Below are 115,343 nucleotides of genomic sequence, written 5' to 3' on the forward strand. Positions count from 1 at the left end.
GGTGGTGGAGCAGGCAATCGATGGTGGCCCGGTGATTCTGGTGGAGAATGGTCATCTGCTGATGGAGCGCCTGACGATGACCGGTATCAGTCCTGACGATGTGCTGGAAGCGGCGCGATCCGGTCCGGGGCTTGAACGGTTCGATCAGATTAAATATGCGGTGCTGGAGGTCAACGGCCATATCTCGATTATTCCGCAGACTGATTAGCCGGGGGCTGATTATAGCCTCTGACCGGAACGGATTCATCTACGTCAGCGCCTCGGGTAACAGGAGGCGCTGGCATGATTTACCGTCATTTGCCTGTCAGGTCAGACTCCAGGCACCGCAACGATACTAACCGTTTAACGCTGCGCTTATTCTGCCGCTTCCCTTGTAATCCTGTGGATTTAGTTCAGACTCAGCACTCCACTCATGTTTTATTATCAGAGCTAGCCTGACCCCAATCAGCGTTATGCTTGTATAGTCAGGATCAAAGTGAATGAATTTAATCGTTTTATCTTCTATCCGGTTACCGGCTGGCATATTGGCCCCTTAAGCAATCATAAGGCGCTGGTCCTGCAGTTCGGTTATCTCGACCCTGAGGCCTCCCGCGAGCAGGCTCCGCAGGAGACGCTCTTTCTTGGCCTGACCATTGAGATGGCAAAAAAACTGGTCAGCAACCTCTCTGAACAGATCGAATACGCCGAAAATAATGTCGCTAAGCATTAATCCTGCGTTATCTGACTGACTGACCGGTGGGTGCATAAACCCGCAGTGCACGGGCGAGCAGGCGAAAATGTGCGGGTGTCTGACCGACAATCTCGCCGTCTGCATTGATATAGTGAGGACGACGCGTCTCAATGGTCAGTTCCGTGGTGCTGAATGCCCGCACGTTGCGCCAGCGGCCATGGGTGCCACGCCGCAGAAAGGGCAGCAGTGCAATGAGCTGCCAGCTATGCCGCAATTCCAGGCTGTAGACATCCAGTAACCCATCGTCGGGTGCTGCGCGCTGTTCCACCGTCATGCCACCCCCGTAGAAGCGCCCGTTGCCCACCGACACCTGAACCGTTTTGATCGCTACCCGCTGACCCTGATGCACCAGCGTGGCGCTGAACGGACGGCTCTGCCGCAGCAGCCGCAACGCCGCCAGGGCATAGCCGCCCACACCCCAGCGTTTTTTCGATTCTGCCGTAAGGTTATGCGCCAGCTCGGCCGAAAAGCCGATGCTGGAGACGTTGAGAAACAGGTGCTGATTAACTTCCCCCAGATCTACGGCACGCAGCTGTCCATCTGCGATAATTTTTACCGCCTGTTCAAGGCTGGCGGGAATGCCCAGCGTACGGGCAAAATCGTTGGCGGTGCCCAGCGGTAAAATGCCCAGCGGCAGGCTGGTCTGCATCAGTCCCGACGCGGCCGCGTTAAGCGTGCCGTCGCCACCGCCGACGATCACCGCATCGATGCGACCGGCATACGCCGCGATGAGCTGGCTGTAGCTGCGTGTCTCATCCTCGTCCGGTTGCAGCAGGGTGAACCCTGCCTGAACCAGCAGCGCCTTCGCCCGACTGGCCTCAATGCGTCCTTTACGTGAGCGCTGATTAATCAGCAACAGAGCCGTTCTTTGAGGATAAGGCATACTTTTTCGTCATCCTGCTGTCAAAATGGGGAACGAGACGGCAAGTACAGCATCGGCCTGACCCGTGAACAACCCTGTTTGCGCGACTTTACGTACCCGTTCCGTGCCATAAGCGGCGATAAAGATCGTCTACACTGCTTAAGGTCAGTTCCATATTGAGGCGTTGCGATGACAGAACACGAATTCAGAAAATTGTTAGCCGAACAGGGTTTTGATGAGCCATTGCTGATTGAGCGTTCCGCATCAGCCCAGCTTGATAATCACGTCCATCCTTTTGAAGCGCTGGCCCTGATTCTCAGTGGTGACATCACCATCAGTACCGAGCAGGGCGACACCACCTATCATCCCGGCGAGACGTTTCACCTGCAGCCGAATGAACTGCATCGCGAAGCATTCGGACCACAGGGCGTCAGCTATCTGGCGGGACGTAAATATGAGTAACGGGCAATCAGTATGAACGTGTCTGACGATCTGTTTACCCGGCTGACACGTTCGACGTTTCGTCAGCGCTTTCGACTGGGACACGCTGAGTACGATTATGCGAGCAGCAAAGGCGAGCCGGTTTTGCGACAGCACGCCGCAGAATTTGTTGCACAGCGGCTGGCGCCTGCTCAGCCGGAAAATGATGGCAAACAGACGCCGATGCGCGGCCATCCGGTATTTATCGCCCAGCACGCCACCGCGACCTGCTGTCGTGGCTGTCTGAGCAAGTGGCACCACATCGGGCAGCATCAGCCGCTGAGCGCTGAGCAGCAGGAATATGTGGTGACGGTGTTACTGGCGTGGATCGCCCGGCAGATGCAGCAGCCAGCACCGCCCGCCCGCGTGAGCCGGAATAAGCCGAAACCGGACGACGATCCGCAGCTGTCGCTCTGGTAATGAATAAAAAAGCTACAGTCAGCGGCTTTTTCTGGTGAAAACTGGCCCTTTTTCATTCCTGGTTTATTCTTAAATCTTTCCTGGGAAGGCTATGCCAGGATTAAAACCTACACGGCAACGATGAATACAGAGGGAATTATGAAGAAATCAATTATTGCACTGTCTGCTATTTTGCTGGCCTCGCCAGTATTTGCTGCTACCACCACAGATAATACCGTCGCGGAAGCGCATAAAGGCGCTGATACTGCGAAAGAAAAACTGCATCAGACCCAGAACGAAGGCAAAGAGCTGAAGCTGAAGTCTGAGCATGCCGCTGAAGGCAAAAGCCACACCACCGGTAGCAAAATCACCGAAGGTGCTCAGAAAGGCTGGCACAAAACCAAAGAAGGCACTGAAAAAGGCTGGGATAAAACCAAGCAGGGTGCTGAAGATCTGAAAAACAAAGCGACCAACTAAGACGCTGGTTTTCAGATAAAAAAAAGAACCCACCGGAAGGTGGGTTTTTTTATGGCAGATCTAAATTACGCTTTGTTGTCCGCGGCCTTTCTTTCTGCGGCTTCTCTTTCCGCCGCGGCTAACGCTGACACTTTGATTTCCGCTTCAGCGGCCGCATCGGCTGCAGCAGAAGCGGCTTCCGCTGCGGCTTCTGCCGCTGTCTCTGACTGCTTCTTGCCTTCTTCGATCACTTCTTCGTCGATGACTTCGATATTTTCGCGGTTATCGCGGCCGGAAAGCAGATTCCAGCAGGCGATAAACAGGGCAGCAATAACCGGACCGATCACGAAACCGTTGATGCCGTAGATTTCCATGCCGCCTAGCGTAGCGATCAGGATCATATAGTCCGGCATTTTAGTGTCTTTACCGACCAGCAACGGACGAAGGATGTTATCCACCAGACCGACAATCACCACGAAGAAACCAACCAGGAACAGCCCTTTCCACAGTGCGCCCGTAGCGAAGAAGAAGATTGCCGCAGGTACCCAGATGATGGCGGAACCGACCGCTGGAATCAGGGAGAGGAAGGCCATCAGCGCGCCCCACAGCAGGCTGCCGTCGATGCCGGTAAACCAGAAGGCCAGCCCGCCGAGAATACCCTGCACGATACCGACCACCACCGTACCTTTCACCGTCGCGCGTGCCACGGCAGCAAACTTCACCATCAGGTGATGCTTCACGTAGGTGGAAAGCGGCAGCGCTTCCAGAATCAGATGCACCAGATAGGAGCCATCTTTCAGCAGGAAGAACAGCAGATAGAGCATGATGCCAAAGCCGACGGTGAAGCTGAACGTCCCTTTACCGATGATAAAGGCGCTGCCCGCCACATACTGACCGCCCTTAAGTGCAAATGAGGAGAGCTTCTGCTGAATCTGTTCGGCGTTATCCAGATTATTTTCAGCCAGGAAATGCTTCGCCCAGCGCGGCAGATGCTGCAGCAGATCGGCGAACACGGCCGGGAACTGCGATGAGTTGGTCTGCAGTTTGTGATAGACCGCGTTGGTTTCAACCACCAGTGAGGAGGCGATGATCGCCAGCGGTGTGAAGACAATCAGGCAGATACAGAACAGGGTAATTAGCGCGGCCACGCCGTTGCGGTCACCCAGTCGGTTGCGCAGCCAGGTTTTCAGCGGATGGAAAATCACCGCCAGAATCGCCGCCCATAAAATCGGCGAGAAATAGGGCGAAAGCACCTCGAAAAATGCGACGGTGGCAATAGCCAGAATCAAAATGAAAAACCCGATGTTCAATCCTTTAAAACGCATGGAGAAACCTCATCTGGAACAAACTCTGATAAACCCGACGCGCAAATTTGCTGTGTCCGGCTTCGCTTGCGCGGCAGCCTCGTGACAAATTAACGCTCAGGCTTTGCTCTTTAAATGCTGCTGCTGGCAGCATCATGCTGGCTAACTGTTTGAAAGGTCTTGCAGAAGTGATGAACGGGCAATGTGCGTTCGCTGCGTGACTTCCGGTCGGTAGCGGGCCGCCTCTGACTGCAGCCCGCTGAATCCTACATTAGCGTAGCGGTTTCGACCATTATTGGTAGGTCAGAGACTCATGTTCCTGGTGTATGCTGCCGATAACATTATTAAGTGAGCAAAAAACAGGCAGTGAGAAATGAGCAAACAGAGAGTCTTAGTGGTGCTGGTGACGCTGGTATTGACCGGCTGCGCGACCAAGCACTATCCACAGGCGGCTGCGGTGACGCCGCAAGAGACAGCGACGCTAAACTGCAACGCCCTGGATCAGGAGCTGGTCAAAGCGCACGGTGTGCAGAGTGATATCGAGCAGACCGGCCAGTTTAATGCCCTGACCGTGCTGGGTTTTGTCGGGGATTTCGGACTGGGTAATGGCATTGCAAAATACAATGCCACCCGGAAAGCGGAAAATCGGGTCACTGCGTTGCAGTCACTGAAAGCCGCAAAGTGCAGCCAGCGTCTTTCATAACGGCTGAGTCAGATCAGCCAAGCGTCCCTGCGCTGACATGTTGCAAACGGACATTTTCGGCCGCGCGTTTACCGGCCAGGAAGGCGTGATCCGAGTTGTAATATTCCCACTCGCTGTAACGACCCGACAGATGGATATCCTGAGTCAGCAGCCACTGGCGGATCAACGCCACGTTATCGCTGCGCGCATGGTCATAGACCACGTAGGCGTAAGGCATATCAACCTCAGATGCGCAGAGCAGCGGATCGTCCGCGGTGATCATGCCGACCCGGATGCAATCCTGACGGCAGCGCTCAATCAGCGCATCACCCTCCAGCGGCAGCGGATTAGCCGCGTTGTAGGTAATTTCACAGGTTAAGCCGAAGCCACCCGGCGGATTGCAGTGCGGACTGGCATTACCCTGCACAAAAATGCGATGAAATAGCGTATCGCCAGGGTAGTAAATCCAGTGTTTTTCAGTGAGGTCAGCCCGGCCAATGCCCAGATTCACACAGCGCACCGACACAAACTGCAGCTGCTGCGCCGCCAGCTGGACGCTCTCCGGCGCCTCATCACCCATCAGCTTAATCAGCTCCGGCAGCGGCATGGTGCTGATCAACTGCTCATACCGGTAGTGGCGACCATCCGCCAGCAGGGCGACATGCGCCTGCGGGTAGATGCGCGTCAATGTTGTTTCGGTCTCCAGCGTGCATTTCAGGTGCGGTAAAAAGCCTGACATCAGTGCCTGGAAGCCACCGCGCAGCGGATAGCCGAAACGGGCGTTGGGGCCGACTGGTTTCGCCAGCGGTTGCAGCGCACCATCGATGATCTGTGACAGATCGGGCAGCGGCACGCGTCCGCCGAGCCATGAGGTTTCCATGTCGGTCAGCGGCACTTTCCATAGTTTCTGGTTGTAGGGCAGGGCGAAATGCCGCGCGATGCCTTTACCCCAGGTGCGCATAATAAAGTGCTGGAAATCCTCTTTGCCCTCCACCACGCCGGTGCTGCTGCCCTCATCGGGGATTGCGCCATCCGCACAGCAATCCCGCCGCGCACGCGCCCGATCCAGCGGCACAGCGGCGACGGCTGTTTCGCCATAGCGTGCTTCGATAGCGCCCAGCACGCACTCTTTTACCACCTCGACCGGCAGGCCGTGCAGCGCGGACTGGAAGGGATAGCGGGTATAAACACCGTCGCTGTAAACCCAGGCCTCGCGCGCCTGCCAGTGCAGATTGTCGCCCAGCAGCATCTCATAGAGCTGCAACACGTAGGGATCCTGCGAGAACATGATGTGACCGGCATAGTCGAAGGTGAACCCCTGATCGTCAATCGAGCGGCACCAGCCGCCTGGGGTGCTATTTTTCTCCAGCAGCACTGCGCCTTCGCCATAGTGATACCCGGCGCTCAGACCCGTCGGTCCGGCGCCGATAATCAGGCAGGGCACCGCGTCGCTCTCCAGCATCGCTGGCGTTAAAGGCATGACGTTAGCCTGCGCGCGGGTCTGGCTGGCTGACTTCAGAGCAGGCTGACGCTGCGTCAGCGCCTGCTGGATCAGGCCATGTATCTGCTCTGCGGTGCGATCCCAGGAGGTGGCATCGACTTTTGCCTGCATCCGTCCCGCCAGCATGAGCCGTTCTGCGGCACTGATTGCCATTGCCTGTTCACAGGCGGCAATAAATTCCGCATGCGTCTCTGCAACCGCCACTTCTTCTGCGTAGTGGCGCGCCACATCGACAATGGCAGTACTGACAATCGGCAGCTGCGCTGCCATATACTCCAGCACCTTGGTCGGGGAGATGTAGCGGGTCGAAGCATTGATGGCAAACGGCATCAGACAGACATCCCAGCCCGCCAGAAACTGCGGCAGAGCCTGATACGGCTGCTGACCGAGCCAGTGAATATTGGGGCGCTGCGGCAGGCTGGCGGGATCAATTTTCACCACCGGTCCGACCATAATGATCTGCCATTCGGGATGGCTGTCTGCCAGCGCGGCTATCAGCGGCAGGTCAATACGCTCATCCAGAACGCCGTAATAACCCAGACGCTGCGACGGAATGGCATCCTGTAACGGATGACGATTCGTGCGATCGCGCGCCTGTTCAAAATGAATGGCATCAACGCTGCTGGGGAAGCAGTAAACCTGAGCGTGTTTATCACGCTTCGCTTCATAGAGGCTGGAGCCGCCGGTAAAGACCAGATCGGCGCGGGTCATGAGCGCCGATTCGCGCTGCTGCAGCTGGCGCGGCGCATTCTGGAAGGCCGAAAGCTCATCCATACAGTCGTAAATTACCAGTGCCGGATCAAAAGGCGTCAGCAGCGGCAGTGCCATTGGCGTATAGAACCAGATCAGCGGCTGATCGTCCTCCTCCAGCAGCGGCGTCAGCAGCAGCAGCAGCGGGGCGATCTGGCTGTCGTGAAAGCCGGGCGCGTCGCTGTCGGTATGTGGCTGGATCACCGTGATATTGGCGGCAGGCGAACTCTGATGCAGGCCTGGTGGCCCTGCCTGCCAGACCGGCTCCTCGACAAACAGTACGCGATAGTGCTGTGCCAGGCGAGTCAGTAGCTGCTGCGGACGCTGAAAAACAAAACCCCAGCGTAAATGGCTGAAAACGATGAGAACAGGTGGTTTCATGGTGTGCTCCTGGCTGGGATGTTGTAGGGACTGGATGTGCTGCAAAAAGCGCTGCGCCTGACGCAGGGCGTCGGCATAAGGCTGCTGTAACTGGCGGGCGTAAGGATCGGCGCCCAGAAGATCGAGATCCCACAGGCCGCTGCGGGTCCAGAAGGTGGTTTCCTCCCACAAGGGACGATCGAGAATCGGATAGAGGCAGATGCCGAGCAGATCCGCGCCCGCCAGCTGCGCCTGTGCAACCTGTGTGGCGATCTCACGGATCCAGGCGCCGCGGCCGCTGCCGACGTGGCTGGTTTCCGCCAGCAGCAGTGGCCGCTGATAACGCTGCCAGACCTGCAGCAGCAGCTGATGCAGCGGCTGGCGTCGGCTGTCGGCCAGATGCCAGTAAAGCCGCCGGTTTGAACCCTGTTCCCACTGGTTGTCGTGGTAGTAATTCACACCAATCAGATCGAGATAGCGGGGTGCGCCGCCCAGCTCCGGATTACGGCGACCACTGAGCATGTCCCATGCCTGATACTGGGTGTCACACATCTCACGTGCCAGACGGCCGCTGTCGGGATCGGCGGGATCGGGCGCGATATGGATCAGCGGATCGCAATGCAGCACACGGGCACGCGGATCGGCCTGCCAGATCGCATCACAGGCAGCCAGGGTAGCGCGCACGAGCTGCCGCTTGGCGGCATTGGCCCGATCCGGCTCCGGGATCGCCTCACAGGCGAACAGCCCGACCGAGATGCCCCAGCTGACAAAGGAGATCTCATTCATCGGGGAGTAGATCGGCGCCTGCTCATACCAGGGCGCCAGGAAGCGGGCCAGTGCACCACAGAAGGCAGCGAAACGGGGGATAAAGTCGTGATCAAACAGGCTGACGCCCGCGGGCCAGCCGTAGTGACAGATTGTCCAGCTCAGCTGAATGCCCTGCTGCTCTGCAGCCAGCATCCGTGCAGCGACTGTGGAGAAGTCATAGCGGCCGTCGCGTTCACATAGCCGCCAGCCGACGCTTTCCCGCACGGTGCGAATGGCAAAGGGGCTCAGCGCTGCATAATCTTCTGCCGCCCGCGCCAGATGCTGGTTCAGATCGTTCATCGACAGCGCAAGACCGGCCGGATTGATATGATCGGCACCTTCATAGCCGGCCTGCCAGAAACTGGAAAAGGGCGTCATGGCATCTCCCGAAAAAAAGCAACACGCTTCCCGCTGACGAGCCGCTATGAAACGGGTCAGGGCGTTACAGGTATGCAAAGCAGACTGGCGATCCTTGCCATAAGCCACAGACGCTAAATTGCAGGCAACAGAGCCTGTGACGGTTTGGATGCGTGAGATAGCAGAACTAAACGTGCGACGCTATCGGCAGGAAAAAGAGTGGCTTCTCTGAATGTTAACGGATTTTGTGGAAGCCTTACTGGAAAGTATAGACAGGGAAAGATGCTTCGCAAATTACTGAAGTGAAAAGGAAAAAGCGCAGCGGCAAAAGTCATCCATTCAGAAACAGGAATTATTCACTTTTGTCTGCGCTGTCGGGTTGATAAGCGCAGCGTGAAGCGCGTCAGCGCTATTTTCAGCTTTGTTAACCTTTTCCTGAACATGCAGACCGGTCAGACTTACCTGTTTTAACCTTACTGCTTCGCTTGCCTTTTAACGGGCTGACGACAAGATTGACTTATTACTGGCCTGAATCTGCGGGCGATCAACGGGCGGCCGGCTAAGCGGCGCGCCGCTTAAAACAGGATGTTTAACCGACTATGTTCTCATTCGACTGGCACCGCTTCTTACTTAACGACCAACCGGCCACCTTTTTGTTTGAGGTGATCGCGCGGGTTCTGATCGCTTATCTGGTGGTTTTTACTTTTCTGAAAGTGTCAGGACGACGCGGCGTGCGTCAGCTGTCGCTGTTCGAACTGGTGGTGATCCTGACGCTGGGTTCTGCGTCCGGTGACGTCACGTTTTATGACGATGTACCGGTGCTGCCGGTGATTATGGTGTTTGTGGTATTGCTGGCGCTCTACCGCCTGACCACCTGGCTGACGTCACACAGTCCGCGCTTTTCACGGCTGATTCAGGGCGACGTCATTACCCTGATTATGGATGGCCTGTATGTGCTGGAAAGTCTGGATCAGCTGAATATTTCCGAAGATGAGTTCTATATGGAGTTGCGCCAGAGCGGCGTAGAGCATCTGGGACAAATCCGGCTGGCGCTGGTGGAAGTCGATGGTCAGCTCAGCCTCTATTTCTATGATGATGACGAGATGCGCGCCGGGTTAAGCGTGCTGCCGCCAGAGCACCGGCAGGATTACAGCACCGTGCCGGTCAGCGCGCTCTACGCCTGCACCCATTGTGGCCAGACGCAGAGGATCGAGGCGGAGCAGCAGGCCGTCTGCCCGCGCTGTCAGCGACAGCGCTGGTCTGCGGCACTGAGCGTACGTCGGCTGCATTAGCTGCCAGCGCCAGCTCAGTATTCAGGTTGCGGCGTGTCGGCATTGCCGGGATTAACGTCGGCGAAAAAGGCACTGAGCGGACGCTTTTGCTGACCTGCGACGCTGAAATTATCCGCCCTCAGCCAGGCGCTCAGGGCGCGATGAACCTCCGGCCATTCACGGTCGATTATCGACAGCCAGTCTGTATCGCGGTTACGTTGTTTGCGAGTCATTACCTGACGAAAACGTCCCTCAAAGCGGAACCCCAGTCGTTCAGCTGCAAGTCGTGAAGCGACATTAGTAGAATCACAGCGCCACGCCACCCGACGATAGCTGAGAGCAAAAGCCTGTTGCAGCAGCAGAAAAATCGCCTCGCTGCCCATTGCACTGCGCTGCATCAGCGGCGACCAGGTGACGTGACCGATTTCAAGGGTGCCATGTTCTGGCTCTATGCTGGCGAAGGAGACCACACCACAGGGCTGCTGATTCAGCCCGCAGACCGTGAAGGGCACCAGGGACGCATCCGCCACTTTATCCGCAATCCAGCGCTGCATCTGCGGCAGTGAGGCGGGCCGCTCCGCGCTCAGCCAGGTCCAGTCCCGATCATCCGGTGCCTGCATAAATGCCAGCAACAGCGATTCCGCATGATCCATGCTTAATGGCAGGAGAAGGCAGTGCTGGCCGTGGATGGAGGCACTGGGCGGTCTGGCGACAGGTTGCCAGTCGGGCAGGGCTTCACCGACTGGCTGATCAAACTGATTGATGTTCACTGGCATCCTCCTGAAGAAAAACGGACGGTAAGCAGGGAAAATTAAGATGTGTTCTGACGGGCTATCCTGAACCGCGATTAAACCCGTCGCAGCTTGTTCCCGCTCTCCACATAACTTTGCCTGTTACTGACAGAAAATGAAAACCCGTCGGGCAGCATAGCGACACCGTTATCAGAGAGGTGTGCGTATGAAAGTGAGGGCGGCCAGTGCATTACTGTTTTTACTGTTATCGTTTGGTGCATTTTCACAACAGGTGATCAGCGAAAGTCATCCCCATTCACGCAGTGCGCGACTGCTGGAGCAGGGGAGTCAGGTCGATACGGCGGACTCGCCGGATGACCATCTGCTGGAGAGGCGGGAGTGGCGAAGCAGTCTTCAGCGCAAGCCGTATTAAAATGCGATCCCCGGCAGCGAGCTCTGCCGGGGATCCGGTAGTGAGGTTCAGGCGATTAAATCGTGGCCTGCGTGGCGGCCATGCCTGGCACCAGAATCACCTTCCGGCACTCCTCTTCGCGTTTAGCGAAAATATCGTAGCCGCGAGCGGCATCTTCGAGCGGCAGATGATGGGTCACAATCTCTTCCGGCGTCAGATGCCCCTGTTCAATCAGCTTCAGCAGATCGGGCAGATACGCATGCACATGCGTCTGTCCCATCTTAAAGGTCAGCCCTTTGTCGAAGGCATCACCAAACAGGAAGCCGTGAATGAATCCGGCGTAGACGCCCGGCACGCTGACGATACCGCCACGCCGCACCGCAGCAATACACTGACGCAATGCTTTACCACTGCTGCCTTCCAGCTTGAGATTGGTGAGCACGGTTTCAGTCAGGCTGCCTTTCGCCTCGAACCCGACGGCATCGACCACGGCATCCACACCGCGATTGCCGGTACTGTGTTCGATAATCCAGCCGGCCGGATCATCGATCTCATCGAAGTTAATCGGGATGACGCCGTAGCGATCGCGGGCAAAGTTTAAGCGGTAGTTGTTGTGATCAATCATGTAAATCTGTTCGGCACCCTGCTGTCGGGCGCAGGCTGCACTGAGCAGGCCAACCGGGCCGGCACCGAAAATCGCCAGGCTGGAGCCGGGTTTAACTTCGGCATTTTTAACCGCCTGCCATGCGGTGGGCAGAATGTCCGACAGGAACAGCACTTTCTCATCTGACAGTATGGACGGCACCTTGAACGGACCGGTATTGGCTTTCGGCACTCTGACATACTCCGCCTGGCCGCCGGGCACACCGCCATAGAGCTTACTGAAACCAAACAGCGCCGCGGGCGGCGTGATGTTTTTACGGTTCAGAATAGCACCCCGTCCGCTGTTAGTATTTTCACAGGCGGCATACTGGCTCAGCAGGCAGAAAAAGCAGTCGCCACAGGCGATCACAAACGGAATAACGACCCGATCGCCTTTGGCGACGGCAGTCACTGCACTGCCCGCCTCAACCACTTCGCCCATAAACTCATGGCCAAAAATATCGCCATGCCCGGTGCCGGGAATTTTGCCGCGATAAAGGTGCAGGTCTGAACCGCAAATGGCGGTAGCGGTCACGCGCAGGATAATGTCATCGGCCGCTTCCAGACCCGGGTCGGGTACGTTATCCACGCTGACTTTATGCGGGCCGTGATACGTTAATGCTTTCATTAGTTGATCTCCTGCTGACGGGGGAAGGGCAGCCAGACCAGAAGGTGTGGCTGCCTGCGAGAAAGACTCAGTGAATCTGAAATCGAAACCTGCCTGAAGTGTAGTAACCCTTTGAGGAGTAAGCAGAGCGGTGCTGGAGGCGGGGCAGTTTCAGATCGGCGGGCTGGGTGAGTGCCTTTGCAGGGCGGCGACAGTAACAGACGGCGCATCCGGTTGGCAGCCAGTGAGATCAGCCAGCGCGCGCCGGTAAGGGGTGTCGATTTGCGACGGAACCTGCCCGAGGTAGTGAAAAGCATGCTCACGCGTTTCACCGGTAAGATTCTGCAGATAGTGTCGCGCATCATCCAGCGTCGGTATCTGCCCTTCAACTCCCGCCATGCGGGCAGGCAGACCGGTCCAGATTAATCCTTCGATGCCTTTCGCCTGCGCCCATTCCGCCAGCGGTCCCACTGAGGTTTCTGTCACCGTCATCATGCCGACGCCATCGACGCGGCTGTCTGGTATCGCCTCCCGAATGCGCAACGCGCGGCAGGCACTCTCCAGTGAGGCGGTGTTCAGCCAGGCCCAGAACACCGGCACCGGGCGGGCGTTGAGGCAGATCGCCGTTGATAGTTCACCGCCGTCAGCGATGCGCACAAACTCAATCGGTACGGCAGGTCCATCATGATGCCATTGACTGGCCATCGGCAGTGCGCCAGGTTTCCAGATTAACGATCCCCATCCCAGGCAGGCAATTTTCATTCTTTTCTCCTGTGTCCCTGTCGCCGTGATCGCGACAGCGTCAGATAAAGCGTAGCCCGTTACGCTTAATCGTTACAGGGATCACCTTTTCAGGGGCAGTAAAGTGGCCGCAAAAATGGCATGATCGCCGCGCAGTCACTTTGCACAACCTGACGGTTTTTTCAGCAATCCATGCGTGTTTGTCTTCGCGGCTTGAACTTTTATCGTCAGGTAGTGTAAAAAGTGGCGCACGCAATCGATTACCTCTGCATGCACGGATCATTTTTACGCTTCACCGATCCGTCTGCAGCTGAGGCTGAGAGTGGGGCATACGTTTACCTGCCTGACGGCTCAGGTTACTGGCGGCTTTTAACACGGACTATCTGATGAAAACCACGCAAACTGGCACGCTGGGCGCGCTTGAGAGTGACGTCGATACGGGATGGCGTAAAACCGACACCATGTGGATGCTGGGTTTATACGGCACCGCAATCGGAGCCGGTGTGCTGTTCCTGCCCATCAATGCCGGTGTCGGCGGGCTGATCCCGCTCATTATCATGGCGGTGCTGGCCTTTCCGCTGACCTTCTTCGCACACCGCGCCCTGACACGCTTTGTCCTTTCCGGTAAAAATCCGGCAGGTGATATTACCGAGGTGGTCGAGGAGCATTTCGGCGTTGGCGCGGGCAAGCTGATTACGCTGCTCTATTTCTTCGCGATTTACCCGATTCTGCTGATGTACAGCGTGGCGATCACCAACACAGTTGAGAGCCTGATGGTGAATCAGCTCGGCCTGGTGCCGCCGCCGCGGGTGCTGCTGTCGCTGCTGCTGATTGTCGGCCTGATGACCATTGTGCGCTTCGGCGAGAAGATGATTGTCAAAGCGATGAGCGTGCTGGTCTATCCCTTTGTGGCGGTTTTGATGCTGATGGCCTGCTATCTGATCCCGCACTGGCACGGGGCTGCACTCTCAACCCTGAACGTTCAGCCTGCGGGCAGCAGCCTGTGGATGACGCTGTGGCTGGCGATACCGGTTATGGTCTTTTCGTTTAACCATTCACCCATCATCTCCTCCTTTGCCCTGGCGAAGCGCGAAGAGTATGGCGACGCCGCCGAGAAAAAATGCTCGCGCATTCTGGCCTGCTCGCACCTGATGATGGTGGTGACGGTGATGTTCTTTGTCTTCAGCTGCGTGCTGAGTCTGTCGCCTGACGATCTCCATGCCGCCAAGGCGCAGAACATTACCATTCTCTCCTATCTGGCGAACCATTTTCAGGTGCCGATGATTGCCTGGCTCGGGCCGCTGATTGCCATTGTGGCGATCACCAAATCGTTCCTCGGCCACTATCTGGGCGCGCGCGAAGGGTTTAACGGTATGGTCAATAAGGCGCTGCGCAGCCGCGGTAAAACTATCGCGCCTGCCAGACTGAATCGCCTGACGTCACTCTTTATGTTGCTTACCACCTGGCTGGTGGCAACGCTGGACCCGAATATTCTCGGCATGATTGAGACGCTGGGCGGGCCGGTAATTGCCATGATCCTGTTCCTGATGCCGATGTATGCCATTCACAAAGTGCCGGCGATGCGTAAGTACAGCGGGAAAATCAGTAACCTGTTTGTGGTGCTGATTGGTCTGATTGCCATCTCCGCGATTTTCTATTCGCTGGTGAAGTAACAGATCAATCAACAGGCGCCTCTCCGCGGTATTGAGAGGCGTCTGCTGTTCTGCCCGCCACGCGTCATTTCTCCATGTATCGCCAGCCCTCGCTCCCCTTTTCTAGCCAGCCGCCGCACAGTGAACCCTCTCCGTCAGACGCATCTCGTCAGCAATATTTACATTTGTTACTTTTTCACATGGTAGAGTTAACGCGAATAATTATTATTTCTTTAAAGGACAGGAGAAAAATGAAAATCGGGATTGTTGCTGCCACCACGCTGTTACTGTCAACCGCCTGCGCGGCGACCACCTATCCGGTCACGGTGACCGATATGGATGGTCAGAAAATTACGCTGCAAAAGGAGCCGCAGCATGTGATTTTGCAGGACGGACGCGACGTGATGGCGCTGGCTTTACTGGATCGACAGAACCCGTTTCAGCGGGTCGTTGCCTGGAATAACCTGCCGAAAAAGCAGGATACCCAGACCTGGGATCTGCTGAAGCAGCGCTGGCCGCAGGCGGCATCGATTGTGGATATGGGCTTTAACGATCAGGGGCAGGTCAATCTGGAGAGCGTGCTGGCGAAGCAGCCCGACCTGATGATTGCGCAGTTGCGCGCTAAACCGGCACTGACGCAGTCGGGCGTGCTGGCTACCCTGAAAAATCTGCATATCCCTGTGCTGTTCCTGGACGATGAGCTTCACCCCAAAGAGAACACCCTGAAGAGTGTGAAAGTGCTGGGTACCGTTCTGAATCGCGAAGCCGAAGCGAGAGCTTACGCTGATTTTTATCAGCAGCGCTGGCAGATGCTTCAGCAGAAGATCGCCCAGGTGCCGCACAAGCCGACGGTGTTTATTGAACCGATTGCCGGTAACACCGACAACTGCTGCTTTACCCATAGTCATAACGGCTGGGGTGCGCTGGTGGAAGCGGTCGGCGGGAAAAATATCGGCTCAGCGCTGCTGCCCGGCAGCTCAGGTTTTGTGTCGCTGGAGAAGATTATCGCCATGAAGCCGGACGTTTACATCATGACCGGTTCGAAGCGTCCGAACAGCAATGTGCTGCCGTTTGGTTATGGTGCCAGTCAGACCGACGTGACAGCTACCTTTAACCGCCTGCAGAGTCGTACCGGACTGGAGCAGATCGAACCGGTGAAACAGAAACGGGTCTATGGCGTTTATCACCATTTTTATAATCACTCTTACAACATCATCGGTATGGAAATTCTGGCTAAAGATCTCTATCCAGAGGTATTCCGTGATCTCGATCCGACGGCCGATTATCACCATATCGTAAAACAGTTCACGGCGTTGCCGGATGCGCCGGTGATCCTCAGCACGCCATAACCGGGTAAAGCGTCGGAGTGCATTTCAGCACCCTGACGTTGAACAGGTTTTAACGGGTCAGCCTGAGGCGTGATGTTCAGGCTGCCCGGTTAACATCTGGATTGCGTCAGAAGAGTTTTAAAGATATGACCTGTGTTAAGAAATCGCTAAGCAAGCGTAATACTGTGTAAGTTACGGGATTTTAAGACTTTTACAGATGTCTCTCACCAGAATTATTGCCATGATGCCGATCAACGGTGCCTGAACAGCCGTTATTTTCGGAGGCAGTATCATGAAAAAAACAACATTAACGCTTATCGCTTCACTTTTAACATGCAGCACGCTCTTCTCTCAGGTTTCACTGGCAGACGATCATGATGACGGTCAGCGTAAGCCGGTGCCGCATCAGAACAGTGATAAACGTCCTGACAATCGCGGCCCCGATCAGAATCGCGACCGCGGCAACAATCGCCATGATGATAAAAAGCCTCACGACATGGGCAATAATCGGCATGATGAAGATAACAACCATCGTGGCAGAGAATCCCGCAATGACCGTGACCATTTCGCCTGGCAGGGCCACGACTTCCGTCGCGGCCATCCTGTTCCGCAGGAATACCGCGGCGACCATTATCGCGTAGCCGACTGGCATGAACGCGGTCTGCGTGAACCGCCGCGCGGTTATCACTGGGCAAACATCGACGGCAACTATGTGCTGATTGCTGCCGCGACCGGTGTGATTACCGCGCTGGTGCTGAACAGCGCCCTGAACTGATTCTATCCTGACCGGATCGCCAGGGATGGCTACGGCCATCCCTCTTTCTTTCCGTTTTGCTGCGCCAGCGGCTATCCTGAGACTCCACGCTGAAAATTTCTTGTGTAAGGAGTCATGATGACGACGGTTAAGATGGTTGCAGTCGATATGGATGGCACATTTCTGGACGATAATAAGCAGTACAATCGATCCCGCTTTCTCGCCTGCTATCAGCAACTCACCGCCCGCGACATCAAATTTGTGGTGGCCAGCGGCAATCAGTACTACCAGCTCAAATCCTTTTTCCCGGAGATCGCCAGCGATATCGCCTTTGTGGCGGAAAACGGCGCATGGATTATTGACCGTGATGAAGAGCTGTTTTGCGGTGCCTTTGAACGCCGCGACGTTGAAGCGGTAATCAGCACCCTGCAAAACGGCGACTATCCCGGCCTGCGTTACCTGCTGTGTGGTCGTAACAGCGCGTATTACTTCGACGGCATGGAAGAGAGCTGGCTGAAGAAGATGCGCCATTACTGTCACCGGCTGAAGCCGATTCATCATCTGGATGAGGTGCAGGATGACCGGCTGTTTAAGTTCGCGCTGAACCTCTCGGATGATTACATCGAGCCACTGATGGCGGATATTGAGCGACTGCACCAAAGACGCGTGGCCGCGACGTCAAGCGGTCATGGCTCGGTCGATCTGATCGTGCCGGGAAATCACAAAGCGCACGGTCTGGATCTGCTGGCAAAACGCTGGGGGATCACGCACGACCAGGTGCTGGCCTTTGGCGATGGCGGTAACGATCTGGAGATGCTGAAACAGTCCGGCTTCAGTTTTGCCATGGACAATGCGCCAGAGCGGGTGAAGCAGGCGGCACGTTTTGCCGCGGCGTCTAATAATGAGGAGGGCGTGTTGCAGATCATTGAGCAGATGCTGGCAGGTGAGGGGCCTTTTGCCGCCCCGCGGCGCTGAGACTGAACGTGCCAGGATAGCGCTGAGCTGCTGCATGACCTGCCAGGCTGACAGGTCAGTGAAGGAGGCCAGCGCGTTGATCACGCCGTGATGTGCCAGGCCTGGGCAATCATCGTCTGCATCTGTTCGCGGCTGTAATTCACCAGCGAATTTTTACTGTTGGCACGCGCCAGGATCCACTCCACCTCAGTGCGGCTCAGCGACGGGCCATCCTGCCAGAATGGCGTGATGGCCTGCTGCTGCAGCCACTGCTTCAGAAACTGTACCGGTGAATCTGTGGATTCGCTGAAGAGCTGCGGGTGCAGCTCCGCCATCAGCGTACACTGCAGCGGCTGCTGGCTGTCAGACAGCAGATCCAGGAACGAAAACAGCAGGCGCCCGCACACTTCACCGTGATGGAACGGTTTAATCGCGCCCAGTTCCCCGGCAATACCGTGGATCACGCCCAGACCCGCACTGCTGAGACTGACGCCCCCCAGCCACGATGCCATCATCATTGCTTCACGTGCCGCGTCACCCGCCGCATCCTCGCGATTGAGGGCAGGCCACGCCTGAACAAACTGACGCAGACCGGTCAGCGCCAGCTGGCGGGTGAAGAGGTTGCCTTTGCCGGAGAGATACGCTTCAAACAGATGGGTAAAAGCATCGATGCCGCAGGTCGCCAGCACCTGCTCAGGCGCGCCTTTCAGCAGATCCGGATCAAGAATCGCGACTTCCGGCACAAAGACCGGGTGGCGCAGTGACGCTTTGATCTGAATATCCTGCTGGTCTGTCACCACCGCATTTTGCGTGACTTCGCTGCCGGTCCCGGCCGTTGTCGGAACCGCAATCAGCGGCAGCGTGATGGGCTGAACCGCAGTGTCACCTACCTTCTCCAGATAGCGGGCCGTGGGCAGCGGGTGTTGGATCATGGCGCTAAAGGCTTTCGCCGCATCCAGCACGCTGCCTCCGCCAATCGCGACCACCCGATCAACATGACCGCGCCAGCGCGCAACCCAGCCATCGATCTCAGTGGGCGAGGCTTCATGGCTGACAATTTCATAACCGAGAATGTGATCGTTGAGGTCAGCTTTTATCCGGGCATAGGCTGGCCCCTGCAGGAAAGATTGTCCGCAAAACAGCAGGGTAGGTTGTGACCGGGCGGCCAGCAGCGGCACCAGTTTATCCAGACTACCGCGACCAAAGAGGGTTCGTTGATTACTGTACAGCTCACTCAGGTTCTCACTCACCGGCGCATCCTTTTTACATTTCGCTAAAATCTGAGTGTAACGAAAAGCGCGACGCCAGCATGGGCAAACTTTCTGATAACACACTGGCAAAAAGTTGATCATCTTCGCAAAACAGAAATTCACCGTCGGCGGGGTGGTGCTTTCCTGCGGATGTTACCCTTAACATGTTATCGGTAACAGCGTTTGTCGGGATGTGTAAGCATCTTACAGCGCACTGTTTTGCAGCCCTCCGGGGATCATGATAATAAACCGACACTGAATTCCCTTCAGTGCGCAAGGTGGAGAAAACCTATGCCATTACTCTATGTGGCGATTGGCGTCGCGTTACTGCTGCTGCTGATGATTCGCTTTAAGCTTAATGGATTTATCGCGCTGATCCTGGTGGCGCTGGCGGTCGGTGTGATGCAGGGCATGCCGGTAAATAAAGTCATTACCTCAATCAAAGCGGGCGTAGGCGGCACGCTGGGCAGCCTGGCGCTAATCATGGGCTTTGGTGCCATGCTCGGTAAGTTGCTGGCCGACTGCGGCGGTGCGCAGCGTATTGCCACCACCCTGATTGAAAAATTCGGCACAAAGCATATTCAGTGGGCACTGGTGCTGACCGGTTTTATCGTCGGTTTTGCGCTGTTCTACGAAGTGGGCTTTGTCCTGATGCTGCCGCTGGTGTTCAGCGTGGCGGCGTCGGCGCGTGTGCCGCTGCTCTATGTCGGGGTGCCGATGGCGGCTGCTTTATCAGTGACGCACGGTTTTCTTCCCCCGCACCCTGGTCCTACAGCCATTGCCACGCTGTTTAATGCTGACATGGGTAAAACGCTGCTGTTCGGTACGCTGCTGGGTATCCCTACGGTAATTCTGGCGGGTCCGGTTTATGCCCGTTTCCTGAAAAACATCGACAAACCGATTCCGCAGGGACTCTATAACCCAAAAACCTTTACCGAGGCAGAAATGCCCAGCTTTGGCGTCAGCGTCTGGACGGCACTGGTGCCGGTGGTACTGATGGCGCTGCGTGCCGTGGCGGAGATGCTGCTGCCAAAAGGCCACGTACTGCTGCCCTATGCGGAGTTCTTTGGCGACCCGGTAATGGCAACGCTGATTGCGGTACTGATTGCGATCTTCACCTTTGGCCTGAATCGCGGTCGTACGATGGAACAGGTGATGGATACCCTGACCGACTCAATCAAGATCATCGCTATGATGCTGTTGATCATTGGCGGTGGCGGGGCCTTCAAACAGGTGCTGGTGGACAGCGGCGTGGATAAATATATCGCCAGCATGATGCACTCGACTCAGCTTTCACCCATCTTTATGGCCTGGTCGATTGCTGCTGTGCTGCGTATTGCCCTGGGTTCTGCCACGGTAGCGGCGATTACCGCCGGGGGCATTGTGGCACCGTTGATTGTCACCAGCGGTGCCAGCCCGGAATTAATGGTTATCGCCGTGGGTTCTGGCAGTGTAATCTTCTCGCACGTTAATGACCCTGGCTTCTGGCTGTTCAAAGAGTATTTCAACCTGACGATTGGCGAAACCATTCGCTCCTGGTCGGCGCTGGAGACCATTATTTCGGTCTGTGGTCTGGTGGGTTGCCTGCTGCTCTCCTGGGCGATTTAACCTCTGGCCGCTGGCAACCCTGCCAGCGGCTCCTCTCTTTGCTTCTCTCTGGCCCGTTTCTTTTTGTATCGCGGGCAGCCTCCAGAGCCGGCTTATTCGCAGCCTGTAACCACGAATATAAAAAGGGCCGCAAAACGCGGCCCACGGGTCTGTAATAGCGTAAATCTGGCCTCTTAATGAGGCGGTTCAAAACCGGCTTTGACCATCTGTTCGCGTAGCGCTCGCGCAATTTCGCGATTGCCGCCGGTGACCGGATAGATAACGTTGTTTACCACATCATCAAGATAGTGCTCGTCAAACTCCTGCATAGAGAGCTGCGTGCCGCCTTCATCGTTGATGGCGAAAGAACCTTTGATGTGGTTACCGCTGTTTTTGGCCTTAAGGCTGTAGCGGCCCATGCTGGTATTAATCGTACTCATAAGATCTCCTCGCGACTCATTTCAATCTCATCACTACTGAGGCCTGCCTTGCCGCCTGAATTTTAGCCAGGAATGGTCTGTAAAACGAAGAAAGAAGGCCAGTAAGAAGTGGTGTTGCGATCGTTATCTCAGAACATAAATAAAAGCAAAATCTGCTGAACTTATGAGCAGTTGAACACTGAGTGAAGCGGCGTGACAAATTTTTCTGTCTATACTGCTTACAGGAAAAATGTTTAATCAGTGAGGGGAAAAGGAAATGAAAATTATTCTGTGGATTATCGCGATCATTTTTATCGTGGGCTTACTGACCCTGACAGGGGTGTTCAAACTGATTTTCTGATGTCATAGTTTTGTTAAAGCTTCAGCGACGGCGGGCACCTAATCAGGTGCCCGAACTGTTTTCTGGCTTGCTAACAAATACTGGCTAACGGGATCCATCGGCGTATTCGGTAGCAGATCCTGTGAGCCCAGCTGTTTTTTACAGCATGCACAGCAGGCACCATGAAAGTTGCGCTTACCCTCCCGATAATCAGTGAAAACGAACCGTGCGCTTCCACACTGGCTACAGCGTATCTTCATCACCATTCTGCGTCTCATCCTCCTTTTTAATGCGCCCTGACGGATGCCTGCCTCTTTACGGTTAAGCAGATTTTATCTATTGCTGCGCAATATTATTCCGGACTGCGATGAGAAACGTAATTTCTTATGACGCTGATTGTTTGTTGCCAAATGCGAATTCAACCACTAAAAAGCACTTCATTGATCTCGCTCAATGTTTCTTTGCTGTTGGCTAAAATATCCGCTAATACCCCGCTCTGGCTGGGATTATTGGCACTGAACGCTTATCCAGGTGCAATTCAAAGCAGGAACCGCGCTCAGAAATTTAAGAATTTATGCTCATTTGATGAGCATTTGTGCCGCAACGACTGCGAGAGCCTTTAAAAATGGGTCAGGCAGAGAAAAGCGCTGTTCCGATGAAGATAAAAAAATTGCGTTTTTACTTCTGTCGCCTTCATTAAGAAGAGGAATACGTCTTAATAAGATTTTTCTTTTTAACGTAAGTGCTCTGTAACTCTTAAAGAGAAAAGGTGCGTCTTTCCAGCGGGTTAGCGTTCAGTGCAGGTCATCGACCTGCTAGCTGTTTACGGACGATTCGCAAGTCCGGAAGCAGGAAAGTGTGATGGACGCACGGAAAGGCGATATTTATCACTTTTTCATCAAATCATGCTGGACAAATCCCTCAGCAATTGCTGTACTAGACCCCGACACAGTTTAGTGTCCATTTTTCATGTAAAGGTAATATAGATGTCTAAGATCAAAGGTAACGTTAAGTGGTTTAATGAATCTAAAGGATTCGGTTTCATTACTCCTGAAGATGGCAGCAAAGATGTATTCGTACATTTCTCTGCAATCCAGAGCAACGGCTTCAAAACTCTGGCTGAAGGTCAGCGCGTAGAGTTTGAAATCACCGACGGCGCTAAAGGCCCATCTGCTGCTAACGTTATCAGTCTGTAAGTTAACAGTCAGAATTCTAAAAACCCGCCTGATGGCGGGTTTTTTTATGGCTGTAATCTGCGCTTCATCCCTTTCATCGTAACCTCCTGTATCGTCCCTGTGGCCGCACAAACTGCGCGGCGGTACACAATAAATTCCCGTAACATATTTATAACAACCTGACATGCAGCTTTTTAGTTTGCGACGCTATATAACTGAGTGACAGAACCCGGTGAGTGAGGAGGCAGGATGAACATACGTCAGGCAGAATTGAAAGACAGTTTTGCGTTGAGTGCCCTTTTGAGCGAGTTAGGCTACGGCGGCACCGAAAGCTTCATTGAACAGCGCCTGGCGCAGTTATGCAGCGATCCCAGTGAAGCGCTGCTGGTGGCGGAACATGGCAGCCAGGTGCTGGGTTTTCTTTCCCTGCATTTTATTCCTCAACTGGCCCTGGCCGGTGATTTTGCCCGCATCAGCTACTTCTGCATTGCAGAGGGTGAGCGCAGTAAAGGCGTCGGCCAGCAGCTGCTTCAGCACGCTGAAACGCTGGCAGCGCGTCGTGGCTGCGACCGTATGGAAGTTCATTGCCATCAGTCACGTCTTAAGGCGAATCAGTTCTACGCCCGCGAAGGTTATACTGAGTCCCCCCGTTATCTCATCAAAGATCTGCAAGCGGGTTAACTTCCCGTCCGGAGGCGATGACCAGTGCCCCGGCAATCATCTCCCGCTGTTCATCCCTGAGGCTGGCGATGCTGACGCGAATAAACTGCGTGGGGCCAAGCCGACAGCGCTCGCCTGGCACGACCGCAATCCCGCGGGCCGCCAGCGTAATCATGGCAAACTGCTCCGACGCTACCGGGATATAGAGGCTTAACCCGTCGCGAAGCGGCAAAGGCAGACCGCGCCGCGCCAGCGACGTCAGCATCGCTTCGCGTCGTTGCCGGTAAATTGCGCGCGCGATGGCAATCTGCTGTTGCGTTGCCTCATCCTCCAGCAGCCACGCGACTGCGTCCTGCAGAATGCGGCTGGTCCAGCTGACGCCAAAATTTCGCCATGACTGAATCCGCTTCACCATCTCCGAGGTGGCAGAGAGCACGGCCAGCCGCAGATCCGGCCCGTAGGCTTTGGAAAATGAACGGATGTGTAGCGTTCTCTCAGGAAAACAGACGCCCAGGCTCCAGCTCGCCTCCGCGGAGAGATCGCCAATCCCATCATCCTCAACAATCAGTGTGCTGCTCATTTGCAGAACCTGCGCCAGTGCCTGACGTCGCGCCACACTGATGCTGTTCCCGGTAGCGGAGTGAGTACGGGGCTGATAGATCAGCATCACCGGTGCCTGCTCCAGCAGAACAGACAGGACATCCGGCAGCGGACCCTCCTCATCACACGCCAGCGGCAGGATCTCTGCGCCGACGTTATCCAGCATATCGAGCAGCCGGGTTGCGGTTGGATCTTCAATAATCACCCGGTCACCCGGCGAGACGAGGGTTTGCACCAGCAGGTTCATCGCATCAAAACCTCCATCCGTTGCCAGAAACGCTTCTGCCGCATAGGGCCAGCGCGGCTTAATCGCCTGAAGCAGCGGCGCTGAAATCGCTTCGCGGGTGTAGCTATTGAGTTGCGGTGAGTGCAGAGCTGCCTGCAGCGCTTGCTGCAGATCAGGCAGCAGGGCAGGGTCGGGCGAGGCCAGAGTCAGATCGGCGCGGATGTTATCGCCGTAATTACCGATCTTCTCAAAGCGAATCGGACGCGGCATCACCGTGTTACCACTGACCCAGACACCACTGCGTCCTTTGCCCGCCAGTACTTTCTGCTTTCTGAGTTGCGCCCAGGCAGCAGAAACGGTTGCCGGACTGATGCCCAACTGCTCCGCAATCTCCCGTACCGCAGGCATCTGCATGCCTGTCGCAATCTGTCCATCCCGAATCAGGGCGGAGGCGGCCTGGGCGATGCCTTTCACTGAAGGCGATGTTATCTGGCTGCAAAACCAGTTGAGGTCAACGCTCTCTGTCATAAGAAAATACTTTGTTCAGTAACAAAATAGTGATTGTTCAGATAAGTATTACGGCTCTAGTATCAAATTCAAGCACTATTTTAAGCCCCTTACCGATGGCGAAGCGTAAACGGAGAGATCATGGCAAAGCTACTCATCAGACTGGCGGTACGCGACTGGGACTACTTCACCCCACTGGCGCTGGGCGATATCAGACCGGAAGGCTTTGATCTGCAGATCGACCGCGTCGGCACGCTGGTGAATGACCTGGCGACCAGCCCTGATTATGACGCGGGCGAAGTCTCCTTCAGCCGCTACGCCCAGAGCCGGGCCAGAGGCGACGAAACCTTACTCGGTCTGCCGCACTTTCTGATGCGCGGCTTCCGTCAGCGCTGCATCATCACCACCGCCAGCAGCTCCCTCACTACGCCTGCAGAGCTGAAAGGCAAAAGGATTGGCGTCACCGGCTGGCAGGATTCGGGTAATACCTGGACACGCACGGTGCTGCGTGAAGCAGGCGTCGAAATTGATGATGTCTTCTGGTATGCCGGTCGTCTTACGGCAGAGCATCCGATAGTCGATCGGCTGGCGGGATTTGGCCGGCCCGGCCGCATTGAGCCGGCTCCTGACGAGCGACCGCTGATTGAGATGCTGCAGGCAGGTGAGCTGGATGCCATCTTCACCCCCTTTATGCCGGAGGGCTTTTTCCTGCCTGATTCGGGTCTGCGGCAGCTGCAGATCGATTTTTATCAGGCGGAACGGGACTACTTTCACCGTGTCGGCTATGTGCCGGGCATTCATATTCTGGCCCTTAAACCGGCGCTGGCGGCGGAACATCCGTGGCTGCCTGCGGCATTAAGTGAAGTGATCGATCGCTCTTATCAGCTGTGGATGCAGAAAAGAGAGAAATATGCCGACACCACGCCGTGGCTGCTGGACGATTTGCGACGCACTGCGCAGGAATTACCGGCGGACTGGAATCAGAATGGTTTTAGCGCTAACAGGAAGATGATTGCGGACTTTAGCCGCGAGCTTTATCAGCAGGGACTGACCCACCAATTACTGACGCCGGAAGCGATGTTTCCAGCCGCTGCGGGAGAAGAGAAATGATGAAAGTGGCACTGGGACAGTTTGCGGTAAGCCGCGAATGGCAGGACAACGCTCATATCTGTCTGGATTTAATGCAGCGGGCGTCAGACGGGGGGGCCGATCTGCTGGTCCTGCCGGAAGGTGTGCTGGCGCGTGATATTGCCGACCCTGATTTAGTGCTGAAGGCAGCACAGCCGCTGGATGGCCCTTTTCTGAGCCAGTTGCTGGCCGCCAGCAAGCACACTACGCTGACCACCATGATGAGCGTTCACGTTCCCACCGACCAGCAAAAAGCGCTCAACGTGCTGGTGGCTATCCGTAACGGTGAGATCATCGCCGCCTATGAAAAGCTGCATCTGTACGATGCCTTTGCGATGCAGGAGTCGCAGCGGGTCAATCCGGGCCACGTCATTCCGCCGCTGATTGACGTCGCGGGTATGAAAGTCGGATTAATGACCTGCTATGACGTACGTTTCCCGGAGCTGGCGCGTCGGCTGGTGCTGGATGGTGCAGACGTACTGGTGCTGCCTGCAGCCTGGGTTAAAGGTCCGCTGAAAGAGATGCACTGGGAGTTACTGACCCGCGCCCGTGCGCTGGAGAATACCTGCTATATGGTGGCGGTGGGCGAGTGTGGCCCACGCAATATCGGCAACAGTCTGGTGGTCGATCCGCTGGGCGTCGCGGTGGCGAATGCGGCGGAGTCACCCGCACTACTGTTTGCCGATCTCGACCCTGAGCGCGTCGCCTATGCCCGCCGGGTACTGCCAGTGCTGGAGAACCGACGCTTCGCCCGTCCCGAACTCAACTGATCCGCTGAACCAGGAATTCCTTATGACGAAGAGAGCAACCGCCTTAATCGTGGCGCTGGGGCTGACTGCCTCCCTGGCGCAGGCTGCCGACGCTATTCCGGTGCAAAAAGTTGACCAGGCGCTGCATGATCGGCTGCCGGATGAGATCAAAAAAGCGGGCAAAATGATTTCAGTGAACAACGGTTCATTTCCGCCCTATGAAATCGTTAATGGCCCGCACGCGATGGAGGGCGCCTCAGCGGAGCTAACCACCGCGCTGGCGCAACTGCTGGGTGTGAAGATCGAGCATGCGACGGTGAGCGGCCTGTCAGGCGTGCTGACCGGCATCAATGCGGGTCGCTATCAGCTGGCGATTGGCCCGATTGGTGATTACCCGGACCGCCAGCAGAAAGTGGACTTCGTCGATTTTGTGCAGGAGTTTGTGGTGTTCGGCGTGCAGAAAGGGAATCCGGCAAAAATTAATCAGCTGGATGACACCTGCGGCAAGCGTATTGCGGTTATGGCCGCCGGCTCTGCGGAACAGGTTATCCGTAAACAGTCAGCGCAGTGTGTGGCCGATGGAAAGCCGGCGGTGACGGTGCAGGCCTTTACCGATCAGCCTTCGTCTATTCTGGCGGTGCGCTCTAAACGTTCCGATGCCTTCTTCTCATCACAGGCTCCACTGACTTACTTTGTTAATCAGGCGAAGGGACAACTTGAACTGGCGGGCAAAGGGCACAAAAACGGTTTTGGCGATATCTTCCAGGGTACTGTGGTGCCAAAAGGCTCACCGCTGGGCCTGGTGGTGCTGGATGCCTACAAAGAGCTGTATCAGAACGGCACTTATGCAGCGATCATGAAAAAGTGGCAGCTTGAGGGCAACATGACCAAAGCACCCGGGCTGAATCTGGCGAAAGAGGCCAGCAAATGAGCCCGTCTCGCCATCTGTACCGCGATGAGAGTGGCGAGGCGCAGCTGCGCGACGTGGCGTTCGCCCGCAGCGCGCCCACTTACGGCCGCTGGATCAGCTGTATTCTGGTGCTGGTAATCGGCTCGAATCTGCTGTGGCTGGTGGCGACCAATCCTAATTTTGAGTGGCAGGTGGTGCTGAAGTGGTTTACCGAAGAATCCGTACTGAAAGGGTTGCAGGTCACTCTGGGGCTGACGGTCGTGTCGATGATACTGGGCACGCTGCTGGGTCTGCTGCTGGGCGTCTGGCGGCTCTCTGAAAACCGGCTGCTGCGCGGCGTCGCCGGACTCTATATCTGGTTCTTCCGGGGTACGCCGCTACTGGTGCAGCTGATCTTCTGGTACAACCTTTCTACGCTGTTTCCCGCGCTGTCGCTGACGCTGCCGTGGAGCAGCGTCACGCTGGCCAGCTGGAACACCAACGATCTGATTACGCCGCTGACGGCAGCCATTGCCGGGCTGGCACTGAATGAAGCGGCCTATATGGCGGAAATTATTCGCGCCGGTCTGCTGTCGGTGGATAACGGTCAGGTGGAGACCACGCAAGCCTTTGGCATGAGCCGGTCGCGGGCGCTGCGACGCATCATTATTCCGCAGGCGATGCGGTCTATCATTCCGCCCACCGGCAACCAGTTGATCAGCATGATCAAGGCGACGTCGCTGGTCAGCGTGATCGCGATGGGCGATCTGCTCTACTCGGTGCAGGCGATCTACAACCGCACCTTCGAGATCATCCCGATGCTGATGGTGGCAGTGATCTGGTATCTGCTGATCACCTCGATCCTCAATCTGGGCCAGTCCGCCATCGAGCGCTACTATGCGCGTGGCACCCGCCGGGTGGCCAGCGTCCCCAGACGCGCCGCGACGGTAGCGGGCAGCGCGCAATCTCAGCGGGAGGAACAATGAGTCAGAGTGAACCCCTGGTCTGTGCCCGTAACGTGCAGAAGAATTATGGCGACAATCAGGTCCTGAAAGGAATCGATCTGGATGTCTGGCCCGGCGAAGTGGTGGTGATTCTCGGACCCTCCGGGTCCGGCAAATCCACGTTTCTGCGCTGCATCAATCATCTTGAAGAGATGAACGCCGGATCGATTCGGGTCGGCGAAGAGCAGATTGGCTATGTGCTGAAAGGGCATGTGCTGCATCGGCTTACGCCACGCCAGATCGCCCGTCAGCGTCAGAAAATCGGCATGGTGTTTCAGCAGTTCAATCTCTATCCGCATATGACGGTACTGCAGAACATCATTGAAGCGCCCATCGGCGTGCATAAATTTCCGCGTCAGGAGGCAATGGCACACGCCCGAGCGCTGCTGGCGACGGTGGGATTAAGTGATAAAGCGGACGCCTGGCCGCGCCACCTGTCGGGTGGACAGCAGCAGCGTGTGGCGATTGCGCGGGCGCTGGCAATCAAGCCGCAGCTGATGCTGTTTGATGAACCGACCTCTGCACTCGATCCGGAACTGGTGGGGGAAGTACTGGCAACCATGCGTACCCTGGCAGATCAGGGTTTGACGATGATTGTGGTAACCCACGAAATCAGCTTTGCGCGGGAAGCCGCCGATCGCGTCGTCTTTATGGATGGCGGGGTGGTGGTGGAGCAGGGCACGCCAGAAGAGGTGATCGCGAATCCGCAGCATCCACGGACCCAGGCGTTTCTCAGTCGCTTCATCTGAGATCTTACTCTGTTACAGATTCCAGTTGTCGCCGCAGGCAAACTGCGCGTAAATAACAGTCACCGTGATTCGATAAAGTTGAAAGGTTAAATATGGAAGGTATCAGTATTGCCAAGCTGCTGATTATCGGTGCGCTTATCGTACTGCTTTTTGGTACCAATAAGTTGCGCTCTCTGGGCGGCGATCTGGGCTCCGCGATCAAGGGCTTCAAAAAAGCCATGAAAGACGAAGATACCAGTGCAACCCGAACAACGGCTGAAGACGTGCCGGCAGAACGCGTCGTTCATAAAGATTAATCGGTTATTTGCTGCAAATAACTGTTACTTTTTATTTCAGGCCATTTCAGGCACGTATAAAAAAACCAGGCTGTTTCCAGTCTGGTTTTTTGTTTTTCAGGCGTCTGATAGAAGAGGTGTACTTATTTCACTTCTTCGCCTTTAGCCTGCATATCCGCATGATAGGAAGAGCGGACAAATGGACCGCACGCGGCATGCGTAAAGCCCATCGCCATCGCTTCTTCTTTCATCTCATCGAACTCAGCCGGGCTGACGTAGCGCTGAACCGGCAGATGGTGGCGACTCGGCTGCAGATACTGGCCCAGCGTCAGCATGGTGACGCCGTGGCGACGCAGATCGCGCATCACTTCCACGATTTCGGCGTTGGTTTCACCCAGGCCAACCATCAGACCCGATTTGGTCGGGATATGCGGATGCGCTTCTTTAAACCGCTCCAGCAGCTTCAGTGACCACTCGTAGTTCGCGCCCGGACGTACCTGACGGTAGACGCGCGGTACGTTTTCCAGGTTGTGGTTAAACACATCCGGAGGCGTCGCGGTGAGAATCTCCAGCGCGCGATCCATACGGCCACGGAAGTCCGGCACCAGTGTTTCAATTTTGATGGTGGGATTTTTTTCGCGAATCGCGCTGATGCAGTCGGCAAAGTGCTGCGCGCCGCCATCACGTAAATCATCACGGTCAACCGAGGTGATGACCACGTAGCGCAGGCCCATATCGGCAATCGTCTGCGCCAGTTTCGTGGGTTCATTAGCATCCGGTGCATTAGGACGGCCATGCGCCACATCGCAGAACGGACAACGACGGGTACAGATTGCGCCCAGGATCATAAAGGTGGCGGTGCCATGGTTAAAGCATTCGGCAAGGTTAGGGCAGGACGCCTCTTCACAGACCGAGTGCAGCCCGTTTTTGCGCATCGCAGCTTTGATACCCTGAATACGACTGGAGTCGGCTGGCAGCTTGATTTTCATCCATTCCGGCTTACGCAACATCTCCTGCCGTTCAACAGCCACGGTTTTCACCGGGATCAGCGCCATTTTGTCTGCGTCACGATATTTGACGCCGCGTTCCATCTGAATTGGTTTACTCATAAATCAGCAGGTTCCGGTCGGATTGCGATTTGAAAGCGTTCCCAATCAAACCGGGAAGGGGGCTTTCAACTTTATTTGAAAAAAGTGCAAAAATTATATCATCTCATCGTCTGGGAAGCAGCCACCGTCAGCGCTGAAAAGTTACATATTTGTAAATTCGCATTCTGCGTTAAGGCTTAACAGGAAGATCGCCTGCTATCCATTCAACATTTTCATAACCTGCCAGCCGCGCAAAGGCGCTGACCAGCGGAGCGCGTACCTGCTCTGTGGTCACCTCTGGCTGGAAATGTTTTAACTGGGTCATGCTCATGCCAGCGTAACCACAGGGATTAATGCGCAGGAAAGGCGACAGATCCATGGCCACATTCAGCGCCAGACCGTGAAACGAGCAGCCTTTGCGAATGCGTAATCCCAGCGAGCAGATTTTCTCTTCCCCGACATAGACGCCGGGTGCATCTGCGCGGGCGCGGGCGCTGACGCCGAATTCTGCCAGCGTAGCGATCACCGTCTCTTCAAGAAAAGTCACCAGCTGGCGCACGCCGAGCTTACGGCGTTTTATATCGATCAGGACATACATGACCTGTTGTCCCGGCCCGTGATAGGTGACCTGACCGCCACGATCGCTCTGCACCACCGGAATATCACCGGGCATCAGCAGATGTTCTGCTTTTCCCGCCTGACCCTGCGTAAAGACCGGAGGATGTTCGACCAGCCAGATTTCGTCACGACTCTGGTCATCGCGCTGGTCAGTATAGTGGTGCATGGCGTCAGAGACGGATTGCCAGTCGCACAGACCGGACTGGCGGACAAAGAGGGTTTCAACTGACAAAACGATAGCCCGCTAAAGGAAAAAACGCTGAGGATAACGTCGGCAAACCGTCAGGCTGTGGCGCCTTGCCGACCCGTAAATTACAGTACCATCCGCACAATTTCGATCTGGCCCAGCTCTTCGTACAGACGTTCGACCTGCTCGATGTGGGTGGCGTTGATAGTGATGTTTACGGAGTGATAGTTGCCTTTGCTGCTCGGCTTAACTTCAGGGCTATAGTCGCCGGGCGCATGACGTTGCACCACTTCAACCACTTGATCAACCAGCTCCGGTTGCGCCAGACCCATTACTTTATAGGTAAACGGGGTAGGAAATTCGAGCAGCTCATTCAGTTTGGTTTTCATATTTACTCCGGTGCATAAAAAACAGGCTCCCGCCTGAGCGGGAGCATCATAATATCTGGTAATGGGGACGAAGGGGCGATTTTTCAATCACCCTTTACGCTTAACCGAACCAGTGATGGAACATCAGTTTGATGTAATCCACGATACGGCCAAAGAAACCACCCTCAGAGATCTCGTTCAGCACCACCAGCGGACGCTGTTCGATCGTCTTGCCATCCAGCTGGAAGTTGATGCTGCCGACAACCTGGTTTTTCTTCAGTGGGGCGTGCAGTTCTGTGTTGGTCAGCACATAGCTGGCTTTAAGATCTTTCATACGGCCACGCGGAATGGTCAGGTAAGCATCTTTTTCCACGCCCAGTTGTACACGGTCATTATCACCAAACCAGACCGGCTCAGAGGCGAACTCTTTACCCGCTTTCAGTGGCGCAACGGTTTCAAAGAAACGGAAGCCCCAGGTGAGCAGTTTCTTGCTCTCAGTTTCACGACCTTTGAAGGTATGACCGCCCATGACCGCAGAGATCAGGCGCATCTGGCCTTCGGTCGCTGACGCCACCAGGTTGTAACCGGCTGAGTTAGTATGACCGGTTTTGATCCCATCTACGTTCAGGTTGGTGTCCCACAGCAGACCGTTGCGGTTCATCTGGCGGATATTGTTGAACGTGAACTCTTTCTCTTTATAAACAGCATACTCTTCCGGCACGTCACGGATCAGCGCCTGGCCAATCAGCGCCATGTCGCGCGCGGAACTGTACTGACCTTCAGCGTCCAGACCATGGACAGTCCCGAAGTGAGTATTCTGCAGGCCAATCGCTTTAACGTAGTTGTTCATCAGATTAACGAAAGCATCCTGGCTGCCGGCGACATAGTCAGCCATCGCAACACAGGCGTCATTACCGGACTGCAGCACAATTCCACGGGTCAGCTGAGAAACCGGTACGCGGTCGCCTGGCTTCAGGAACATCAGCGAGGAGCCTTTGAACACCGGGTTTCCGGTCGCCCAGGCATCCGGACCGACGGTGACCATATCGTCCTGATGAATTTTGCCCGCTTTCACGGCCTGTCCAATGACATAGCTGGTCATCATCTTGGTCAGACTGGCAGGATCGCGGCGTGCATCGGCGTTTTTCTCTGCCAGCACTTTGCCCGAGTTGTAGTCGATAAGGACATACGCTTCGGCATCAATGTCCGGCACGCCCGGAATCATGGTCTTGAGATTGACGTCATCAGCAATAGCAGCATGGCTGAGAGAGAAAGCGATCAGTGATCCCACTGTCAGGCGTTTCAGCAAACGAGATGATTTCAGCGTGTTCATGTGTAGGACTACAACATCCGTGAGTTTGAGGTTAAAAATGTCACTCATCATACCCAATGCCAGTGAGTCTGGCACCGGGCGTGATGATTGGGTTGTTAGCAGACGTAACGTGTCGCTGTCTGATAAACCGATCAGCGACGCGTGTTAGTAATAAATGAGGCGGTCTGGCCTTCACTGCTCAGGCGCTGTTGTAGCGCAGCCGCTTCGGCGCGTGAGCTGTAGCCGCCGAGCTGAACGCGATAAACGTTGTTGCCCGCGTCTTCGACCTTGCCGGGCACACCGTAACGCTGGCTCAGGCTTTTCATCATCTGCTGAGCACGCGCCGGGTCATTTAGTGCACCGACCTGTACGACATATCCGGCTGCGGCACCACTGCTGGCTGCCGGCGCGGCGCTGGCGACTGCAGGAGCAGCACTGCTGGCGGCTGGTGCGGAACTGGCAGGCGCGGCGGCGGGTGGTTCACTGCCTTCCAGCACGCCGTTCGCTAATGGCTGAGGTGCGCCAAGAAAGCCGCTGCTCTGTACCGGCGCGCCCATGTTGTCACCGCCCTGCAGCGTGCTGTTGCTGATGGCTTCCACGTTTTGAGCAGGCGGTTCAGCGTTTGCGGCGTTGCCGCCATTCATCACCGTACCACCACTCAGGTCCGGGCGGGCAGGCAGCGAGTAGCTCTGTTTGGCGACCACAGTACCAATGGTGCCCGGGCCTGAGAGCGTACCGTCGGGAGCCACCTTGATATAGTCGACCCGCACCCGAGAATTATTGGAGATGTTCAGACGGTCACCGGCTGCCCGCGACAGGTCGATGATGCGTCCTGGCGTGTAGGGGCCGCGATCGTTAACGCGCACCACAATCTGACGGCCGTTCGCGATATTGGTCACGCGCACATAGCTCGGCAGCGGCAGAGTAGGGTGGGCGGCCGTCAGCGCATCGGGATCGTAGGCTTCGCCGGTAGCGGTGCGGTTGCCCTGTGCCTCTTCGCCGTACCAGGTGGCCAGGCCGACCTCGCTGTAGTTCGACGGATCTTTGATGATGCGATAATTTTTGCCATTAACGCTGTAATCCTGGCTGGTGCCCGGATTAACTGGCTCATAACGAGGCTCAACGCCTGGAATCTCTACGACCGGTCCATTGTAAGCCGGTTGCGGCGGCGCCGTATTTTGGGGTTCGGGCGTGGTACAGGCCGCCAGAACCAGTGATGCCAGTGCAACGCCAAGCCATTCCTTACGCATCTGCAGCCTCTTAGACACTTTTAGATAACATTTTTCGGTGAGTGTGGATCGACATCACAATGCCGAATCCCGCCATAAGCACGATAAGCGCGGAGCCGCCGTAACTGACGAGCGGCAGCGGCACGCCAACTACCGGTAAGATACCACTAACCATGCCAATGTTAACGAAAACATAAACGAATAAAATCAGCATTAAACCGCCCGCCATGACCCGGCCAAACGTGGTCTGCGCGCGGGCTGCGACAACCAGTCCCCGCATGATCAGCAGCAGATAAAGGGTCAGCAGCAGCAGTACGCCAACCAGACCCAGCTCTTCGGCCAGAACCGCGAAGATAAAGTCGGTATGACGCTCCGGCAAAAATTCCAGCTGAGACTGGGTGCCCTGCAGCCAGCCTTTGCCGCGCAGTCCGCCTGAACCGATGGCGATTTTCGACTGGATGATGTGATAACCGGCACCCAGCGGATCTGTTTCCGGGTCGAGCAGCATCATAACGCGGTCACGCTGATAGTCGTGCATCAGGAAGAACCACAGAATCGGGATAAAAGCCGCGACCAGCAGAACGGCAACGCCAATCAGTTTCCAGCTCATTCCCGAAAGGAACAGGACAAACAAACCGGAAGCGGCAACCAGAATCGAGGTGCCGAGATCGGGCTGCGCGGCGACCAGCAGGGTCGGCACGAAAATCAGCAGCAGCGCAATGCCGGTGTTTTTCAGGGTTGGCGGACAGACATCGCGGTTAATAAAGCGCGCCACCATCAGCGGCACCGCGATTTTGGCAATCTCCGAGGGCTGAAAGCGAACAAAGCCGAGATCGAGCCAGCGCTGCGCCCCTTTACTGATCTGCCCGAAGGCATCGACCGCCACCAGCAGAATGACGCAGACAATATAGAGATAGGGTGCCCAGCCCTCATAAACGCGCGGCGGCACCTGCGCCAGCACAATCATAATCACCAGTCCCATCGCGATCTGACCGAGTTTACGCTCCATCATGCCGGGATCCTGACCACTGGCACTCCAGATCACCACGGCGCTGTAGGTCAGCAGGCCGAGAATGATCAGCATAAACAGCGGATCGATGTGGATGCGCATCCAGATCGATCGTTTCTGCGGACTATCTTGCATCGACATGTTTATTCACCTTCATAACCGGGCGGCACAGGGGCGGCGTCCGGCAGAACTGTATTGTTATCACCCAACATAATGTGATCCAGAATCTGGCGCATGACGGTGCCGACAGCCGGACCGGCGCCACCGTTTTCCAGGATAATGGTCACTGCGACCCGAGGCTTGTCATAAGGGGCAAACGCGGTCATTAATTTATGGTCGCGTAAACGTTCAGCAATTCTGTGGGCGTTATAGGTTTCGTTCTCTTTCAGGCCAAAGACCTGCGCCGTACCGGACTTAGCGGCAATTTTATAAGGCGCATCAGCAAAGCTTTTGTGTGCAGTACCGTTGGGGCGATTCGCCACGCCATACATGCCATCTTTGGCGATTTCCCAGTAGCCGGAATGAATATCACCGATCGGGGCTTCTGGCGGCTGGCGATAGGGCACAAGGGTCCGGCCTTCGCGGGTGGCGCGCAGCATATGCGGCACCTTGACGACGCCGTCGTTGATCAGAATCATCATCGCTTTGTTCATCTGCAGCGGGGTTGCCGTCCAGTAACCCTGGCCGATCCCCACCGGAATGGTGTCGCCCTGATACCACGGCTTTTTAAAGCGTTTCATTTTCCAGTCGCGGGTTGGCATGTTACCGGCGCTCTCCTGCGGTAAGTCGATGCCGGTCCGGCTGCCATAGCCAAATTTATTCATCCACTCTGACAGTCGGTCGATGCCCATGTCATAAGCGACCTGATAGAAGAAGGTATCGGCAGACTCCTCCAGCGCTTTGGTGACGTTAAGACGACCGTGCCCCCACTTTTTCCAGTCGCGGAAGCGCTTCTCTGAACCAGGAAGCTGCCACCAGCCCGGATCGAACAGGCTGGTGTTGCGGTTAATCACGCCCGCACTCATCGCAGAGACCGCCACATAAGGTTTCACTGTTGAAGCCGGTGGGTAAGCTGCCTGAATCGCACGGTTATAGAGTGGGCGATTTTCATCTTCCAGCAGGCCGCGATAATCCTTACTGGAAATGCCGTCGACAAACAGGTTGGCATCGTAACTGGGTGTGGAGACCATGGCGAGAATTTCGCCGGTGCGCGGATCGCTGACGACAACAGCGGCGCGACTGCCCGCCAACAGGGTCTCGACATACTGCTGCAGTTTGAGATCGATAGTCAGATAGATATCACGGCCAGCCTGAGGTGACTCCTCATGCAGCTGGCGAATAACCCGGCCCCGGTTGTTAACCTCAACCTCTTCAAAGCCGGTTTTGCCGTGCAGCAGACTCTCGTAATACGCTTCAATGCCCAGCTTGCCGATGTCGTGCGTGGCGGCGTAGTTCGGCCATATGCCTTCTTTATCGAGGCGTGCAACGTCACGATCGTTGATTTTTGAAACGTAGCCGACCACATGCGTCAGCGTGGCACCGTAGGGGTAGTAGCGGCGCTGATAACCTTTAACTTCCACGCCGGGAAAGCGGTACTGATTGACCGCAAAGCGTGCCACCTGAACTTCATTCAGACCGGTTTTAACCGGAATGGAGGTAAAGCGACGTGAGCGTTTACGCTCTTTCTGGAAGTTTTCGAGGTCTTCGTCCGTCAGCTCAAGAACCGGGCGTAAGTTTTCCAGCGTCTGCTGCAGGTTATCAACTTTCTCCGGCACCAGTTCTGCCTGATAGATGGTGCGGTTCAGTGCCAGCGGCGTGCCGGTGCGATCGTAGATAATGCCGCGGCTGGGCGCGACGGGTACCAGTTTAATGCGGTTCTGGTTGGAGCGGGTGCTGTAATCATCAAAGCGAAGAATCTGCAGATGGTAAAGGTTAACTACCAGTACTGAAGAGAGCAGTAAGATACCGACGAAGGCGATGAACGCCCGACGGACAAAGAGTTTCTGTTCGGCGCTGTAATCGCGAAAGGCGTTGCTTTGTAATTTCATCCGCTACTTGTCATGTCTGATGTGGGCTGATCGGTCATTCACGATGATAAGGATGATTAGTCGTTATACTCCAGGCCCGGTACAGACTTTCGGCCACCAGCACGCGCACCAGCGGATGAGGCAACGTCAATGCTGACAGTGACCAGCTCTGCTCTGCCGCCGCTTTGCAGGCGGGAGCCAGGCCTTCAGGCCCGCCAATCAGCAGGCTGACATCGCGACCATCCAGCTTCCAGCGTTCAAGCTGCTGCGCCAGCTGCGGGGTTTCCCACGGTTGGCCAGGAATATCCAGCGTGACAATGCGATTGCCTTTGCCGACCGCCGCCAACATCGCTTCACCCTCTTTTTCAAGGATGCGTTTGATATCAGCATTTTTGCCGCGTTTACCTGCGGTGACTTCGGTCAGCTCAAACGGCATATCTTTCGGGAAGCGGCGCAGATATTCCATGAAACCGGTCTGCACCCAGTCGGGCATTTTTGTGCCGACGGCAACAAGTTGCAGTTTCACCGATTAGCCCCAGAGTTTTTCCAGCTCATACAGCTGGCGACTCTCTTCCTGCATCACATGTACGATGACATCACCCAGATCAACCACAACCCAGTCTGCCGCGCCTTTGCCTTCAATGCCTAATGGCATCAGGCCCGCTAAACGGGATTCCTGCTCAACGTGTTCTGCGATCGAAGTCACATGACGCGTGGAGGTGCCGGTGCAGATGATCATGAAATCGGTGATGCTGGATTTGCCCTGAACGTCGATGGTGACAATGTCCTGGCCTTTGAGATCATCAATCTTATCAATAACGAACTCTTGGAGTGCTTTACCTTGCAAAAGGTTCCCCTTGGAATCTGGTGGTATCGGGCTGGCTGTAGGCCCGGAGAGTGCAGCCAAAATTTAAGCGGCGCAGTATAGCATGCCCGGATCAGTCGCGATATAAGCCTTCGCGGTCGATATAGTCGATAACCGCCGCGGGCAACAGGTCGTCGCAGGGCTGGTTCTGATGGCGACGGCGACGGATTTCAGTCGCCGAAATGTCATAGAGCGGGGTTTCCGCCAGCCAGATATGGCCTGCGGGCTGCTGATGCAGCTGCCGGATATCCTGAGCAAGGTGTTGTTCGAGCCACTGCTGCATCTCCGGCGCGTCAAACCGGGTCGGATAGCCGGGGCGCTGGCACACCAGCAGATGGCAGAGTGACAGCAGATCCTGCCAGCGATGCCATTTCGCTAAGCTCAGCAGGGAATCCTGACCAATAATAAAGCCCAGCGGCTGTTCTGCACCGCGTTCGGCGCGCCAGGCTTCCAGGGTAGTTACGGTCCAGGAGGGGGTGTCGCGCTCCAGCTCACGGGTATCAATCTCAAACAGCGGTAAGCCGCGGATCGCACAACGCAGCATTGCCACCCGCTGGGCAGCACTGGCTTCCGGTTGCGGACGATGTGGAGGCACATTGTTGGGCAGCAGCGTCACACGCTGCAGGCCAGTCTGCTGAGCCAGCGCTTCGACCGGACGCAGATGACCAAAATGAATCGGGTCGAAGGTGCCACCAAACAGCGCGTGTAACTCAGACATGGGCAAAACTCGTCGGAAAAGCACGACTGCTGAGCAGCAGCGTCAGGGTCTGTAACTGTGGCCACACCGGCTGCCCATAGTCCTGTTTCAGGGTGATCTCAATCTGGCTCAGCAGATGAATGGCGCGTTGCAGACGCGTGGCGTCCAGGCGTTGCAGTGCGTCGGTGAACAGCGCGCGGCGGTTCTGCCAGATCCGCTGCTGATCCATCAGCGTACGCAGCGGCTGCTGCGACTGGTGGCGCTGCAGATGCAGCAGTGTCAGCAAATCGCGCTGCAGCGTACGCAACAGAATCACGACCTCGCTCTCTTCTTTCTCCAGCTGATGCAGGATATGCAGCGCGCGACGGCTCTTACCCGCCAGCAGAGCATCCACCCAGTGGAAGGGGGTAAAGTGTGCGGCATCACTGACTGCCTCTTCAACACGGGGTAGGGTCAGCTTGCCGTCAGGCCACTGCAGCGAGAGACGCTCCAGCGCCTGGGCCAGCGCCAGCAGATTACCTTCATAGCAGTAACACAACAGCTGCACAGCTGCGTCATCGACCGAGAGTTTCAGCGCCTTAGCGCGATTCACGACCCAGCGCGGCAGTTGCGCCTGTTCAGGCGTCTGGCAGGGCACTAAAACTGCAGAGGCGGACAACGCTTTAAACCAGGCGCTGTTTTCCTGCGCTTTGGTCAGCTTTGGCATCCGGCAGATCAGCAGAATATCGGCGTGCAGCAGCTGCGACAGCTTAACCAGCTGCTCGGCCATTGCGGCGTTGGGGCCATTCTCGGGGAATTGCAGCGTCATGGTCTGACGCTGCGCAAACAGACTCAGTGACTGACAGCTGACAAACAGGCTCTCCCAGTCGGTCTGGGCGTCCAGCGTAAAACTAAAATGTTCTTCAAATCCCTGTGCGGTTGCGGCGGCACGGATGGCATCCGCACTCTCCTGCAAAAGCAGCGGTTCGTTTCCGGCTAACAAATAACAGGCGCGCAGCCCCTCACGGAGTTGCGCGCTGAGTTGCTCAGGGTAAATCCTGATCATTGCAGGCTGGTAGCAGAGGAAGACGGTGCTTCCTGTGAACCCTGACCCGGAACCGGAATCACTGACGCCGGTAAGGTCTCTTTGTTGTTGATCTGTGCAGCATGCACGGTCAGCAGTTTACGTACCAGCTGTTCGGCAGCACGCTGACGCATCTCCTGCGTAATCAGATCCTGCTCGGCATCTTTCGCCAGCGCAGCATTCGGGTTATCGAAGAATGAACGATAAACCGTGGTGCTGATTGGGTAGATTCCTTTGCCCGGCAACAGGACCTGCGCCGTAAGGGTCATGACCAGCTGATACTCAGCAGAGGTGCCGCTGATAAAGACCGATGCGGTGTTACGTCCTGATACCTCAGGACCCAGACGCAGCGTCGGAATATCGGTGCGGTTCTGTTTGTTGTCTTCAACGATGGTGACATCGTTGATACGCAGTTGCTGACGCACGGTACGCGCCAGCGGTCCATACGGATCGCCGGTTGAAACAATCAGGGTTTTCAGTTCGCTGGGCACCTGCGTGGTGCCGCGCGGATGAAAACCACAGCCAGCGGTGATCACCACCGCCAGCATGACAAACAGCCTGATAATCGGATGTCGCACAGTTCCTCCTGAACTTAACCTACGACCAGGTTAAGCAGTTTGCCCGGTACATAAATGACTTTACGGATAGTCACGCCGTCCAGATACTTCGCCACCAGATGCTCCTGCGCAGCGCGTGCCTGAACCTGTTCCTGTGTTGCATCGGCGGGTACGGTAATTTTGCCACGCACTTTACCGTTCACCTGCACCACGACCAGCAGTGAATCTTCAACCATAGCGGCTTCATCAGCCACCGGCCAGCTCGCTTCGTCGATGGTACCTTCGCCACCCAGCGTCTGCCACAGAACATAGCAGGCGTGCGGGGTAAACGGATAGAGCAGACGGACGATAGCCAGCAGCGCTTCCTGCATCAGAGCGCGATCCTGCTCGCCTTCATGCGGCGCACGCGCCAGTTTGTTCATCAGCTCCATAATCGCTGCAATGGCGGTGTTGAAGGTCTGACGACGGCCAATATCATCCGCCACTTTGGCGATGGTTTTGTGCAGGTCGCGACGCAGCGATTTCTGCTCGTCATTCAGGCTCTTCACATCCAGCGCCACGGTCGCACCCTGTGAGGTGTGCTCGTAGACCAGCTTCCAGACACGCTTCAGGAAGCGGTTAGCCCCTTCAACGCCCGACTCCTGCCACTCCAGCGTCATATCTGCCGGTGAAGCAAACATCATGAACAGACGTACGGTATCCGCGCCATAACGCTCAACCATCAGCTGTGGGTCGATGCCGTTGTTTTTCGACTTCGACATTTTACTCATGCCCGCGTAGATCACTTCGCGGCCTTGCGTATCCACCGCTTTCACTATGCGGCCTTTCTCGTCACGCTCAACCTCAACGTCAACCGGTGAAACCCAGTTACGCTCGCCGTTGTTACCGAGGTAGTAGAAGGCGTCAGCCAGCACCATGCCCTGGCACAGCAGACGTTTGGCTGGTTCATCAGAGTTCACCAGGCCCGCGTCACGCAGCAGCTTGTGGAAGAAGCGGAAATACATCAGGTGCATGATGGCGTGTTCAATACCACCCACATACTGATCGACCGGCAGCCAGTAGTTTGCCGCGGCCGGATCCAGCATGCCTTCTTTGTAGCTGGCGCAGGTATAGCGCGCGTAGTACCAGGAGGACTCCATGAAGGTGTCAAAGGTGTCAGTTTCACGCAGAGCAGGCTGGCCGTTCACCGTGGTTTTCGCCCACTCCGGATCGGCTTTGATCGGGCTGGTAATGCCATCCATCACCACATCTTCCGGCAGGATCACCGGCAACTGGTCTTCAGGTGTCGGCATTACGGTGCCATCTTCCAGCGTGACCATTGGGATTGGTGCGCCCCAGTAGCGCTGACGGGAAACACCCCAGTCGCGCAGACGGTAGTTCACTTTACGCACGCCCACGCCTTTTGCCGCCAGAGAATCCGCAATGGCGGTAAACCCTGCGGCGTGATCCAGACCGTTGAACTCACCTGAGTTAAACAGCGCGCCTTTGTCGGTCATTGCCGCGGCGCTGACGTCAGGAATAGAGCCATCCAGGTTGAGTACCACTGGCTTGATCGCCAGATCGTATTTAGTGGCAAACTCCCAGTCGCGCTGGTCATGCGCCGGGACCGCCATGACAGCGCCGGTGCCATATTCCATCAGCACGAAGTTAGCGACCCAGACCGGGAGAAGCTCACCGGTGAGCGGATGAATAACAGACAGGCCGGTCGCCATGCCTTTCTTCTCCATGGTCGCCATATCGGCTTCGGCCACTTTGGTGTTGCGGCATTCAGCGATAAAGTCAGCCAGTGCCGGATTGTTCACCGACGCCTGGGTTGCCAGCGGATGACCCGCCGCAACGGCGACATAGGTTGCGCCGATAAAGGTATCCGGGCGGGTGGTGTAGACGGTGACTTTCTCTTCGCTGTCAGCAACGTCGAACGTGATTTCGACGCCTTCAGAACGGCCAATCCAGTTACGCTGCATGGTTTTGACCTGCTCAGGCCACTCTTCCAGCGTATCCAGGTCGTTCAGCAGCTCTTCCGCATAATCGGTGATTTTGATAAACCACTGCGGGATCTCTTTGCGCTCAACTTTGGTGTCGCAGCGCCAGCAGCAGCCATCGATCACCTGCTCGTTCGCCAGCACCGTCTGATCGTTCGGGCACCAGTTCACGGCGGAAGTTTTTTTATAGACCAGGCCTTTCTCATACAGTTTAGTGAAGAACCACTGTTCCCAGCGATAGTACTCTGGCTGGCAGGTCGCCAGTTCACGACTCCAGTCATAGCCAAAGCCCAGCAGTTTAAGCTGGTTTTTCATGTAGGCGATATTGTCGTATGTCCAGGGAGCCGGTGCGGTGTTGTTTTTGACCGCAGCGCCTTCCGCAGGCAGGCCGAAAGCATCCCAGCCAATCGGCTGTAGTACGTTTTTGCCGAGCATACGCTGATAACGCGCGATTACGTCGCCGATGGTGTAGTTACGAACGTGGCCCATATGCAGGCGGCCAGAAGGATAGGGCAACATGGAGAGGCAATAGTATTTCTCTTTACCTTCCTGCTCAGTCACTTTAAACGTTTCGTTTTCATCCCAGTGTTGCTGCACACGGGATTCAATCTCTTCCGGGCGGTATTGCTCTTGCATGGCTGCCTGTGGTCCTTTATGAATAACATTTTTCGGGCTCTGTGATCCGCATAGCATACCCATAAGGCCGCGTATCAACAACACTTCCCACTTTTGCTGGCACGATTTCTGCTGAAAGCGTCAGCCTCTTCACCCTTTTGTAATTCACTGTACAGACGACACGGCAAAAGCCGCATTGCGACTAAACTTAATTCAGCGAGGGTCTGCATAAAGGAGAATAAAATGAATAAAGTAGCTCAGGAATATCGCGAGTCGTTAGCCGTACTGACCGAACGTCTCCGTCAGGGCGATCGTAACCTTGATGAGCTGATTGCCGGTCGACGCAGCCAGTTACGGGTGCGCGATGACATGACGGAAAAAGAGATTGATCAGGCGCTGAGCTCGGTGCGCCGTGATTTGGGCGAGTTTGCACGCAGTTATACCGATGTGGAAGAGCCGCTGGCGGATTCACTGTTTATGCGCATTATTCGTGAGAGCGTCTGGAAAGAGCTGGCGGATATCACCGATAAAAGTCAGCTGGAGTGGCGCGAAGTCTTCCAGGATCTGCATCATCACGGTGTGTATCAGAGCGGTGAAGTGGTGGGGCTGGGCAATCTGGTGTGTGAGAAGTGTCAGTTTACCCGGGCGATCTACACGCCGGAAACCCTGTCGCGCTGTCCGGAATGCGGCAACGACCAGTTTCAGCGTCAGCCTTTTGAACCCTGATAACAACATGTATGCGGGCCACTCAGGTGACCCGCATAGGTTATTTAGTGCAGAATTTTAGCGAGGAAATCTTTCGCACGGTCAGACTGTGGGTTATTAAAGAAGTCATCTTTATTGGTGTCTTCGATAATTTTCCCTTCATCCATGAAGATCACGCGATTCGCCACTTTACGGGCGAAGCCCATCTCGTGTGTTACCACCATCATCGTCATCCCCTCCTGCGCCAGCTCAACCATCACATCCAGCACTTCGTTGATCATTTCCGGGTCCAGCGCCGAGGTCGGTTCATCAAACAGCATCGCGATAGGATCCATGCAGAGCGCACGTGCAATTGCCACGCGCTGCTGCTGACCGCCGGAGAGCTGGCCAGGAAACTTCTCGGCATGCGCTGACAGTCCCACACGCTTCAGCAGTTTTAGCCCTTTATCTCGGGCCGCTGCTTTGTCACGCTTCAGCACTTTTACCTGCGCCAGCACCAGATTGTTGATAATGCTCAGATGCGGGAACAGCTCGAAGTGCTGAAACACCATACCGACCTGACTGCGAAGCTGTGCAAGGTTGGTTTTTTTGTTGTTCACCTCGGTGCCGTTGACCGCAATCACGCCCTGCTGAACAGGCTCAAGTCCGTTCACCGTTTTGATCAGCGTCGATTTACCGGAGCCGGACGGCCCGCAGACCACCACTACCTCACCGGTTTTGACCTCGGTTGAGCAGTCGGTCAGCACCTGAAAGTGACCATACCACTTAGAAACATTTTTCAGGCTAATCATTTAAACCGTCCTTTTTCTTTTCAGATAGCTGACCAACAGCGATGCGCTCAGGCTGATAACGAAGTAGACCAGACCTGCAAACAGAACCATTTCAACCTGGGTGCCGTCGCGCTCACCAATGGTGGACGCGGTACGGAAGAAGTCCGCCAGGCTTAAGACATAGACCAGCGAGGTATCCTGGAACAGCACGATACCCTGAGTCAGTAACAGCGGAACCATGGCGCGGAACGCCTGCGGCAGGATGATCAGTCGCATTGCCTGCCACTGTGTCATACCCAGCGCCAGCGCGGCGTTGCCCTGTCCACGTGAAATACTGATGATGCCGGCACGAATGATTTCTGAGTAGTAGGCCGCTTCAAACAGCGAAAAGGCGACCATGGCGGAAATCAGCCGGATATCGGTTTTCGGCGACAGGCCCAGCACCTGCTGCAGGAAACTCGGCACCACCAGATAGAACCACAGCAGCACCATCACCAGCGGCACCGAGCGGAACAGGTTGACGTAGATTTTGGCGAACCAACTGACGGGCTTAAAGCTCGACAGACGCATCACCGCCAGCAGGGTGCCCCACAGAATGCCGAAGACCACGGCGGTAATGGTGATCTTGAAGGTAATCACTAAGCCGTTAAGCAGATAGGGCAGGCTGGGTGTAATCGAACTCCAGTCAAAATCGTACATTACTTGCCTCCCGCATTGCCTGGCAGCCGAACTTTGCGCTCGACCAGACTCATCAACAACATAATCACCAGGTTAATCGCGACGTAGGCCAGCGTAATGGCGGTAAAGGATTCATAGGCGTGAGCAGAATAGTCGAGCAGTTTGCCCGCCTGTGCCGCCATATCGACCAGACCAATGGTGGAGGCGATAGCGGAGTTCTTCACCAGGTTCAGCATTTCCGAGGTCATCGGCGGCACAATCACGCGATACGCATTCGGCAGCAGGACATAGCGATAGGTCTGCGGCAGCGTTAATCCCATCGCCAGACCGGCATTTTTCTGTCCTGCCGGCAGTGACTGAATGGCTGCGCGCACCTGCTCGCAGACGCGGGCGGCGGTAAACAGGCCAAGACAGATCATTGAAGAGAGGAAGAACTGAATGTTGGGGTCCAGCTCAGACTTAAACCACATGCCAAGCTTTTCGCCCACCAGTTCGGGCGCGACCAGATACCAGAAGAAGAACTGGACGATCAGCGGGATATTACGAAACAGTTCCACATAGCAGGTGCCAATGGTCGACAGCAGGCGATTCGGCACGGTGCGCAGAATGCCGAAAAATGAACCCACGCAGAAGGCGATAATCCAGGCGCAGCAGGAGACGGCTATCGTCACCTGAAAACCGGACCACAGCCAGCCGAGGTAGGTCGTGTTACCGAACGGGGCCTGTTCGAGGAATATGCCCCAGTTCCAATCGATACCCATAACGAGCTCCGGAAAAAAAGGGTAGCTAAGCTACCCTGAAGATTGATGAACGGCGTTTTATTGCCTGACTCAGGGGAACGACCCGGGTCAGTCAGTCTGTCCATGCCGCGGTTTCAGCAATCGAGAGGGCAGCCAGGCCGCCCTTGTTATACCCGCCGTCTTTCAGGCTGCATTTTGTTGGCGATGTTCACGCATCCAAATGCCTTACCTGAGTAAGGTCACCGGGATGCATTCTCCTGCCGACTCAATGCAACCTGAGATCCATTGGGTATTTTTTTGTTAATTCATTGCTTTGTCATTTGGCGTTTTGAACAGGGCTTTCATGTCATCAGAGAGTTCAAAATTCATGTTCAGATTCTTTGGTGGAATCGGCTGTTTGAACCAGGTATCGAACCATTTTTCTGCCTGACCTGAGGTCTGGGCTTTAGCAATGGTTTCATCGACCAGCGCTTTAAACTGCGGATCATCTTTACGCAGCATGCAGCCATAGGCCTCTTTTGACTGTGGCGTACCTAAGATTTCCCAGTTATCCGGCTTTTTGGCTTTGGCGCGTTCGCCGGCCAGCAGAGCATCATCCATCATGAAAGCCACGGCACGGCCGGTTTCCAGCGTACGGAAAGAGTCGCCGTGATCTTTGGCGCTGATGATGCGCATATCCAGTTTCTGTTCGTCGTTGAGTTTATGCAGCAGCACTTCAGAGGTGGTTCCTGAAGTCACGACCACGGTTTTGCCTTTCAGATCGGCGAAGTCTTTGATCGGACCATCTTTTTTAACCAGCAGACGGGTGCCGATGACAAAAATAGTGTCAGAGAACGCGGCCTGTTTCTGGCGCTCAAGGTTGTTGGTAGTGGAGCCACACTCATAATCGTAGGTGCCGTTTTGCAGCAGCGGAATACGGTTTTGTGAGGTGATCGGGATCATTTTGACCTGCAGGTCCGGCTTGTTCAGCTTCGCTTTAATGGCTTCCACAATGGCGTTTGAGTAAGCCTGTGAATAGCCGACGACTTTTTGCTGGTTGTCATAGTAAGAAAAGGGAACTGATGATTCGCGATGCCCGACCACAATGACGCCATTGTCATTGATCTTCTTCAGGGTGCCGCTGAGATCTTCCGCCTGGGCCGCTCCCGCCGCTGCGCTGATCAGCAGAAGAGATAATGCCACTTTGCGTAGTTGCATGTTCCAACTCCTTCGTATGAAAAAGGCCCAGGCTATTACCTGTGCTGATTATGATGTTGTGTCTGTTATTTGCTGCGTTTCTGCTCATTCTGCGGATTAAATGGGCGCAGAAGAGCCACTAACATAGCGGATTGTTAACGCAATGAAACAAAAAAGTTTCTTTTTTGCGAGGCGATCCGCACCAAAAAAAGGCAAATATCTTACTCTGCGCGTTAGCGGTGCAGCAGAGGCGACTGTTTTGGTGCAACCTGCCAGGCGTCGGCGCCTGCAATCCGCCTGTCGGCGAAAAACAGTGAAACATTCTGCAATCATCGTGCCAGAAAGCGGTGCAGGGCGAGAAAGGCAGCAGAGTATGTGGTCAGGGGAGTGAGATATACCGGGGAGGCAGTAAAGAAAAAAGGCGAAGCCTGCGCTTCGCCTTTAAGGATCGGATAGGTTACCGGCGTCGACGCAGAAGAGCTATCAACGCCGCCAGCAGCGTCAGTGACCAGACTGGCCAGATGCCCGCCCGCGCATACGGGGTTTCACCCTGCGTCGGCGTGACCTTGCTGGTCAGCACATCGCGGGTAAACTGCGGCAGCATCGCCTCCACATCACCACTGGCATTGACCACCGCCGTCACGCCGTTGTTGGTGCTGCGCAACAGCGGACGTCCCAGCTCCAGCGCCCGCATTCTCGCCATCTGGAAGTGCTGCCATGGGCCGATTGAGTGACCAAACCAGGCATCGTTCGAAACGGTCAGCAGGAAATTAGTGTCGGGATGGAAGTTAGCCCGCACCTGTTCACCGAGCACAATCTCATAACAGATGGCGCTCGTCAGGTTATAGCCCGCCACGCTGAGTTGCGGCTGGAGATAGTTGCCACGGCTGAAGGCTGACATCGGCAGATCGAAGAACGGGGCCAGCGGACGCAGCAGATCGGCCAGCGGCACAAATTCGCCAAACGGCACCAGATGATTCTTCTGGTAACGATTGCCGCTGAAGTAGTTGTACGGCGTTTTGCCGCCAAGCACGATCACGGTGTTGTAGTCGTGATAACGATTCTGCTCCAGCCGGGAGTCAACGATGCCGGTGACCAGCGAACTGCCGCGTTCACGCAGTTCATCATCCAGCGAACGCAGGAACGGCTGCTGATTGCTTTCCAGATCGGTAATTGCCGACTCTGGCCAGATAATAATCGGCGCCTTACCCATCAGCGGCTGACTCAGACCGTTATAGATGCGCAGGGTCGTGAGCAGTTGCTGAGGATCCCACTTCATCGACTGCGGGATATTTCCCTGCACCAGCGCCACTTCTACGGCACGCTCCGGCATTGGCTGAACCCACTGGATGTAGCGCAGCGGCCACGGCAGGGCCAGCAGCAGCAACGCCGCCACCAGACTTCTGACGTTGCGCTGCTGCAGGGCATAAGCCAGCAGGCCAGCAATGACCATCAGCAGGAAGGTCAGGGTCTCTACACCCGCCAGCGGGGCCAGGCCTTTTAACGGACCGTCGATCTGGCTGTAACCAAACTGCAGCCACGGAAAGCCGGTCAGCACCCAGCCGCGCAGGAACTCGGTCATCTGCCACAATGCCGGTGCAGCCAGTGCCAGCCGCCACAGCGTCGTGCGCGGCCAGATGCGATTCAGTACACCGGCAAACAGCGCCGGGTAGATCGACAGATACGCCGCCAGCAGCGCCACAATAAAGACATTAACCGGGCCAGGCATACCGCCAAAGGTGGCGACACTGACGTAAACCCAGTTGATGCCGCTGCCGAACAGACCTAAACCCCAGACAAAGCCGATCGCGGTGGCCTGTGGGCTGGAGCGGTTCAGGGTGAGCAGTTGTAAGCCGCACAGCGACAGCAGTGCGGCGGGCCAGAAATCGTAAGGAGAAAAGGCGAGGGTGCCAACCGCACCCGTTATTAAAGCCAGCAGCAGGCGAACCCGCTGGCGCGGGTAGAGTGAGGCTAAAGCCATAGACTTATTCGTCTTCCAGTTGGGGTTGTGGCGAATTTTCCGGAATAGTCACGTGAACCTGGATGATGCGGCGGCTGTCAGCCATCGCCACCTTGAACTGGTAACCCTCAATCTCGATGCTTTCACCGCGTGCGGGCAGATGGCCGAAGCCCTGCATGACCAGACCACCAATGGTGTCGACTTCATCATCACTGAACTGTGTGCCAAATACCTCATTGAAATCTTCAATGGCGGTCAGTGCGCGCACCGTGAAGGTGTGACGGTTGAGCTGACGGATATCACGATCTTCTTCATCGTCATACTCATCTTCAATCTCACCCACGATCAGCTCAAGAATATCTTCAATGGTCACCAGACCGGAGACACCACCAAACTCATCAATAACAATCGCCATGTGGTAACGCTGTGAGCGGAACTCTTTCAGCATCCGGTCAACACGCTTACTTTCAGGCACCACCACCGCAGGACGCAGCACTTTCTCAATGCTGAACGGCTCTGACTCACTGCTCATAAACGGCAGCAGATCTTTCGCCATCAGAATCCCTTCCACATGATCTTTGTCTTCGCTGATCACAGGGAAGCGGGAATGCGCGGAGTCGATAATGACATCCAGACACTCTTCGAGGCTCTGATTACGTTTCAGGGTGATCATTTGCGAACGCGGGATCATGATGTCACGCACGCGCTGCTCCGCAATATCCAGTACCCCTTCGAGCATGTCGCGGGTGTCCTGGTCAATCAGCTCTTTGTTGTTCGAGTCGCGGATCAGCTCCAGGAGCTCATCACGGTTTTTTGGTTCACCGTGAAAGAGTTGATTGATCAACAGGGAGAAAAATCCCTTTTTACTACTGGGTGCATCGCTGTTTTGAGAATGGTCGTCGCTCATGGCGGTTTTTAAAGATCTCTCTGGTGAGGAATAGGTGCTGTCAGCAAACCGTGCTGACAGCCGGATTGCCTGAATTCAGGATTCAGGCGTCTTCTTTCTCCGAAATGTACGGATCAGGATACCCAAGAGCAAGCATTATCTCGGTCTCCAGTCCTTCCATCTCGTCAGCTTCGTCGTCTTCAATATGGTCGTAACCCAGCAGGTGGAGCGTACCGTGTACCACCATGTGTGCCCAGTGGGCTTCAACGCTTTTTCCCTGTTCTGCGGCTTCCTGCTCAACCACCTGACGGCAGATGATCAGATCGCCCAGCAGCGGCAGCTCAATGCCCGGCGGCGCTTCAAACGGGAAGGAGAGGACGTTGGTTGGCTTGTCTTTGCCACGATAAGTCAGATTAAGCTCATGACTTTCCGCTTCATCAACCAGACGTACTGTGACTTCGCTTTCGGGCTGGAAAGGGGTCACAGCCGCTGAAAGCCAGCGGTGAAACTGGCCTTCATCAGGCAGATCAGCGGTGTTATCACAGGCGACCTGCAGGTCGAGAATCACCTCGCTCATTTGCTCTCCTGCGTGGCGCTCTGTGCTGCCAGCGCTTCACGTTTACGCTCTTCTGCCTGCTGGTCACGGCGGGTCTGATCGGCGGCTTCCCAGGCTTCATAAGCGGTGACAATGCGGGCAACGACCGGATGGCGCACCACATCTTCGCTGTGGAAGAAGTTAAAGCTGATCTCTTCCACGTCCGCCAGCACCTCGATAGCATGACGCAGGCCCGACTTGACGTGACGGGGCAGGTCGATCTGGGTGACGTCGCCGGTTATGACCGCTTTGGAGTTAAAGCCGATGCGCGTCAGAAACATCTTCATCTGCTCGATGGTGGTGTTCTGGCTTTCATCAAGAATGATGAACGCATCGTTCAGGGTTCGACCGCGCATATAGGCCAGCGGGGCAACTTCAATAACGTTGCGCTCCATCAGCTTTTCAACGCGCTCGAAGCCGAGCATTTCAAACAGCGCATCGTAGAGCGGACGCAGATAAGGGTCGACTTTCTGGCTCAGGTCGCCCGGCAGGAAGCCGAGCTTTTCACCCGCTTCGACGGCAGGGCGGGTCAGCATGATGCGGCGAATCTCCTGACGTTCCAGCGCATCCACGGCCGCAGCCACCGCCAGATAGGTTTTACCGGTACCGGCCGGGCCAACACCAAAGGTAATGTCGTGGTCAAGTACATTCGCGATGTACTGGGCCTGATTTGGCGTGCGCGGTTTGATCACACCACGCTTGGTCTTAATGTTGACCGCTTTACCGTACTCTGGCACGCTTTCAGCGGTTTGCTCCAGTACCCGGCTCTCTTTGATCGCCAGGTGAATCTGGTCAGGCTCGATATCCGGGATCTCACCACGCATTGGCGCGGTATCGACATACAGGGTCTTCAGAATATCTGCGGCGGCATTGACGCAAAGTGGACGTCCCACTAGCTTAAAGACGTTGTCGCGACGATTGATTTCAATGCCCAGACGACGCTCAAGCTGTTTCACATTATCGTCGAAAGGCCCGCACAGGCTCATCAGACGACGGTTATCAGCCGGTTCAAGGGCGATTTCACGAGTTTCGATATTCAAACGAATCCTTTGGGTCACTCAGGGCCAGTTATGGGATGTGTCTGACGCACCGTTGGGCTTAACCGGATGCACCATAACGAAATTATTTATGCCGTAACGCCTGTGCGCAAGCTTAAGGAGAGATATTTGGGCGACACTTTCAGAAACCAAGTGTCGCGGCGTGAAATTGGCGGCAACGCAATGCGCGCTGCCGCTCAATATAGCAGGTATCACGGCTGGAACAGACTCACGCCGATTTCGTTTTCTTTGCGGGTACGGGCAATCACGGATGCCGGGCTTTGCGCCATGCGCAGGCCCATCTCTTCTTCAGTACGCACCAGCTTGCCGCGCAGCGAGTTGGTGTAGACATCGACAATTTCAACATCTACAAAGCGGCCAATCATCTCAGGCGTGCCTTCAAAGTTGACCACACGGTTATTTTCGGTGCGGCCAGAGACTTCCATGACGTTCTTGCGGGAGATGCCTTCCACCAGAATACGCTGCACGGTGCCGAGCATGCGGCGACTGATCGCCTGCGCCTGCTGGTTAATGCGGTCCTGCAGGATCCACAGACGCTGCTTTTTCTCCTCTTCGCTGACATCATCCGGCAGGTCAGCGGCGGGTGTGCCGGGACGGGCAGAGTAGATAAAGCTGAAGCTGACGTCGAAATTGATGTCGGCGATGAGCTTCATGGTCTGTTCGAAATCCTGCTGGGTTTCACCGGGGAAGCCAATGATAAAGTCGGAGCTGATCTCAATGTCCGGGCGCGCCGCGCGCAGCTTGCGGATAATCGCCTTATACTCCAGCGCGGTATGCGCGCGCTTCATCAGTGTCAGAATACGGTCTGCGCCACTCTGAACCGGCAGATGCAGGAAACTCACCAGCTCCGGGGTGTCGCGATAGACATCAATGATGTCATCGGTGAACTCAATTGGGTGGCTGGTGGTGAAACGAATGCGGTCGATGCCGTCGATGGCGGCGACCAGGCGCAGCAGCTCAGCGAAGGTACAGATCTCACCATCAAAGGTGGCACCACGGTAAGCGTTAACGTTCTGACCCAGCAGGTTAACTTCACGCACGCCCTGCGCCGCCAGCTGGGCGATCTCCAGCAGAATGTCATCGCTGGGACGGCTCACTTCCTCACCACGGGTGTAAGGCACCACGCAGAAAGTACAATATTTGTTGCAGCCTTCCATAATGGAGACAAAGGCTGTCGGGCCTTCTGCACGCGGTTCCGGCAGGCGGTCAAATTTCTCAATTTCCGGGAAGCTGATGTCGACTACCGGGCTTTTGGTGCCGCGCACGGTGTTGATCATCTCCGGCAGGCGGTGCAGTGTCTGCGGACCAAACACAATATCTACGCAGGGCGCACGCTGACGAATATGATCGCCTTCCTGCGACGCCACACAGCCACCCACGCCGATAATCACATCCGGGTTGCGCTCTTTGAGTTTTCTCCAGCGTCCCAGCAGATGAAACACCTTCTCCTGCGCTTTCTCACGAATGGAGCAGGTGTTAAGCAGCAGAATATCCGCCTCTTCAGGGACCTCGGTCAGCGTATAGCCGTGCGTACTGTTCAGCAGATCAGACATCTTGGATGAATCATACTCATTCATCTGACATCCCCAGGTTTTGATATGCAGTTTTTTTTTCATCGCGCTAGCCATTGATTCAGTGCAGTGAAGTGAGGGGCGCGTATTGTAATGCTTTGATGCTGTGGTGACCAGCCTGAGGGCTTTTCTGCCAGCCATCGGGTTTTCCGGTACACTTTGCTCTATTCAGACCCGCGATGCGCAGGCTGGCGGGAATAAGAGAGGGAGTTAAGCAATGCAGGGTAATCAGTTTGATGTCGTGATTGTCGGCGGTGGCATGGTCGGTGCTGCGCTGGCCTGTGGACTGACACAGCAACATTTTCGCGTAGCGGTGATTGAGCGTGCTGAACCCGCGCCGTTTGATGCCGACAGCGACCCCGATCTGCGAATTTCAGCGATCGGATCCTCCTCGGTTGCGTTGCTGAAGCAGCTCAACGTCTGGCCGCGGGTCGAAGCGATGCGCAGCGCGCCCTATCGCAGACTGGAAACCTGGGAGTGGCAGACGGCGCAGGTGAGTTTTGATGCGGCCTCGCTGGGCCTGCCTGAACTGGGCTTTATGGTTGAGAACAGCGTGCTTCAGCGGGCGTTATGGGAGGAGATGCAGTCGCTGGGCGTGACCTGCTATTGCCCGGCCACGCTGGAAAACCTGCAGCCAGAAAATGGCGGCTGGCGCGTCGACCTTAACGACGGCGTGGCCTTACATACCCGGCTGGTAATTGGTGCAGATGGCGCAAACTCGCAGGTGCGGCAGATGGCCGGGATCGGGATTCATGGCTGGAGCTATGCGCAGTCCTGCCTGCTCATCAGCGTGACCTGCGACCATCCGGCAGGGGACGCGACCTGGCAGCACTTTACGCCACAGGGACCACGTGCCTTCCTGCCGCTGTATGGCAACCGGGCCTCGCTGGTCTGGTATGACGCGCCCGCAAGAGTGCGACAGCTTCAGGCGATGCCAATAGCCCAGCTGGAGAAAGAGATTGCCAGCCACTTCCCGGCGCGGCTGGGACGGTTCAAAGCCCATGCGGCGGGCGGCTTTCCGCTGGTGCGACGTCACGCTTCACGCTATGTCCTGCCGGGGCTGGCGCTGGTCGGCGATGCCGCGCATACCATTAATCCGCTGGCCGGGCAGGGCGTGAATCTGGGGTATCGCGATATTGATGCGTTGATTGATGTGCTGGTTAGCGCGCGCGGTGCAGCGGAGGACTGGGCGTCAGAGCGGGTGTTACAACGCTATCACCGTCAGCGTCGCAAAGACAATATGCTGATGCAGGGCGGGATGGATCTCTTTTACTTTGCCTTCAGCAACCAGCTGGCACCGCTGAGGTTTGCGCGAAATCTCGGACTGATTGCCGCTGAACATTCTGGCGTACTGAAGCGGCAGGTATTGCGTTACGCGCTGGGGCTATAGCCGCTTACGCATTCAGGCTCGCCGCAGGGCGGGCCAGTAATCAGGATGGTGGAGAAGGCACAAAAACAACAAAGCCCGCAAAAGCGGGCCTGGTTGTGCAATTTGGCTGGGGTGCAGGGATTCGAACCCCGGAATGCTGGTATCAGAAACCAGTGCCTTACCGCTTGGCGACACCCCAATAATGGGTTATTCAAATTGTCTTTGTATGGCTGGGGTGCAGGGATTCGAACCCCGGAATGCTGGTATCAGAAACCAGTGCCTTACCGCTTGGCGACACCCCAATTATATGGTGGCTACGACGGGAATCGAACCTGTGACCCCAGCATTATGAGTGCTGTGCTCTAACCAGCTGAGCTACGTAGCCAAATTGTACTGCCTTTCAATGATGGCTGGGATACCTGGATTCGAACCAGGGAATGCCGGTATCAAAAACCGGTGCCTTACCGCTTGGCGATATCCCATTCGTCCGTTCTCAGCATACAAGAATCATCGAAATTGGCTGGGATACCTGGATTCGAACCAGGGAATGCCGGTATCAAAAACCGGTGCCTTACCGCTTGGCGATATCCCATCCACGCTGCCGAATAATGAAATGGTGCGGGAGGCGAGACTTGAACTCGCACACCTTGCGGCGCCAGAACCTAAATCTGGTGCGTCTACCAATTTCGCCACTCCCGCAAAAAAAGATGGTGGCTACGACGGGAATCGAACCTGTGACCCCAGCATTATGAGTGCTGTGCTCTAACCAGCTGAGCTACGTAGCCATCTTTTTTTCGCGTTACCTTCATCGGCGTTGCGGGGCGCATTATGCGGAGTTGACCAGACAGCGTCAACAAGTTTTTTACCGTTTTTTGCCAGATAATCGCTGTTTGACTGGCTTATAACCAGCCTGGCGGTTTATTCGGCAATTTTTCAGTGAATACAACGCTAATCGTAAAAAAAATGGGCCATAACCGGCCCATTCTGGTGGCTTTCTGTCGGCTTATTTATAGGCTGACTGATGCACACCCACGGCACGTCCGGAAGGATCGTCCATGTTTTTAAACGCTTCATCCCACTCAATTGCTTTAGCAGACGAACAGGCGACGGATGGACCGCCAGGCACACACTCTGCCGCACTGGCTAACGGGAATAGCTCTTCGAAGATCTCACGATAGAGATAAGCTTCTTTCGAACCCGGCGTGTTGAACGGGAAGCGGAAATGAGCGGTTGCCAGCTGCTGGTCGCTGATTTGCTTCGCGGCCACTTCCTTGAGTGAGTCGATCCAGCTGTAACCCACACCATCAGAGAACTGCTCTTTCTGACGCCACGCTACGCTCTCTGGCAGGTAAGAGGAGAAGCATTCACGCAGAATGTGTTTCTCCATTTTACCGTTGCTGCCACACATTTTGTCGGCAGGGTTGATACGCATTGCCACATCCAGGAATTTTTTATCCAGGAACGGTACGCGGGCTTCAACGCCCCAGGCAGACATCGCTTTGTTAGCGCGGGCGCAGTCAAACATATGCAGCGCCTGCAGTTTACGCACGTTTTCTTCGTGGAACTCTTTTGCGTTTGGCGCTTTATGGAAGTAGAGATAGCCGCCAAACACTTCATCTGCACCTTCGCCAGACAGCACCATCTTAATACCCATCGCTTTGATTTTACGCGACATTAAGTACATCGGCGTAGAGGCGCGAATGGTGGTGACGTCATAGGTTTCAATGTGATAAATCACATCGCGGATGGCATCCAGACCTTCCTGCACGGTGAAATGAATTTCGTGATGCACGGTGCCCAGATGTTCCGCGACAGATTTTGCTGCTTTTAAATCAGGTGAACCTTCCAGTCCGACCGCGAAAGAGTGCAGCTGCGGCCACCATGCATCACTTTTATCCTGATCTTCAACCCGTTTTGCCGCAAAACGCTTGGTCACAGCTGAAATGATAGAGGAGTCCAGACCGCCTGACAGCAGCACGCCATAAGGGACATCTGACATCAGGTGGCTTTTCACGGACTCTTCCAGCGCATGTTTCAGGCCAGCCGCATCTGTGGTGTTGTGTTCAACGTTCTTGTATTCCATCCAGTCACGCTGCCAGTAACGACGAATTTCACCATCGGTGCTGGAGAGGTAGCTTCCCGGCGGGAACTCTTTGATCGAACGGCAGGCCGGTACCAGCGCTTTCATTTCTGACGCAACAAACAGGTTGCCGTGCTCATCGTTACCCATGTAAAGCGGGATGATGCCGATATGGTCGCGGCCAATCAGATACGATTTCTTAACGCTGTCATAGAGGATAAAGGCGAACATGCCTTCCAGCTCATCAAGGAAGTCGACACCTTTCTCCTGATAGAGCGCCAGAATCACTTCACAGTCAGAACCGGTCTGAAATTCGTAGCGATCGCTGAGTTCAGCGCGCAGTGCCTGATGGTTGTAAATTTCGCCGTTAACGGCCAGTACGTGGGTGTGATCGGCGTTGTACAGTGGCTGTGCACCGTTGTTAACGTCAACAATTGAGAGGCGTTCATGCGCCAGAATAGCCTTGTCATCTGCATAGACGCCTGACCAGTCCGGTCCGCGATGACGCATTAAGCGTGAACATTCCAGCGCTTTTTTGCGCAGCTCAACAGGATCGGTTTTCAGATCCAGCACACCAAAAATTGAACACATAACTGACTCCTGATCTCACCTTACGGCGATGTTATCTTTTGCGTTTGTCCGGCAGCCTGACGCTGCGTGATAGATAAGAAAATGCGCTATTTGGTGCATTCAATGCAAGAGGAATCGTGATTTACTGATAAAAATATTGCTCACATGGCAATAAAATTGAATAAACGACAATTTAAATGTTGTTTTGTTGTGGGATCGGCAATGAAATGGCGTTTGTGAGTAAAAAACAGGCAGCGAAAGTAGGCGGGAGCATGAAAAAAAGGGGGGACGCATCACAGATTAAACGGATGCGTCATAAGAAAATGAATCAGAACAGGTCAATATCGGCAACAGAAGGGTAGATCCAGTCCGGACGGAACGGCATGGCATCGATATCGCTCAGCGTCGAGACACCTGACAGCACCAAAACCGTTTCCAGACCTGCCTGGAAACCGGCGAGAATATCGGTTCGCAGGTTATCACCCACAATGACCGTCTCTTCTGAGTGGGCCTGCATTTTATTCAGCGCTGCGCGCATGATGTAAGGGCTGGGTTTGCCCACAACAAACGGGCTACGGCCTGAGATCTTCTCAATCCCGGCGCAGAGCGCGCCACAGGCGGGTATAAAGCCGCGCGCGTGCGTATCGGGGTTGGTGGCGATAAAGCGCGCGCCGTTAGCGACGAAGAAGGCCGCTTTGTGCATCATGTCCCAGTTGAACGAACGCGTCTCCCCGACAATGACAAAATCGGGATTCACATCCGTAATGGTAAAACCCGCTTTATAGAGCTCATGAATCAGCGCGCCTTCACCAATGACATAGGCCTTTTTACCCTCCTGACGACGCAGGAAGTCGGCGGTAGCCATGGCAGAGGTATAGAAAACGGATTCAGGAACCTCGACACCAGCCGAAGCAAAGCGGTTAGCCAGATCCTGCTCGGTCTGCGAGGGATAGTTCGTCAGCACCACCAGCGGCATCTCTTTGGCCAGAATGCGCTGTAAAAATTCCTGCGCGCCAGGAACGGCCGTGTTGTCGTGCATCAGCACGCCATCGATATCACAAATTACGCTTTTAATGGTCATAGTCAGATCCGATGTGGCCCGCCACAACAGCGGGTTAGCTTAGAGCCTGTCCCATTAGGCTATTTTATTTGTCATTCTAAACCTGGGCAGTGCTCACAATCCTCACGTACTACGTGTACGCTCCGGTTGTTCCGCGCTGTCCGTGTCCAGACTGCCTGCACCAATTACGCCTACTGGGATAGGCTCTTAGTCTTCCAGAAGATGTTGCAGCAGAATGCCGTTAAGCATGGCACGTTTAGCCAGCGCAAACGCACCAATCGCAGAACGGTGATCCAGTGTAGAACGCACCACCGGCAGATTTTTACGAAAGGCCTCTAATGCCTGGGTGTTGATGCAGCCTTCAATCGCGGGCAGCAGCACTTTTTCTGCTTCCGTAATCTCGCCCGCCAGCACTACTTTTTGTGGATTAAACAGGTTAATCGCGATGGCAATCGCTTTGCCCAGATACCGGCCCACCTGTTCAACCACTTCGCAGGCCAGCGCATCACCCTGATTGGCCGCTTTGCAGATGTGGGACATCTGGCACGCCTCCAGCGTCAGTACACTGGGGTAGCCGTGATTCAGCAGATGCCGCACACGATTCTCAATGGCGCCGTTAGCGGCAATGGTTTCAAGGCAGCCAAAGTTACCGCAGTGACAGCGCTCGCCAAGCGGGTCAACCTGGATATGGCCGATTTCGCCGACGTTGCCGTTGCTGCCGAGGAAAATATGGCCGTTAGCAATAATGCCGGCACCGGTGCCGCGGTGTAAGCGCACCAGGATTGAGTCAGCACAGTCGCGGCTTGCACCGAAATAGTGCTCGGCCAGCGCCAGACTGCGAATGTCGTGCCCCACAAAGCTGGTGACGTTGAACCGTTTTTTTAGACTGGCGACCAGCGGCCAGTGGCTGACAGAGATATGCGGCATATAACGGATCACGCCGTTAATCGGGTCAACCAGGCCTGGCAGGATGACGGAAATCGCGATCAGCTCGCGTATTTTACGCTGGTGCTGCTCGATGAAGCCGCTGATGGCGTTAAACAGCGCATGTTCCAGCGTCTCCTGGGTGCGTTCCGGCAGCGCATAATCCTCCTGCGCCAGCGATTTACCGCTGAGGTCGAACAGGGTCAGCGTAGCATCGTTGCGGCCGAGGCGAACCCCGATGGTATGGAAGTGGCGGGTTTCAGTGATAATCGAGATAGCGCGGCGACCACCGGTAGACGCCTGCTGGTCTACCTCTTTGATCAGGCCGCGCTCAATCAACTGGCGGGTAATTTTGGTGACGCTGGCGGGGGCGAGCTGGCTGAGTTCGGCAATCTGAATGCGCGATATCGGCCCCTGTTGATCAATCAGCCGGTAAACCGCTGCGCTATTAAGTTGCTTAACAAGATCGACATTTCCTATTTGTGACTGGCCGCCAGTGGTCATTCAGTGCTTACTCGCTCAGGACGTCGTCTCCGTTGACTAACGTCTTAATGATTTTAAAGTCGCGCGTAAACACAGTCAGGTTCGCGATTTTTCCTGCTTCGATCGAGCCCAACTGTTTTTCCACGCCCATCGCCCGTGCCGGGTAGAGTGATGCCATGCGTAACGCTTCGTCCAGTGCGATACCGACATGCTCGACGCTGTTTTGTACTGCTTCTATCATCGTCAGGGCCGAACCACTAAGTGTGCCGTTTTCGTCAACACAGAGGTCGTCACGATAATAGATTGTTTTGCCTGCAAAAATAAACTCGCTGATGTCAGCGCCAGCCGGTGCGGTGGCATCGGTTACCAGCACCAGTTTGTCGCCTTTAATGCGTTTTGCATTGCGCACGTTAGCGTAATGTACATGTAAACCATCCGCAATAATGCCGCAGTATACATCAGGCGAATCAAACAGCGCACCGATAAGCCCGGGTTCACGTCCGGCAAACGCCGGCATAGCATTGTAGAGGTGGGTCGCAAAACTCACGCCAGCAGAAAAACCCGCTTTTGCCTCTTCATAGGTCGCATTCGAGTGACCCGCTGAGACAATGATTCCGGCGTCGGTCAACTGACGAATCACGTCGCTGCCGGCGTTTTCTGGTGCCAGGGTGACTTTGGTGATGACGTCGGCGTTGTCACAAATATACTGCACCATCGCCGCATCGGGCAGGCGAATCAGCGCCAGATCGTGGGTGCCTTTTTTCGCCTTACTCAGCCACGGGCCTTCCAGATGCAGACCCAGCGCCTGATGCTGATGTTTCTGCAGATAAGCGCGCATAGTTTCAATCGCCCGCTTCATCAGTGCGTCGCTGCTGGTGATCAGCGTCGGTAAAAAGCTGGTGCAGCCAGACTTTTCATTGGCGCGCTGCATCGTTTCCAGCGTCTCAATGCTGAGCGCATCAAGGCTGTCATTGAACTGAACGCCACCGCAGCCATTGAGCTGGAGATCGATAAAGCCTGGCGCAATAATCGCACCTGCCATATCCCGCTGCTCAATATCGGCCGACAGCGATTCACGTGGGCAGACGCGCGCAATAAGCCCGTCAGCCACCACGACGGCGTGATTATCCAGAACCTCATGGCCGCTGTAGATTCGACCGTTTACTAATGCGTACATCTTTCTTCTCCCGTCCTGGCCTGCCGTCACTCAGCGTAACAGCAGGGCAAGACACTATTCTGTTACACGCCTTTCATATTTTCCGCTTCCATTTCGCGGAAATATTTCACGGTTTTCACTTTCAGTTCCATGGTGGCTGGCTCATCACAAACCACAATCGATTTCGCATGCAGCTGCAGGCAGCTGATGGTCCACATATGATTCACGTTGCCTTCAACCGCCGCCTGCAGTGCCTGCGCTTTGACATGGCCGGTAACCAGAATCATCACTTCTTCTGCATCCAGCAGCGTGCCGACGCCGACCGTCAGCGCATACTTAGGCACCTGATCCACGTCACCGTTAAAGAAGCGCGAGTTCGCCACGCGGGTATCATGAGTCAGGGTTTTAATGCGGGTACGGGAAGCCAGTGAAGACGCCGGTTCGTTAAAGGCGATATGACCGTCGTTGCCGACACCGCCCATAAACAGGTGAATTTTACCCAGTGCGCGAATTTTCTCTTCGTACTGACGACATTCTGCGTCAATATCGGGCGCATTACCATTAAGCAGGTTGATATTTTCCGGTTCAATATCAACGTGATCGAAGAAGTTGCGATACATAAAGCTGTGATAGCTTTCAGGATGCTCTTTTGGCAGACCGACATATTCATCCATATTGAAGGTCACGACATGTTTAAAACTGACCTGGCCCGCTTTGTGCATATCAATCAGGTGTTTGTACGCCTCCAGTGGCGTGCCGCCGGTTGGCAGACCCAGAACAAAAGGTCTGTCCGCCGTCGGGTTAAACGCATTGATGCGGTTAACGATATGTCGGGCGGCCCATTTACCCACCTGGGTTGGCGTCGCTAAAGGAATCAGTCTCATTTTTCACCTCATTAGAAAATAGAAAGGGGATCGCTAAACCGTTGCGTTAGTCATCAGCCTGAGCAGATTGTCTATTCTCGCTACGGGCGGAGCGTAATTCAATATTTCGGATCATAAAATAAGTTTGTGGTGATAGCCAGATGTTGCCGTGTGACATGATGTTTTTTAGTGATAAAAATCACATTTACCAGGGTTTTAATTTGCGAGGCGAATTAATTTATCATTACACTTCGCAGCGTGATATGAAGTGTATTAACGATCTTTGCAGCTGACATAACAACATTAAGCGGCGCAAAGCGACAAGTCAGGCTCATAGGGGGAAGGGGATATGTTAGGTTATTTACAGAAGGTGGGGCGCGCACTGATGGTGCCGGTAGCAACCCTGCCAGCAGCAGCAATATTAATGGGGGTGGGTTACTGGATCGATCCGGACAGCTGGGGTGCAGGTAATGCGCTCGCTGCGTTGCTGATCAAATCCGGTGCCGCCATCATCGAAAACATGTCAGTGCTGTTTGCGATTGGTGTCGCATATGGCATGTCAAAAGATAAAGATGGTGCCGCTGCCCTGACTGGCTTTGTCGGCTTCCTGGTGGTTACCACGCTCTGCTCACCGGCCGCGGTGGCGATGATACAGAAGATGCCGGTTGACCAGGTGCCTGTGGCGTTTGGCAAAATCAACAACCAGTTTGTCGGTATTCTGGTCGGTATTCTGTCGGCAGAGGTCTATAACCGCTTCAGCCATGTCGAGCTGCCTAAAGCGCTTTCCTTCTTCAGCGGACGCCGGCTGGTGCCGATTCTCGTCTCGTTCCTGATGATCTTCGTCGCTTTCATTCTGATGTATATCTGGCCGGTTATTTTTAATGGCCTGGTGGGCTTTGGTGAGCATATCCAGAAGCTCGGCTCTGCCGGTGCCGGTATCTACGCCTTCTTCAATCGCCTGCTGATTCCTGTCGGTCTGCATCATGCACTGAACTCCGTGTTCTGGTTTGATGTTGCTGGCATTAATGACATTCCTAAATTCCTGGGCGGTGCGCAGTCACTGGCTGATGGATCGGCAACCGTGGGCATCACCGGCCGTTATCAGGCGGGCTTCTTCCCGATTATGATGTTTGGTCTGCCGGGTGCTGCGCTGGCTATCTACCACTGCGCGCGTCCAGAGAATCGTGTCAAAGTCGGTAGTATCATGCTGGCTGCAGCATTTGCTGCTTTCTTTACCGGTATCACCGAACCGCTGGAATTCTCCTTCATGTTCGTGGCACCAGTGCTGTATTTGATCCACGCCGTCCTGACCGGCATCTCGGTCTTCATCGCTGCCAGCATGCACTGGATTGCCGGATTTGGTTTCAGCGCCGGGCTGGTGGATATGGTGCTGTCGACCCGTAACCCTCTGGCAACACACTGGTACATGCTGATTCCGCAGGGCCTGGTCTTCTTCGTTATCTACTACGTGGTGTTCCGCTTCACCATCAAAAAATTCAACCTGATGACGCCGGGCCGTGAGCTGGCTGTTGCCGGTGATGAAAGCGATGGTTATGACGTTAACGTCGATAAAACTGACAATGGTGAAACGGCTACTGAATCGCTGGCGCGCCGTTATATTGGTGCCGTGGGTGGCTCATCTAACTTAACCAGCATCGATGCCTGTATTACCCGCCTGCGTCTTAACGTGAATGATTCGGCTCAGGTCAATGAGGGCGTTGCGAAGCGTCTGGGTGCATCCGGGGTGATCCGTCTTAATAAGCAGAGCGTACAGATCATCGTAGGTACCCAGGCCGAAAGCATTGCCTCGGCGATGAAAAAAGTGCTGACCAAAGGCCCGGTCGCAGCCGCTGCTACCAGCAGTGCGCCAGTGGAACCTGACATTAAACCGCAGGCCGTGCTGAACAGTGAGAAGCGTGTTATTGCGACATTGCTGGCACCGGTAACGGGCGAAGTGGTCGCGCTGGATGATGTGCCGGATGAAGCCTTTGCCAGCAAAGCGGTAGGCGATGGTCTGGCGATCAAACCCAGCGACAAATGGGTCGTGGCTCCAATTGACGGTACGCTGGTGAAAATCTTCAACACCAATCACGCCTTCTGTCTGGAAACGGACAATGGTGTAGAGATTGTAGTGCACATGGGACTGGATACCGTGGCGCTGGAAGGTAAAGGCTTTACCCGTCTGGCTGAAGAAGGGGCCACGGTGGTCGCCGGTCAGCCTGTGCTGGAAATGGACCTTGAATTCCTGAACGCCAATGCCCGCTCGATGGTGAGTCCGGTGGTTGTCAGCAACAGCGATGATTTCGCCGGTCTGACATTACTGGCCCGCGGTCAGGTGGTGGCAGGTGAAACTCCGCTGTATGAAGTGAAAGGCTAATCCCCGCAACAGAACCCCACAGGCAGGAAGCGATTCCTGCCTTTTTTGTTTTAAAGGCTTAACAAACGGTTGTTTCCCTCAGACGCTTTGTGGATCATACTCCGTTACTTCGTGGTACAAATCACCCGTTATTCGTATTGAGGATTTTTGAGATGAGTGAGGCTGAAGCCCGCCCAACTAACTTTATTCGTCAGATCATTGACGAAGATTTGGCGAGCGGTAAGCACAGCAGCGTGCATACCCGTTTTCCGCCAGAGCCCAATGGCTATCTGCATATTGGTCATGCGAAATCGATCTGTCTGAATTTTGGCATCGCCCAGGATTATCAGGGGCAATGCAACCTGCGTTTCGACGATACCAATCCGGTTAAAGAGGATGTGGAATTTGTTGAATCCATCAAGCGTGACGTCCAGTGGCTGGGTTTTGAGTGGAGCGGTGAGGTCTGTTACTCATCAAACTATTTTGATCAGCTTTATGACTATGCCATCGAGCTGATTTCTAAAGGTCTCGCCTACGTAGATGAGCTGAGTCCGGATCAGATTCGCGAATATCGCGGCACCCTGAAAGAGCCGGGCAAAAACAGCCCTTATCGCGACCGCAGCGTGGAAGAGAACCTGGCGCTGTTTGAGAAGATGCGTAACGGTGAGTTTGCCGAGGGCACGGCCTGTCTGCGCGCTAAAATCGACATGGCCTCTAATTTCATCGTGATGCGCGATCCGGTGCTTTACCGCATCAAGTTCGCGGAACACCACCAGACCGGCAACAAGTGGTGCATCTACCCGATGTATGACTTTACCCACTGCATCTCTGATGCGCTGGAAGGCATTACGCACTCGCTGTGTACGCTGGAGTTCCAGGACAACCGTCGACTTTATGACTGGGTGCTGGATAACATCACCATACCGGTTCATCCGCGTCAGTATGAGTTTTCGCGCCTGAATCTGGAGTATGCGGTGATGTCGAAACGCAAACTCACTCAGCTGGTGACTGAGAAGCACGTAGAAGGCTGGGACGATCCGCGCATGCTGACCGTTTCAGGTCTGCGTCGTCGTGGATATACCGCCGCCTCTATCCGCGAATTCTGCCGTCGTATTGGCGTGACCAAGCAGGATAACATCGTGGAGATGGCCTCGCTGGAATCCTGTATTCGCGACGACCTGAACGAGAACGCGCCACGTGCTATGGCCGTGCTGGACCCGCTGAAAGTAGTCATTGAAAATCTGCCAGCAGGCCATAACGAAATCATCACTATGCCAAATCATCCGGGTAAACCGGAGATGGGCACGCGTGAAGTGCCGTTCAGCCGTGAGATCTGGATCGACCGTGCCGATTTCCGCGAAGAGGCGAACAAGCAATATAAGCGTCTGGTGCTGGGCAAAGAAGTCCGCCTGCGTAATGCCTATGTGATTCGTGCTGAGCGCGTCGCTAAAGATGAAGCGGGCAACATCACCTGCATCTACTGCACCAGCGACACAGATACGCTGAGCAAAGATCCTGCCGATGGCCGTAAGGTCAAAGGGGTGATTCACTGGGTGTCTGCGGATCACGCGCAGCCAGCAGAGTTCCGTCTGTATGATCGTCTGTTCAGTGTGCCAAATCCGGGCGCGGCAGAGGACTTCCTGGCGGTAATCAATCCTGAGTCACTGGCGATCAAACAGGGCTTTGTGGAACCGGGCCTGCGCGATGCAGAACCGACCACTCCATTCCAGTTTGAACGTGAAGGTTATTTCTGTGCCGACAGCGTTTACTCTAAACCGTCGCAGCTGGTGTTTAACCGCACCGTCGGTCTTCGTGATACCTGGGCGAAAACCGGCGAATAAATTTTTTTGAGGCTGACCTCATAAAATGACAAAAGGGCGATTTATCGCCCTTTTTTGTTGCCCCGATTTTAATCATTGCCGACGATTATTCTGACCTAACCGCAACCGATTAAATGCCGCATTGTGAGAGAAATCTGAGTTTAAAAAAATTAATCAATTTCCGGATGTGAATTATCCGCTTTCAGGTAGGCTATGCGCTCTCAGAGGTTGCAAAGCGGGTTACAGAAGGAAAAAAAATGACAGTTCTCGCCCAGGAAGCCAGAAACAGTGTGGTCGTTTTACATCAGCTCATTGAACGTATTTTTAACCAGCCTGCCGGATCTGATGACAGTTTTGAGCTGCTGATGTCCTATTTCCATCCTGAATTCCGCATGGTCACCCCAAAGGGCAGAGAGTGCAATCTGAACGAGGTCGAGGAACTCTTCAGGCAGTTGCAGGGACAGCGCGAAGGGATGCGTATTGCCACCTGCGAGCACGTCATCCTTTCTCATCATGAGAAAGAGATCACCGTGCAGTATCGCGAAATGCAGATGATGAATGGCAATAATCAGAGCCGTATTTCGCTGGCGATACTGGACTGCAGCAGCTCCATTCCACGCTGGCGCTATCTGCAGGAGACGCTGGTCGCCTGATATCACAGCCCAGGACAGACGAAAAAAAACCGGTGAATTCACCGGTTTTTTTATTTCAGGTCGCGTTACTGGTCGTGCAGGGTTTCATCTTCCCGGCAATCGCCCAGCGTACAGTGTCCATAGAGATAGAGGCTGTGGTTGGTCAGTTTGATGCCATGACGGGTGGCGATTTCACGCTGACGCGTTTCGATCGACTCATCGCTGAACTCAATAACTTTGCCGCAATCCAGGCAGATTAGATGATCGTGGTGATGCTGCTGCGTCAGTTCAAAGACAGATTTGCCGCCTTCAAAGTTATGACGGGTCACGATACCAGCGTCATCAAACTGGTTCAGAACACGGTAAACGGTAGCCAGGCCAATCTCTTCGCCGATGTCGATCAGGCGTTTGTACAAATCTTCCGCACTGACGTGATGGCACTCAGGTTCCTGAAGCACTTCCAGAATTTTCAGTCTGGGCAGCGTCACTTTCAGGCCAGCCTTCTTTAATGCGGTGTTGTTGTCAGTCATGCGGATTTTGTCCTGTCACTATATTCACTTTTGTGGCTTGTCGCCTTGAATGTCGATCTGCGCTCATTCTCATTTGCGTCTCATTATAGAACTGAAGCGATGAAATGAAAACCAGAGGGCGTGCCTGAATCATCACGGGCTGTGGGGGATAGGTCACCGGGCCGGGGAGGATTCTGGCAGATGTCTGTTGGTACATCGCTTAGTCTTGCCGCCTGAGAAATAAGCGGAAGATCGATGCGGGTATTCTACAGATTAAACGGAGAAAGTTAAAAAAATGTGGCTATTATTTCTATAGGAATTTCCATTGCCTCAATGTGAGCTGGCGCTCACATTGAGTCGGGCAGGATCAGGCTTCGAGGATATCTTTCAGCTGCAGTTCATCAGAAATCTGCTTAACCCACTGCTCTACGCGCTGGTTAGTCAGTTCAGGCTGGCGATCTTCATCAATGGCCAGACCCAGGAAGTGGGTATCATCTGCCAGACCTTTTGAGGCTTCGAAGTGGTAACCTTCGGTTGGCCAGTGTCCGACAATCACGGCACCGTGCGGCTCAATGATGTCACGGATCGTGCCCATCGCATCACAGAAGTACTCCGCGTAATCTTCCTGATCGCCGCAGCCAAACAGCGCAACCAGCTTGCCGTTGAAATCGATCTCTTCCAGCGTCGGGAAAAAGTCATCCCAGTCGCACTGCGCTTCACCGTAGTACCAGGTCGGAATGCCCAGCAGCAGGATATCAAACGCTTCCAGATCTTCTTTTGTGCTTTTCGCGATGTCATGCACTTCTGCAACGTCTGTACCCAGCTGTTTCTGGATCATTTTTGCAATGTTTTCGGTATTGCCGGTATCGCTGCCAAAGAAGATGCCTACGAGTGCCATGAGTAAAATAACCTCTTAAATCCTGATAATGAGATGTGTGCCGCAGCACATTTCAGCGAATAATAGCAGACGAGAGAAAACCGGTGAACGGTTAAAGCCCCGACATTTGCTCCTGCGTGCGATTTGCCCGCATTAATCCAGTTTGAGCTGTGCCAGCAGCATCTGTTCAATCAGCTCGCTGCGGCTGAGATTGCGCTGTTCTGCCAGCGTGTTGAGCGCATCGACGGCTTCACTGTTCATTTTCAGTTCGACACGACGAAGTCCGCGTCCTTTGTCACGTTTAAGCTGATTGCGCTTGTTGATGCGCAGCTGTTCATCACGCGAAAGCGGACTGGTTTTGGGTCGACCAGGGCGGCGCTCATCAGCAAAGAGATCGAGCGTCGTGCGGTCAGTCTGTTCTTTTGCCATGGCTTAGTAAAACTGAATGGGGGCGGGCGCCAGTCACTCACCGCGCAGATTATAAATTATTGGCTATTGCCGCAGCAAAACGGACGCGCGGCAAAATTTTAGCGCGCCATCATACTTCACGCTTACTCCGGACGCCAATCCTAAACCTTTGCCGCCATCTATTTGCTTTTAAAGCGCAAAAAAGCGACGGACACTGCGCAAAACGGCATCGGGTTTCTCTGCATGAACCCAGTGTCCCGCGCCTCCAATGACATGTGCCTGCGCGGCCGGGAACTGCTGCAACAGCGCATCGCGGTAGCGGTTGTCCAGATAGCTGGAGTCGCCTCCGCGAATAAACAGTGCCGGATGATCCCATGCCGGAACGGGCTGCCAGCCCGAAATCGTGGTGTAGTTATCCCACAGCACCGGGACGTTGAAGCGCCACTCGCCCGCCTGAAATGACTTCAGCAGGAACTGAATCACCCCTTCTTCATCGATAAGCGTACGCATAATCTTCGCCGCCTCACTGCGTGACGAGACGCCTGCGTCGGTTACAGCACGAATACCGGCAAAAATCTCATCATGGCGGCGGGTCTGGTAGTCGACCGGAGCAATGTCAATCATCACCAGCCGCTCGATGCGGTCCGGCACCAGCGCGCTCATGGTCATGGCGATCTTCCCGCCCATTGAGTGACCGATCACCGCGACGCGTTCAATGCCGTGCGCATCCAGCGTATCGACCATGTCCTGCGCCATTACAGCGTAGTTCATCTCGTCAGATCGTGGTGAGAGTCCGTGGTTGCGGACATCAACCTGCAGCAGAGGCCCGGCATCTTTGAGCCCACGCGCCAGCACGCCAAGGTTATCCAGACTGCCAAACAGGCCGTGGATAAGCAGGACAGGTAAGGAATCAGCAGGGGATTGTTCAGTTTGCAGACGGGCGTTCAAAATCATAGCAAAGTTCTTAAGTTTGAGACCTGTGCTTAGGTTATCATGGTTTCACCTTTTCAGGCGCGCCGGTTCCGGCGGCATTAGGACATATTCTGACTTTTGCCCGTAAACCGTTTGATTGCTAACAACCCGCCTGAATTTAACTTTATAATCCTGATGTTAGAACCCGCACATCCTTTGAATTGCCTGACTATACTCAGAGCTTTTCAGGAAACAGGTGGTTCTGTCATGAGAAAGAACCGTACGGAATAAGATGAAAACGATCGAAGTTGACGAAGAGCTCTACCGTTATATTGCCAGCCACACGCAACACATTGGTGAAAGCGCATCCGACATTCTGCGTCGTATGCTGAAGTTCACTGCCGGTCAGACTGCACCCGCTTCGCCTGCTCAGCCAGCCTCAAAAGAGGCAGCGAAAGAGTCTCAGCCTGCGTCCGTGGGTTCGCGCCCGCAGGATCGTGTCCGCGCGGTGCGTGAGCTGCTGCTTTCCGATGAATATGCGGAGCAGAAGCGGGCGGTGAACCGCTTTATGCTTATCTTGTCAACGCTCTATCGTCTTGATACTGCAGCTTTTGCTGAAGCTACTGCATCTCTGCAGGGCCGCACCCGCGTCTATTTTGCTGGTGATGAGCATACGCTGTTACAGAATGGCACCCATACTAAGCCGAAGCATGTGCCCGGCACACCGTACTGGGTGATCACCAACACCAATACTGGTCGTAAATGCAGCATGGTCGAACACATCATGCTCTCGATGCAGTTCCCGGCGGAACTGACCGAGAAAGTTTGCGGCACCATTTAAAACTTAAGCGTCAGGGAGCAGCGCCAATGGCCAATCACCCACGTGCCGGGCAACCCGCCCAGCAGAGCGATTTGATTAACGTTGCACAATTAACGTCACAATATTATGTCCTGCAGCCCGATGTGGCGAACCCGGAACATGCGGTGAAATTTGGCACCTCTGGCCATCGCGGCAGTGCAGGGCGTCAGAGCTTCAACGAGATGCACATTCTGGCTATCGCGCAGGCGATTGCCGAAGAGCGTAAAAAGAACGGCATCACCGGGCCGTGCTACGTCGGTAAAGACACCCATGCGCTGTCAGAACCGGCGATCCTGTCGGTACTGGAAGTGCTGGCGGCGAACGGCGTTGATGTAATTGTGCAGCAGGACAATGGCTATACGCCGACCCCTGCGATCTCGAACGCTATTCTTGAGCACAACAAAGCGGGCGGCCCACTGGCTGACGGCATCGTCATCACGCCATCGCACAACCCACCGGAAGATGGCGGCATCAAGTACAATCCACCTAACGGCGGACCGGCTGATACCAACGTCACCAAAGTAGTGGAAGATCGCGCTAATCAGCTGATCAAAGATGGGCTGAAAGAGGTGAAACGTCTGCCGCTGGAACAGGCGATGGCGAGTGGTCACGTGGTCGAGAAAGATCTGATCCAGCCGTACGTTGAAGGTCTGGCAGAGATTATCGACTTCCCGGCGATCCAGAAAGCGGGCCTGAAGCTGGGTGTTGATCCACTGGGCGGTTCCGGTATTGCCTACTGGCAGCGTATTGCTGAGCACTACAAGCTGGATCTGACGCTGGTGAATGACGCGGTCGATCAGACCTTCCGCTTTATGCATCTGGATAAAGATGGCGTCGTGCGCATGGACTGCTCGTCTGAAAGCGCAATGGCAGGCCTGCTGGCCTATCGTGACAAGTTTGATCTGGCGTTCGGCAACGATCCCGATTATGACCGTCACGGCATTGTGACCCCGGCGGGTCTGATGAATCCAAACCACTATCTGGCGGTCGCGATCAACTATCTGTTCCAGCACCGTCCACAGTGGGGCCAGGATGTTGCCGTGGGTAAAACCCTGGTGTCCAGCGCCATGATTGACCGTGTGGTCAACGACATTGGCCGCAAGCTGGTGGAAGTGCCGGTTGGTTTCAAATGGTTTGTTGATGGTCTGTATGACGGCAGCTTCGGTTTCGGCGGCGAAGAGAGCGCGGGTGCATCATTCCTGCGTTTTGATGGCACGCCATGGTCAACGGACAAAGATGGCATCATCATGTGTCTGCTGGCGGCTGAAATCACCGCTGTGACCGGTAAAAACCCGCAGCAGCATTATGACGAGCTGGCCGCGCGCTTTGGCGCACCAAGCTACAACCGTCTGCAGGCATCCGCCACTTCAGCGCAGAAAGCTGCACTGTCGAAGCTGTCACCAGAAATGGTAAGCGCGGATACGCTGGCGGGTGATCCCATCACCGCGCGTCTGACTGCGGCACCAGGTAACGGTGCGTCTATCGGCGGTCTGAAAGTGATGACGGAGAATGGCTGGTTTGCTGCTCGTCCGTCAGGCACCGAAGACGCCTACAAAATCTACTGTGAAAGCTTCCTGGGCGCAGAACACCGCGCGCAGATTGAAAAAGAAGCGGTAGAGATTGTCAGCGAAGTGCTGAAAAACGCCTGATAGTCGGGTAAAGAAAAGGCGCCTCTGGCGCCATTTAGATTGTTAACAAAATCTACTCCAGTTAGCTGCGGGAACGTGCCAGCACAGGAAACAGGGTCAGATCGGAAAGACGCAAAAGCCGTCATCCATGACACGCTCGGCCCACGCCATCCATGGCGTGGGACGCTTTCCTCCTCTGACCCAGTTCCCTGCGCCTCAGGTTTATTCGTTGCGGTCAGATTCACTCTGATTTGAGTTTGTTTGCAGTTATGAAAGGCGCCTCTGGCGCCTTTTTTTATGGCATAAAGCGATAGCCGATCCCGGTTTCGGTCAGCAGATGAGCCGGTTGGGTCGGATTCGCTTCCAGCTTCTGGCGCAGATGCCCCATATAAATGCGCAGATAGTGGCTGTGCTCCACCGCATTGGGCCCCCAGACCTGGCTCAGCAGCTGCCGCTGCGTCAGCACCTTTCCTGCATTATTCAGCAGAATGCTCAACAGACGAAATTCAATTGGCGTGAGGTGAATCTCACTGCCGCCGCGCTGTACCCGGCGTGCGGCAAAATCGACGCTGACGTCGGCAAACTGAATTCTTGCTTCGGGCTGCTGACCACCATGACGGCGCAGTGCAACACGGACGCGCGCCAGCAGTTCGCCAATGCCAAAAGGTTTGGTCAGATAGTCATCCGCCCCGGCATCCAGTGCGGCGATCTTATCCTGTTCATCACTGCGCGCCGACAGCACTATCACCGGTATGGCACTCCACTGGCGCAGGTCACGGATAAAATCGGTGCCATCCCCATCCGGCAGGCCAAGATCGAGGATCACTAAATCAGGTTTACGGGTTGCCGCTTCAATCAGTCCGCGTTGCAGCGTATCGGCGTCAAACACCTTCAGATCTTCATTTTCCAGCGCCAGCCGGACAAAACGGCGGATCTCTTTTTCATCTTCAACGATCAAAACCGTGGTCACGCAATACCTGCCTTGAGTGAGAGCCGAAGCGCTACTTTATCAATATTTTATGCTGCCGTCCGCGCGCGTCATCTTTCGGGCATTCAAACCCTCTCGTAACCTGGCGGTAACTTATCTGTAACTAAATTACAGGTTAATTCTTAAACAGCAAAAATAGCGACAAATAAGTGGTCAGATGAGTAGTAAAATTACACAACCTGGCGTAAAGTTGAACACAGATCACATTCGCACACTTTAACTTACCGGGAGGAGAAACCATGTATCAGGCTTATCCACGTTATAAAATACTCGCGCGTCGTACGCTGGTGGTTCTTCTCGGCGTTCTGGCACTGCCTGTCATGCTGTTTCGACAGGATCGGGCACGCTTCTACAGTTACCTGCATCGCGTCTGGTGCAAGACCAGCGCAAAGCCGGTCTGGCTGGCGCAGTCTGAAGCCGGTGGTGGCGCATTCTGGTAATGACCCCTCCCGCAGAACAGGCCTGGTCATCTGACCGGGCTTTTTTTTGCGTTTTTTCTGAGAATAAGCGGTCCGGAACCGCGTTTTCCCCCTTTATTCCTGACCATTTTGCGCTACACTTAAACCTCTACAAGATTTCGGAGGTTGTACAAGTATGAGCAAAAAAATCCCCGTTGGAATCAGTGCATGCCTGCTCGGCGATAGCGTGAGGTTTGATGGTGGCCATAAGCGTCTTACTTTTGCAACTGAGGATCTTACGCCATTTGTCCGCTTTGAGCCGATCTGTCCTGAAATGGCGATTGGGCTGCCTACGCCGCGTCCGGCATTGCGTCTGGTAAAGCAGGGTGATGATGAGGTGCATCTTTGCTTCAGCAAAGACGGCGGCGAAGAAGTCACCGCTCAGATGCGTGACTGGTCTGCGGAGCGGGTAAAATCGCTGCATCATCTCTCCGGTTATATCCTGTGCGCCAAGTCGCCCAGCTGCGGGATGGAGCGCGTACGGGTCTACGAACCCGACAACAACAATAACCGCAAAGTGGGCACCGGCATTTTTGCTGAATTCCTGCAGCGCGAGATGCCCTGGCTGCCGCTGGAAGAGGATGGTCGTCTGCACGATCCCGCTCTGCGAGAGAACTTTATCGGCCGTATCTGCGCACTGCATGAATTTAATCAGATGTGGGAAAGCGGCCTGACCCGTCACGGGCTGATCGCCTTTCACAGCCGCTACAAACTGATGATGCTGGCGCATTCGCAGGAGAAATATCGCGAGCTGGGACCCTTTGTTGCTTCGATGAGCCAGTGGGATTCGCTGGATGCCTTTGCCTTTGAGTACCGCAATCGCATGATGGAACTGATGTCACGTCCCGCCTCACGTCGTAATCACACCAATGTGCTGATGCACGTGCAGGGCTACTTCCGCCGCCAGCTAAGCTCACCGCAGCGTCAGGAGCTGGCAACGCTGATTGACCGCTATCGTCAGGGTACACAACCGCTGCTGGTGCCCATTACCATTCTCAAGCACTACATGGCTGAGTTTCCGCATCCGTGGCTGGCACAGCAGCGCTATTTCGATCCCTATCCCGAAGCCTTGTGCTTACGCTACGGACAGTAATTCAGGAGGCGTATGACCACTCATCTGGTCTGGCTGCGTAATGATTTACGCATCAACGATAATCTGGCACTTCACGCCGCCTGTCGCGACAGCAAGGCAAAAGTGATTGCGCTCTTCCTTGCTACGCCGGAACAGTGGCAGCAGCATGACATGTCACCCAGGCAGGCGGCGTTTATTCACGCCAGTCTGGTGGAAGTACAGAACGCGCTGGCTGAGCGGGGCATTGCGCTGCACTATCAGGCGTGTCACGCCTTCAGCGACAGTATCGATGCGCTGGCCGAATTCTGTGACAAGCACCAGGTCGACCAGCTCTTCTATAACTATCAGTATGAAGTGAATGAGCGTCAGCGCGATGCCGAGGCGGAAAAGCGTCTCGATGACGCGGGCGTGATCTGCCAGGGCTTTGATGACAGCCTGCTGCTGCCACCTGGCAGTGTGCAGAGTGGCGATCGCTCGATGTATAAAGTCTTTACGCCGTTCAGCAAAGCCTTTGTCCGCCGTTTGCAGCAGAGTCTTCCGGAGTGTGTGCCTGCACCTAAGCCGCGCGACGGTGCGCCGCTGAAAACCACCCCAATCCCTGCGTTTGACTGTCCGACCGAAGCCTTTGATGAGGATTTGTTTCCGGCAGGCGAAGCGGCTGCCCTGAAGCGGTTGCGCCATTTCGCCACTCAACCCATTATCGATTATCCCGCGAAGCGCGACCTTCCTGCGCTGGACGCTACCAGTCGCCTGTCGGTCTATCTGTCGACCGGCGTGCTGTCGCCTCGTCAGTGTCTGCATCGCGTGCTGCATGAACATCCCGATGCGCTGGACAGCAGTCGCGCATTTACCTGGCTGAACGAGCTGATCTGGCGTGAGTTCTATCGTCATCTGCTGGTGGCCTATCCGGCACTGTGCCGGCACAAGCCATTTATTGACTGGACGCGTAACGTGGAATGGCAGCGTGAAGACGCGCATTTCGATGCCTGGAAAGCGGGAAAAACAGGCTATCCGATCGTCGATGCTGCAATGCGTCAGATGAAGGCGCTGGGCTGGATGCACAACCGTTTACGGATGATCACCGCCAGTTTCCTGGTTAAAGATCTGCTGATCGACTGGCGCGAAGGCGAACGCTATTTCATGCAGCAGCTGATTGATGGCGACCTGGCCGCAAACAATGGTGGCTGGCAGTGGGCGGCTTCCACCGGTACAGATTCAGCACCCTATTTCCGCATTTTTAACCCGACCACACAGGGCGAGCGCTTCGATGAGCAGGGCGAGTTTATCCGTCACTATCTGCCGGAGCTGGCGGACGTCCCTGACAGCCATATTCACCAGCCCCACGTCTGGGCGGAAAAGAACAACAGGAAACTCGATTATCCGGCACCAATCGTGGATCATAAGGCAGCCCGTAAAAAGACATTAGACGCCTTTGAGCGCGCCAAAAGCGCCGCCTGAGGCCTCGAAGGAGCCTGAATGAACCATTACGAACTAGAGACGCTGATCAATCAGCAACTCGACAGCCACAGCTTCAGCGACTATGCCCCCAACGGGTTGCAGGTTGAGGGACGCAGCGAAGTTAAAACGATTATCACCGGCGTGACGGCCTGTCAGGCCCTGCTGGATGAGGCGGTCGCACGTCAGGCCGATGCAATAATCGTCCATCATGGCTACTTCTGGAAAAGTGAACCGGCCGCGATTAAAGGCATGAAGCGCCGCCGTCTGCGGACGTTGCTGGCTAACGATATTAATCTCTATGGCTGGCACCTGCCGCTTGATGCGCATTCAGAACTGGGCAACAACGCCCAGCTGGCGAAACTGCTGGATATCGACGTACGTGGCGAAGTCATGCCGCTGGTGTTCTGGGGTGAGCTGGCTGAGCCGATCTCCGGTGAACAGCTGGCCCGCCGAATTGGCGATAAGCTGGGACGCGAACCGCTGCATTGCGGTGATAACGCGCCAGCACTGATCCGTCGCATCGCCTGGTGCAGCGGTGGCGGACAGGGCTTTATCGACCAGGCCGCCGCTGCGGGCGTTGATGCCTACATTACCGGTGAAGTCTCTGAACAGACCATTCACAGCGCACGCGAGCAGGGGCTGCATTTCTTTGCCGCAGGTCATCACGCCACCGAGCGTGGCGGCGTAAAAGCGCTGGGCGAGTGGCTGGCACAACACCACAATCTTGATGTGACCTTCATCGATATTCCTAATCCTGCCTGATCTCTCCCTTGTCCTGCGCGCCTGCGCAGGACCTAAATCTGTTGACACATCCCTGCCACTTTCGCATAACTATTTGCTTTAAGTAGATAAGCCATCGGCTGATCCGGGCATCCGGTCAGGTCGGCCAGGCACGATCTCAATCAGGCGGGAGGTAGCTGTTGCAAAGAGCACGGTGTTATTTATTGGGTGAACGCGCTGTCGTGCTGGAGCTGGAGCCGCCGGTCTCACTGGAGAGTCAGCAGCGTATCTGGGGACTGAACCAGCGACTGCAGTCGGATGCGGGCGTGCTGGAGGTCATTCCTGGCATGAACAATATCACCCTGATTCTGCGCGATCCCCAGCAGAGTGCGCTGGATGCGATAGAGCGGCTTCAGCGCTGGTGGGAAGAGAGTGAAGCGCAGTTGCCAGAATCGCGTCTGGTGGAGATCCCGGTGATCTATGGCGGCGAACATGGCCCCGATCTGGTGGTGGTGGCGGAACATGCCGCGCTGACGGCCGGTCAGGTGGTTGAGCTGCACAGCAGCAGCGACTATGTGGTGTTTTTTGTCGGCTTTCAGCCGGGCTTTCCCTATCTGGGCGGACTGGATCCGCGCCTGCACATACCACGCCGTGCGGAGCCGAGAGTTGCGGTACCGGCCGGATCGGTTGGCATCGGTGGCAGCCAGACGGGCGTCTATCCGCTGGCTTCGCCCGGCGGCTGGCAGTTAATCGGCCAGACCCGCACCGCGCTGTTTGATCCCCTGCAACAACCGCCCACACTGCTCCGTCCCGGTGACAGGGTTCGCTTTGTGCCGCAACAGGAGGGCGTATGTTAAATATTCTTCGCGCCGGGCTGGCCGCCACCCTTCAGGATGCGGGCCGCTACGGCTGGCGTCAGTATGGCATCAGCCCCGGCGGTGTGCTGGATCATCCCGCGATGTTCACCGCCAATGTGCTGGTGGGCAATGCGCCTGACAGCGCGGTGCTGGAGCTGGTGCTCGGCCAGTTCAAAGCGGAGTTTACCCGCGACGGCTGGTTCGCACTGACTGGCGCAGGCTGCCATGCGGAGCTGGACGGTCAGCCGGTCTGGACGGGCTGGCGCACGCCGGTGAAACGCGGCCAGGTCCTGTCGCTGGCGATGCCGCAGCGCGGCATGCGCAGCTATCTGGCAGTGCAGGGTGGTTTTGACATCCCTGCGGTGCTCGGCTCGGCCAGCACCGATCTGAAAGCAAAATTTGGCGGATTTCACGGTCGCGCCTTACGGGATGGCGATCAGATCCCGCTGGGCAAACCGACGCGTCAGTTCGACCGCAAAGTCGGGGTACGGCAGCTGCTGTGGGGCAATCGCATCCGCGCACTGCCTGGTCCGGAGTATCACGAGTTCAGCCCCGACGCGCAGCAGGCGTTCTGGCGCACCGCATGGAAACTCAGCCCGCAAAGCAACCGGATGGGATACCGGCTTGAGGGACGTGAGCTTAAACGTGAAAGTCCGCGTGAGCTGCTGTCACACGGCGTGATGCCGGGTGTGATTCAGGTACCGCCGAACGGACAGCCTATCGTGCTGATGGCGGATGCCCAGACCACCGGCGGCTATCCGCGGATCGCCTCCGTCATCGAAGCCGATCTCTACCATCTGGCGCAAATCCGCCTCGGTGAGCCGATTCACTTTATTCATTGCACGCTGCCGGAAGCGATGCTGGCACGTCAGCATCAGCAACGCGCGATGGACCAGATGAAATGGGGACTTCATGAAAATTGATTTAAACGCCGACCTGGGCGAAGGCTGTGCCAGCGATCAGGCGCTGCTTAAACTGGTGAGTTCCGCCAATATCGCCTGTGGCTTTCATGCAGGGGATGCGCAGACCATGCTGCAGTCGGTGCGCTGGGCGCAGGCATCCGGCGTCGCCATCGGCGCGCATCCTGCTTTCCCCGATCGGGAGAACTTTGGCCGCAGTGCCATGCAGCTGCCACCGGAAACGGTCTATGCCCAGATGATCTACCAGATTGGCGCGCTGAAAAGCCTGGCGGAAAGCGAAGGTGCGCGGCTGGTTCACGTTAAGCCGCACGGCATGCTCTATAACCAGGCCGCGGCTAATCCGGTGCTGGCAGACGCCATTGCCCGCGCCATCCGTGCCGTCGACAGCCAGCTGATTGTGGTGGGACTGGCGAACAGCGAATCGATACGTGCCGCATCGCACTATGGCTTACGCACACGGGAAGAGGTTTTTGCCGATCGTGGCTATCTCAGCAGCGGTGCGCTGGTGCCGCGCAGCCAGCCGGGCGCGCTGATTGACGATGAGCAGCAGGCTATCGATCAGACGCTGACGATGGTGCAGCAGGGCAAGGTAAAAAGTATCACGGGAGAATGGGTGGCAGTGAATGCGCAGACCGTCTGCTTACATGGCGACGGCGCGCACGCCCTGCAGTTTGCACAGCGGTTGCGTGATGCGTTTGCCGGACAGCAGATCCGTGTCACCAGCATCTGAAAACACGACTTAGCCCGGCTTATGTCGGGTTTTTTAACTCTGGGGGAAATCCATGGAAAGTGCAGTGAATCTCTGGCCTTTACTGGGCATTGCCGCGATCGTCGTCGGCTTCGTATTACGTTTTAATCCGGTGCTGGTGGTGATTGTCGCCGGCTTTGTGACCGGTCTGGCGGCGATGATGCCGCTGGCGGACATTCTGGAAAAGCTCGGCGCGGGTTTTCTCAACACACGTAACCTGCCGCTGATTCTGCTGCTGCCGCTGGCGGTCATTGGGCTGCTGGAGCGTCACGGGCTGAAGGAGCGCGCACAGGCGTGGATCGCTCAGATTAGAACAGCCACCGCCGGACGTCTGCTGATCGTCTACCTGTTTGTACGTGAAATCACCGCGGCGCTGGGACTAACCAGTCTCGGCGGGCATCCACAGATGGTGCGTCCGTTGCTGGCCCCGATGGCAGAAGGCGCAACGGAAAACCGCTACGGCGAAATCACACCTGAGCTGCGCCATAAGCTGCGTGCCATGTCAGCAGCCACCGACAACGTCGGCCTCTTCTTTGGTGAAGATATCTTCGTGGCATTTGGCGCGATTATCTTTATGCATAACTTTATGCAGGAGTCAGCCGGGATTCAGACCGAACCGCTGCACATTGCGTTATGGGGCATTCCGACTGCCGTCGCCGCGTTCCTGATCCACTCGGCACGTCTGGTGCGACTCGATCGTCAGCTTGCGCATGAGCTGCAGCAGCTGAACCGTCAGGCGCTGAAAGCCAAAGGAGGTGAGTAATGTTCCAGCAACAATATCTGATGTGGCTGGCGGGCATCATCCTGCTGGTGGTGGCTATTCTCTCGTGGCGTGACAGTGCGAATCCACGTCGCTTTACCACCGGACTGTTCTGGGCCTTGTATGGCCTGGTGTTTCTGGTCGGTGACTGGACGACACAACTGATGAGCGCCTGGATGGGTTCAGATGCGGCGGGCACCCGTATGCTGCACATCACCATCGGTGTCATTGTGGTGGTGATGGCGCTGATTGCCGGTCTGGGGGGTGTCCGGCTGGGTCGCTATCATCAGCGCAGCGATGAAGAGAAACAGGCCAGTGCGCTGCGTCTGCGCAACAAACTGTTTCTGCCTGCGCTGGCGATTCCGGTCGTGACCGTGGTCGGTGTGCTGGCGTTTAACCATATTCCCGGTCTGCAGGAAGTGGTGTTCGGTCCCGGCAATCACGCCACGCTGGTGACACTCTTTTCAATGATGCTCGGCTGCGTGCTTGGCTGGCTGGTGGCATTGAAACTGACCCATGAAAAACCGGTGCAGTCGATGCAGGAGACCCGTCGCCTGCTGGATTCGATTGGCTGGGCCTTTATTCTGCCGCAAATCCTCGCCACTCTCGGACTGCTGTTTACCAGCGCGGGCGTGGGCAGTGCCATTTCGCATCTGACCGAAACCTGGCTGGCGGTGGATAACCGGTTTATTGCGGTAACGGTCTATGCCGTCGGGATGGCGCTGTTAACCATGATCATGGGTAACGCCTTTGCGGCATTTCCGATTATCACTGCAGGCGTCGGCATTCCGATTCTGGTGTTGCAGCACGGCGGAAATCCGGCAGTAATGGCGGCGATTGGTATGTTCTCCGGCTACTGCGGCACGCTGATGACGCCGATGGCGGCCAACTTCAATATTGTTCCGGCGGCGCTGCTGGAGCTGCCCGATCGTAACGCGGTCATCAAAGCTCAGATTCCGACTGGTGTGCTACTGTTAATCGTTAACATTTTCCTGCTCTATTTCCTGATGTTCCTGTGAGGCTGCATGAAAACTGTCCTGATGACCGCTTTTGAACCCTTTGGCGGTGAAACGATTAATCCCTCCTGGGAAGCGGTACGCGCGCTGGAAGGCAAACAGATTGGCGGGGCGACGATAGTCATCCGCCAGCTGCCGGTGGTGTTCAGCGAGGTGCTGAACGTGCTGAACCGGGCACTGGATGAGGTGAAACCGGATGCAGTGCTGTCGGTAGGGCAGGCGGGCGGCCGCAGCGACATTACCGTAGAACGTATCGGTATTAATGTTGATGACGCCCGCATCCCGGACAACGCGGGAAACCAGCCGGTGGATGAACGGATTGTCGCGGGCGGCCCGGCAGCCTATTTTTCCCGGCTGCCCATCAAAGCGATTGTGGCCGCAGTGCGTGAAGCGGGGATCCCCGCATCGGTCTCGCAGACGGCAGGCACCTTCACCTGTAACCGGGTGATGTATGGCCTGCTGCACTGGCTGGAGCAGCAGAAAAGCCCGGCGCGCGGTGGCTTTATTCATATTCCCTATCTGCCTGAACAGGCGGCGCAGCATCCGGGGGCACCCAGCATGGCGGTGGCGACCATCATTCAGGCGCTGGAGATTGCGGTAAAAGTGACGCTGGAGACCGGCGACGATATCAAACAGGCTGGCGGCGCCACCCATTAAGAGGAAGAACGATGCCTGAAGGACCGGAAATTCGCCGCGTGGCGGATAAGCTTGAAGCCGCCATTGTGGGGCAGCCGTTAACGGAGGCGTGGTTCGCGTTTCCTCAGCTCAAGACTTACGAACCCTCGCTGATTGGTGAGCAGGTGCAGGCGATTGAGACGCGGGGCAAAGCGCTGCTGACACATTTCAGCAATGGCCTGACGCTCTACAGCCATAACCAGCTTTATGGTGTCTGGCGCATCGTGAAACCCGATACTGAACTGAATACCACGCGTCAGTTGCGGGTGCGGCTGGCGACGGCAGGCAAAGCGATTCTGCTTTACAGCGCCTCGGATATTGAACTGCTCAACGCAGATACGCTGGCGGCGCATCCGTTTCTGACCCGCATCGGACCGGATGTGCTGAACAGCCAGCTTAACGTTGAAGAGGTGAAAGAGCGGCTGCTGTCGCCCCGGTTCCGGCGGCGACAGTTTAGTGGTCTGCTGCTGGATCAGGCTTTTCTGGCCGGGCTGGGGAATTACCTGCGCGCCGAGATTCTCTGGCTGGCGCAACTGCTGCCCAATCATCGGGCGCAGGATCTCAGTGACGATCAGCTGACGGCTTTCAGCGAGGCACTGCTTTCAGTACCACGTCATGCCTATCGGATGCGTGGAACCATGAAGAAATATCATGAGGAAGCGGCGTTTCAGTTTGAAGTATTTCATCGGCAGGGCAAAAAATGCCGGCGTTGTGGCACGGTGATTGAGAAAGGCACGCTTTCATCACGGCCTTTTTACTGGTGTCCGGGTTGTCAGGGATAGAAAGGGCATGAAGTTAAAAGCGGGTGAGGGTAGAAACAAGCTGCTGTAAGACCGAGCCTGCTCAGGAAACACGGTCAGATCGGAAAGACGCAAAAGCCGTCATCCATGACATGCTCGGCCCGCGCGATTACGCACCTCATCCCTGAGATGCGCCCGTTGCCGGGCCAACGCTTTGCGTTGTTCAAAAACGCTCCCGGCGTTTTTGTCCCTGGCGCGGGACGCTTTCCTCTTCTGACCGTGTTTCCTGCGCGTTGAACTTATTCGTTGCGGCCAGATTCACCCATATGCAGGCTTATCAACTGGCTGAGCGGAGATCCCTCTCCGCCATCCATCAAATCTTACTTCTTCAGCTGTGAGCTGAATTCGCGCTCGGTATAACCGGTGTAGAGCTGACGCGGACGGGCAATTTTCATGCCTTCGTCGTGCATCTCTTTCCAGTGGGCAATCCAGCCAACCGTACGGGCCATCGCGAAGATCACTGTAAACATGGACGAAGGAATACCCATCGCTTTCAGAATGATACCGGAGTAGAAGTCCACGTTTGGATAGAGTTTACGCTCGATGAAGTACGGGTCGTTCAGCGCAATGTGTTCCAGCTCCATCGCCACTTCCAGCAGATCATCCTTCATACCCAGCTCATTCAATACTTCATGGCAGGTATCGCGCATCACGGTTGCACGTGGATCATAGTTTTTATAAACGCGGTGACCAAAGCCCATCAGACGGAAGGAGTCATTCTTGTCTTTGGCGCGTTTAACAAATTCCGGAATGTGCTCAACAGTGCTGATCTCTTCCAGCATACGCAGGGTCGCTTCGTTGGCACCGCCGTGCGCCGGTCCCCACAGAGAGGCGATCCCTGCGGCGATACAGGCAAACGGGTTCGCGCCGCTTGAACCGGCGGTACGTACGGTAGAGGTTGAGGCGTTCTGCTCATGATCAGCATGCAGAATCAGGATACGGTCCATGGCGCGTTCCAGCACCGGGTTCACTTTGTACTCTTCGCACGGCGTGGCGAACATCATGTGCAGGAAGTTACCGGCGTAAGAGAGGTCATTGCGCGGATAAACAAACGGCTGGCCGATAGAATATTTGTAACACATCGCTGCCATGGTCGGCATCTTAGAGAGCAGACGGAATGCCGCGATTTCGCGGTGGCGCTCAATGTTTACGTCCAGTGAATCGTGGTAAAACGCAGCCAGTGCACCGGTCACACCGCACATTACCGCCATCGGATGCGAGTCACGACGGAAGCCGTGGAACAGGCGGGTAATCTGCTCATGAATCATGGTGTGACGGGTAACGGTGGTACGGAACTCATCAAACTGTTTCTGGTCCGGCGCTTCGCCGTTCAGCAGGATATAGCAGACTTCCAGATAGTTAGAATGGGTCGCCAGCTGAGAAATCGGGAAACCACGGTGCAGCAGAATACCTTCGTCACCATCGATAAAAGTGATGGCAGATTCGCAGGACGCTGTAGACGTAAAACCGGGATCGAAGGTGAACAGGCCACTTGAACCCAGAGCGCGGACATCAACCACATCCTGGCCCAGCGTACCTTTCAGCACGTCCAGTTCAACAGATGTTCCATCTTGCAGGGTTAGCGTTACTTTTTTATCTGTCATTTTCGTCTCCATAGCGCCTTATGTAGGTAAGGATCTTTAGACACCTGAAACGCGTTCATGTTGCGGTTGGCAAAACTACACGGTATCACTCTGCGGGTATAAAGCGTGTGCAGGGTACAGAGTGAGCGGCGCGTTCCCAGTAGGAACCGGTGAGCCATGGACATGCTGCATATCGCGGTTGTTAAAGATCCGGTCAGGACATAACTTCTTGGTAACCAATAACCTGATGCTTTTTAAAGCTCATATTCGCAATGTTACATAACTTGCGCTTAGGGGAAAGTGTATCCCCATAACTTTTGTGCATCATAGGAATTTACAGACTTAGTTTGTAACTGAATTGTTGAACTATTGTCAAATCAGATAATTAAAATTGTATCAATTGTGAAAATCGTGAGTAGGATCACTGTTCCACCTAAAATATACCAAAGAGTTTGTAGGGGAATTGTAATCAGAATGTGATCCTCCTATACTCCAGGCAGGTCTCCGGAACACCCTGACACCAGGAGCCACCCAGCGTTTACTACCGCGTCAATTAACACTGGATGTTGCTTTTTTGGTGACGGTTAAAGTCTGCCACGCGTCGTGATTAGACTCCGCCTCAGGTCCGGAGGAAGCAAAATAAAAAAGAGCTGTGTGGGCAAAACCGTGAAAAAACAAAGACCTGTCAACTTGGATCTCTCGACGATCCGGTTTCCCGTTACTGCAATATCGTCCATTCTCCACCGCGTCTCCGGCGTAATCACCCTGGTTGCCATTGGTATCCTGCTGTGGCTGCTCGGTCTCTCTCTCTCTTCTCCTGAAGGTTTCCAGCACGCTGCATCCATCATGGATGGCTTCTTCGCGAAGTTCATCATGTGGGGCATCTTAACCGCGCTGGCCTATCACGCGGTGAGCGGGATTCGTCATATGTTGATGGATTTTGGTTATCTGGCTGAAACGCTGGAAGTGGGCAAGCGTTCTGCTCATATGACTTTTGTGATCACTGTCGTGCTGGCAATTCTGGCGGGAGTCCTCGTATGGTAAGCAATGCATCCGCATTGGGTCGCAACGGCATTCAGGACTGGCTGCTGCTGCGGGCAACTGCAATTCTCATTACACTCTACATCGTCTACATCCTCGGTTTCGTGGTGATGACAGACACGCTGACTTATGACCTGTGGCGTGGCTTCTTCGCTTCGGCATTCACTAAAGTGTTCACGCTGCTGACGCTGTTCTCCATTCTGATTCACGGCTGGATCGGCATGTGGCAGGTGTTAACAGACTACGTTAAATCACTGCCAACGCGCCTGTTGTTGCAGTTTGTGATTGTCGTGGCGCTGCTGTGGTATGCGATTTATGGATTTGTTGTGGTGTGGGGTGTGTAAATGAGTTTGCCAATCAGAGAGTTTGATGCCGTGGTGATCGGCGCAGGTGGCGCAGGAATGCGGGCCGCACTGCAAATCTCCCAGGCCGGCCAGAGCTGTGCCCTGTTGTCGAAAGTTTTCCCGACCCGTTCCCACACCGTATCTGCGCAGGGCGGTATTACCGTTGCGCTGGGTAATACCCATGAAGATAACTGGGAATGGCATATGTACGACACCGTCAAAGGTTCCGACTACATCGGTGACCAGGACGCGATTGAATATATGTGTAAAACCGGCCCGGAAGCGATTCTGGAACTGGAGCACATGGGCCTGCCGTTCTCGCGTCTGGAAGATGGTCGTGTCTATCAGCGTCCGTTTGGTGGTCAGTCGAAGAACTTCGGCGGCGAGCAGGCGGCACGTACCGCTGCAGCAGCTGACCGTACCGGCCACGCCCTTTTGCATACCCTTTATCAGCAGAACCTGAAAAACAAAACCACCATCTTCTCTGAGTGGTATGCACTGGATCTGGTGAAAAACGCCGATGGCGCGGTAGTCGGTTGTACCGCTATCTGCATCGAAACCGGCGAAACCGTTTATTTCAAAGCGAAAGCGACCATTCTGGCCACCGGCGGCGCGGGCCGTATCTATCAGTCCACCACCAATGCACATATCAACACCGGCGACGGCGTGGGTATGGCACTGCGTGCGGGCGTGCCGGTGCAGGATATGGAGATGTGGCAGTTCCACCCAACCGGTATCGCCGGTGCGGGCGTGCTGGTCACCGAGGGCTGCCGTGGTGAAGGCGGCTATCTGCTGAACAAACATGGCGAACGCTTCATGGAGCGTTATGCGCCAAACGCCAAAGATCTGGCGGGCCGCGACGTCGTTGCGCGCTCAATGATGATTGAAATCCGTGAAGGTCGCGGCTGTGACGGTCCGTGGGGCCCGCACATCAAACTGAAACTCGATCACCTGGGTAAAGAGGTGCTTGAGTCACGTCTGCCTGGCATCCTCGAACTGTCACGCACCTTTGCTCACGCCGATCCGATCAAAGAACCTATCCCGGTCATTCCGACCTGCCACTACATGATGGGCGGTATTCCGACCAAAGTGACCGGTCAGGCACTGCGTGTGAATGAGCAGGGGGAAGATGTGGTGATTCCTGGCCTGTTCGCTGTCGGCGAAATTGCCTGCGTATCGGTACACGGTGCCAACCGTCTGGGCGGCAACTCACTGCTTGACCTGGTGGTCTTTGGCCGCGCAGCGGGTCTGCACCTGCTGGAGAGTATTCAGGAGCAGGGCGAACTGCGTGACGCCACGGAAGATGAAATCGCCGTTGCGATGGCGCGCTTCAACCGCTGGGAAAACAACACCACCGGTGAAGATCCGGTTGAGATTCGTAAAGCGCTACAACGCTGCATGCAGAACAACTTCTCTGTATTCCGCGAAGGCGACGCGATGGCGCAGGGTCTGGAAGAGCTGAAAGAGATTCGCCAGCGTCTGAAATCAGCGCGTCTGGATGACCGCTCACCGGATTTCAACACCCAGCGTATTGAGTGTCTGGAGCTGGATAACCTGATGGAGACGGCCTTTGCCACGGCGGTAGCGGCTAATTATCGCACCGAGAGCCGCGGTGCGCACAGTCGCTTCGACTTCCCGGATCGAGATGATGAAAACTGGCTGTGCCACAGTCTTTATGTCCCGGAAACCGAAAGCATGACGCGCCGTGAGGTGAACATGCAGCCGAAACTGCGCGCGGCGTTCCCGCCGAAAGTGCGTACCTACTAATTTCGGAGACGATCATGAGACTCGAGTTTTCAATTTATCGCTACAATCCGGACGTCGATGACAAGCCGCGCATGCAGGATTACACCCTGGAATCGGAAGATGGTCGCGACATGATGCTGCTGGACGCGCTGATTCGCCTGAAAGAGAAAGATCCGACGCTGGCGTTTCGTCGCTCCTGTCGTGAAGGCGTCTGCGGCTCTGATGGCCTCAACATGAACGGTAAAAATGGACTGGCCTGCATTACGCCGGTCTCGGCCCTGGGCAACGGCAAACAGAAAATCGTTATCCGTCCATTGCCTGGCTTACCGGTTGTGCGTGACCTGGTCGTAGACATGAGCCAGTTTTATGCGCAGTATGAGAAAATAAAGCCTTTCCTGTTGAATAATGGGGAAAATCCGCCAGCACGTGAGCATCTGCAGTCACCGGATGAGCGCGAGCACCTGGATGGCCTGTACGAGTGTATTCTTTGTGCCTGCTGCTCAACCTCATGCCCATCATTCTGGTGGAATCCTGAGAAGTTCATCGGTCCTGCCGGCCTGCTGGCGGCATACCGTTTCCTGATTGACAGCCGCGACACTGAAACGGATGCGCGTCTCGACAATCTGAATGACGCTTTCAGCGTATTCCGCTGCCATAGCATCATGAACTGTGTGAGTGTCTGTCCGAAAGGGCTGAACCCGACGCGCGCCATCGGCCATATCAAGTCGATGCTGCTGCAGCGCGGCGCATAAGTCGTTTCTGCCGGGAACCTCAGGTTCCCGGTGTTTTAACGGAAGCCTCTGTAAGCGCGGTGATGACCACGTTTACAAAGGTTCCCTTACGGGCCACGCGCGCTGCGCAAAGTGCTCGTATCGCTGAACTCACTACGGCAAACCGCGAAAGCGGCAACAAATGAAACCTCAAAAAAGCATAGCAATGCTTAAGGGATCACAATGCAGAACAGCGCGATGAAGCCCTGGCTGGACTCTTCCTGGCTGGCCGGCGCGAATCAGTCTTACATAGAGCAGCTCTATGAGGATTTCCTGACCGATCCTGACTCTGTCGATGCAGTGTGGCGCTCGATGTTCCAACAGTTACCGGGCACCGGAATGAAACCTGAGCAGTTTCACTCCACCACACGTGAGTACTTCCGTCGCCTGGCGAAAGACGCATCTCGTTACACCTCATCTGTCTCCGATCCGGAAACCAACTCCAAGCAAGTGAAAGTGCTGCAGCTGATCAACGCGTTTCGTTTTCGCGGTCATCAGCACGCCAATCTCGATCCGCTTGGCCTGTGGAAACAGGATCGGGTCGCCGATCTTGATCCCGCTTTTCATGACCTGACCGAGGCCGATTTTCAGGAAAGCTTTAACGTAGGCTCTTTTGCCATCGGTAAAGAGACCATGAAGCTGGCCGATCTCTTCGACGCGCTGACGCAGACCTACTGTGGCTCAATCGGTGCGGAATATATGCACATCAACAACACGGATGAGAAGCGCTGGATCCAGCAGCGTCTTGAGTCTGTGGCGGGCCGTGCAGCGTTCAGCAACGAAGAGAAAAAAGGTTTCCTGAAAGAGCTGACCGCGGCAGAAGGGCTGGAAAAATATCTCGGGGCGAAATTCCCGGGTGCCAAACGCTTCTCGCTGGAAGGCGGCGATGCGCTGGTGCCCATGCTGCGCGAAATGATCCGTCACGCTGGCAAGAGCGGTACCCGTGAAGTCGTGCTGGGCATGGCGCACCGTGGTCGTCTCAACGTGCTGATCAATGTGCTGGGTAAAAAGCCACAGGATCTGTTCGACGAGTTCGCCGGTAAGCATAAAGAGCATCTTGGCACCGGTGACGTGAAGTACCACATGGGCTTCTCTTCTGACGTGGAAACCGAAGGCGGCCTGGTTCACCTGGCGCTGGCGTTTAACCCGTCACACCTGGAGATTGTCAGCCCGGTCGTTATGGGTTCCGTGCGTGCCCGTCTGGATCGACTGGATGAGCCTGCGAGCAATAAAGTCCTGCCGATCACCATTCATGGTGACGCGGCGGTGATTGGCCAGGGCGTGGTTCAGGAAACCCTGAACATGTCACAGGCACGCGGTTATGAAGTGGGCGGTACTGTTCGCATCGTCATCAACAACCAGGTTGGTTTTACGACGTCCAACCCGAAAGATGCGCGTTCAACGCCTTACTGCACCGACATCGGCAAAATGGTGCTGGCACCGATTTTCCACGTCAACGCGGATGACCCGGAAGCGGTCGCCTTTGTGACCCGCCTGGCGCTCGACTATCGCAACACCTTTAAGCGTGATGTGTTTATCGATCTGGTCTGCTATCGCCGTCATGGCCACAACGAGGCCGATGAGCCAAGTGCGACTCAGCCGCTGATGTACCAGAAAATCAAAAAGCACCCGACGCCGCGTAAAATTTACGCCGACCGTCTGGAAGGTGAAGCCGTTGCCACGCAGGAAGATGCGACCGAAATGGTCAATCTTTACCGTGATGCGCTGGATGCGGGCGAGTGCGTAGTACCAGAATGGCGTCCGATGAGCCTGCACTCCTTTACCTGGTCACCTTACCTGAACCATGAGTGGGATGAGCCTTATCCGGCCCAGGTCGACATGAAACGTCTGAAGGAGCTGGCGCTGCGTATCAGCCAGGTACCTGAAGAGGTTGAGGTGCAGTCGCGTGTTGCCAAGATTTATAACGACCGTCGTCTGATGGCTGAAGGCGAGAAAGCCTTTGACTGGGGCGGCGCGGAAAACCTGGCCTACGCCACGCTGGTTGATGAAGGCATTCCGGTGCGTCTGTCGGGTGAAGATACCGGTCGCGGCACCTTCTTCCACCGTCACGCGGTGGTTCATAACCAGGCAAACGGCTCAACCTATACCCCTCTGCACCATGTGCACAGCGGTCAGGGCCAGTTCAAAGTCTGGGACTCCGTGCTGTCAGAAGAGGCGGTACTGGCCTTTGAATATGGCTACGCCACTGCTGAGCCACGCATCCTGACCATCTGGGAAGCGCAGTTTGGTGACTTCGCCAACGGTGCACAGGTTGTTATCGACCAGTTCATCAGCTCCGGTGAGCAGAAATGGGGCCGTATGTGTGGCCTGGTCATGCTGCTGCCGCACGGCTATGAAGGTCAGGGGCCAGAGCACTCGTCTGCGCGTCTGGAGCGTTATCTGCAACTCTGCGCTGAGCAGAACATGCAGGTCTGCGTACCGTCAACGCCTGCGCAGGTTTACCATATGCTGCGTCGTCAGGCGCTGCGCGGTATGCGCCGTCCGCTGATTGTGATGTCGCCGAAATCGCTGCTGCGTCATCCGCTGGCGATCTCCACGCTGGATGAACTGGCTAACGGCAGCTTCCAGCCGGCGATTGGCGAAGTGGATAATCTGGATGCGCAGGGCGTGAAACGCGTCGTGCTGTGCTCCGGTAAAGTCTATTACGACCTGCTTGAGCAGCGTCGTAAAAATGAGCAGACCGATGTGGCGATTGTCCGTATCGAGCAGCTCTATCCGTTCCCGCATCACGCGGTTCAGGAAGCATTAAAAGCGTATTCCCACGTACAGGATTTTGTCTGGTGTCAGGAAGAGCCGCTGAATCAGGGCGCCTGGTATTGCAGCCAGCATCATTTCCGTGAAGTTGTGCCGTTTGGTGCGACCTTACGTTATGCAGGCCGCCCGGCCTCCGCCTCACCGGCCGTGGGTTACATGTCCGTACACCAACAACAGCAGCAAGACCTGGTTAATGACGCGCTGAACGTTAATTAATTAAAAGGAAAGATAATGAGTAGCGTAGATATTCTCGTTCCCGACCTGCCTGAATCGGTTGCCGATGCCTCCGTGGCAACCTGGCACAAAAAACCAGGCGATGCAGTGACTCGCGATGAAGTGCTGGTCGAAATCGAAACCGACAAAGTGGTGCTGGAAGTGCCAGCCTCTGCTGACGGTATTCTGGAAGCGGTTCTGGAAGAAGAGGGCGCCACCGTCACTTCACGCCAGATTCTGGGTCGTCTGAAAGAGGGCAACAGTGCCGGTAAAGAGACCAGCGCGAAGTCTGAAAGCAAAGAGTCTACCCCGGCTCAGCGTCAGACTGCGTCACTGGAAGAAGAGAGCAATGATGCGCTCAGCCCGGCCATCCGCCGTCTGATTGCCGAGCACAACCTTGATGCTTCGCAGATCAAAGGCAGCGGTGTGGGCGGACGTCTGACCCGTGAAGATGTTGAAAAACATCTGGCCAACAAACCGCAGGCTGGCAAAGCCGCCGCACCTGCGGCAGAAACTGCAGCTGTGCAGCAGCCTGTGGCGAATCGCAGCGAAAAACGCGTGCCGATGACCCGTCTGCGTAAGCGTGTTGCCGAGCGTCTGCTGGAAGCGAAAAACAGCACTGCGATGCTGACCACCTTCAACGAAATCAACATGAAGCCCATCATGGATCTGCGTAAGCAGTATGGTGAGGCCTTCGAGAAGCGTCACGGTGTACGTCTGGGCTTCATGTCCTTCTACATCAAAGCGGTTGTTGAAGCACTGAAACGCTATCCGGAAGTGAATGCCTCCATCGATGGCGAAGATGTGGTTTACCACAACTACTTCGACGTCAGCATCGCGGTCTCTACGCCACGCGGTCTGGTGACACCGGTTCTGCGTGACGTTGATGCGCTGAGCATGGCGGACATTGAGAAGAAAATCAAAGAGCTGGCAGTGAAAGGCCGTGACGGCAAGCTGACAGTAGAAGATCTGACCGGCGGTAACTTCACCATTACCAATGGCGGCGTCTTTGGTTCCCTGATGTCCACCCCGATCATCAACCCACCGCAGAGCGCCATCCTGGGCATGCACGCTATCAAAGATCGCCCGATGGCGGTCAATGGTCAGGTTGTGGTGCTGCCAATGATGTACCTGGCGCTCTCCTACGATCACCGTCTGATCGATGGCCGTGAATCAGTGGGTTATCTGGTTGCAGTGAAAGAGATGCTGGAAGATCCGGCGCGTCTGCTGCTGGATGTCTGATTTTCACCGGGCGCGCCTCGCGCGCCCAACCTCAATACTCTTTTCAGACCTGAATGGATAGAACATCATGAACTTACACGAATACCAGGCGAAACAACTGTTTGCACGGTATGGCATGCCGGCACCAACGGGTTACGCCTGTACTACACCACGTGAAGCGGAAGAAGCAGCCTCTAAAATTGGCGCAGGCCCGTGGGTAGTTAAATGTCAGGTTCATGCCGGTGGCCGCGGTAAAGCGGGCGGTGTGAAAGTGGTTAACAGCAAAGAAGAGATTCGCGCATTTGCTGAAAACTGGCTGGGCAAACGTCTGGTGACCTATCAGACAGACGCAAACGGCCAGCCGGTAAACCAGATTCTGGTTGAAGCGGCAACCGACATCGATCAGGAGCTCTACCTGGGCGCTGTGGTCGATCGCGCAACGCGTCGCGTGATTTTCATGGCCTCAACCGAAGGCGGCGTGGAAATCGAAAAAGTGGCGGAAGAGACCCCGCACCTGATCCACAAAATGGCGCTGGACCCACTGACCGGTCCGCAGCCTTATCAGGGCCGCGAGCTGGCATTCAAACTGGGCCTGACCGGTAAGCTGGTTGGTCAGTTCACCAAGATCTTCATGGGCCTGGCAACGCTGTTCCTGGAGCGCGATCTGGCGATGGTTGAGATCAACCCGCTGGTCATCACTAAGCAGGGCGATCTGATCTGCCTGGATGGCAAACTGGGCGCCGATGGCAATGCCCTGTTCCGCCAGCCAGAGCTGCGCGAAATGCGCGATCCAAGCCAGGAAGACCCACGTGAAGCGCATGCGACACAGTGGGAACTGAACTATGTTGCGCTGGAAGGCAACATCGGTTGTATGGTTAACGGCGCAGGTCTGGCGATGGGCACCATGGACATCGTTAAGCACCATGGCGGTCAGCCAGCCAACTTCCTTGATGTCGGCGGCGGCGCAACTAAAGAGCGCGTGACCGAAGCCTTCAAAATCATCCTGTCTGACGATGCGGTTAAAGCCGTCTTCGTTAACATCTTCGGCGGTATCGTACGCTGTGACCTGATTGCCGACGGCATCATCGGCGCAGTCGCTGAAGTGGGTGTTAACGTGCCAGTGGTGGTACGTCTGGAAGGTAACAACGCCGAGCTGGGCGCACAGAAACTGGCGGACAGCGGTCTGAACATCATTGCAGCAACCAGCCTGACAGACGCCGCACAGCGTGTTGTTGCTGCCGCGGAGGGTAAATAATGTCCATTCTGATCGACAAAAACACCAAAGTCATTTGCCAGGGTTTCACCGGTGGCCAGGGGACTTTCCATTCTGAGCAGGCGCTGGCTTACGGTACTCAGCTGGTTGGCGGCGTGACGCCAGGCAAAGGCGGCACGACGCATCTCGGCCTGCCGGTGTTCAACACCGTACGCGAAGCGGTAGAAGCGACCGGCGCAACTGCCACCGTGATCTACGTTCCGGCACCTTTCTGTAAAGATGGCATCCTGGAAGCGATCGAAGCGGGCATCAAGCTGATCATCACCATCACCGAAGGTATCCCGACGCTGGATATGCTGACTGTGAAAGTGAAGCTGGATGAAGCGGGCGTGCGGATGATCGGTCCAAACTGTCCGGGCGTAATCACCCCAGGTGAATGTAAGATCGGCATCATGCCAGGCCACATTCACCAGCCGGGCCGTGTCGGTATCGTATCCCGTTCAGGCACCCTGACCTATGAAGCAGTTAAGCAGACCACTGACATCGGCTACGGCCAGTCAACCTGCGTCGGCATCGGTGGTGACCCGATCCCTGGCTCTAACTTCATCGACATCCTGAAAATGTTCCAGGATGATCCACAGACTGAAGCGATCGTGATGATCGGTGAAATCGGTGGCAGCGCAGAAGAAGAAGCCGCAGCCTTCATCAAAGAGCACGTGACCAAGCCGGTTGTAGGCTACATTGCTGGCGTCACCGCGCCGAAAGGCAAGCGCATGGGCCATGCGGGCGCCATCATTGCCGGTGGTAAAGGTACAGCAGATGAGAAATTTGCTGCACTGGAAGCCGCAGGCGTGAAAACCGTTCGCAGCCTGGCTGACATCGGTGACGCAGTTAAAGCCGTATTACCGGCAAAATAAGTCGTCGTCATCTGAGACTAAGCCACCTCCGGGTGGCTTTTTTTATGCCGGTAACACACAGACATCACCCAGACATTTAAAGAAAAGAGGGCGTGGTCAGATAACCACGCAGGTATTAGTTACGTTAATAAAAAGTGGCAAAGGTAAACTATTTTTCCACGCCTTATTTCATCAATGACATCTCATTAACAAGAAACCCACCTGACTCTATCTGGAAACTTATTGTGTTAATCCAGATCAATTAATCGCGATTTATATCCAACTATATCGCTGGCAAAGCGCAACGCTAAGAGCGTAAATTGCGCTGCATCAATCCAGCCTTTTACACAAATTTTCAAACGTCTGCTCAACCCGGGATGACACCCGCTTTTCTCCTGTTAAAGCACGCGTTAATGAAAGCGCGGATTGACAATTTTCAGAGCTGCTTTATTCGCTACTCGCCTGTTCGGGCAGCTCACAAATCTGTTCTGCTGGTCATAAAAAACTGGAATCAATAAACAGTCGTTCCTGACTCTGATTACGTTCGTTCTGATCGCGCGCGTGACGGAGACAAAGCGAGGAGCAAGGAGTCATTATGTTAGATATCGTCGAACTGTCGCGGTTACAGTTTGCCTTAACAGCGATGTACCATTTTCTGTTCGTCCCTCTAACGCTGGGTATGGCGTTTTTACTGGCGATCATGGAGACGGTCTATGTCCTGAGCGGTAAACAAATTTATAAAGATATGACGAAGTTCTGGGGCAAGTTATTTGGTATTAACTTTGCGCTGGGTGTCGCTACCGGCCTGACCATGGAATTTCAGTTCGGAACAAACTGGTCATATTACTCTCACTACGTCGGCGATATCTTCGGCGCGCCGCTCGCCATTGAAGGTCTGATGGCGTTCTTCCTGGAATCGACCTTTGTCGGCCTGTTCTTTTTTGGCTGGGATCGGCTGGGTAAAGTGCAGCACATGGCGGTGACCTGGCTGGTGGCGCTGGGCTCGAACATGTCCGCGCTGTGGATTCTGGTTGCTAACGGCTGGATGCAGAACCCCATCGCCTCTGAATTCAACTTCGAAACCATGCGCATGGAGATGGTCAGCTTCTCAGAGCTGGTACTGAACCCGGTGGCGCAGGTGAAATTCGTTCACACCGTTGCGGCCGGTTACACGACCGGTGCGATGTTCATTCTGGGCATCAGCGCGTGGTACATGCTGAAAGGGCGCGACCTTGCTTTTGCTAAACGCTCGTTCGCTATTGCGGCCAGCTTTGGCATGGCGGCGGTCCTCTCCGTCATTCTGCTGGGCGATGAGTCAGGCTATGAAATGGGCGACGTGCAGAAAACCAAGCTGGCCGCTATCGAAGCGGAGTGGGAAACCCAGCCGGCACCCGCCTCATTTACGCTGTTTGGCCTGCCCGATCAGGCAACGCAGGAGAACCGGTATGCCGTGCAGATCCCGTGGCTGCTGGGCCTGATCGCGACCCGATCCATCGATAAGCCGGTCACCGGCCTTAAAGATCTGATGGCTCAACATGAAGTGCGCATCCGCAACGGCATGAAAGCCTACACGTTGCTGAATGAACTGCGCAGCGGCAGTCAGGATCCCGCAGTACGTGACGCGTTCAACAGTCACAAGCAGGATCTCGGTTATGGTCTGCTGCTGAAGCGCTATACCGACAATGTGGCGGATGCGACCGAAGCGCAGATCGAACAGGCGACGCAGGACTCTATCCCGCGCGTAGCGCCGCTCTATTTCGCATTCCGCATTATGGTGCTGTGTGGCGTACTGCTGCTGGCCATTATCACGCTCTCTTTCTGGAGCGTAATACGCAATCGCGTGGGCAAAAATCGCTGGTTACTGAAAGCGGCGCTGTTTGGTATTCCGTTACCCTGGATTGCCGTCGAGTCAGGCTGGTTCGTAGCCGAGTATGGTCGTCAGCCCTGGGCTATCGGTGAAATCCTGCCGACCGCGGTGGCCAACTCCTCGCTGACTGTTGGCGATCTGCTGTTCTCAATGATCCTGATCTGCGGACTCTACACGCTGTTCCTGGTGGCAGAGATGTACCTGATGTTCAAATTCGCCCGCCTTGGGCCGAGCAGCCTGAAAACCGGGCGATATCATCATGAGCAGATTACGGCAACCACTCAGCCGGTTCAGGGATAAGGAGAGCGACCATGTTTGATTATGAAGTTCTGCGCTTTGTCTGGTGGCTGCTGATTGGCGTGCTGCTGATTGGCTTTGCTGTCGCAGATGGTTTTGATATGGGCGTCGGCATGCTGACACGCATTCTGGGCCGCACCGATACTGAACGTCGCATCATGATTAACAGTATCGCCCCGCACTGGGACGGTAACCAGGTCTGGCTGATTACCGCGGGTGGCGCACTGTTTGCCGCCTGGCCAATGGTCTACGCGGCAGCCTTCTCCGGCTTCTATGTGGCGATGATTCTGGTGCTCGCGTCACTCTTCTTCCGTCCGGTCGGTTTCGATTACCGCTCGAAGATTGAAGATAACCGCTGGCGCGGTGCCTGGGACTGGGGCATTTTCATTGGCAGCTTCGTGCCACCGCTGGTGATTGGCGTGGCCTTTGGCAACCTGTTACAGGGCGTGCCGTTCCATGCCGATGCGTATCTGCGCCTGTTCTATACCGGCAACTTCTTCCAGCTGCTGAATCCGTTTGGCCTGCTGGCGGGTGTAGTCAGTGTGGCGATGATTCTGGCACAGGGCGCAACCTACCTGCAGATGCGCACCACTGGCGAACTGCATCTGCGTTCGCGTACCGCTGCACAACTTGCCGCGCTGGTGATGATGGTCTGCTTCATCCTGGCGGGTGTCTGGGTGAAATACGGTATCGATGGTTATGTGGTGACCAGCACAATGGATCACTTCGCCGCCTCGAACCCACTGGGAAAAACCGTCGTGCGCGAAGCGGGTGCCTGGATGGTCAACTTCCAGAACCATCCTGTACTGTGGCTGTTCCCGCTGCTTGGTTCGGTGCTGCCGCTGCTGACCGTACTCTGCTCGCGGATTGAGAAGGGCGCCTGGGCGTTCCTGTTCTCATCACTGACGCTGGCCTGCGTCATCATGACCGCCGGCATTGCGATGTTTCCGTTCATCATGCCATCCAGCACCGTACCGGGGACCAGCCTGACCATGTGGGACGCCACGTCCAGTCTGCTGACGCTGCAAACCATGACCGTGGCCGCCGCTATCTTTGTCCCAATCATTCTGATTTACACCACCTGGTGCTACTGGAAAATGTTTGGCCGTATTACCAAAGAGCAGATTGAAAGCAACAGTCACTCACTCTATTAATAAAGGAGATGTCGCATGTGGTATTTTGCCTGGATTCTCGGCACGTTGCTGGCCTGTGCCTTTGGTATCGTGACCGCGCTGGCGATTGAACACGTTGAAGCGCAGGATGAGACTCACTGATGCGCACGTCAGTTCGGATGCTCTATGATCTGATGGATAAGGGCCCGTTACGGGCCCTTTCACTGCTGCTGGCGCTGCTGACGGCGGGCGGCGTGATGTGGGATCCGACCCGTTTTGCCAATCAGGCGGGCCAGCTTCCTGCTCTGCAGGGGCTGGTTCTGATCTGGGCGGTCTGCTGCGGCGTAATTCATGGTGTGGGTTTCCGGCCACGGAAAACCCGATGGCAGGCGCTGTTTACGCCGTTACCGGCTCTGCTGGTGTTAGTGATTGCGCTTTACCGTTTTTACCTTTAATCCCCCACCTCACCCGCGCTGTCAGTGAATATTTGTCAGCATCTGGTCAATAAATCTCTCTGAAATCGTTCCGTTTGTTACGGAGCGATAATTATTTTCGCCTGGCTCTGGCGACCCATTCCCAACCCCAATTCTCTTGCGTATAGTAGCAACGTTTAAAACGAGGCCGGGATGTAGAGTGAGTACAACGCTGTTTCGCTGGCCGGTTCGGGTCTACTACGAAGATACTGATGCCGGTGGTGTGGTTTATCACGCCAGCTATATCGCTTTTTATGAACGAGCACGTACCGAAATGTTGCGACAGCACCATTTCAATCAGCAGACGCTGTTAGAACAGCAGATCGCTTTTGTGGTACGGCGCATATCGGTGGACTATCTGGCGGCGGCGCGTCTTGATGACCTTCTGGAGATCCAGAGTGAGGTCACCTCAATGACACGGGCAACCATGACGTTCACGCAGCGTATCGTGAATACTGAAGGCAAAGTGCTCAATGAGGCAGAAGTCCTGATTGCCTGCATTAACCCACATCTGATGAAGCCGATTGCGCTTCCCAAGTCTATTGTCGCGGAGTTCAAGCAGTGACTGACATGAACATTCTTGATTTGTTCCTGAAGGCGAGCCTTCTGGTCAAACTTATCATGTTGATTTTGATCGGCTTTTCTATTGCCTCCTGGGCCATCATTATTCAGCGCACACGTATTCTGAATGCGGCGGGAAGAGAAGCGGAGGCGTTTGAAGACAAATTCTGGTCCGGTATCGAACTCTCGCGCCTGTATCAGGAGAGCCAGGAGCGCCGGGAAGAACTGGGCGGCTCGGAGCAGATTTTCTATTCCGGCTTCAAAGAATTTGCCCGCCTGCATCGCGCCAATAATCATGCGCCGGAAGCGGTCATTGACGGGGCGAGTCGTGCTATGCGCATCTCAATGAACCGTGAGCTGGAAGCACTGGAAAACCACATTCCATTCCTCGGCACCGTCGGCTCTATCAGTCCTTACATCGGGCTGTTCGGTACCGTCTGGGGAATTATGCACGCCTTTATCGCGCTGGGCGCGGTGAAGCAGGCGACGCTGCAGATGGTGGCACCGGGTATCGCTGAAGCACTGATTGCGACCGCTATCGGTCTGTTTGCCGCGATTCCGGCGGTCATGGCGTACAACCGTCTGAACCAGCGCGTGAACAAACTGGAGCAGGGCTACGACAACTTTATGGAAGAGTTCACTGCCATCCTGCATCGCCAGGCTTTCTCCAGCGATAGCGCTAAGTAAATAGAGGTTAATGATGGCCAGAGTACGTGGTCGCAAAAGCCGCGACCTTAAGTCGGAAATCAACATCGTTCCGCTACTGGACGTCCTGCTGGTGCTGTTGCTGATCTTCATGGCAACGGCACCCATTATTACCCAGAGCGTGGAAGTGGATCTGCCTGATGCGACCGACTCTAAAACGGTTTCCAGCGATGATAATCCGCCGGTAATTGTTGAAGTCGCGGGCGTGGGGCAGTACAGCCTGGTCGTGGATCACGACCGCATGGACCAACTCCCGCCTGAGCAGGTAATCAGCGAAGCGCAGCGTCGACTGGAAGCGAATCCTAAGACGGTCTTTTTGATCGGGGGCGCGAAAGAGGTGCCTTACGATGAAATTATTAAAGCGCTCAACCTGCTGCACCAGGCGGGTGTTAAATCTGTCGGTTTGATGACGCAGCCGATTTAAAATCGAACCGTTTTTTGGGAACCGAGTGTGTCGAAGGCAACCGAGCAAAACGAGAAGTTAAAGCGCGCGATAATCATTTCGGTGATTCTGCATATCGTGCTGATCGCGCTGCTGATTTGGAGCTCGTTTAATGAGCACGTTGACCCCAGCAGTGCGGGTGGCGGCGGCAGTGATATTGATGCAGTGATGGTCGATCCCGGTGCCGTCGTGAGTCAATACAATCGTCAGCAGAACCAGCAGAGCGACAGCCAGCGGGCTGAGCAGCAGCGTAAAAAGCAGGCGCAGCAGCAGGCTGAAGAGCTGCAACAGAAACAGGCTGCTGAACAGCAGCGTCTGAAAGCGCTGGAGAAAGAGCGTTTAGCCGCGCAGGAAACGGCGAAGGAAGAGGCTAAACAGCAGGCTGAGCAGCAGAAAGCGGCTATCGATGCTGCTAAACAGGCTCAGGAGCAACAGAAAACGGCGGAAGCGGCGGCAGCCAAAGCGAAAGCGGATGCGAAAGCCCAGGCGGATGCCCAGGCAAAAGCCGCCGCCGAGCAGGCGAAGCAGGCCGCAGCCGACGCAAAGAAGCAGGCTGATCAGCAGGCGAAAGCCGCCGCGGCGGCCGCCGCAAAAGAGAAAGCTGTTGCGGAAGCCAAAGCAAAGTCTGAAGCGGATGCAAAAGCGGCAGCCGAAGCCAAAGTGAAAGCGGCAGCGGAGGCAAAAGCTAAAGCGGCCGAAGAGGCGAAAGAAAAAGCCGCTGAAGCCAAAGAAAAAGCAGCCGAGGCAGCGAAAGAGAAAGCTGCAGAAGCGGCGAAAGAGAAAGCTGAGGCCGCTAAAGAAGCGGCTAAAGAGAAGGCAGAAGCGGCTGCGAAGGCGAAAGCCGATGCTGCGGCAAAAGCCAAAGCCGATGCGGCAGCCAAAGCAAAAGCGGATGCTGCTGCTAAGGCCAAAGCAGATGCGAAAGCGAAAGCCGCAGCGGATGCCGCTAATGACAGCGATGTCGATGATTTACTGGGTGGACTCGCTTCCGGCAAAAATGCACCGAAAAGCGGCACTTCCGGTGGCGCAGCAGGGCAGGGAAACCAGAAGAAAGCGGGCGCATCAGGCGCGGAAATCAACTCCTATATGGGGCAGGTTGTCAGTGCGATTCAGAGCCGATTCTACGATGCCGATCTGTATCGCGGAAAAACCTGTGATTTGCGGATTAAACTTGCGCCTGATGGCTTGTTAATCGATGTTAAGTCAGAGGGTGGCGATCCTGCGCTCTGTCAGGCCGCGATTGCTGCCGCTAAACAGGCACGCATTCCGAAGCCGCCTTCGCAGGCGGTCTACGAAGTGTTTAAAAACGCCCCAATGCGTTTTAAACCGCAATAATGCAGTAACGGGCGGCAAGTTGTTCTATGTTTAGCTTGCCGTACTTAAGTTGTACTCGTGGTTTCCAGGAACAGTGCCAATTATCGTGGACTGAGGTTCAGATAAGGGAGATAAAATGAAGCAAGCTCTTCGCGTTACGTTAGGCTTTTTTATCCTGCTGTGGGCAGCCATGCTGCACGCAGAAGTTCGAATTGAGATCACCCAGGGTGTCAACACTGCGCGCCCGATTGGCGTGGTGCCGTTTAAATGGGCGGGTGCGGGTGCTGCGCCGGAAGATGTGGGCGGCATCGTAGCGGCTGACCTACGTAACAGTGGCAAATTTAATCCACTGGACCGCTCGCGTCTGCCACAGCAGCCTGCCAGCGCGCAGGAAGTTCAGCCTGCCGCCTGGAGCGCGCTCGGCATTGATGCCGTTGTCGTCGGTCAGGTCGCTTCTAACCCAGATGGCAGCTATCAGGTTTCTTACCAGCTGGTGGATACCGGCGGTGCGCCAGGTACCGTACTGGCACAGAACTCGTATAAAGTGACTAAACAGTGGCTGCGTTATGCTGCCCACACGGCCAGTGATGAAACGTTCCAGAAGCTGACCGGCATTAAAGGTGCTTTCCGTACCCGCATCGCCTATGTCGTGCAGACCAATGGCGGTCAGTTCCCGTATGAGCTGCGCGTGGCTGACTACGATGGTTACAACCAGTTCGTGGTACATCGTTCACCACAGCCACTGATGTCGCCAGCCTGGTCTCCGGATGGCAGCAAAGTTGCCTACGTGACCTTTGAAAGCGGCAAATCTGCGCTGGTGGTTCAGACGCTGTCTAACGGTGCTATCCGTCAGGTCGCCTCTTATCCACGTCATAACGGTGCACCGGCGTTTTCGCCAGATGGCTCTAAGCTCGCTTTCGCGCTCTCTAAAACCGGCAGCCTGAACCTCTATGTGATGGATCTGGCGTCAGGTCAGACGCGTCAGGTGACAGATGGTCGCTATAACAGCACTGAACCGACCTGGTTCCCGGACAGCCAGACGCTGGCTTATACCTCGGATCAGGCGGGTGCCCCTCAGATCTATAAAGTTGGTCTGAATGGCGGCACGCCACAGCGTATTACCTGGGAAGGTGGTCAGAACCAGGATGCGGATGTCGCAACAGATGGTAAATCTATGGTGATGATTAGCACCAGCGGTGGTGCTCAACACGTCGCCAAACAGGATCTGGAAACGGGAGCCGTTCAAACGTTAACGGACACGTTCCTGGATGAAACGCCGAGCCTGGCACCAAACGGCACAATGGTAATCTATAGCTCTACTCAGGGGATGGGTTCCGTGCTGCAGTTGGTTTCAACCGACGGTCGTTTCAAAGCGCGTCTTCCGGCAACTGATGGACAGGTCAAATTTCCTGCCTGGTCGCCGTATCTGTAATGTCTGACAGTTCAGACATCGCAAACAATAAACAATAATGGGATTTTTGAAATGCAACTGAACAAAGTGCTGAAGGGTTTGATGCTGGCTCTGCCGGTTCTGGCAGTAGCGGCTTGTAGCTCACACAAGAACAACAACAATGACCAGACTGGCATGGGCGCTGATGGCGCTTACGGTGCAAACTCTGGCATGAACGGTAACGGCGGCAACATGTCTTCTGACGAGCAGGCTCGTCTGCAGATGCAGCAGCTGCAGCAGAACAACATCGTGTACTTCGGCCTGGACAAGTATGACGTTCAGTCTGATTACGCACAGATGCTGGATCAGCACGCGACCTTCCTGCGCAGCAACCCATCATACAAAGTGACCATCGAAGGTCACGCGGATGAGCGCGGTACGCCAGAATACAACATTGCCCTGGGCGAACGTCGTGCTAACGCCGTTAAAATGTACCTGCAGGGTAAAGGCGTGTCGGCTGATCAGATGTCTATCGTTTCTTACGGTAAAGAGAAGCCAGCCGTTCTGGGTCATGACGAAGCAGCGTATTCTAAAAACCGTCGTGCCGTACTGGTCTACTAAGAGAATCACATGGTTAGTAACTTCAGACGTCATCTGTTGAGTCTGTCGTTACTGATTGGCGTAGCGGCCCCCTGGGCCGCTAATGCCCAAGCGTCAATCAGTAGCGTTGGCTCCGGCTCGGTCGAAGACCGTGTCACCACTCTTGAACGAATCTCTAATGCCCAGGCACAGCTGATGCAGCAACTGCAGCAGCAGATGAGCGATAACCAGCGTGATATCGATGCGCTGCGTGGGCAAATCCAGCAAAACTCATATCAGTTGAATCAGGTGGTTGAGCGGCAGAAGCAGCTTTACCAGCAGATTGACAGCCTGAGCAGCGCCAGCAGCAGCGGCGGGCAACAGGCTGCCGGCAGCGATGCCGCAGCAGATACCGGCGCAGCAGCCACCGCAGGCGCGGCAGCATCCACGGAGAGCGCACCTGCGCAGACCGGTGACGCTAACAGCGATTACAATGCGGCTGTGGCGCTGATTCTGGAGAAGAAACAGTATGACCAGGCGATCAGTGCGCTTCAGGCGTGGGTAAAACGTTACCCGGATTCGACCTATCAGCCGAATGCGAATTACTGGCTGGGTCAGCTGAACTACAACAAAGGCAAAAAGGACGACGCGGCGTATTATTACGCTACGGTAGTGAAGAACTATCCGAAGTCGCCGAAAGCTGCAGAAGCGTTGCTGAAAGTGGGTGTCATCATGCAGGAGAAGAAAGACACGGCGAAAGCCAAAGCGGTCTTCCAGCAGGTGATCAAACTTTATCCAGACACCGAATCTGCTAAACAGGCGCAAAAACGTCTGGCAAGCCTGTAATTTGTCCGGTTCAGACCAGATATCGTGTGATTTCTGGTCTTGCCGTATGAAAGGTAAGCAACTGAAGCATTTAGCAGAAATAAGAGTTGCGCTACCCCGCTAAATCAGTAATATATGCCGCCGTTGCCGGGACACATTGCAAAGTGTCTGGTAAGCCTGAAGATGGGTCGTTAGCTCAGTTGGTAGAGCAGTTGACTTTTAATCAATTGGTCGCAGGTTCGAATCCTGCACGACCCACCATCTCCTTCAGACGCGCTTTACCGCGCTGTTTTAAGAAGAACACTTCAGCATTGCTTCACAACCTAAGATGGGTCGTTAGCTCAGTTGGTAGAGCAGTTGACTTTTAATCAATTGGTCGCAGGTTCGAATCCTGCACGACCCACCATCTTATCTCAGCCGCCTGGCGCGCTGAACGGTTGTAAGCCCCCAGCGGGTCGTTAGCTCAGTTGGTAGAGCAGTTGACTTTTAATCAATTGGTCGCAGGTTCGAATCCTGCACGACCCACCAATTAAGAAAGAAGCGCCTTTAAGGCGCTTTTTTCGTTTTCAGAGCACGGTATTCACCGTGCAGGGTGAGAACCTGCAGCAGGTTCGACTGAATCGCCCGGCGATTCAGGCTGATGCTTCAGCATCACCCGGAGGGCGAGGCCCTGGAAGGGCCGGGGCAATCCTGCACGACCCACCAATTAGAATGAAGCGCCCTTTGGGCGCTTTTTTCGTTTTCAGGGCACGGCCTTTATCGTGCGGGTTCGACAGAATAAGTACAAAGCGTCTCACAAGTTTGAGATTGTCAGTGAAGTCTGTTCGGGATTGCTGAGAGATCGAGCCTGCGCAGAGAACACGGTCAGATCGGAAAGACGCAAAAGCCGTCATCCATGACGTGCTCGGCCCGCGCCGTCCTGGCGCGGGACGCTTTCCTCATCTGACCGTGTTCCCTGCGCGTCGGGCTTATTTGTTGCTGGAGGATTAAAGCTGATTTAGCTTTCTCGGCCATCTAAAAGCGCTACTGGCGATAACCCTGTTCACTGCTCGTTTTGCTTTCTGCGTTGCGGGAAGATTTAAAGTGGTTTGGCTTTTTCAGCGGTTTGAACGAGTCTTACGTCGCTTTCATCATTACTGCGATCTCCACTATGCGGGGCATGGTGCCAACCTGAATCCCCACACCCGCCGTCACGCCTTTTTCTTCACCTTCGCTACTGCCAGGCTCTCCCAGATATGCATCACCGCATAGCTGCGCCAGGGACGCCAGGATTGCGAACGCGCTTCCGCTTCTTTCGATGACATGCCGCCCAGGTTATTACGGATGGCGATATCTTCCTTGGGAAAGGCATCCGGCCAGCGCAGGGCGCGCATCGCGATATAGTGCGCAGTCCAGGGACCAATGCCCGGCAGGCTGACCAGCTTTTTTATCACCTCGTCAGACTGCTGAGCGGCGCTGAGACGCAGGTCACCGCTGGCGCAGGCGCTGGCAAAGGCGATGATGGCGCGGGAGCGCGCGGCGCTGACAATGCCCATCGGTGCGACATCGTCCACCGTCAGTCCGGCGATGCGTTCAGGAAGCGCGGTATAACGGGTGAGATCGGCAAAAGGCGTCTCGCAGGGCTCACCAAAGGCGGCGGCAAAACGGCTGCTGACCGTGGTGGCCGCTTTGACGGTTACCTGCTGGCCGATAATGGCGCGCACGCCCAGCTCAAAGGCGTCGAATGCGCCGGGCACGCGCAGACCGGGATGTGCGATCAGGCTGGGTGCCAGCAGCGGATCCTGGGCCAGGCAGGCGGCGATACGCTGTGGCTGCGCATCGAGATCGAACAGGTCACGCAGACGGCGCAGCAGCAGAGGCAGCACTGGCGTCAGGGACGTTGAGAGCGTCACCTGCAATGCGTTCTTCTGCGGCAGATGGGAAACGCTGACCCAGCCCCGGCAGCGACCCAGCGCCACAGTGCGTCGCCAGCTGCCATCTTCCACCGCTTCGACCTCCTTCATCAGGTGCGTCTGCAAAAACCAGAGCATCGCCGCCCAGTCATAGGGGGGGCGATAGGTCAGCCGCAGCGTCACGCGGTCGCCGGGCTGCGCACGCTTAGTGCCAGTGTCATCCCGGCGCAGCGCGCTCGGCGTCATGCGGTAGCGCGCCTGGAACACATCATTAAACCGGCGCAGGCTGCTGAAACCGCTGGCGTAGGCGACCTCAGTGACAGGCAGTTGTGTTTCTGTCAGCAGCTGTTTTGCCAGCAGCATTCGCCGCGTCTGCTTCAGCTCCAGCGGCGAAACGCCGAGTTCATGCTGCACGATACGGCGCAGCTGACGCAGGCTGAGGCCGAATTCCGCAGCAATTGCTTCCAGGCCTTCGCGCTCCTCCAGCATGCCTTCCTCGATACGCTGAATCAGCCGCTCTGCGACGCGATGCGGCTGATCAACCGGCGCATTGCCGGGTGCCAGTTCTGGCCGACAGCGCAGGCAGGGGCGAAAGCGCGCTTTTTCCGCCGCCTCAGCGCTGCTGAAGAAAAGGCAGTTCTTCTGCATGGGTGCTTTAACCGGGCAGACCGGACGGCAATAGATACCGGTTGACGTCACACCCACAAAGAAAACGCCGTCAAAGCGGGTATCACGAGAGGTCAGCGCCTGGTAGGCAATTTCGGGATCGAGCATGGCATTTCTCCGGCAAATAGGGACAGCCTATACCGGCTGGATCCGTCAGACTGGCTGTTTTCGGACAGCAAAACAGTTTAACGCCATGACCGGAAACAGCCAGTCAGGGGGAAAAAAAGTGCGATACTGGATGACGGAACCGTGACGGGAGAATCACCATGTACTACTTCAAACCGATAGCTACCCCGGTAGGTGAACTGAAACTGGTCGCCAGCGACAGTGGCCTGGCGGGCATCTTGTGGGAAAACGACGATCCGAAGCGCACCCGATTTTTGCCGCAGACGCGCAATGACGATCATCCCATTCTGATCGAAACTGAGCGTCAGCTCAGCGAATACTTTACCGGTGAGCGTCGCTGCTTTGAGCTGCCACTCGACATGGTCGGCACCGACTTTCAGAAAAAAGTCTGGCAGGCGCTGGTGGCGATTCCATTTGGTGAAACGCGCAGCTACAGTCAGATTGCCAGAGAGATCGGTCATCCGCAGGCAGTACGGGCGGTCGGCGCGGCCAATGGTCGTAATCCACTCTCCATTGTTGCGCCATGCCACCGCGTGATTGGCGCCAACGGCAAGCTGACCGGCTTTGCAGGCGGGCTGGACATCAAAGCTTTCCTGCTGGCGCTGGAAGCGCCGCAGTCGCTTATCGATAAAGCAGCTTCAGAACCGGTCCAGTTAGTGATACAGGCGGACTAAAAATCCCACGACACAGTCTGGCTTTTCCGCTATCGTGTTTAGCATATAAAACACGATGGTGGATTGAACGCCATTATTCGCCTTTACTGGCGATTTTCGTTAATTAGATAAAACGAGAGCTGTGTCATGAGTGTGATGTTCGATCCTGAAAGCGCCGTTTACCCTTTTCCGCCTAAACCTGCTCGTCTGAGTGATGACGAGAAGGCGTTTTACCGTGAGAAAATCAAAGCGCTGCTGAAGGCGCGTAACGCGGTGATGGTGGCGCACTACTACACCGATCCGGAAATCCAGGCGCTGGCGGAAGAGACCGGCGGCTGCGTCTCCGACTCGCTGGAGATGGCGCGTTTCGGCAGTAATCATTCCGCCACCACACTGCTGGTGGCAGGCGTGCGCTTTATGGGCGAAACCGCCAAAATCCTCAGCCCTGAAAAAACCGTGCTGATGCCGACGCTGCAGGCGGAGTGCTCACTGGATCTTGGCTGCCCGATTGAAGAGCTTAACGCCTTCTGTGATGCCCATCCCGATCGCACCGTCGTGGTCTATGCCAATACCTCAGCGGCAGTCAAAGCGCGGGCCGACTGGGTAGTGACCTCCAGCATTGCGGTTGAGCTGATTGAGCATCTCGACAGCCTGGGCGAAAAGATTATCTGGGCGCCGGATCGTCATCTGGGCCGCTACGTCACTCAGAAGTCGGGCGCGGATGTGCTGTGCTGGCAGGGCGCCTGCATTGTGCATGACGAGTTTAAAACCCAGGCGCTGCAGCGTATGAAAGCGCTCTATCCCGACGCGGCGGTGCTGGTGCATCCTGAGTCACCACAGGCGATTGTCGATCTGGCGGACGCGGTCGGCTCGACCAGCCAGCTGATTCAGGCGGCGAAATCCCTGCCACATCCACAGATGATTGTGGCGACCGATCGCGGCATCTTCTACAAAATGCAGCAAATGGTGCCGGATAAAGAGCTACTGGAAGCGCCGACCGCGGGCGAGGGCGCAACCTGCCGCAGCTGCGCTCACTGTCCGTGGATGGCGATGAACGGCCTTAAAGCTATCGCAGAAGCGCTGGAGACGGGCGGCGCGGAACATGAGATTCAGGTGGATGAGACGCTGCGAGAGGCGGCGTTACTGCCGCTAAATCGCATGCTATCCTTTGCAGCGGAACTTAAACTCAACGTGAAGGGCAACGCCTAAGCGTTCCCGGACAGGTGCTCAGCATGGACTTCTTCAGCACACATAATATTCTGGTTCACATTCCTCTGGGTGCCGGAGGCTACGATCTCTCATGGATTGAGGCCATCGGCACGCTGGCGGGCTTACTCTGTATCTGGTTTGCCAGCCTGGAAAAAATCATCAACTATCCGTTCGGTCTGATCAACGTGACGCTGTTTGCGGTGATCTTCTTTCAAATCCAGCTCTATGCCAGCCTTCTGCTGCAGCTCTTCTTCTTTGCCGCCAATATCTATGGCTGGTACGCCTGGAGTCGTCAGACCGCCGATCATCAGGCCGAGCTGAAAATCCGCTGGCTGCCACTGCCCAAAGCGCTCGCCTGGGCGGCGGGTTGCGTGATCGCCATTGCGCTGATGACGCTTTATATCGACCCGGTGTTTGCGCTGTTAACCCGTGCAGCGGTGACGCTGATGAACGGTATTGGCCTGTCGGTGGCGATGCCCGCGTTGCAGCCGGATGCCTTCCCGTTCTGGGATTCCTGCATGATGGTGTTGTCGATTGCGGCGATGGTGCTGATGACGCGCAAATATGTTGAGAACTGGCTGCTGTGGGTCATCATCAACGTGATTAGCGTGATGATTTTCGCCCGTCAGGGCGTCTATGCGATGTCGCTGGAGTATGTGATCCTGACACTGATTGCGCTGAACGGATCGCGTATGTGGATCCGCAGCGCGCGGCAACAGGGTTCCCGCGCGCTGTCGGCTCAGTGAGTGTGTGCTTCGCCTTTAGCGTGAGCAGGGTCATGATCATGGTCGTGAGAATGACTGTGATCATGGCCGGAGGCAGCCGCGCTGCTTAAGCCGAGTTCACATTCGGCGCCGGCACAGGGCTGATACTCCATCTGCACCGTCGCATGCTCAATCTGGTAGTTCTGGCGCAGGTAGTCGTGAATACGATGCAGCAGCGCATCGTGATCGTAAGGCGGGATCACCTGCGCATGCAGTGTCAGCAGCGGCTTTTCGCCGACCTGCCACAAATGCACATGGTGAACATTGCGCACTTCGGCGATGTTCAGCGTCAGATCCCGTATCAGCCGGTTCACATCCAGTGAATGCGGTGCCCCTTCCAGTAACTCCTGCAGACTTTCACGCAGCAGCGCCCAGGCGCTGCGCAACACCAGCAGCGACACCAGCAATGACAGAATCGGGTCAATTGGCGTCCAGCCGGTCAGCAGGATGATTACCGCTGCCACAATCGCGCCCACCGAACCCAGCAGGTCACCCATGACATGCAGCGCGGCGGCACGCACGTTGAGATTCTTCTCTCCGCTGCCGTGGTGCAGCAGCCAGAACGACAGAATATTGGCCAGCAGGCCGCCAACTGCGATCCCCAGCATCAGGCCGCCCGTGACCGGCTGCGGGTCGGCAAAGCGGCGCACCGCTTCCCAGACGATCAGCGCGGTAATGCCCAGCAGTGCGATGGCGTTAACAAACGCGGCCAGCGTAGTCAGGCGCAGCAGGCCAAAGGTGTGACGTGCATTAGGTTTACGGCGCGAGAACTGCACCGCCAGCAAGGCCATCAGCAGCGCGGCGGCGTCGGTCAGCATATGCCCGGCGTCCGCCAGCAGCGCCAGTGAACCTGAAAGCCAGCCGCCAATCACTTCAGCAACCATGAAGACGACGGTCACCCCGAAGGCGGCCGCCAGACGCGTGCGATTACTATCCTGCCCGCTATGAGTGTGGGTATGTGCCATAAGTTTCCAGTTTTTTCAGTAACCTGTTTACGAATAATATCAGTAATTGCCACGTCTCAGACGTGTCCTGATGCTGTTTAACCTGCTCCGTCAGCTGCTGGCTGAGCTGCGCGCCATGCTCCAGCCCTGCCAGCAGGCAGCTTCCTTTCATCCGGTGTGCTGCTTCGGCGAACTGCGTCCAGTCTGCGCGTTCGTGTGCCTCACGCATCACCGCCAGGTCCTGTGTCACCGTACTGTGCAGCGTCTGGCTCAGACGGCTGAGGAATTTGTCATTCTGCTGCGCCAGCTGCCACAGATTGTCATCCAGTGTCGCCAGCGGATCTTCCTGCCACGCCTGCTGCCACTCTGCCAGCAGCGCGCTGAGATCGGCTAATTGCACCGGTTTAATCAGCACCCGCTCGCCCGCCTCAGGCGGTCGTGACAGAAGCTGCGCGTCAGCCGAGCAGAGCACCCGCATCGCCTGACGTCCACGCTGGCGGTCACGCCGCCGCAATATCCGCAGCAGCAACGTACCGTCAGGGCGCGGCATCATCTGGTCGATAAACAATAGATCATAAGGCTGCTTTGCGTCGGCCTGCAGCAGCGCGCGTCCCTGTTCGAAGGTGTCAGCCTGAATCGCAAAGCGCACCAGCTGCTGCTGCATCACCAGCAGATTGGCTGGATGGTCATCGACAATCGCCACCCTAAGATGAGGAAAGCCGGGCAGGGACGTCTCATCCGCATGGCTTAGCGGCGCGCAGATCTCCAGCGGCAGCGTTACGGTGACCTGAGTGCCGTGACCAGGTTCAGAGGTGAGGCGGATGTCGCCGCCCATCCGCAACACCATTTCTCGGCAGATAAACAGTCCCAGCCCGCTGCCCTGCACCGAAACGGATTTTCCGGACGGCGCCTGATACCACGGGTCAAACAGCTTCTGCTGTTCCTCCGGCGGAATCCCGCTGCCGCTGTCGCTCACCGTCAGAACCAGCTGCTGCTCTGCTGCAAGGGTCAGACGAATCGCGCCGTGGCGGGTGAATTTCAGCGCATTGGTCATTAGGTTGTTGACTACCTGCTGCAAACGGTCGGCATCAATCAATACGGTGTCAGGCAGCGGCGTCAGCGCCTCGACGATCAGACGCGGGCCGTCAGCGCGCATCAACGGATGATAAAAATGCTGCTGTTGATTGAGCCACTGCGCCAGCGCCAGCGGACGGGGTGCCAGGGTAAAACTGTTACTCTCGATGCGCGCATGATCCTGCAGGTCATTCAGCAGAGTCAGCAGCGATTTTGCGCTGCTGTGCAGCAGTGAAAGATTCTGGCTACTGTGCTGTTGTTTCTCCAGCTCCAGCAGACCCAGGATCGCCTGCATCGGCGTGCGCAGTTCATGGCTGACCGTCGCCAGGAACTGACTTTTCATCGCGTTGGCATGTTCCGCCTGCTCACGCTGCTGACGTTCCCGGCGCTGCTGCCAGTAGCGGCGCGCCAGCAGTAACAGCAGCAGCACAATGGCTGCACCGGCTACTGCCAGCACCACCATCGGCAGCGAACGCATCACCATCACGCTGCCGGGCTGCGGCGGCGTTGACCAGCTATCACGCATCTGGCTCTGGGTATCGGCCGGAATCTGCTGCAGCGCGCGATCCAGCAGGGTGCGCAGCGCTGGCTGGTCCGGTGTGACGCCGAGTGCAATCGGCCAGGCGATGTCGCTGGCGGCAAAGGCGAGGTGAATACGGGCATCATCGCGGCTGGCGATACGCCAGCGGGCGGAGAGCACGTTATCGACCAGCGCATCGATCTGCCCCTTTGCCAGCGCGTCATAGAGGCTATTACGGTCGGCAAACAGCTGTGGCTGCAGATCCGCAGGCAGCAGACGCAGCGCCAGGTCATCCTGCAACACGCCGATCCGCTTGCCGCGCAGGTCGCGCCAGTGTGCCAGCGTATCGGACTGGACGCTGTAGATGCCCCACAGCGCGCGCCACACCGGCAGCGACGTGCTCTGCATCGCATCGCCATTCAGCGGCTGCATCAGCTGCAGCATCGCCTGCTTTTGCTGAATCAGCGTGCTGGCCTGGCGGGGATTACTGACCCACACCGGCTCAAACTCTAATCCGGTGCTCTGCGCAATCGCTTTCAGCAAGTCCACGCCATAGCCCCGGGCGGTTCCGCTGGCATCGCGGTAACTCCAGGGATAGTTGTCCGGCTCGGCGGTGTAAGTAATACGCGGATGATCGGCAATCCAGGCGCGCTCAGCAGGGCTGAGCATCAGGGTCTGGGTATCCTGATAGCGCGGCAGGCTGCTGCTCCAGCGCGCCTGTAGCGTGTTCATCAGTTCTGCAGGCAGCTGACGCAGGCTCTGATTTATCCAGCTGATAAGCTGGGGATCGCGCGCCACCGCACGCAGGTTGAGCTGGCCTGCCTCGATGTGGGAGGCGATCTGATAAATCTGGCCCTGTTGCAGCTGGCTTAGCAGAAAACCGGCGCTGGTTTCATCCGCCACCACATAGTCATTCTGCTGATTAAGCAGGGTATAGAGCGCCTGCAGATCGCTGCTGTAGCGTCGCCAGCTGTGACGGGCCGCCAGCGCAGATGGCAGCTGAGCCAGGGTGCTGTCACTGATTGCAAGCGACGCATTCTGGCTGTTAAACATCACGGCACGCTGGTTTTGCTGATTGCGATAAACCCGCAGCGGACTGCTGAACCAGTTTTCGCTGCTCAGGGTGCCGGATGGCAGCGGGGCACTCCACATGCCAAGCGCAAAATCGATTTGGCCGCTGCTGAGCGCCTGCATCAGGTGCGGTTGATCGCTGTAGAGATTGAGCGTGAACTGCGCGCCGGTCAGCTGTCGCAGCGCGGAAAGATAGTCGGCGTTGATACCATAGAGGTCATTGCCGATACGCATCGCCCAGGGCGCGTGGTTTTCTTCCAGCAGGCCGACGCGCAGGATCCTGCCCTGCATGGTTTCCGCATGGGTCACCGGCAGCATCATCGGCAGGTTGACGCTGCTCACCGGACGCACATCAGCCAGCGCGGAGCAACACAATAAAAGCAGCATCAGTAGAATAACTCTCACTGCTGGGCTTTCCACAGGTCAGCCAGTTCCACCACTGATCGGGCACCGGTTTTTTCCAGGATGTTCTTTTTATGGGTACTGACCGTTTTGTTACTGATGTGCAGCTGAGCCGCGATTTGCAGATTGGACAGGCCGCTGGCCAGCAGTGCCAGAATCTGACGCTCCTTCTGGGTCAGCGGCAGCTCAGGCTCATCATCCATCTCCGGAAAGGCCGTCTGACCGCCCAGCACCGCCAGGATGGCGCTGAGCAACTGCGTCATGCGCTGACTCTTTACCACGTAACCGGCGGCACCCAGCGCCTGAGCGCGACGCATATAGTGGCGGGTCTGCTGCGCAGAGTAGATAAGGACCGGGCAATCAGGACGATGGATCTTGAGGCGACGCAGGAACTCCAGCCCATCGCTGTCCGGCAGGCCTATATCCAGCACAATAATGTCCGGTTGCTCCTCAAGTAAGGGGCGGGCGGCTTTTTCACTGCTGGCAGAAAGCAGCTTAACGGGTATGGGCGACTGGCTCAGGGCAGCTTCAAGTGCCACTTCAACCAGCGGATGATCGTCAATCAAAAGCAAAACGGCCATGAAGGATTTCCTGTAAATTTCACAGGATTAGCATAGCGGAAGAGTGGGGCTGAGGGGAGAAAAACCCGGAGAGCCGCAGCTCTCCAGGCTAAACAGAATTACTGTGAAGTGCCGTCGGTTTTCGTGTTTACGTCACCGCCGCCCACTTTGGTCTGAACTTTTTTATTCACGTTCGGACATTTGCCATCTTTACACTGGCTGTTCTGGTCAATTTCGTTAGCAGACATATTACCATTGCTGGTGGTGCTGCCAGACGTTGCAGGATTAGTGTTAGTACCAGTGTTATTAATTTTACTGTTATCGACATTATTTGGTGGCAGATTCTCTTTCGCTCCACCCGCTGCTGCACCTGCACTGGCCGCCTGGTTCGCTGTACCGTTATTGCTGCTGCTGTCTGCAGCCAGTACCGCGCCGCTGCTCAGTGTCATTGCTGCTGTCAAAAAAATTAAGGCAAACTTTTTCATCATTATGCTCCCGTTAATAAATGAAGAGGCTTTAAGCCCAGAGGTGCAATTTCGGGTAAAGAAATCCCTGACGAAATAAAATTCGCCAGTTGGCTTAAACAGGGTAATTAAATAAGGTAAGCGGGACGTTCCTCAGTGCTTACCATTAAAAAGTTTAGTCGCTAACCTGATTAATGCAAATATGACCCGCACATTTAACCCGCAGCGGGAATTTACACCCCTGACGCTTCGGGCTACATTGGACAGGATGTGTCCGGCGGGCGCCGGGCAAGAAATAATATGGAATCAGTATGAATTACCAGAACGATGATTTACGCATCAAAGAGATTAAAGAGCTGTTACCTCCTGTTGCGCTGCTCGAAAAATTCCCGGCGACCGATCGTGCTGCACAGACCGTTTCACATGCCCGTCAGGCGATTCATCAGATCCTGCAGGGCAAGGATGATCGTCTGCTGGTGGTGATTGGACCCTGCTCAATTCATGACACTGACGCGGCGAAAGAGTATGCAAGCCGCCTGCTGGCACTGCGTGATGAGCTGAAAGGCGAGTTGGAAGTGGTCATGCGGGTCTATTTTGAAAAGCCGCGCACGACGGTGGGCTGGAAAGGGCTGATTAATGACCCGTATATGGATAACAGCTACCAGCTGAACGACGGTCTGCGTCTGGCGCGTAAACTGCTGCTGGAGATTAATGACAGCGGTTTACCGGCGGCGGGCGAGTTTCTGGATATGATTACCCCGCAGTATGTGGCAGACCTGATGAGCTGGGGCGCGATTGGTGCGCGTACTACGGAATCTCAGGTTCACCGCGAGCTGGCATCCGGTCTTTCCTGTCCGGTAGGCTTTAAAAACGGCACCGATGGCACGATCAAGGTGGCGATTGATGCGATCAACGCAGCGGGCTCCCCGCACTGTTTCCTGTCAGTAACCAAGTATGGTCACTCCGCGATTGTGGAAACCAGCGGCAACGGTGACTGCCACATCATCCTGCGCGGCGGCAAAGAGCCGAACTATAGCGCGCAGCATGTCGCTGATGTTAAAGCGGGTCTGGCGAAAGCGGGTCTGCCACAGCAGGTGATGATCGATTTCAGCCATGCCAACAGCAGCAAGCAGTTCCAGCGTCAGATGGTTGTGGCAGACGATGTTTCACAGCAGCTGATCAACGGTGAGCAGGCGATTGTCGGTGTGATGATTGAGAGTCATCTGGTGGAAGGCAACCAGAGCCTGGAGAGCGGCGAGCCGCTGGTCTATGGCAAAAGCGTCACCGACGCCTGTATCGGCTGGGAAGATACTGATAAAGTGCTGCGTCAGCTGGCGGCAGCGGTTAAACAGCGCCGCGGTTGATTGGTTATTCAGACTCATTAACAAAGTCTGGCCGGATTTGCTGTGGAGAGTGAGCCTGCTCAGGGAACACGGACAGATCGGAAAGACGCTCAAGCCAGTCCCTGGTCGCTCTGCCCGCGCCATCCCTGGCGCGGGACGCTTTCCTCTTCTGACCCTGTTCCCTGCGCGTCGAGCTAGTTTATTGCTGCCAGACTT

109 protein-coding genes, 10 tRNA genes and 1 other RNA gene (1 of these 120 cut by a window edge) are annotated in these 115,343 nt (G+C 55.6%); 66 read left to right on the forward strand and 54 right to left on the reverse strand.

Going from position 1 to position 115,343, the window contains the following annotated elements; genetic code table 11:
• Together FA92_RS03725 and FA92_RS03730 are read left to right on the forward strand one after the other, a co-directional pair.
• Positions 1-208: the final stretch of a YetF domain-containing protein gene (locus tag FA92_RS03725; RefSeq protein WP_033782263.1), read on the forward strand. The gene continues 239 nt to the left of window position 1, outside the view; only the last 208 of its 447 coding nucleotides appear in the window; its start codon lies off the left edge, out of view; it ends in the stop codon at positions 206-208.
• Positions 209-475: 267 nt separating this feature from the next.
• Positions 476-709 carry a hypothetical protein gene (locus FA92_RS03730; RefSeq protein ID WP_033782265.1) on the forward strand — a complete coding sequence of 78 codons (234 nt, stop codon included), beginning with the start codon at positions 476-478 and terminating at the stop codon, positions 707-709.
• A gap of 7 nt (positions 710-716) precedes the next feature.
• Here the strand turns inward: FA92_RS03730 and FA92_RS03735 are convergent, their stop codons facing one another.
• Complete coding sequence (locus FA92_RS03735; protein ID WP_033782266.1) at positions 717-1,613, reverse strand: lipid kinase; 897 nt, start codon at positions 1,611-1,613, stop codon at positions 717-719.
• Positions 1,614-1,781: 168 nt separating this feature from the next.
• On the opposite strand from FA92_RS03735, the gene FA92_RS03740 reads away from it, so the two are divergent.
• The 3 genes from FA92_RS03740 to FA92_RS03750 all read left to right on the forward strand — a co-directional run bounded on the left by FA92_RS03740 (position 1,782) and on the right by FA92_RS03750 (position 2,948).
• Entirely contained in the window at positions 1,782-2,054 is a 273-nt protein-coding gene (locus FA92_RS03740; RefSeq protein WP_033782269.1) for a cupin, read from the forward strand.
• 12 nt (positions 2,055-2,066) lie between these two features.
• Positions 2,067-2,492: a DUF4186 domain-containing protein gene (locus tag FA92_RS03745; protein WP_033782272.1), complete on the forward strand. Its 426-nt coding sequence runs from the start codon at positions 2,067-2,069 to the stop codon at positions 2,490-2,492.
• Positions 2,493-2,630: 138 nt separating this feature from the next.
• A complete protein-coding gene (locus tag FA92_RS03750; RefSeq protein ID WP_033731819.1) occupies positions 2,631-2,948 on the forward strand; it encodes a hypothetical protein in 318 nt (105 codons plus the stop codon).
• A 65-nt stretch (positions 2,949-3,013) separates the two neighbouring features.
• Here FA92_RS03750 and FA92_RS03755 read toward each other — a convergent pair whose 3' ends face one another.
• Positions 3,014-4,252 (reverse strand): AI-2E family transporter, encoded by a 1,239-nt coding sequence (locus FA92_RS03755; RefSeq protein WP_033782274.1) that lies wholly within the window; start codon positions 4,250-4,252, stop codon positions 3,014-3,016.
• Between the two features lie 352 nt (positions 4,253-4,604).
• On the opposite strand from FA92_RS03755, the gene FA92_RS03760 reads away from it, so the two are divergent.
• Positions 4,605-4,934 carry a hypothetical protein gene (locus tag FA92_RS03760; protein ID WP_013357070.1) on the forward strand — a complete coding sequence of 110 codons (330 nt, stop codon included), beginning with the start codon at positions 4,605-4,607 and terminating at the stop codon, positions 4,932-4,934.
• Positions 4,935-4,947: 13 nt separating this feature from the next.
• On the opposite strand, the gene FA92_RS03765 is transcribed toward FA92_RS03760, so the two are convergent.
• Positions 4,948-8,709, reverse strand: coding sequence for an NAD(P)-binding protein (locus FA92_RS03765; protein WP_033782276.1), 3,762 nt, complete (start codon positions 8,707-8,709; stop codon positions 4,948-4,950).
• Positions 8,710-9,287: 578 nt separating this feature from the next.
• Here FA92_RS03765 and FA92_RS03770 point away from each other — a divergent pair.
• Positions 9,288-9,980 (forward strand): YetF domain-containing protein, encoded by a 693-nt coding sequence (locus tag FA92_RS03770; protein WP_033782277.1) that lies wholly within the window; start codon positions 9,288-9,290, stop codon positions 9,978-9,980.
• Between the two features lie 14 nt (positions 9,981-9,994).
• Here FA92_RS03770 and FA92_RS03775 read toward each other — a convergent pair whose 3' ends face one another.
• On the reverse strand, positions 9,995-10,729 hold the full coding sequence (locus tag FA92_RS03775) for a GNAT family protein (protein WP_033784529.1): 735 nt from the start codon (positions 10,727-10,729) through the stop codon (positions 9,995-9,997).
• A gap of 187 nt (positions 10,730-10,916) precedes the next feature.
• Between FA92_RS03775 and FA92_RS03780 the strand changes: the two genes are divergently transcribed.
• Positions 10,917-11,123: a hypothetical protein gene (locus FA92_RS03780; protein ID WP_033782279.1), complete on the forward strand. Its 207-nt coding sequence runs from the start codon at positions 10,917-10,919 to the stop codon at positions 11,121-11,123.
• A 55-nt stretch (positions 11,124-11,178) separates the two neighbouring features.
• Here FA92_RS03780 and FA92_RS03785 read toward each other — a convergent pair whose 3' ends face one another.
• Together FA92_RS03785 and FA92_RS03790 are read right to left on the reverse strand one after the other, a co-directional pair.
• On the reverse strand, positions 11,179-12,372 hold the full coding sequence (locus FA92_RS03785) for a zinc-dependent alcohol dehydrogenase (protein WP_033782280.1): 1,194 nt from the start codon (positions 12,370-12,372) through the stop codon (positions 11,179-11,181).
• Between the two features lie 150 nt (positions 12,373-12,522).
• On the reverse strand, positions 12,523-13,113 hold the full coding sequence (locus FA92_RS03790; protein ID WP_033782282.1) for a hypothetical protein: 591 nt from the start codon (positions 13,111-13,113) through the stop codon (positions 12,523-12,525).
• Positions 13,114-13,478: 365 nt separating this feature from the next.
• Here FA92_RS03790 and FA92_RS03795 point away from each other — a divergent pair, with 365 nt between their 5' ends.
• From FA92_RS03795 to FA92_RS03810, 4 genes are all read left to right on the forward strand, one after another.
• Positions 13,479-14,765: an HAAAP family serine/threonine permease gene (locus FA92_RS03795; RefSeq protein WP_033732037.1), complete on the forward strand. Its 1,287-nt coding sequence runs from the start codon at positions 13,479-13,481 to the stop codon at positions 14,763-14,765.
• A gap of 230 nt (positions 14,766-14,995) precedes the next feature.
• Positions 14,996-16,093, forward strand: a complete 1,098-nt coding sequence (locus tag FA92_RS03800; RefSeq protein ID WP_033782284.1) for an ABC transporter substrate-binding protein — start codon at positions 14,996-14,998, stop codon at positions 16,091-16,093.
• 271 nt (positions 16,094-16,364) lie between these two features.
• Positions 16,365-16,847 carry an RcnB family protein gene (locus FA92_RS03805; protein ID WP_013357080.1) on the forward strand — a complete coding sequence of 161 codons (483 nt, stop codon included), beginning with the start codon at positions 16,365-16,367 and terminating at the stop codon, positions 16,845-16,847.
• 117 nt (positions 16,848-16,964) lie between these two features.
• Positions 16,965-17,801, forward strand: a complete 837-nt coding sequence (locus FA92_RS03810; RefSeq protein ID WP_033782286.1) for a Cof-type HAD-IIB family hydrolase — start codon at positions 16,965-16,967, stop codon at positions 17,799-17,801.
• Positions 17,802-17,881: 80 nt separating this feature from the next.
• On the opposite strand, the gene FA92_RS03815 is transcribed toward FA92_RS03810, so the two are convergent.
• Positions 17,882-19,030 carry an iron-containing alcohol dehydrogenase gene (locus FA92_RS03815; protein WP_033784530.1) on the reverse strand — a complete coding sequence of 383 codons (1,149 nt, stop codon included), beginning with the start codon at positions 19,028-19,030 and terminating at the stop codon, positions 17,882-17,884.
• 291 nt (positions 19,031-19,321) lie between these two features.
• Between FA92_RS03815 and gntT the strand changes: the two genes are divergently transcribed.
• Positions 19,322-20,638 (forward strand): gluconate transporter, encoded by a 1,317-nt coding sequence (gntT, locus tag FA92_RS03820; protein WP_013357083.1) that lies wholly within the window; start codon positions 19,322-19,324, stop codon positions 20,636-20,638.
• Positions 20,639-20,811: 173 nt separating this feature from the next.
• Here gntT and FA92_RS03825 read toward each other — a convergent pair whose 3' ends face one another.
• Positions 20,812-21,057 carry a hypothetical protein gene (locus tag FA92_RS03825; RefSeq protein WP_013357084.1) on the reverse strand — a complete coding sequence of 82 codons (246 nt, stop codon included), beginning with the start codon at positions 21,055-21,057 and terminating at the stop codon, positions 20,812-20,814.
• 1,305 nt (positions 21,058-22,362) lie between these two features.
• On the opposite strand from FA92_RS03825, the gene cspE reads away from it, so the two are divergent.
• Both cspE and FA92_RS03835 read left to right on the forward strand, forming a co-directional pair.
• Positions 22,363-22,572 carry a transcription antiterminator/RNA stability regulator CspE gene (gene cspE / locus FA92_RS03830; RefSeq protein WP_006118399.1) on the forward strand — a complete coding sequence of 70 codons (210 nt, stop codon included), beginning with the start codon at positions 22,363-22,365 and terminating at the stop codon, positions 22,570-22,572.
• Positions 22,573-22,800: 228 nt separating this feature from the next.
• A complete protein-coding gene (locus FA92_RS03835; RefSeq protein ID WP_033782287.1) occupies positions 22,801-23,232 on the forward strand; it encodes a GNAT family N-acetyltransferase in 432 nt (143 codons plus the stop codon).
• On the opposite strand, the gene FA92_RS03840 is transcribed toward FA92_RS03835, so the two are convergent.
• Entirely contained in the window at positions 23,210-24,565 is a 1,356-nt protein-coding gene (locus FA92_RS03840) for an aminotransferase class I/II-fold pyridoxal phosphate-dependent enzyme (protein ID WP_033782290.1), read from the reverse strand. The genes FA92_RS03835 and FA92_RS03840 overlap by 23 nt on opposite strands.
• 120 nt (positions 24,566-24,685) lie before the next feature.
• Here FA92_RS03840 and FA92_RS03845 point away from each other — a divergent pair, with 120 nt between their 5' ends.
• From FA92_RS03845 to tatE, 6 genes are all read left to right on the forward strand, one after another.
• Complete coding sequence (locus FA92_RS03845) at positions 24,686-25,654, forward strand: ABC transporter substrate-binding protein (RefSeq protein ID WP_033782292.1); 969 nt, start codon at positions 24,686-24,688, stop codon at positions 25,652-25,654.
• Positions 25,654-26,442, forward strand: coding sequence for a deaminated glutathione amidase (locus tag FA92_RS03850; protein WP_033782295.1), 789 nt, complete (start codon positions 25,654-25,656; stop codon positions 26,440-26,442). Before FA92_RS03845 ends, FA92_RS03850 begins: the two co-directional genes overlap by 1 nt.
• A gap of 22 nt (positions 26,443-26,464) precedes the next feature.
• Positions 26,465-27,352 (forward strand): ABC transporter substrate-binding protein, encoded by an 888-nt coding sequence (locus FA92_RS03855; protein ID WP_033782297.1) that lies wholly within the window; start codon positions 26,465-26,467, stop codon positions 27,350-27,352.
• Positions 27,349-28,296 carry an amino acid ABC transporter permease gene (locus tag FA92_RS03860; protein WP_033782299.1) on the forward strand — a complete coding sequence of 316 codons (948 nt, stop codon included), beginning with the start codon at positions 27,349-27,351 and terminating at the stop codon, positions 28,294-28,296. Before FA92_RS03855 ends, FA92_RS03860 begins: the two co-directional genes overlap by 4 nt.
• Positions 28,293-29,063 carry an amino acid ABC transporter ATP-binding protein gene (locus FA92_RS03865; protein WP_033782301.1) on the forward strand — a complete coding sequence of 257 codons (771 nt, stop codon included), beginning with the start codon at positions 28,293-28,295 and terminating at the stop codon, positions 29,061-29,063. The genes FA92_RS03860 and FA92_RS03865 overlap by 4 nt, the downstream gene beginning before the upstream one ends.
• A 92-nt stretch (positions 29,064-29,155) precedes the next feature.
• The gene (gene tatE, locus FA92_RS03870) at positions 29,156-29,359 is read left to right on the forward strand and encodes a twin-arginine translocase subunit TatE (RefSeq protein ID WP_003854033.1); all 204 of its coding nucleotides are present in this window, start codon (positions 29,156-29,158) and stop codon (positions 29,357-29,359) included.
• A gap of 122 nt (positions 29,360-29,481) precedes the next feature.
• Here the strand turns inward: tatE and lipA are convergent, their stop codons facing one another.
• The 13 genes from lipA to leuS form a co-directional block, all read right to left on the reverse strand.
• Positions 29,482-30,447 (reverse strand): lipoyl synthase, encoded by a 966-nt coding sequence (gene lipA / locus FA92_RS03875; RefSeq protein ID WP_033782302.1) that lies wholly within the window; start codon positions 30,445-30,447, stop codon positions 29,482-29,484.
• Positions 30,448-30,616: 169 nt separating this feature from the next.
• Positions 30,617-31,276, reverse strand: a complete 660-nt coding sequence (lipB, locus tag FA92_RS03880; protein WP_033782303.1) for a lipoyl(octanoyl) transferase LipB — start codon at positions 31,274-31,276, stop codon at positions 30,617-30,619.
• Positions 31,277-31,356: 80 nt separating this feature from the next.
• On the reverse strand, positions 31,357-31,620 hold the full coding sequence (gene ybeD, locus FA92_RS03885; protein WP_013357093.1) for a DUF493 family protein YbeD: 264 nt from the start codon (positions 31,618-31,620) through the stop codon (positions 31,357-31,359).
• A gap of 100 nt (positions 31,621-31,720) precedes the next feature.
• The gene (gene dacA / locus FA92_RS03890) at positions 31,721-32,932 is read right to left on the reverse strand and encodes a D-alanyl-D-alanine carboxypeptidase DacA (protein WP_033732040.1); all 1,212 of its coding nucleotides are present in this window, start codon (positions 32,930-32,932) and stop codon (positions 31,721-31,723) included.
• Between the two features lie 131 nt (positions 32,933-33,063).
• Positions 33,064-34,161 (reverse strand): endolytic peptidoglycan transglycosylase RlpA, encoded by a 1,098-nt coding sequence (gene rlpA, locus FA92_RS03895; RefSeq protein WP_033782305.1) that lies wholly within the window; start codon positions 34,159-34,161, stop codon positions 33,064-33,066.
• Positions 34,162-34,171: 10 nt separating this feature from the next.
• Positions 34,172-35,284: a peptidoglycan glycosyltransferase MrdB gene (gene mrdB, locus FA92_RS03900; protein ID WP_033784531.1), complete on the reverse strand. Its 1,113-nt coding sequence runs from the start codon at positions 35,282-35,284 to the stop codon at positions 34,172-34,174.
• Between the two features lie 8 nt (positions 35,285-35,292).
• Entirely contained in the window at positions 35,293-37,197 is a 1,905-nt protein-coding gene (mrdA, locus tag FA92_RS03905; protein WP_013357097.1) for a peptidoglycan DD-transpeptidase MrdA, read from the reverse strand.
• Positions 37,198-37,231: 34 nt separating this feature from the next.
• Positions 37,232-37,702, reverse strand: a complete 471-nt coding sequence (rlmH, locus tag FA92_RS03910; protein WP_013357098.1) for a 23S rRNA (pseudouridine(1915)-N(3))-methyltransferase RlmH — start codon at positions 37,700-37,702, stop codon at positions 37,232-37,234.
• Between the two features lie 3 nt (positions 37,703-37,705).
• The gene (gene rsfS / locus FA92_RS03915; protein ID WP_013357099.1) at positions 37,706-38,023 is read right to left on the reverse strand and encodes a ribosome silencing factor; all 318 of its coding nucleotides are present in this window, start codon (positions 38,021-38,023) and stop codon (positions 37,706-37,708) included.
• Between the two features lie 91 nt (positions 38,024-38,114).
• Positions 38,115-38,759: a nicotinate-nucleotide adenylyltransferase gene (gene nadD, locus FA92_RS03920; RefSeq protein WP_033782308.1), complete on the reverse strand. Its 645-nt coding sequence runs from the start codon at positions 38,757-38,759 to the stop codon at positions 38,115-38,117.
• Positions 38,752-39,783, reverse strand: coding sequence for a DNA polymerase III subunit delta (gene holA / locus FA92_RS03925; protein WP_033782309.1), 1,032 nt, complete (start codon positions 39,781-39,783; stop codon positions 38,752-38,754). The genes nadD and holA overlap by 8 nt, the downstream gene beginning before the upstream one ends.
• Positions 39,780-40,379, reverse strand: a complete 600-nt coding sequence (lptE, locus tag FA92_RS03930) for an LPS assembly lipoprotein LptE (RefSeq protein WP_013357102.1) — start codon at positions 40,377-40,379, stop codon at positions 39,780-39,782. Before lptE ends, holA begins: the two co-directional genes overlap by 4 nt.
• A gap of 14 nt (positions 40,380-40,393) precedes the next feature.
• Complete coding sequence (leuS, locus tag FA92_RS03935; protein WP_033782311.1) at positions 40,394-42,976, reverse strand: leucine--tRNA ligase; 2,583 nt, start codon at positions 42,974-42,976, stop codon at positions 40,394-40,396.
• 222 nt (positions 42,977-43,198) lie between these two features.
• Between leuS and FA92_RS03940 the strand changes: the two genes are divergently transcribed.
• Complete coding sequence (locus FA92_RS03940; RefSeq protein WP_013357104.1) at positions 43,199-43,681, forward strand: zinc ribbon-containing protein; 483 nt, start codon at positions 43,199-43,201, stop codon at positions 43,679-43,681.
• Between the two features lie 44 nt (positions 43,682-43,725).
• Here the strand turns inward: FA92_RS03940 and FA92_RS03945 are convergent, their stop codons facing one another.
• From FA92_RS03945 to miaB, 9 genes are all read right to left on the reverse strand, one after another.
• A complete protein-coding gene (locus FA92_RS03945) occupies positions 43,726-44,451 on the reverse strand; it encodes an amino acid ABC transporter ATP-binding protein (protein ID WP_013357105.1) in 726 nt (241 codons plus the stop codon).
• Positions 44,452-45,129, reverse strand: coding sequence for a glutamate/aspartate ABC transporter permease GltK (gene gltK / locus FA92_RS03950; RefSeq protein WP_013357106.1), 678 nt, complete (start codon positions 45,127-45,129; stop codon positions 44,452-44,454). It abuts the gene before it with no gap.
• Positions 45,129-45,869 carry an amino acid ABC transporter permease gene (locus tag FA92_RS03955; protein WP_013357107.1) on the reverse strand — a complete coding sequence of 247 codons (741 nt, stop codon included), beginning with the start codon at positions 45,867-45,869 and terminating at the stop codon, positions 45,129-45,131. Before FA92_RS03955 ends, gltK begins: the two co-directional genes overlap by 1 nt.
• A 279-nt stretch (positions 45,870-46,148) precedes the next feature.
• Positions 46,149-47,045 carry an amino acid ABC transporter substrate-binding protein gene (locus FA92_RS03960; RefSeq protein WP_033782313.1) on the reverse strand — a complete coding sequence of 299 codons (897 nt, stop codon included), beginning with the start codon at positions 47,043-47,045 and terminating at the stop codon, positions 46,149-46,151.
• 436 nt (positions 47,046-47,481) lie between these two features.
• Entirely contained in the window at positions 47,482-49,005 is a 1,524-nt protein-coding gene (gene lnt, locus FA92_RS03965) for an apolipoprotein N-acyltransferase (RefSeq protein WP_033782314.1), read from the reverse strand.
• Between the two features lie 4 nt (positions 49,006-49,009).
• Positions 49,010-49,891 carry a CNNM family magnesium/cobalt transport protein CorC gene (gene corC, locus FA92_RS03970; RefSeq protein ID WP_013357111.1) on the reverse strand — a complete coding sequence of 294 codons (882 nt, stop codon included), beginning with the start codon at positions 49,889-49,891 and terminating at the stop codon, positions 49,010-49,012.
• Between the two features lie 82 nt (positions 49,892-49,973).
• Entirely contained in the window at positions 49,974-50,447 is a 474-nt protein-coding gene (gene ybeY, locus FA92_RS03975) for an rRNA maturation RNase YbeY (protein WP_013357112.1), read from the reverse strand.
• A complete protein-coding gene (locus tag FA92_RS03980) occupies positions 50,444-51,505 on the reverse strand; it encodes a PhoH family protein (RefSeq protein WP_013357113.1) in 1,062 nt (353 codons plus the stop codon). The genes ybeY and FA92_RS03980 overlap by 4 nt, the downstream gene beginning before the upstream one ends.
• A gap of 209 nt (positions 51,506-51,714) precedes the next feature.
• A complete protein-coding gene (miaB, locus tag FA92_RS03985) occupies positions 51,715-53,139 on the reverse strand; it encodes a tRNA (N6-isopentenyl adenosine(37)-C2)-methylthiotransferase MiaB (RefSeq protein WP_033782315.1) in 1,425 nt (474 codons plus the stop codon).
• 172 nt (positions 53,140-53,311) lie between these two features.
• Here miaB and ubiF point away from each other — a divergent pair, with 172 nt between their 5' ends.
• Complete coding sequence (gene ubiF, locus FA92_RS03990) at positions 53,312-54,484, forward strand: 3-demethoxyubiquinol 3-hydroxylase (RefSeq protein ID WP_033782316.1); 1,173 nt, start codon at positions 53,312-53,314, stop codon at positions 54,482-54,484.
• A 103-nt stretch (positions 54,485-54,587) separates the two neighbouring features.
• On the opposite strand, the gene FA92_RS03995 is transcribed toward ubiF, so the two are convergent.
• From FA92_RS03995 to nagB, 12 genes are all read right to left on the reverse strand, one after another.
• Positions 54,588-54,662 (reverse strand) — tRNA-Gln (locus FA92_RS03995).
• Between the two features lie 28 nt (positions 54,663-54,690).
• Positions 54,691-54,765 (reverse strand) — tRNA-Gln (locus tag FA92_RS04000).
• Positions 54,766-54,771: 6 nt separating this feature from the next.
• A tRNA-Met gene (locus FA92_RS04005) sits at positions 54,772-54,848 on the reverse strand.
• Positions 54,849-54,870: 22 nt separating this feature from the next.
• Positions 54,871-54,945, reverse strand: a tRNA-Gln gene (locus tag FA92_RS04010).
• A 35-nt stretch (positions 54,946-54,980) separates the two neighbouring features.
• Positions 54,981-55,055: transfer RNA gene (locus FA92_RS04015), tRNA-Gln, on the reverse strand.
• Between the two features lie 22 nt (positions 55,056-55,077).
• Positions 55,078-55,162 (reverse strand) — tRNA-Leu (locus tag FA92_RS04020).
• A gap of 9 nt (positions 55,163-55,171) precedes the next feature.
• A tRNA-Met gene (locus tag FA92_RS04025) sits at positions 55,172-55,248 on the reverse strand.
• A gap of 218 nt (positions 55,249-55,466) precedes the next feature.
• Entirely contained in the window at positions 55,467-57,134 is a 1,668-nt protein-coding gene (gene asnB, locus FA92_RS04030) for an asparagine synthase B (protein WP_013357116.1), read from the reverse strand.
• A gap of 307 nt (positions 57,135-57,441) precedes the next feature.
• A complete protein-coding gene (locus FA92_RS04035; protein WP_013357117.1) occupies positions 57,442-58,194 on the reverse strand; it encodes an HAD-IIA family hydrolase in 753 nt (250 codons plus the stop codon).
• Between the two features lie 186 nt (positions 58,195-58,380).
• The gene (locus FA92_RS04040; RefSeq protein ID WP_033782325.1) at positions 58,381-59,601 is read right to left on the reverse strand and encodes an N-acetylglucosamine repressor; all 1,221 of its coding nucleotides are present in this window, start codon (positions 59,599-59,601) and stop codon (positions 58,381-58,383) included.
• Between the two features lie 7 nt (positions 59,602-59,608).
• Entirely contained in the window at positions 59,609-60,757 is a 1,149-nt protein-coding gene (gene nagA / locus FA92_RS04045; RefSeq protein ID WP_033782327.1) for an N-acetylglucosamine-6-phosphate deacetylase, read from the reverse strand.
• A gap of 62 nt (positions 60,758-60,819) precedes the next feature.
• A complete protein-coding gene (gene nagB, locus FA92_RS04050; protein WP_033782328.1) occupies positions 60,820-61,620 on the reverse strand; it encodes a glucosamine-6-phosphate deaminase in 801 nt (266 codons plus the stop codon).
• Positions 61,621-61,948: 328 nt separating this feature from the next.
• On the opposite strand from nagB, the gene nagE reads away from it, so the two are divergent.
• From nagE to FA92_RS04065, 3 genes are all read left to right on the forward strand, one after another.
• A complete protein-coding gene (gene nagE / locus FA92_RS04055; protein WP_033782329.1) occupies positions 61,949-63,976 on the forward strand; it encodes an N-acetylglucosamine-specific PTS transporter subunit IIBC in 2,028 nt (675 codons plus the stop codon).
• 152 nt (positions 63,977-64,128) lie between these two features.
• On the forward strand, positions 64,129-65,796 hold the full coding sequence (gene glnS / locus FA92_RS04060; RefSeq protein WP_013357122.1) for a glutamine--tRNA ligase: 1,668 nt from the start codon (positions 64,129-64,131) through the stop codon (positions 65,794-65,796).
• A 236-nt stretch (positions 65,797-66,032) separates the two neighbouring features.
• Positions 66,033-66,428, forward strand: a complete 396-nt coding sequence (locus FA92_RS04065) for a hypothetical protein (protein WP_013357123.1) — start codon at positions 66,033-66,035, stop codon at positions 66,426-66,428.
• Positions 66,429-66,493: 65 nt separating this feature from the next.
• Here FA92_RS04065 and fur read toward each other — a convergent pair whose 3' ends face one another.
• The 4 genes from fur to ybfF form a co-directional block, all read right to left on the reverse strand.
• Complete coding sequence (gene fur / locus FA92_RS04070) at positions 66,494-66,937, reverse strand: ferric iron uptake transcriptional regulator (protein ID WP_009091454.1); 444 nt, start codon at positions 66,935-66,937, stop codon at positions 66,494-66,496.
• A gap of 346 nt (positions 66,938-67,283) precedes the next feature.
• The gene (gene fldA / locus FA92_RS04075; RefSeq protein WP_013357124.1) at positions 67,284-67,814 is read right to left on the reverse strand and encodes a flavodoxin FldA; all 531 of its coding nucleotides are present in this window, start codon (positions 67,812-67,814) and stop codon (positions 67,284-67,286) included.
• A 132-nt stretch (positions 67,815-67,946) separates the two neighbouring features.
• Positions 67,947-68,222 (reverse strand): LexA regulated protein, encoded by a 276-nt coding sequence (ybfE, locus tag FA92_RS04080; RefSeq protein WP_003852811.1) that lies wholly within the window; start codon positions 68,220-68,222, stop codon positions 67,947-67,949.
• Positions 68,223-68,390: 168 nt separating this feature from the next.
• Positions 68,391-69,155, reverse strand: a complete 765-nt coding sequence (gene ybfF / locus FA92_RS04085) for an esterase (RefSeq protein ID WP_033782330.1) — start codon at positions 69,153-69,155, stop codon at positions 68,391-68,393.
• A gap of 250 nt (positions 69,156-69,405) precedes the next feature.
• On the opposite strand from ybfF, the gene seqA reads away from it, so the two are divergent.
• Together seqA and pgm are read left to right on the forward strand one after the other, a co-directional pair.
• Positions 69,406-69,954 (forward strand): replication initiation negative regulator SeqA, encoded by a 549-nt coding sequence (gene seqA / locus FA92_RS04090; RefSeq protein WP_013357126.1) that lies wholly within the window; start codon positions 69,406-69,408, stop codon positions 69,952-69,954.
• A 26-nt stretch (positions 69,955-69,980) separates the two neighbouring features.
• A complete protein-coding gene (gene pgm, locus FA92_RS04095) occupies positions 69,981-71,621 on the forward strand; it encodes a phosphoglucomutase (alpha-D-glucose-1,6-bisphosphate-dependent) (RefSeq protein WP_033731859.1) in 1,641 nt (546 codons plus the stop codon).
• A gap of 274 nt (positions 71,622-71,895) precedes the next feature.
• Here pgm and kdpE read toward each other — a convergent pair whose 3' ends face one another.
• Positions 71,896-72,570, reverse strand: coding sequence for a two-component system response regulator KdpE (gene kdpE / locus FA92_RS04100; RefSeq protein WP_033782331.1), 675 nt, complete (start codon positions 72,568-72,570; stop codon positions 71,896-71,898).
• Positions 72,571-72,827: 257 nt separating this feature from the next.
• On the opposite strand from kdpE, the gene FA92_RS04105 reads away from it, so the two are divergent.
• The 11 genes from FA92_RS04105 to nei all read left to right on the forward strand — a co-directional run bounded on the left by FA92_RS04105 (position 72,828) and on the right by nei (position 82,054).
• A complete protein-coding gene (locus FA92_RS04105) occupies positions 72,828-73,028 on the forward strand; it encodes a DUF2517 family protein (RefSeq protein ID WP_013357130.1) in 201 nt (66 codons plus the stop codon).
• A gap of 154 nt (positions 73,029-73,182) precedes the next feature.
• Positions 73,183-74,139, forward strand: coding sequence for a 2-thiouracil desulfurase family protein (locus FA92_RS04110; protein ID WP_013357131.1), 957 nt, complete (start codon positions 73,183-73,185; stop codon positions 74,137-74,139).
• A 12-nt stretch (positions 74,140-74,151) separates the two neighbouring features.
• A complete protein-coding gene (gene phrB, locus FA92_RS04115; RefSeq protein ID WP_033782332.1) occupies positions 74,152-75,576 on the forward strand; it encodes a deoxyribodipyrimidine photo-lyase in 1,425 nt (474 codons plus the stop codon).
• An 18-nt stretch (positions 75,577-75,594) separates the two neighbouring features.
• Positions 75,595-76,338 (forward strand): type 2 GTP cyclohydrolase I, encoded by a 744-nt coding sequence (locus tag FA92_RS04120; protein WP_013357133.1) that lies wholly within the window; start codon positions 75,595-75,597, stop codon positions 76,336-76,338.
• Positions 76,339-76,496: 158 nt separating this feature from the next.
• Positions 76,497-77,153 (forward strand): 5-oxoprolinase subunit PxpB, encoded by a 657-nt coding sequence (gene pxpB / locus FA92_RS04125; protein WP_013357134.1) that lies wholly within the window; start codon positions 76,497-76,499, stop codon positions 77,151-77,153.
• Positions 77,147-78,076, forward strand: a complete 930-nt coding sequence (gene pxpC / locus FA92_RS04130; RefSeq protein WP_033782333.1) for a 5-oxoprolinase subunit PxpC — start codon at positions 77,147-77,149, stop codon at positions 78,074-78,076. The genes pxpB and pxpC overlap by 7 nt, the downstream gene beginning before the upstream one ends.
• Positions 78,066-78,803, forward strand: coding sequence for a 5-oxoprolinase subunit PxpA (pxpA, locus tag FA92_RS04135; protein ID WP_033782335.1), 738 nt, complete (start codon positions 78,066-78,068; stop codon positions 78,801-78,803). The genes pxpC and pxpA overlap by 11 nt, the downstream gene beginning before the upstream one ends.
• Positions 78,804-78,855: 52 nt before the next feature.
• Entirely contained in the window at positions 78,856-79,584 is a 729-nt protein-coding gene (locus tag FA92_RS04140; RefSeq protein WP_013357137.1) for a DUF969 domain-containing protein, read from the forward strand.
• A complete protein-coding gene (locus FA92_RS04145) occupies positions 79,584-80,600 on the forward strand; it encodes a DUF979 domain-containing protein (RefSeq protein WP_033782337.1) in 1,017 nt (338 codons plus the stop codon). Before FA92_RS04140 ends, FA92_RS04145 begins: the two co-directional genes overlap by 1 nt.
• Positions 80,601-80,606: 6 nt before the next feature.
• Positions 80,607-81,254 carry a pyroglutamyl-peptidase I gene (gene pcp, locus FA92_RS04150; RefSeq protein WP_033782339.1) on the forward strand — a complete coding sequence of 216 codons (648 nt, stop codon included), beginning with the start codon at positions 80,607-80,609 and terminating at the stop codon, positions 81,252-81,254.
• 11 nt (positions 81,255-81,265) lie between these two features.
• The gene (nei, locus tag FA92_RS04155) at positions 81,266-82,054 is read left to right on the forward strand and encodes an endonuclease VIII (RefSeq protein ID WP_013357140.1); all 789 of its coding nucleotides are present in this window, start codon (positions 81,266-81,268) and stop codon (positions 82,052-82,054) included.
• Positions 82,055-82,392: 338 nt separating this feature from the next.
• Here nei and FA92_RS04160 read toward each other — a convergent pair whose 3' ends face one another.
• Positions 82,393-83,676 (reverse strand): citrate synthase, encoded by a 1,284-nt coding sequence (locus FA92_RS04160; protein ID WP_013357141.1) that lies wholly within the window; start codon positions 83,674-83,676, stop codon positions 82,393-82,395.
• A gap of 633 nt (positions 83,677-84,309) precedes the next feature.
• Between FA92_RS04160 and sdhC the strand changes: the two genes are divergently transcribed.
• The 23 genes from sdhC to FA92_RS22460 all read left to right on the forward strand — a co-directional run bounded on the left by sdhC (position 84,310) and on the right by FA92_RS22460 (position 104,144).
• Positions 84,310-84,699, forward strand: coding sequence for a succinate dehydrogenase cytochrome b556 subunit (sdhC, locus tag FA92_RS04165; RefSeq protein WP_033782341.1), 390 nt, complete (start codon positions 84,310-84,312; stop codon positions 84,697-84,699).
• A complete protein-coding gene (sdhD, locus tag FA92_RS04170; protein ID WP_009091417.1) occupies positions 84,693-85,040 on the forward strand; it encodes a succinate dehydrogenase membrane anchor subunit in 348 nt (115 codons plus the stop codon). Before sdhC ends, sdhD begins: the two co-directional genes overlap by 7 nt.
• A complete protein-coding gene (gene sdhA, locus FA92_RS04175; protein ID WP_013357143.1) occupies positions 85,041-86,807 on the forward strand; it encodes a succinate dehydrogenase flavoprotein subunit in 1,767 nt (588 codons plus the stop codon).
• Between the two features lie 14 nt (positions 86,808-86,821).
• Positions 86,822-87,538, forward strand: a complete 717-nt coding sequence (locus tag FA92_RS04180) for a succinate dehydrogenase iron-sulfur subunit (protein ID WP_013357144.1) — start codon at positions 86,822-86,824, stop codon at positions 87,536-87,538.
• 201 nt (positions 87,539-87,739) lie between these two features.
• Entirely contained in the window at positions 87,740-90,547 is a 2,808-nt protein-coding gene (gene sucA, locus FA92_RS04185) for a 2-oxoglutarate dehydrogenase E1 component (RefSeq protein ID WP_033731875.1), read from the forward strand.
• 15 nt (positions 90,548-90,562) lie between these two features.
• On the forward strand, positions 90,563-91,786 hold the full coding sequence (odhB, locus tag FA92_RS04190) for a 2-oxoglutarate dehydrogenase complex dihydrolipoyllysine-residue succinyltransferase (protein ID WP_033782342.1): 1,224 nt from the start codon (positions 90,563-90,565) through the stop codon (positions 91,784-91,786).
• Positions 91,787-91,853: 67 nt separating this feature from the next.
• The gene (gene sucC / locus FA92_RS04195) at positions 91,854-93,020 is read left to right on the forward strand and encodes an ADP-forming succinate--CoA ligase subunit beta (RefSeq protein WP_003853151.1); all 1,167 of its coding nucleotides are present in this window, start codon (positions 91,854-91,856) and stop codon (positions 93,018-93,020) included.
• Entirely contained in the window at positions 93,020-93,895 is an 876-nt protein-coding gene (gene sucD / locus FA92_RS04200; protein ID WP_013357147.1) for a succinate--CoA ligase subunit alpha, read from the forward strand. Before sucC ends, sucD begins: the two co-directional genes overlap by 1 nt.
• A gap of 574 nt (positions 93,896-94,469) precedes the next feature.
• Positions 94,470-96,041, forward strand: a complete 1,572-nt coding sequence (cydA, locus tag FA92_RS04205; protein ID WP_033782343.1) for a cytochrome ubiquinol oxidase subunit I — start codon at positions 94,470-94,472, stop codon at positions 96,039-96,041.
• An 11-nt stretch (positions 96,042-96,052) separates the two neighbouring features.
• Complete coding sequence (gene cydB / locus FA92_RS04210; protein ID WP_033782344.1) at positions 96,053-97,192, forward strand: cytochrome d ubiquinol oxidase subunit II; 1,140 nt, start codon at positions 96,053-96,055, stop codon at positions 97,190-97,192.
• 15 nt (positions 97,193-97,207) lie between these two features.
• Positions 97,208-97,312 (forward strand): cytochrome bd-I oxidase subunit CydX, encoded by a 105-nt coding sequence (gene cydX / locus FA92_RS22455; RefSeq protein WP_013357150.1) that lies wholly within the window; start codon positions 97,208-97,210, stop codon positions 97,310-97,312.
• A complete protein-coding gene (gene ybgE, locus FA92_RS04215) occupies positions 97,312-97,605 on the forward strand; it encodes a cyd operon protein YbgE (RefSeq protein ID WP_033782345.1) in 294 nt (97 codons plus the stop codon). Before cydX ends, ybgE begins: the two co-directional genes overlap by 1 nt.
• A gap of 178 nt (positions 97,606-97,783) precedes the next feature.
• Complete coding sequence (gene ybgC, locus FA92_RS04220; RefSeq protein WP_010260759.1) at positions 97,784-98,188, forward strand: tol-pal system-associated acyl-CoA thioesterase; 405 nt, start codon at positions 97,784-97,786, stop codon at positions 98,186-98,188.
• Complete coding sequence (tolQ, locus tag FA92_RS04225; protein WP_003853142.1) at positions 98,185-98,871, forward strand: Tol-Pal system protein TolQ; 687 nt, start codon at positions 98,185-98,187, stop codon at positions 98,869-98,871. Before ybgC ends, tolQ begins: the two co-directional genes overlap by 4 nt.
• 13 nt (positions 98,872-98,884) lie before the next feature.
• Complete coding sequence (tolR, locus tag FA92_RS04230) at positions 98,885-99,313, forward strand: colicin uptake protein TolR (protein ID WP_013357153.1); 429 nt, start codon at positions 98,885-98,887, stop codon at positions 99,311-99,313.
• 27 nt (positions 99,314-99,340) lie between these two features.
• Positions 99,341-100,666, forward strand: a complete 1,326-nt coding sequence (gene tolA, locus FA92_RS04235; RefSeq protein WP_033782346.1) for a cell envelope integrity protein TolA — start codon at positions 99,341-99,343, stop codon at positions 100,664-100,666.
• 115 nt (positions 100,667-100,781) lie between these two features.
• A complete protein-coding gene (tolB, locus tag FA92_RS04240) occupies positions 100,782-102,077 on the forward strand; it encodes a Tol-Pal system beta propeller repeat protein TolB (protein ID WP_013357155.1) in 1,296 nt (431 codons plus the stop codon).
• A 51-nt stretch (positions 102,078-102,128) separates the two neighbouring features.
• Complete coding sequence (pal, locus tag FA92_RS04245) at positions 102,129-102,656, forward strand: peptidoglycan-associated lipoprotein Pal (protein WP_003853135.1); 528 nt, start codon at positions 102,129-102,131, stop codon at positions 102,654-102,656.
• A gap of 9 nt (positions 102,657-102,665) precedes the next feature.
• On the forward strand, positions 102,666-103,460 hold the full coding sequence (gene cpoB / locus FA92_RS04250) for a cell division protein CpoB (RefSeq protein WP_033782347.1): 795 nt from the start codon (positions 102,666-102,668) through the stop codon (positions 103,458-103,460).
• Positions 103,461-103,624: 164 nt separating this feature from the next.
• Positions 103,625-103,700 (forward strand) — tRNA-Lys (locus FA92_RS04255).
• 69 nt (positions 103,701-103,769) lie between these two features.
• Positions 103,770-103,845 (forward strand) — tRNA-Lys (locus FA92_RS04260).
• Between the two features lie 46 nt (positions 103,846-103,891).
• Positions 103,892-103,967 (forward strand) — tRNA-Lys (locus FA92_RS04265).
• 43 nt (positions 103,968-104,010) lie between these two features.
• Positions 104,011-104,144: non-coding RNA, RtT sRNA (locus FA92_RS22460), on the forward strand.
• 485 nt (positions 104,145-104,629) lie between these two features.
• On the opposite strand, the gene FA92_RS04270 is transcribed toward FA92_RS22460, so the two are convergent.
• On the reverse strand, positions 104,630-106,105 hold the full coding sequence (locus tag FA92_RS04270) for an AlkA N-terminal domain-containing protein (RefSeq protein ID WP_033782348.1): 1,476 nt from the start codon (positions 106,103-106,105) through the stop codon (positions 104,630-104,632).
• Between the two features lie 158 nt (positions 106,106-106,263).
• Here FA92_RS04270 and FA92_RS04275 point away from each other — a divergent pair, with 158 nt between their 5' ends.
• The 3 genes from FA92_RS04275 (at position 106,264) to pnuC (ending at position 108,731) form a co-directional block, all read left to right on the forward strand.
• The gene (locus tag FA92_RS04275) at positions 106,264-106,797 is read left to right on the forward strand and encodes a methylated-DNA--[protein]-cysteine S-methyltransferase (protein ID WP_033782350.1); all 534 of its coding nucleotides are present in this window, start codon (positions 106,264-106,266) and stop codon (positions 106,795-106,797) included.
• A 126-nt stretch (positions 106,798-106,923) separates the two neighbouring features.
• Complete coding sequence (gene nadA / locus FA92_RS04280) at positions 106,924-107,985, forward strand: quinolinate synthase NadA (protein WP_033782351.1); 1,062 nt, start codon at positions 106,924-106,926, stop codon at positions 107,983-107,985.
• A 23-nt stretch (positions 107,986-108,008) separates the two neighbouring features.
• The gene (pnuC, locus tag FA92_RS04285; protein ID WP_013357161.1) at positions 108,009-108,731 is read left to right on the forward strand and encodes a nicotinamide riboside transporter PnuC; all 723 of its coding nucleotides are present in this window, start codon (positions 108,009-108,011) and stop codon (positions 108,729-108,731) included.
• Here the strand turns inward: pnuC and zitB are convergent.
• From zitB to FA92_RS04305, 4 genes are all read right to left on the reverse strand, one after another.
• Positions 108,725-109,714, reverse strand: a complete 990-nt coding sequence (zitB, locus tag FA92_RS04290; protein ID WP_013357162.1) for a CDF family zinc transporter ZitB — start codon at positions 109,712-109,714, stop codon at positions 108,725-108,727. The two genes, pnuC and zitB, sit on opposite strands and share 7 nt — an antisense overlap.
• Complete coding sequence (locus FA92_RS04295) at positions 109,692-112,745, reverse strand: ATP-binding protein (RefSeq protein WP_239780548.1); 3,054 nt, start codon at positions 112,743-112,745, stop codon at positions 109,692-109,694. The genes zitB and FA92_RS04295 overlap by 23 nt, the downstream gene beginning before the upstream one ends.
• 14 nt (positions 112,746-112,759) lie before the next feature.
• Complete coding sequence (locus FA92_RS04300; RefSeq protein ID WP_033782354.1) at positions 112,760-113,341, reverse strand: response regulator transcription factor; 582 nt, start codon at positions 113,339-113,341, stop codon at positions 112,760-112,762.
• Between the two features lie 98 nt (positions 113,342-113,439).
• Positions 113,440-113,808 carry a YbgS-like family protein gene (locus FA92_RS04305; RefSeq protein ID WP_013357165.1) on the reverse strand — a complete coding sequence of 123 codons (369 nt, stop codon included), beginning with the start codon at positions 113,806-113,808 and terminating at the stop codon, positions 113,440-113,442.
• Between the two features lie 287 nt (positions 113,809-114,095).
• Here FA92_RS04305 and aroG point away from each other — a divergent pair, with 287 nt between their 5' ends.
• Entirely contained in the window at positions 114,096-115,148 is a 1,053-nt protein-coding gene (gene aroG / locus FA92_RS04310; protein ID WP_013357166.1) for a 3-deoxy-7-phosphoheptulonate synthase AroG, read from the forward strand.
• Positions 115,149-115,343: the final 195 nt, after the last annotated feature.

Origin of the sequence: Pantoea sp. 9140 (assembly GCF_000745295.1) — a bacterium.
In the GTDB taxonomy this organism is placed as follows: Bacteria; Pseudomonadota; Gammaproteobacteria; order Enterobacterales; family Enterobacteriaceae; genus Pantoea; species Pantoea vagans.

Bases quoted from the DNA above. Each gene is read 5' to 3' on its own strand.
- FA92_RS03735 (WP_033782266.1), bottom strand. From the start codon at position 1,613: ATGCCTTATCCTCAAAGAACGGCTCTGTTGCTGATTAATCAGCGCTCA.
- FA92_RS03740 (WP_033782269.1), top strand. From the start codon at position 1,782: ATGACAGAACACGAATTCAGAAAATTGTTAGCCGAACAGGGTTTTGAT.
- FA92_RS03745 (WP_033782272.1), top strand. From the start codon at position 2,067: ATGAACGTGTCTGACGATCTGTTTACCCGGCTGACACGTTCGACGTTT.
- FA92_RS03750 (WP_033731819.1), top strand. From the start codon at position 2,631: ATGAAGAAATCAATTATTGCACTGTCTGCTATTTTGCTGGCCTCGCCA.
- FA92_RS03755 (WP_033782274.1), bottom strand. From the start codon at position 4,252: ATGCGTTTTAAAGGATTGAACATCGGGTTTTTCATTTTGATTCTGGCT.
- FA92_RS03760 (WP_013357070.1), top strand. From the start codon at position 4,605: ATGAGCAAACAGAGAGTCTTAGTGGTGCTGGTGACGCTGGTATTGACC.
- FA92_RS03765 (WP_033782276.1), bottom strand. From the start codon at position 8,709: ATGACGCCCTTTTCCAGTTTCTGGCAGGCCGGCTATGAAGGTGCCGAT.
- FA92_RS03770 (WP_033782277.1), top strand. From the start codon at position 9,288: ATGTTCTCATTCGACTGGCACCGCTTCTTACTTAACGACCAACCGGCC.
- FA92_RS03780 (WP_033782279.1), top strand. From the start codon at position 10,917: ATGAAAGTGAGGGCGGCCAGTGCATTACTGTTTTTACTGTTATCGTTT.
- FA92_RS03785 (WP_033782280.1), bottom strand. From the start codon at position 12,372: ATGAAAGCATTAACGTATCACGGCCCGCATAAAGTCAGCGTGGATAAC.
- FA92_RS03790 (WP_033782282.1), bottom strand. From the start codon at position 13,113: ATGAAAATTGCCTGCCTGGGATGGGGATCGTTAATCTGGAAACCTGGC.
- FA92_RS03795 (WP_033732037.1), top strand. From the start codon at position 13,479: ATGAAAACCACGCAAACTGGCACGCTGGGCGCGCTTGAGAGTGACGTC.
- FA92_RS03800 (WP_033782284.1), top strand. From the start codon at position 14,996: ATGAAAATCGGGATTGTTGCTGCCACCACGCTGTTACTGTCAACCGCC.
- FA92_RS03805 (WP_013357080.1), top strand. From the start codon at position 16,365: ATGAAAAAAACAACATTAACGCTTATCGCTTCACTTTTAACATGCAGC.
- FA92_RS03810 (WP_033782286.1), top strand. From the start codon at position 16,965: ATGACGACGGTTAAGATGGTTGCAGTCGATATGGATGGCACATTTCTG.
- gntT (WP_013357083.1), top strand. From the start codon at position 19,322: ATGCCATTACTCTATGTGGCGATTGGCGTCGCGTTACTGCTGCTGCTG.
- FA92_RS03825 (WP_013357084.1), bottom strand. From the start codon at position 21,057: ATGAGTACGATTAATACCAGCATGGGCCGCTACAGCCTTAAGGCCAAA.
- cspE (WP_006118399.1), top strand. From the start codon at position 22,363: ATGTCTAAGATCAAAGGTAACGTTAAGTGGTTTAATGAATCTAAAGGA.
- FA92_RS03835 (WP_033782287.1), top strand. From the start codon at position 22,801: ATGAACATACGTCAGGCAGAATTGAAAGACAGTTTTGCGTTGAGTGCC.
- FA92_RS03840 (WP_033782290.1), bottom strand. From the start codon at position 24,565: ATGACAGAGAGCGTTGACCTCAACTGGTTTTGCAGCCAGATAACATCG.
- FA92_RS03845 (WP_033782292.1), top strand. From the start codon at position 24,686: ATGGCAAAGCTACTCATCAGACTGGCGGTACGCGACTGGGACTACTTC.
- FA92_RS03850 (WP_033782295.1), top strand. From the start codon at position 25,654: ATGAAAGTGGCACTGGGACAGTTTGCGGTAAGCCGCGAATGGCAGGAC.
- FA92_RS03855 (WP_033782297.1), top strand. From the start codon at position 26,465: ATGACGAAGAGAGCAACCGCCTTAATCGTGGCGCTGGGGCTGACTGCC.
- FA92_RS03860 (WP_033782299.1), top strand. From the start codon at position 27,349: ATGAGCCCGTCTCGCCATCTGTACCGCGATGAGAGTGGCGAGGCGCAG.
- FA92_RS03865 (WP_033782301.1), top strand. From the start codon at position 28,293: ATGAGTCAGAGTGAACCCCTGGTCTGTGCCCGTAACGTGCAGAAGAAT.
- tatE (WP_003854033.1), top strand. From the start codon at position 29,156: ATGGAAGGTATCAGTATTGCCAAGCTGCTGATTATCGGTGCGCTTATC.
- lipA (WP_033782302.1), bottom strand. From the start codon at position 30,447: ATGAGTAAACCAATTCAGATGGAACGCGGCGTCAAATATCGTGACGCA.
- ybeD (WP_013357093.1), bottom strand. From the start codon at position 31,620: ATGAAAACCAAACTGAATGAGCTGCTCGAATTTCCTACCCCGTTTACC.
- dacA (WP_033732040.1), bottom strand. From the start codon at position 32,932: ATGAACACGCTGAAATCATCTCGTTTGCTGAAACGCCTGACAGTGGGA.
- rlpA (WP_033782305.1), bottom strand. From the start codon at position 34,161: ATGCGTAAGGAATGGCTTGGCGTTGCACTGGCATCACTGGTTCTGGCG.
- mrdB (WP_033784531.1), bottom strand. From the start codon at position 35,284: ATGCAAGATAGTCCGCAGAAACGATCGATCTGGATGCGCATCCACATC.
- mrdA (WP_013357097.1), bottom strand. From the start codon at position 37,197: ATGAAATTACAAAGCAACGCCTTTCGCGATTACAGCGCCGAACAGAAA.
- nadD (WP_033782308.1), bottom strand. From the start codon at position 38,759: ATGTCTGAGTTACACGCGCTGTTTGGTGGCACCTTCGACCCGATTCAT.
- holA (WP_033782309.1), bottom strand. From the start codon at position 39,783: ATGATCAGGATTTACCCTGAGCAACTCAGCGCGCAACTCCGTGAGGGG.
- leuS (WP_033782311.1), bottom strand. From the start codon at position 42,976: ATGCAAGAGCAATACCGCCCGGAAGAGATTGAATCCCGTGTGCAGCAA.
- FA92_RS03940 (WP_013357104.1), top strand. From the start codon at position 43,199: ATGAATAAAGTAGCTCAGGAATATCGCGAGTCGTTAGCCGTACTGACC.
- FA92_RS03945 (WP_013357105.1), bottom strand. From the start codon at position 44,451: ATGATTAGCCTGAAAAATGTTTCTAAGTGGTATGGTCACTTTCAGGTG.
- gltK (WP_013357106.1), bottom strand. From the start codon at position 45,129: ATGTACGATTTTGACTGGAGTTCGATTACACCCAGCCTGCCCTATCTG.
- FA92_RS03955 (WP_013357107.1), bottom strand. From the start codon at position 45,869: ATGGGTATCGATTGGAACTGGGGCATATTCCTCGAACAGGCCCCGTTC.
- FA92_RS03960 (WP_033782313.1), bottom strand. From the start codon at position 47,045: ATGCAACTACGCAAAGTGGCATTATCTCTTCTGCTGATCAGCGCAGCG.
- lnt (WP_033782314.1), bottom strand. From the start codon at position 49,005: ATGGCTTTAGCCTCACTCTACCCGCGCCAGCGGGTTCGCCTGCTGCTG.
- corC (WP_013357111.1), bottom strand. From the start codon at position 49,891: ATGAGCGACGACCATTCTCAAAACAGCGATGCACCCAGTAGTAAAAAG.
- ybeY (WP_013357112.1), bottom strand. From the start codon at position 50,447: ATGAGCGAGGTGATTCTCGACCTGCAGGTCGCCTGTGATAACACCGCT.
- miaB (WP_033782315.1), bottom strand. From the start codon at position 53,139: ATGAAAAAAAAACTGCATATCAAAACCTGGGGATGTCAGATGAATGAG.
- ubiF (WP_033782316.1), top strand. From the start codon at position 53,312: ATGCAGGGTAATCAGTTTGATGTCGTGATTGTCGGCGGTGGCATGGTC.
- asnB (WP_013357116.1), bottom strand. From the start codon at position 57,134: ATGTGTTCAATTTTTGGTGTGCTGGATCTGAAAACCGATCCTGTTGAG.
- FA92_RS04035 (WP_013357117.1), bottom strand. From the start codon at position 58,194: ATGACCATTAAAAGCGTAATTTGTGATATCGATGGCGTGCTGATGCAC.
- FA92_RS04040 (WP_033782325.1), bottom strand. From the start codon at position 59,601: ATGACCACTGGCGGCCAGTCACAAATAGGAAATGTCGATCTTGTTAAG.
- nagA (WP_033782327.1), bottom strand. From the start codon at position 60,757: ATGTACGCATTAGTAAACGGTCGAATCTACAGCGGCCATGAGGTTCTG.
- nagB (WP_033782328.1), bottom strand. From the start codon at position 61,620: ATGAGACTGATTCCTTTAGCGACGCCAACCCAGGTGGGTAAATGGGCC.
- nagE (WP_033782329.1), top strand. From the start codon at position 61,949: ATGTTAGGTTATTTACAGAAGGTGGGGCGCGCACTGATGGTGCCGGTA.
- glnS (WP_013357122.1), top strand. From the start codon at position 64,129: ATGAGTGAGGCTGAAGCCCGCCCAACTAACTTTATTCGTCAGATCATT.
- FA92_RS04065 (WP_013357123.1), top strand. From the start codon at position 66,033: ATGACAGTTCTCGCCCAGGAAGCCAGAAACAGTGTGGTCGTTTTACAT.
- fur (WP_009091454.1), bottom strand. From the start codon at position 66,937: ATGACTGACAACAACACCGCATTAAAGAAGGCTGGCCTGAAAGTGACG.
- fldA (WP_013357124.1), bottom strand. From the start codon at position 67,814: ATGGCACTCGTAGGCATCTTCTTTGGCAGCGATACCGGCAATACCGAA.
- ybfE (WP_003852811.1), bottom strand. From the start codon at position 68,222: ATGGCAAAAGAACAGACTGACCGCACGACGCTCGATCTCTTTGCTGAT.
- ybfF (WP_033782330.1), bottom strand. From the start codon at position 69,155: ATGATTTTGAACGCCCGTCTGCAAACTGAACAATCCCCTGCTGATTCC.
- seqA (WP_013357126.1), top strand. From the start codon at position 69,406: ATGAAAACGATCGAAGTTGACGAAGAGCTCTACCGTTATATTGCCAGC.
- pgm (WP_033731859.1), top strand. From the start codon at position 69,981: ATGGCCAATCACCCACGTGCCGGGCAACCCGCCCAGCAGAGCGATTTG.
- FA92_RS04105 (WP_013357130.1), top strand. From the start codon at position 72,828: ATGTATCAGGCTTATCCACGTTATAAAATACTCGCGCGTCGTACGCTG.
- FA92_RS04110 (WP_013357131.1), top strand. From the start codon at position 73,183: ATGAGCAAAAAAATCCCCGTTGGAATCAGTGCATGCCTGCTCGGCGAT.
- phrB (WP_033782332.1), top strand. From the start codon at position 74,152: ATGACCACTCATCTGGTCTGGCTGCGTAATGATTTACGCATCAACGAT.
- FA92_RS04120 (WP_013357133.1), top strand. From the start codon at position 75,595: ATGAACCATTACGAACTAGAGACGCTGATCAATCAGCAACTCGACAGC.
- pxpC (WP_033782333.1), top strand. From the start codon at position 77,147: ATGTTAAATATTCTTCGCGCCGGGCTGGCCGCCACCCTTCAGGATGCG.
- pxpA (WP_033782335.1), top strand. From the start codon at position 78,066: ATGAAAATTGATTTAAACGCCGACCTGGGCGAAGGCTGTGCCAGCGAT.
- FA92_RS04140 (WP_013357137.1), top strand. From the start codon at position 78,856: ATGGAAAGTGCAGTGAATCTCTGGCCTTTACTGGGCATTGCCGCGATC.
- FA92_RS04145 (WP_033782337.1), top strand. From the start codon at position 79,584: ATGTTCCAGCAACAATATCTGATGTGGCTGGCGGGCATCATCCTGCTG.
- pcp (WP_033782339.1), top strand. From the start codon at position 80,607: ATGAAAACTGTCCTGATGACCGCTTTTGAACCCTTTGGCGGTGAAACG.
- nei (WP_013357140.1), top strand. From the start codon at position 81,266: ATGCCTGAAGGACCGGAAATTCGCCGCGTGGCGGATAAGCTTGAAGCC.
- FA92_RS04160 (WP_013357141.1), bottom strand. From the start codon at position 83,676: ATGACAGATAAAAAAGTAACGCTAACCCTGCAAGATGGAACATCTGTT.
- sdhD (WP_009091417.1), top strand. From the start codon at position 84,693: ATGGTAAGCAATGCATCCGCATTGGGTCGCAACGGCATTCAGGACTGG.
- sdhA (WP_013357143.1), top strand. From the start codon at position 85,041: ATGAGTTTGCCAATCAGAGAGTTTGATGCCGTGGTGATCGGCGCAGGT.
- FA92_RS04180 (WP_013357144.1), top strand. From the start codon at position 86,822: ATGAGACTCGAGTTTTCAATTTATCGCTACAATCCGGACGTCGATGAC.
- sucA (WP_033731875.1), top strand. From the start codon at position 87,740: ATGCAGAACAGCGCGATGAAGCCCTGGCTGGACTCTTCCTGGCTGGCC.
- odhB (WP_033782342.1), top strand. From the start codon at position 90,563: ATGAGTAGCGTAGATATTCTCGTTCCCGACCTGCCTGAATCGGTTGCC.
- sucC (WP_003853151.1), top strand. From the start codon at position 91,854: ATGAACTTACACGAATACCAGGCGAAACAACTGTTTGCACGGTATGGC.
- sucD (WP_013357147.1), top strand. From the start codon at position 93,020: ATGTCCATTCTGATCGACAAAAACACCAAAGTCATTTGCCAGGGTTTC.
- cydA (WP_033782343.1), top strand. From the start codon at position 94,470: ATGTTAGATATCGTCGAACTGTCGCGGTTACAGTTTGCCTTAACAGCG.
- cydB (WP_033782344.1), top strand. From the start codon at position 96,053: ATGTTTGATTATGAAGTTCTGCGCTTTGTCTGGTGGCTGCTGATTGGC.
- cydX (WP_013357150.1), top strand. From the start codon at position 97,208: ATGTGGTATTTTGCCTGGATTCTCGGCACGTTGCTGGCCTGTGCCTTT.
- ybgE (WP_033782345.1), top strand. From the start codon at position 97,312: ATGCGCACGTCAGTTCGGATGCTCTATGATCTGATGGATAAGGGCCCG.
- tolR (WP_013357153.1), top strand. From the start codon at position 98,885: ATGGCCAGAGTACGTGGTCGCAAAAGCCGCGACCTTAAGTCGGAAATC.
- tolB (WP_013357155.1), top strand. From the start codon at position 100,782: ATGAAGCAAGCTCTTCGCGTTACGTTAGGCTTTTTTATCCTGCTGTGG.
- pal (WP_003853135.1), top strand. From the start codon at position 102,129: ATGCAACTGAACAAAGTGCTGAAGGGTTTGATGCTGGCTCTGCCGGTT.
- cpoB (WP_033782347.1), top strand. From the start codon at position 102,666: ATGGTTAGTAACTTCAGACGTCATCTGTTGAGTCTGTCGTTACTGATT.
- FA92_RS04270 (WP_033782348.1), bottom strand. From the start codon at position 106,105: ATGCTCGATCCCGAAATTGCCTACCAGGCGCTGACCTCTCGTGATACC.
- FA92_RS04275 (WP_033782350.1), top strand. From the start codon at position 106,264: ATGTACTACTTCAAACCGATAGCTACCCCGGTAGGTGAACTGAAACTG.
- nadA (WP_033782351.1), top strand. From the start codon at position 106,924: ATGAGTGTGATGTTCGATCCTGAAAGCGCCGTTTACCCTTTTCCGCCT.
- pnuC (WP_013357161.1), top strand. From the start codon at position 108,009: ATGGACTTCTTCAGCACACATAATATTCTGGTTCACATTCCTCTGGGT.
- zitB (WP_013357162.1), bottom strand. From the start codon at position 109,714: ATGGCACATACCCACACTCATAGCGGGCAGGATAGTAATCGCACGCGT.
- FA92_RS04295 (WP_239780548.1), bottom strand. From the start codon at position 112,745: ATGCTGCTTTTATTGTGTTGCTCCGCGCTGGCTGATGTGCGTCCGGTG.
- FA92_RS04300 (WP_033782354.1), bottom strand. From the start codon at position 113,341: ATGGCCGTTTTGCTTTTGATTGACGATCATCCGCTGGTTGAAGTGGCA.
- FA92_RS04305 (WP_013357165.1), bottom strand. From the start codon at position 113,808: ATGATGAAAAAGTTTGCCTTAATTTTTTTGACAGCAGCAATGACACTG.
- aroG (WP_013357166.1), top strand. From the start codon at position 114,096: ATGAATTACCAGAACGATGATTTACGCATCAAAGAGATTAAAGAGCTG.